This is a genomic window from Stutzerimonas sp. S1 (assembly GCF_025966695.1).
In the GTDB taxonomy this organism is placed as follows: domain Bacteria; phylum Pseudomonadota; class Gammaproteobacteria; order Pseudomonadales; family Pseudomonadaceae; genus Stutzerimonas.
Genome location: NZ_JAOEIY010000001.1, coordinates 113136 through 225005 on the forward strand (window position 1 = coordinate 113136; position 111870 = coordinate 225005).

Here is a 111870-nt window from a genome sequence, read left to right on the forward strand (position 1 = left end):
TCGATGGCCCAGGTATCCGGCAGGCTCTGGAACACCGAGAAGTTGCAGATGTACTTGTCCGCCAGCTTGTCGTTGAGCTCGTCGAGCACCGCGCGGTGCGAGCGCTGACGGGCCTTGAGCTGGTTGTACAGGCGCCGGCAGATGGCGAAGTAGCTCTGCTCGGCCAGCGCCTTCTGCGCCAGGGTGAGCTTGCCGGAGGCGTACTGCGCGCCCGCTTCACTCATGTAGTGCGTGGCGCGCCAATAAGTCTCGGTGACCATCTCCGGGTCGGTCGGACCGAGCAAATCGGCCAGCGACTGAACGATGTCCGGCAGCTCGTCATAGTTATCGATCTGCGGCACTTCGTCGTTGTGTCGTTCGATGTCGGTGACCTGCATGACCAGCACCGCATGGTGCGCAGTCATCGCTCGGCCACTCTCGGAGAAGATGTGCGGGTGCGGCAGTTCCTGCCGATCGCAGAACTCCTTGAGCATGCCGACCACGGTGCCGGCGTACTCGTCCATGTCGTAATTGATCGAACTGGCGTTGCGCGAATGGGTGCCGTCGTAATCGACCCCCAGACCGCCGCCAACATCGATGTAATCCACCGGCAGATTCAGCGCACGCAGCTCGGCGTAATAGCGGATCGCCTCGCGGAAGCCCTGACGGTAGTCGGCCAGATTGGCGATCTGCGAGCCCATGTGAAAGTGCAGCAGGCGAATGCCCTGGTCCATACCCACCGCGCGGAAGCGTTCGATCACCGACAGCAACTGCGCCGCCGATAGGCCGAACTTGGAGCGCTCGCCGCCGGTATCAGCCCACTTGGACGATGCCAGCGACGACAGCCGCACGCGCAGGCCAACCTGCGGGGTCAGCTTGAGCTCGTTGGCCTCCTCGATCACCAGGCCGACCTCGGACTCCTTCTCGATGACGATGAACACGTTGTGCCCGAGCTTCTGCCCCATCAGCGCGAGACGGATGAACTCCCGGTCCTTGTAGCCGTTGCAGACGATGGTGCCGCCTTTCGGCGCCAGCGCCAGCACCGCCATCAGCTCGGGCTTGGAGCCCGCTTCCAGGCCGATCGAGACGTGCTGCGTAGCGATGATGTTCTCCACCACCGCTTCCTGCTGGTTGACCTTGATCGGGTACAGCGCGGTGTACTTCGCGCCATATTCGAGCCGCTCGATGTTCGCGTCAAAGGCCCCGGTCAGTCGCCGAACGCGGTCCTGCAGGATGTCTGGAAAGCGCACCAGCAGTGGCAGCGAAAGCCCCGCTTCACGCAACTGGTCGATCAGCCGGTTGAATTCGATCGGCGCCCCGTCGCGCTGCGGTCGCACCTCGACACAGCCCTGATCATTGATGGCGAAATAACCGGCGCCCCAATGGCGGATGCCATAGATGCTGCGGCTGTCCGCGGCGGTCCACTGGCTGCCGTCGTCTTTACGTGTGCGTCTTACAGGCATCAAGGCCTCCCTGAACATGAACTCTTGCGCCGCGCGGGTCGTACAAAGCCGGCGGGACTAATCGGGTTGGACAGCCTGAAGCTGAGAATCGCGCAAATGCGCGCTGCTGCTTGCTTGCTCAACCTCCGGACTTCTTCGCCTGGAAGCCGCGCTTGGTAAGCTCGTCAATCAGTAGCTGGACGTGTTCGCCCTGGATTTCGATCACGCCGTCCTTGAGCGCGCCCCCGGTGCCGCAGCGACGCTTCAGCGCACTGGCAAGCTCCTTGAGCTCGGTCTCGGCCAGCGGTACACCGCTGATCGTGGTGACTGTCTTGCCCCCACGCCCCTTGCTCTCGCGGCGCACGCGAGCGATGCCATCGCCTTCGGGAATCAGCGTCCGCTTGCAAACACACGCATCGACCGGCTGGCCGCATTCGGGACAATGCCGCCCGGTGTCGGTGGAATAGACCAGCCCGCCCAGGCCGGCCAGAGAAGTGGTTTTCTTGGCCACGCAAACCTCGTCGCAAAAGAAACAGCCCCGGCAAGCCAGGGCTGCAATGCGCAGAATTTAGCAGCAAAGCCTACCGGCTCGCAGCAATCGCTGCCGCTTGCCGGTGCTTGGAGCTAGAGTCGAGCGCCCGGCGCATAAGGCGCCGGGTCGATGATCGGCTCGCGCCCGAGCATCAGATCCGTCAGCAACTGGCAGGATGCCGGCGCAAGCACCAAGCCATTGCGGAAGTGCCCGCAGTTCAGCCACAGCCCTTCGTAGCCATCCACCGGCCCGATATAAGGCACACCGTCCGGCGAGCCGGGACGCAACCCGGCCCAGTGCTTGACTACCTGAGCGTCGGCCAGCGCCGGCAGCAGTTCGCACGCGGTCGCCGTGAGGCTTTCCAGTGCCTCGGCCGTCGGTGTCTTGTCGAAGCCGACATCCTCCAAGGTGCTGCCTACCAAGATATGGCCATCGCGGCGCGGGATCGCATAACGGCGCTTGGCGAGAACCATGCTCGGCAGGAAGTCCTCGGCGCATTTGAACAGGATCATCTGTCCTTTCATTGGCTTGACCGGAAGCTCGAGTCCCAGCGTTTCGAGCAGCGCACCGCTCCAGGCGCCTGCCGCGACCACAACGCGGTCCGCCAGCATGGAACCCTGAGCAGTCCGCACGCCGGTAATTCGCTCGCCTTCACGAATGAAGCCCTCCACCGCGCACCGCTCGATCAGCCGGACATTCGGCAGTTGTTGCAGTGCGCTGTGCAACGCCCGCAGCAGACGAGGGTTACGCACGTTGGCGACGCCTGGCATGAACACCGCACGCTGGAACCCCTCGCCCAGCGGCGGCACCGCGGCATGCACCTGCTCCATCGGTACCGACTGCAAAGGCCGGCCATGCTGGCGAGCCCAGGCGAGCGCCTCGTCCTCGTCGTGCAAATCCAGCCAGTACAGCCCCGTCTCATGCACCTCCGGATCGACACCCGTCTGCGCCAGCAACTGCTCGCCGAGCTGCGGATAGTAATCCTGCGACCAGTGCGCCAGCGCCGTAACGGCCGGGCTGTAGCGCCACGGATAAAGCGGCGACACGATCCCGCCACCCGCCCAGGAAGCTTCGCTGCCCACGGCACCAGACTCCAGCAACGCCACCGACTCTCCAGCCTGTGCCAAGTGATAAGCAGACAACAGGCCGATCACCCCTCCGCCGACGACGATCACTTCGTGATTCACATTCCTCTCCACCCATTTGGTTCACATTTCTGCCACCCCCGACTTGACTGGGCAGCTGGCTGCTTTAAAAGAACTTCTGCCAATGTTGCGCCCTGACGCGCAAAGGATGCCAGGACGGCTGAACATCATAAGTGCAAGGGATCCGCACGATGTCGAACCGAAATCAAGGCTTCACGCTTATAGAGTTAGTGACCACGCTAACAATCGTCGCAGTTGTCATATCGATCGCTGTTCCTGCGCTATCCGAACTGATAGCCCGGGAACGGCAACACGCTCTACTAACAGAACTTTGGACAGCAGTGCAGAATGCTAGGGCAATCGCGGTTGTGCAGGCCGAAACAATTGAACTTTGTGGCACAAATGACGCGGCCAACTGCACATCCGATTGGACCAACGGCTGGCTAGTTCAGCGGCCCGCCTCCCAGCAAGTGCTCAACGCCACACTCATCCCCACCATCGACCAGCTGCGCTGGAAAGGGCTCGGGAAAAGCATCCGCTTTCGGAGCAACGGAACCACTGTCAACAACGGCACGTTTTATCAATGCCATCGCCAGAAAGTCGCATGGCAGTTGAAGCTCAGCCGGCAAGGTCGCCTAAGACTGACAACGCAGGCAGAGAACAAGCAGGACAACATGCTCTGCACCGAATGAATGCACCATGACGAGCAATCGAAAGGAGGGGGCAGACTACTACCGAGACGCTGCTCACAATAAAGAAACCCAGGATACCGGCTGTCCAGACAAACTGGCCGACTATCTCCGTAGTCAGGACACCGCAGCGTATCGAATCCATTATCCGCTCAAATATTTTAATGGAGTGCACCATGTCTCGCCGTAACGACATGCATGGATTCAGCTTGATCGAACTGATGATTACCTTGGCACTACTGACCATCGTGGTCACCATCGCGGTCCCCAACTTTACGTTCTTTATTCAGAAAACCCGCCTGCAGAGCAAGGCCGACGACCTCATGAGCCTGCTGCAGTACGCCCGGGGGGAGGCAGTAACACGACGTTCCACTGCCGTAATTACCGTTGATGACGACGGACCGTGGATTCTTAATGTTGGCGGCGATGAGCGCCAACTGGAGCACATCCCTGCCCAGGCTCAGATGCTTGCAGACGTAACAGAGGTGACCTATCGCCCCAACGGCACATCCACCGCCGCCGTTATTACCTTGTGCCTGGATGACAATCCAGACACTGGCTTCGTCGTTGAGGTCCAGGCCAGCGGTGCAGCACGAATGCACCCCCGCGGCAAGAAGATTGATGGAAGCGCATTGACGAGTTGCACACCGTGAGGAAAGACATGAGACATAGTAAAGGCTTTAGCCTGATCGAAGTGATGGTCACCTTGGTGCTCACCACAATCGGCATTCTCGGCATGGTGGCAATGCAAGGGCGCAGTCTTCAGTACACGCAAGACTCGGTGCAAAGAAACGCAGCAGTGATGCTTGCCGGCGACTTCGTCGAAATCATTCGAGCCAATCCCGACGAACTGTTCGAAAACGCACCGCCGACGGCCCCCTTCTACAGTGGCTTCAAAGACAACTCCCCCTTCTACAAGAAGGCAGGAATCAATTTCACCACCGCCCCGGAAGATTGCGTTGCCAATCCGAAAAGCGCACTCGAAATGCGCGACTGCTGGGTCGCAACAGCGCAAGCAATGCTGCCAGGTGCGGCCGATCTCTTCGAAAACTCTTTCTATATCTGTCGCAGCTCAACTCCCGGCACCTGTAACGACAAGGGCTCCATGCTGGAGATCCAACTGGCTTGGGCGGTCAAGGCCGGCACCTGCCCCGACGACAGAGCTCCCAACGATACCACCTGCATCTACAGAACTCGGGTAGAACTATGAGAAAGATGAGCACGTATTGGCAGCACGGGCTATCCATGATTGAACTCCTGGTGGCCCTTGCCATTAGCAGCTTCTTGCTTCTCGGCATCAGCCAGATTTATCTGGATAACAAGCGCACTCACCTCTTTCAGCAAAGCCAGGCGGGAAATCAAGAGAACAGCCGCTTCGCTGCACTGATGCTCAACGAGTATCTGGCCAAGGCTGGTTATCGTCGTGCACCCGATCAACTCATCGAAGATGCGTTTCCAGAGAAGACTTATGCCGGATGCAAGCAGTTCGGCGAAGGGAGTGCGCTATCAGCGACAAACGATGGGCTGGGTATCTGTCTCCGCTATCAGCCCGTTTTCAGCGGCGAGCTAGATTGCCAAGGCAATGCCAGCCCCGCTTTCACCGATACGACAGCCTTCAAAGCTGCTCCGGCAAGCAGTCTCATAGTGTTAGCAATCAAATACGTTCCCGGCACCGAGCCCCAGAACTTAGACGCGGGTACTCTCGAGTGCAGCAACCTAACCGCCGACAACCCAAGTTATGTGGAACTACTTACAGGTGTAGCTGATTTTCGTCTCGAATTCGGTGTAGGGGGCGCTGATCTGTTGGAGAAGAAGCTGACCGAGGGCAGCGGTCGTTTTGTCAGTTCAGCTACCTGGAGCGAGAACGACGGACCTATCCGAGCGGTGCGCTATTCGATGCTGCTAGCCAGCCGGGAGAATCAGCGCGATGGTGAATCACTGATCTACAGCAACTGGTATGACTCCGCGGATGCCACCACCAAAGCGCGTCTTGCCGAGGGAGATAAAAGCCGCATTTACCAAGTAGCGAATGGAACCCAGACAATCAGGAACCTGATGCCATGAGAACTTTTTCCCGCTCGCGTGAGCGTGGCGCAACCCTGCTTGTTGCCTTGGTCATGCTACTGATTCTGACAGTGCTGGCTGTATCCAGCATGCGTGGTGTGGTACTCGAATCCCGAATAACCGGCAACCGAGCAGAAAGCCTGCGACTGCAAAGTGCGGCCGATGCGGCACTGCGCGAAGCAGAGTTCCGATTCTACGGCCCGGGGTATCTGCGAGACAAACTTGAACCTAGTGAAATTAATTGCCAAAAGAGCAACGTCCTGCAAATCAACGGCGCCAACCGCCCCTGCTTGCTCGCCATTGTTGACCAGGCGGACCGCCTCAGCTTCATGCTAGATCCGCTCGGCTTTCTCAAGAACAGTTCGGCGGAAAACAAGACCGGGGCGGACACCACGGCCGCAGGCGATACCGACTTCGTTACCTGGATGCCTTACCGCGGAAGGGAAGCCGGCAACGACAACGTCACCGAGACCGATTTAGATGCTTATTGGAACACTCATCTGATCACTGTCGGTGAAGACGACGCAACCGCTCTGAATGTCGAGTACGGAGCGGTCATGGAAGGCCGCGGCACTTATTTCTATCAGGTCAACGGACAGGCTGATGACCGACTGACGCTGCAGTCAACGACTGCAAACGTCTATGTCGGCCTGAACAATTAAGGGAAACGGACATGAGCCAATACTATTTCACTGCCGCAAAGTTGTTGACCGCAACGACACTTGGAATTGCCGTTTTCAGCGCACCGCTCAGCCTTCTTGCTGCCGTATCGCAACAGCCACTCTCACTCACTGAAGGCGTCGCCCCTAACCTGCTTGTAACGCTGGATGACTCGGGAAGTATGGCGTGGGCCTACGCGCCCGACGGGATCGCCACATCAACCAATCTTGGCAGAAGGGCTTGGCGATCCAATTCGTTCAACTCCATGTACTACGATCCAGCGACCAACTATCGAGTTCCCAAACAGGTCAGAATGGTCGACGGCGAGGTTATTGTAACCGACTACCCCACACCCACTTTCACTAACGCCCCTCAGAATGGTTACAGCACTAGCAGTACGAAAGTCGACCTTTCCAAATATTTCCGAGCGCAAGGAAGTGGAACAAACTTTATTAGCACATGTGGCACAGGAATATTTCCCGCAGGCGTCTGCAGTAACGGATACGCTCCCGCGCATTATTTCCAGTACACCATCAGTGCCAGCTGCCCAGAAAAGAACCCATCCAATAGTAATGACTGCTATACATACACTGACGTAGACGCAAGCCAACAAACCAATTTCGCCATCTGGTATTCGTTCTATCGCACGCGGAACCTCGCCACACGCTCGGCAGCAAACCTGGCGTTTTATTCGCTACCCAATAACGTGCGCCTGACTTGGGGCGCGCTGAATACCTGTTATATCGGCACTGGAAGTACCACTGGGAACTGCAGTAACAACACAATCAAGGCTTTTTCCGACCAGCATCGCGTCAACTTCTTCAATTGGCTGGGTGCTCTTCCACAATCGGGCGGCACGCCCCTGCATAACGCACTGAAACGTGCCGGTGGATTTCTGCAAAACAATACCAAGGCGTACAGGGACGATGACGGTAGCGAGTATGCCTGCCGTGCCAGCTATCACATTCTCATGACGGACGGCATGTGGAATGGCCGGCCTAGTGGGAGTACCAATCATGATGGGAGCCTCGACTACCCGTACAAGGATGATCAAGCCAATACCCTTGCTGACTGGGCTTACCACTATTGGGCGACCGACTTGCGCTCCGGCTTGGCGAACAAGGTGCCCCCTTATTTACCAGAAGGTGCGGACAGCAAGGACCCCCGTTACGATCCAGCCGACTGGCAACACATGGTCAACTTCACCGTAGGCCTGGGACTCACCAACTCGCTACAACTGAGCAGCGCGCCAACCTGGGGAGGTTCAACGTTCGCCAACCATGATGAACTGATGAACATGGCGACCAACGGCAAGCGCTGGCCCTGGGTCGGCGATGACGATCCGGACAACGTCTACGATCTCTGGCATGCCGCGATCAACTCGCGCGGCGAGTTCTTCAGTGCCGATTCACCTGACAGTCTGGTTGCAGCCTTTGCCACCATCCTCAGCCGTATTGGTGATCGTACCTCTTCGGCCGCTAGCCCCGCCATCAACTCAGGCATGCAGGACGACGGCACAGGCGGGCTGGTGAGTTATGCCTACCAGACCTCCTATTCCAGTAACGAAAGCTGGGCGGGAGATATAAAAGGCTATCTGAAAGCAAAGACCTACAATACAGTCACCGGCCTTTTCGACGTGACCACCACGGAAAAATGGAGTGCTCGTGAAAAGCTTGCCAGTCTGGGAACCAATCGCAACATCATGATTGCAGCACCGACTGGCGGCACACTGGGCGATACGGATGGCCTTACGGAGTTCAGCTGGAGCCATGCAGGCGATGCCGGCACCCCTGGCACGCTCGCTTATTACCTGCGTCAGGACCCTGACGATGGCGACACGCTGGAAACGGACAGCGCTAATGCGCAGCTGCGTCTGGACTTTTTGCGCGGCGACCGGTCCTTGGAGGACACACTTTTTCGTAAGCGCTACACAGTTCTCGGCGACATGATTGCGTCGAAGCCGGTAACAGTGCGCGGCGCTCGCTACCTAACCAGCTATGCAGAAAGATTGCATCCTGGCGGAGATTACTCCGACTTCGTTGAAGCTAAGCGGGAAAGGGCACCACGCGTCTATGTAGGCGCCAACGACGGGATGTTGCATGGCTTCGATGCAACGACAGGCCAGGAGACGTTCGCGTTCGTTCCAACGGCAGTCTTCCCGAAGCTCCATGAGCTCACGGGCAAAAGCTACCAAGGCGCCCACCACCAGTTCTACGTCGATGGCTCTCCCGTGGTTGCCGACGTTTTTCTGGACGGTGAATGGCGAACTGTGCTGGTTGGAAGCCTGCGTGCCGGTGGAAAGGGCTTGTTTGCTCTGGATGTAACCGACCCTGACAGCATCAAGCTTTTGTGGGAGTTCCATGACAGTGCAATTCCCGACACCAATGATGTCCGCCTGGGCTACAGCTTTCCGCAACCAACCGTCGCCAGGCTGCATAACGGCAAATGGGCGGTGGTCACAGGGAACGGCTATGAGAGCGACAACAAGGACAATGGCAAGGCTGCCCTGCTGATCATCGACATGGCAACCGGCGAGTTGACCAAAAGCCTCGAGGTCACTGGTACCAATGGCGTGGCCAACGGTTTGTCGACGCCAAAGTTGGCCGACTTCAACGCCGACGGCGTGGCCGACTTTGCCTATGCAGGCGATCTGCAGGGCAATCTATGGCGCTTCAACCTCACGCCTGAAGACATGGAGGCGCCTTACACCCGGCAGGACAATGAAACCACCGCGGCAGAAAGCGGCTTCAAGGTCTCCTATTCGAACAAGCCGCTATTCAACGCGATAAGTGAAAGTAACACTCGCCAACCCATTACCGCGGCGCCGTCAATCATCCGTCACCCCACGCTGCACGGTTACCTGATCGTGTTCGGTACCGGCAAGTTTTTCGAAGAAGGTGACAAGGATGGCTCCTCGGTCAAGCAGAGCATCTATGGCATCTGGGACACCGACACCCTCGATCCAGACGGCGCACTGCAACCCGCTAGCTTGGCTCGAAATGATCTCCAGGCACAGACAATGAATGCGGTGCTCGAAGCCGAGGTTACCGGACGCGAGGCTCGCCTGCTGTCGCAGAACGCTGTCAAGTGGGCAATTCCCCCAACCCCGACCAACCCACAGTGGACAGACAATGACGGCCACAAATATGGTTGGTACTTCGACCTACAATTGAGCAGCGAAATGGTTATCGAGAACATGGTCACCCTTGGCCGGACATTGTTCTTCCAAACCTTGGTACCCAACGCTGATCCTTGCGCGTCAGGCGTCGAAACTTGGACCTACGCGATAAATCCGCAGAATGGCGGACGTACGCTGCACCACGCGTTCGTCGATCACCGCAGTGCCAATAACCCCGACACGGTCATATCAGCTGTACGCCAGGATGGCGAAGGCGGCCTGACGCTTGGCCAGAACCCGGATAGCAAATACCAACTGTGCACAGGCCTTGAGTGCAAGCAGGTGTATCCGGATCCATCCAGCCTAGGCCGCCAGAGCTGGCGCCCAATAGTGGAGTAACAGCTGTGAACTACAACAAATTTTTCCGACCACTAATAGCGCTGTCCGCAGGACTGCTCGCCGGCACCGCCCATTCAGCGTCCTTCGAGGGAGTTGGCAGCATCGACGATGTGCAGCTTGGCAGGAACCTGATCGTCGTTCAGGAAGTTATCTACGCACTCCCCAACAATACGATGCTTAACGGAACACCCGCGATCCTCCAGTTGAAACCAGGCTATCTGATCGGCTTCAGTGGGATCGAAGCATCGCCGCACTCAATCATTGAATCGATCTATCTTTATCCAGAAACGGTACGTGCTGTAGAACAAGGAGAACGGCCATGATGTCGAGGGCTAACGGCTTCACGCTGATCGAGCTGATGATAGTTGTAGGCATCCTCGGAATACTTGCGGCGATTGCCTATCCCAACTACACCGAGTACGTGCAACGAAGCAACCGTAGCGAGGGGCATGCCTTGCTGAACGATGCTGCGGCAAGTCAAGAACGTTTTTTCGCCCAGAACAATAGCTATATAACGGCGGCCGCGGATATCGCAAAATTGGGGCTGCGAGGAACCAACGGCACCACCGTCACCTCGGACAATGGAAAGTACACCCTGGCCGTGGGCACAGTGGCAAACGATGGCGGCTACACACTAACTGCGACACAGCAGTTCGGTGACGCCGCCTGTGGCAACCTGACCCTCAACGCGCGGGGCGTAAAAGGCCGCAGCGGGGCTGGTAAGAGCGTCGAGGCGTGCTGGAAGTAACCCAACACCAGATCCAGAACAAGGGCATCCGGCATTGCCGGGCTCCCTTGCTGGAACTGAAATACCCACGCTTCGCTGCTTAGCGATATCACAGCGAAGCGCTTAGCGCATTAAACGGTCTTCACCCTCAATTCTTTCGGCATCGAGAAGGTCACGTTCTCCGGCCGTCCCTCCAGCTCGTCCATGCCGCTAGCTCCCCACTCCTTGAGCCGGTCGATCACCCCGCGGACTAGGACTTCCGGGGCTGATGCGCCAGCAGTAATGCCGATGCGCTCGATGTTCTCGAACCACTCGCGTTTTAGATCCTCGGCTCCGTCGATCAAATAGGCAGGGGTGCTCATGCGCTCTGCCAGTTCACGCAGACGGTTGGAGTTGGAACTGTTAGGGCTACCGACTACCAGCACCACATCGCACTCATTGGCCAGTTGCTTTACTGCGTCCTGGCGATTCTGCGTGGCGTAGCAGATGTCGTCCTTGCGCGGTCCACCTATGCTTGGGAACTTGCTGCGCAGGGCATCGATGACCCGACTGGTATCGTCCATCGAAAGCGTAGTCTGGGTGACGAATGCCAGTGCTTCAGGATTGCGTACTTGCAGCTGGGCGACGTCCCTTTCATCCTCGACGAGGTAGATCTCCCCGCCATTGCGCGCATCGTATTGCCCCATGGTGCCTTCCACTTCCGGATGGCCCTGGTGGCCGATGAGAATGCACTCGCGCCCTTCACGGCTGTACTTGGCGACTTCCAGGTGCACCTTGGTGACCAGCGGGCAGGTCGCGTCGAACACTTTCAACCCTCGCTGCTCCGCTTCCTGGCGCACGGCCTGGGAGACGCCGTGCGCGCTGAAGATCACGATGACATCGTCCGGCACCTGGTCCAGCTCCTCGACGAAAATCGCACCGCGCGCACGCAGGTCTTCGACGACGAACTTGTTATGCACGACCTCATGACGCACATAGATCGGCGGGCCGAAGACTTCCAGAGCGCGGTTGACGATTTCGATGGCGCGATCTACACCCGCGCAGAAGCCGCGAGGGTTGGCGAGTTTGATTTGCATGGTGAGTCTCGGCACGCGAAGGCTTGATGACGGGAAAGTGTAACGCGATACACGTGGGCATTCTCGGACGCCCTTTCACCAGCTAGCGGAAACGAGTGCCTCCGCCAGCTGCGAGCCGGTTACACCGGCTTGACGTCGATGATTTCGACTTTGAAAGTCAGGGTCTTGCCAGCCAGCGGGTGATTGAAGTCGACGGTGACCTGTTTTTCGTCGAACGCCTTCACCACGCCCGGCAACTCGGCGCGCGCAGCATCCTGAAAGCTCACCATCAAGCCCTCGGAGAGCTCCATCCCCTCGAACTGACTACGCGGCATAACCTGCACATTCTGTGGATTGATCTGGCCAAAGCCCTGCTCCGGTGCGATCTGCAGAGTGCGCTTGTCGCCAGCCTTGAGGCCGTAGAGTTGCTGCTCGAAGCCCGGCAGCAGGTTGCCGTCACCAACCTTGAAGGTTGCGGGCTTCCTGTCGAACGTGCTGTCGACCAGCTCGCCCGTTTCCAGGCCAAGCGCGAAATGCAGGGTGACTTCCTTGTCCGGCCCAATGCGCTGTTCAGTCATGTGCGGATTCTCCGGTCTTGTTGCCCTTGAACATGTCCAGCGCCAGCATCACGGCGCCTACGGTGATAGCGCTGTCGGCGATATTGAACGCGGGGAAATACCAGCGATTCTGCCAATGCACCAGAATGAAATCGACCACATGGCCGAGCACGACGCGGTCATAGAGATTGCCCAACGCACCGCCTAGCACCAGCGCCAACGCGACCGCCAGCCAAGTCTCGCTCGCCTTCAACTTTTTGAGCCAGACCACCAGCACGACGCTCACGCCGATGGCAATGAGCGCGAATAGCCAACGCTGCCAGCCGTTGTGATCGGCGAGGAAGCTGAACGCAGCCCCGGTGTTGTAGGCCAGCGTCCAGGCGAAATAGCCCGGAATTACATCGACCTTCTGGTACAGGCTGAAACTGGCCTCAAAGTAGTGCTTGGTCGCCTGATCGAAGGCGATCACCAGCACACTGAGCCACAGCCAGGCGAGCCGACCGAAACGCGCACTCATTGCGCAGCCTCCGGCTCGCTGACCGCCCGGCGCATATCACGCATAGTGACGAACCTCACCAGCCCCTTCGATATTCTCCACGCAGCGGCCACAGATTTCCGGGTGCTCGGCGTGGCTGCCGACGTCCGCCAGGTGGTGCCAGCAGCGGCCGCACTTGCTGTATCCGGTCTTGTTGACCACAAGCTTAAGGCCGGGCAGCTCGCTTTCCACGGCCTCGGCTGGCGCCTGAGCCAGTGGTGCGATATCGACAGCAGACGTGATCAGCACGAAGCGCAGTTCGTTACCCAGCTTGGCCAACTCCGCAGCCAGCGCGTCTTCCGCATACAGCGTGACTTCCGCCTGCAGGTTGCCACCGATGACCTTGGCGTTGCGCTGGTTCTCCAGCTCCTTGTTCACCGCCGCCTTGACTGCCATGACCTTGTCCCAGAAGGCGCGATCCAGCTCGGCGTCCTGTGGCAACTCGATCAGGCCGGTGTACCAAGTGTTGAGCATCACCGACTCGTTACGCTCGCCCGGCAGGTACTGCCAGATCTCTTCGGCGGTGAACGCCAGGATCGGCGCGATCCAGCGCACCAGCGCCTCGGCGATGTGGTACAGCGCGGTCTGGCAGGAGCGTCGCGGCAGGCTGTCGACGCCGGTGGTGTACTGACGGTCCTTGATGATGTCCAGGTAGAAGCCGCCCAGCTCCTGTACGCAGAAGTTGTGCACCTTCTGGTAGACGTTCCAGAACTTGTAGGTGGTATAGGCCTCCTCGATCTCGCGCTGCAGCAGCAGCGCGCGGTCGATGGCCCAGCGGTCCAGGGCGATCAGCTGATCGTTCGGCACCATGTGCTGCGCCGGGTCGAAGCCGTCGAGATTGGAAAGCAGGAAGCGCGCCGTGTTGCGGATGCGCCGGTAGGCATCGGCGCTGCGCTGCAGGATCTGCTTGGATACCGCCATCTCGCCGGAATAGTCGGTGGCCGAGACCCACAGGCGCAGGATGTCGGCGCCCATGCTGTCAGTGATCTCCTGCGGGGCAATCACGTTGCCGAGCGACTTGGACATCTTGCGGCCGTTCTCGTCCACGGTGAAGCCGTGGGTGAGCAGGCCCTTGTACGGGGCGTGGCCGTCGATGGCCGCGCCGGTCAACAGCGAGGAATGGAACCAGCCTCGATGCTGGTCGGAGCCTTCCAAGTAGAGGTCGGCGCGCGGTCCCTGCTCGTGACCCATGGGGTGCGAGCCGCGCATCACATGCCAATGGGTGGTGCCGGAATCGAACCAGACGTCCAGGGTGTCGTTGATCTTCTCGTACTGCGAGGATTCATCACCGAGCAATTCGGCCGGATCGAGCTTGAACCAGGCTTCGATACCTGCCTGCTCCACCCGCAGGGCGACAGCTTCCATCAGTTCGACGGTGCGCGGGTGCAGCTCGCCGCTTTCCTTGTGCAGAAAGAACGGGATCGGCACGCCCCAGTTGCGCTGGCGAGAGATGCACCAGTCGGGGCGACCGGCGATCATGCCGTGCAGGCGTGCCTGGCCCCAGGCGGGGACGAACTCGGTCTGTTCGATGGCATCCAGCGCACGGCGGCGCAACGAGCTGCCGTCGTGGGCGACTTTGTCCATGCCGACGAACCACTGCGCCGTGGCGCGATAGATCAGCGGGGTCTTGTGCCGCCAGCAGTGCATGTAGCTGTGCTGGATCGACTCGTGCTTGAGCAGCGCGCCGACTTCGGCGAGCTTCTCGACAATCGCCGGGTTGGCCTTCCAGATGAACTGGCCGCCGAAGAATGGCAGGTCCGGGACATAGACACCGTTGCTCTGCACCGGACCAAGAATGTCGTCGTTCTGCATGCCGTAATGCTTGCAGGAGCGGAAGTCGTCCTCACCGTAGGCCGGTGCCGAGTGAACGATGCCGGTACCTGCTCCAGTTTCGACATATTCGGCCAGATACACAGGCGCGAAGCGCTCGTAGAACGGATGGCGGAAGCGGATCAGCTCCAACGCCTTGCCTTCGCAGCGAGCGATGGTTTCACCCGACAGGCCGTAGCGCTGCAGGCAGGACTCGACCAGCTCCTCAGCCAGCACCAGCAGGCGCTCGCCAGTGTCGACCAGCGCATAGACGAACTCGGGATGGACGTTGAGCGCCTGGTTGGCCGGAATGGTCCAGGGCGTGGTGGTCCAGATCACGATGCTGGCGGACTTGGCCAGATTCGGCAGACCGAACGCAGCAGCCAGCTTGTCGGCGTCCTCTACCTCGAAAGCAACGTCGATGGCATCGGATTTCTTGTCCTGGTACTCAACCTCCGCCTCGGCCAGTGCCGAACCGCAGTCGAAGCACCAGTTCACCGGCTTCAGGCCCTTGAAGACGAATCCGCCCTCGACCAGCTTGGCCAGAGCACGGATTTCCCCCGCTTCATTGGCGAAGTCCATGGTCTTGTACGGGTTGTCCCAGTCACCCAGGACGCCGAGGCGGATGAAGTCGGCCTTTTGCCCTTCGATCTGTTCGGCCGCGTAGGCTCGGCAGCGCTCGCGGGTCAGATCAGCTGGCTGATTCTTGCCGAAGGTGGTCTCGACCTTGTGCTCGATCGGCAGACCGTGACAGTCCCAGCCCGGCACATAGGGCGCGTCGAAGCCGGCCAGGGTGCGCGAGCGGACGATCATATCCTTGATCACCTTGTTCACCGCGTGACCAATGTGAATATTGCCGTTGGCGTAGGGCGGGCCATCGTGCAGGACGAACTTCGGGCGACCTTCGCCGATCTGCCGCAGCTTCCGATACAGGTCAATACTGTTCCAGCGCTGCAGAATCTCCGGCTCGCGCTGTGGCAGACCGGCCTTCATCGGAAATGCCGTGGACGGCAGATTGAGGGTCGCTTTGTAATCGGTCATTTCAGTCCTGACTCGTAAAAGAAGATGAAGTCCGCCAGTAGCTGCGGGCCGCGGAGATGTCCGCATCGATCGCCGACTTGAGTGCCCCCAACGAGGCGAAACGCTGCTCATCGCGCAGCTTGCGATGGAAGGTCACGCGCACCAGACGTCCATATAGGTCGCCATTAAACTCGAGCAAGTGCACCTCCAGATGCGGCTTGCCATCGCTTTGCACCGAGGGTCGCATGCCGATATTGGCAACCCCGGGGTATTGCTTGCCATCCAGTTCGACACTGACCACAAACACCCCGCTAAGCGGAGTGTTACGGCGTTTGAGCTGTACATTGGCAGTCGGCGCGCCCAATTGGCGCCCGAGTTTCTGCCCGTGAACGACTCGACCGGTTAGCGCAAACGGCCTGCCCAGCAACGCTTCAGCAAGTGGCAAATCGCCCGCAGCCAGCACCTGACGCAAGCGACTGCTGCTGACGCGCTCGCCGCCCACTTCGATGGTGGTCGCCGCCTCAACGGAGAACCCCTCCATCGCGCCGGCCTTGAGCAGGAAGTTGAAGTCGCCGGCGCGATCACAACCAAAACGGAAATCGTCACCGACCTCCAGATGCCGGACCCCAAGCCCTTCCACCAATGCAGCATGAACGAATTCCGCGGCACTCAGCTCACGCAACCGCCGATTGAAAGCCAGGCACAGCACCAGATCGACGCCCTGCTCGGCGAGCAGACTCAACTTTTCGCGCAAGCGGGTCAGGCGTGCCGGCGCCTGGCCAGGCGCAAAGAACTCACGCGGCTGCGGCTCGAAAATCACCACGCAACTGGGCACCCCCAACTCGGCCGCACGCTCGCGCAGACGCGCCAGGATCGCCTGATGGCCCCGGTGCACTCCGTCGAAGTTGCCGATGGTGGCGACGCAACCCCGATGCCGGGGCCGCAGATTGTGAAGACCTCGAACCAGCTGCATACCGCACTTCTTGCTTGAAAAGTGGCCGATTATACGCAGAGGCATGCCGTGCGGACAGGCTTGCCGGATCAGCCAGCATGGATCAGTGCCTCAGGTGCCGCGGCCGCAAACCCAGCATCAGCATTCCACCCACGAAGGCGGCCAACCCACCGCAGACCAGCAACGCCAATTGCAGTGCCCGCCGCTGCCAACCCCAGACGAACCATTCGGCAGATGGCGCATTCAGCCACCACACCGCCACCACCATCGCCACGCAACCGCCGGCAAGACGCAACGCGAACAATCCCCAACCCGACCCCGGGCGATACACGCCGATTTTGTACAACCCCCAGAACAGCAAGAAGGCGTTGAGCATCGACGACAGCGAGGTCGCCAATGCCAGCCCGACGTGCTGGAGCGGCCAGATCAGGATCAGGTTCATCACCATATTCGCGACCATGCAGATGACCGCGACGCGTACCGGCGTCTTGAGATCCTGGCGCGCGAAGAATCCCGGCGCGAGAACCTTGATCAGCATGAATGCCAGCACCCCCAGCGAATATGCCTGCAGCGCACGAGCAGACTGGACCACCGCCTCCTCGGTCATTGCGCCGTAATAGAACAGGCCGGCGATCAGCGGCTCAGCGAGTATCCCCAACGCAAGCGCCGCAGGCACGCCCACCAGCAAGACCATGCGTAGCGCCCAGTCGACGGTGGACGAAAACGCCTTAGGATCATCACCAGCATGCTGACGCGAAAGGCTCGGCAGGATCACCGTCCCAATGGCGATACCAAACGCTCCCAACGGCAACTCCGATAGACGGTCGGCGTAGTACAGCCAGGACACGCTACCGGTCTGCAGGAAGGACGCCAGCACGGTATCGAGCAACAGGTTGATCTGACTGACCGAAACGCCAAACAGCGCCGGCACCATCAGCAGCATGATGCGCCGCACGCCCTCGTCGCCTCGCTTGACCCGCGGCCTGGGCAACAGCCCCAGTTTGGCGACATACGGCAGCTGAAACGCCAGCTGGGCGAAGCCAGCGATGAACACGCCCCAGGCCAGCGCCATGATCGGCTGATCGAAATAAGGGGTGAGCAATACCGCCGAAGCGATCATGCAGACGTTGAGCAGCACGGGCGTGAAGCCGGGCACAGCGAAATAGCCGTAGCTGTTGAGCACACCGGAGGTGAAGGCCGTCAGCGAGATCAGCATCAGATAGGGAAAGGTGATGCGCAGCAGCTCGCCGGCCAGTTGCATCTTTGCCGGATCGTCATGAAAGCCCGGCGCGAAGACCATCACCACATAGGGCGCAAACAGCACCCCCAGCGCGGTCAGCCCTGCCAGAATGAGCCCCAGCATGCCGGCCGTGCGATCCACCAACTGCTTGACGTCCGCCAGCGAGCGCTTGGTGCGGTACTCCGACAGCACCGGCACGAACGCTTGAGCGAAGGCTCCCTCGGCAAACAACCGGCGCAGGAAATTGGGGATCTTGAAGGCAATGAAAAAGGCATCCGCCGCCGCCCCGGAGCCAAAGTAGCTGGCTACCACCATATCGCGTACCATGCCCAGCACGCGCGACAACAGGGTCATGACACTGACCACCGCGCTGGAACGCAATAATCCGCCCTTGCCGGTTTTTTCGGACATCTGTCTTCCTAGAGTTGCAGCGGGGTTGATCGCTCGACGTACCACACCGAGCGTATCAATGGCCAGTTACGACACGAAATGAGCCGGCGAGTTTAGCCGCAGCCCATCGGTCCGACCAGCATCTCGCATCAGCCAGTCGGGCTTGACAAGCGCCTGCCACGTCGGCATGATTCGCGGCCTTATTTGCTTTGCAATCCCCCACGTTTTCGAGGAGTTCGACGGTGGCCAACAGCCCTTCCGCCAAAAAACGCGCAATTCAGGCTGAGAAGCGTCGCAGCCACAACGCCAGCTTGCGCTCCATGGTTCGTACCTACATCAAGAATGTGGTCAAGGCCATCGACGCCAAGGACCTGGACAAGGCCCGCGCAGCCTACACCGCAGCCGTTCCGGTCATCGACCGCATGGCCGACAAAGGCATCATCCACAAGAACAAAGCCGCTCGTCACAAGAGCCGCCTGAATGGCCACATCAAGGCCCTCGGCGAAGCTGCTGCAGCCTAACCTGCAGGTTCTTGAAAAAACCGGCCTAGTGCCGGTTTTTTTGTGCCTGTCATTTCGCCACCGCACCGCGCCTATGCACAGAACGATCTGCAGCACCGACTTACGGAGTGGTTGACCAGGGCAGAATCGGAATCGCTGTTACGGCATTCTGCGGACTGCCCTCGATGATGCGATCGCTGTAGACGAGATAGACCAGCGTGTTGCGCACCTCATCGAAGAAACGCACCACCTGCATGGTCTTGAACACCAGCGAGGTGCGCTCCTTGAACACCACCTCACCATCCTCGAGCTTCTCGCTGAAGCGAATCGGCCCCACCTGACGACAAGCAATCGAAGCCTCGGCGCGATCCTCGGCCAACCCAAGCCCGCCCTTGATGCCGCCGGTCTTGGCCCTGGACAGATAGCAAGTCACGCCCGCCACTTTTGGGTCATCGAACGCCTCGACGACGATCTTGTGGTTCGGCCCGAGCCACTTGAACACCGTATCGACGGCACCGATCTCCTCGGCCGCCGCCAGCTGTGGCGTCGCCAATCCCAGCATCAATGCCATCACCGCCAGACGCATAATCACCTCAAGCCAGAATCATGTTGTCGCGATGAATCAGTTCCGGCTCATCGACGTAGCCAAGCAGCTTCTCGATCTCATCGGACGGCCGACCGAGAATCCGCTGGGCCTCTGCAGCGCTGTAGTTAACCAGCCCTCGCGCGACCTCTTCGCCCCGAGGACCGACGCAGACCACCATTTCGCCGCGGCGGAACGCACCTTGAACTGCTCGCACACCAACCGGCAGCAAGCTGCGATGCCCCTGGCGCAGCGCATGCACAGCACCGTCATCCAGGGTCAGCGTGCCACGCGTCTGCAGATGACCTGCCAGCCATTGCTTGCGTGCCGCATGCCGACTGCACTCAGGCGCCAGCAATGTGCCCAGGCGCTCGCCCGCCTTGAGCCGCGCCAGCACCTGCTCGATACGCCCGCCGACGATGACCGTGTGCGCACCGGAGCGCGCAGCCAGGCGTGCCGCGCGCAGCTTGGTCTGCATGCCGCCGCGCCCCAGCGCACCACCGGTACCGCCCGCGACGGCATCCAGCGCCGGATCATCGGCTCGCGCCTCGCTGATCAGATTGGCATCTGGATTGATCCGCGGATCGGCGTCGAACATGCCGTCCCGATCGGTCAGGATCACCAATAGATCAGCCTCAACCAGATTGGCCACTAGCGCGGCAAGGGTATCGTTGTCACCAAAGCGAATCTCGTCGGTGACGACCGTATCGTTCTCGTTTATGACCGGCACCACACCGAGATCGATCAGCGTACGCAACGTGCTGCGCGCATTGAGGTAACGCTTGCGATCGGAAAGGTCGTCGTGGGTAACCAGGATCTGCGCCGTCTGCTGGTCGCGCCGCGCGAAACTGGACTCCCAGGCGCGGATGAGCCCCATCTGCCCCACCGCTGCTGCCGCCTGCAGCTCGTGCACCGCCTTGGGCCGCGCACTCCAGCCAAGCCGGCTCATACCGGCCGCCACCGCGCCCGACGAGACCAGCACCAACTCAACCCCCGCCGCGCGCAAGGCGACCATCTGATCGACCCAGACCGCCATCGCGGCCTGATCAAGCCCACGCCCATCGGCGGTCAGCAGCGCACTACCGATCTTCACCACCCAGCGCCGCGCACCACTCACCTTGTCCCGCATCGTCCCGCCTTCTATCCGGCCAATACCATCTGCACGGGCTGCGCACGGGCCAGCCCACCGACCACTCGCCACACCGAACGACGCGCCTGCCCAGCCGCCATCAGCTCAACGGACGTAGAAAATCTCCGCCCCACCTTCATCGTCGTCGTCATCGTCGAAGTCGTCTTCCTCGACCTCGTCAACCGCCTTGACGCCTGCACGACGCAGCGCTCGCTGATCATCCAACTCCTGCAGGCGCGCGCGCGCCTCGTCTTCGATCTGGCGATCCAGCTCAGCCAGAGCCTCAGCATATTCCGGCTCCTCGGCAATGCGCAGCGTACGCTCATCGAGATAACGCATGATCGCCTGGCTCAGCGCTTCGGTACCCTCGCTCTCCAGCGCCGAGATGACGAATACCGGCCCCTTCCAGTCCAGCCGATCGACCACCTGCCGCACCCGCTCCTCGCGCTCATCCTCAAGCAGCTGATCGGCCTTGTTCAACACCAGCCAACGGTCGCGCTGCGTCAGCGCCGGACTGAACTTCTCCAGCTCGCGCAGAATCACTTCAGCCGCATCGGCCGGATCGCTCCCATCTGGCGGCGCCATGTCCACGAGATGCAGCAGCAGACGGGTGCGCGCCAGATGCTTGAGGAAACGAATCCCCAGCCCAGCACCCTCCGCCGCCCCCTCGATAAGCCCCGGAATATCAGCAATCACAAAGCTCTTGTAGCGCCCCACACTGACCACGCCGAGATTCGGCACCAGCGTGGTGAACGGATAATCGGCGACCTTTGGCTTGGCTGCCGAAACCGAGCGGATAAAAGTGCTCTTGCCGGCGTTCGGCAAGCCCAACAGGCCGACGTCCGCCAGCACCTTTAGCTCCAGCTTGAGATCGCGAGCATCACCGGGCTTACCCGGCGTGGTTTGCCGCGGCGCACGGTTGGTGCTGGACTTGAAGCGCGTATTGCCCAGCCCGTGCCAACCACCTTGCGCCACCAGCAGTCGCTGACCAGCCTTGGTCAGGTCGCCCATGATTTCCTGAGTGGCGGCGTCGATGACAGTGGTTCCGACCGGCACTGGCAGGATCAGATCCTCACCCTTCGCACCGGTACAATCGGTACTGCCACCCTTCTGCCCATTCTGCGCATGGAAGCGGCGGGTATAGCGATAGTCCACCAGCGTGTTGAGGTTCTCGTCGGCCTCCAGGTATATCGACCCGCCATCACCACCATCGCCCCCGTTGGGACCACCCTTCTCGATGAACTTCTCACGCCGGAAGCTCATCATGCCGTTACCGCCGTCTCCGGCCTTTACAAAAATCGATACTTCATCGACGAATTTCATGGGAACGCCTCCCGTCGCAGGACGGGCTTAGAAAACTAGGAACGTAAGGGTCTTGCAAAAAACCCAGCGAAAACTGAATGAGTACCGAGCAGTTCTTTGCAAGAGCCTCACAGGATACAGAAACAAAAAAGCCCCGTCGCATGACAGGGCTTTTCCAGCAACGCCGCGATTAGGCCGCGACGACGCTCACGTAGCGACGGCCAAAAGCGCCCTTCACTTCGAACTTGACCACGCCTTCGACTTTCGCGAACAGGGTGTGGTCCTTGCCCATGCCTACGCCGTAACCGGCGTGGAACTGGGTGCCGCGCTGGCGAACGATGATGTTGCCGGCCTTGATGACCTGGCCGCCATACATCTTCACGCCAAGGCGTTTACTTTCGGAATCGCGACCGTTGCGGGTACTACCGCCAGCTTTTTTGTGTGCCATGAGTTCAATACTCCTATAAGGGGATTCAGGCCCGATTAGCCCTGAATACCGGTGATTTTGACCTCAGTGAACCACTGACGGTGGCCCTGACGCTTCATGTGATGCTTACGACGGCGGAACTTGATGATGGTCACTTTATCGTGGCGGCCCTGGGCAACCACTTCAGCGGTCACTTTGGCACCATCAACCACCGGAGCGCCGATCTTCACATCGTCGCCGTTGCCGATCAGCAGGACGCGGTCGAAAGTGACAGCTTCGCCAGTCGGAACTTCGAGTTTTTCAATTTTCAGGAATTCGCCTTCGGCGACCTTGTACTGCTTGCCGCCGGTTACGATAACTGCGTACATCTGTGTATCTCCGTTGATCCTGCTCACCCAGCGCTTTATAGAAGGAGTTGGTGGCTGGCATGGCTGCACGGGGCCGGAAGGGACGCCCTTGCAATTGCGTAAGGCAGGGAAATGCCCATGGGGGAAGTTCAGGGTCCGCGATTGTACGCATGCGCCCAAGGTGACGCAAGGGCCATCCGGAGCCGCCTTGACAGTACCCGAACCGGCTCATAGCATGCCGCGCAATCTCCGAGGAGTCCCCGATGCAGCCCCAGGCTTTCTATCAAGTTGTGGCGGACGATTTTGCCGCTGTCGACGGCATTATCCGCAAGCAGCTGACTTCTCGCGTCCCGCTGGTGGAAAAGATCGGCGACTACATCACCTCGGCTGGCGGCAAACGTCTGCGTCCGCTGCTGGTGCTGCTCAGCGGCAGTGCACTCGGGCATCAGGGCGACCAACTGCGCCTGCTGGCTGCCATCATCGAGTTCCTGCATACCTCCACCCTGCTTCACGACGACGTGGTCGACATGTCAGGCATGCGCCGCGGCCGCTCGACGGCCAATGCCCTATGGGGCAATGCGCCGAGCGTGCTGGTCGGCGATTTCCTCTATGCGCGGTCATTCGAAATGATGGTCGAGCTGGGATCAATGCCCGTCATGCAGATCATTTCGCAGGCAACCCGCGTCATTGCCGAAGGTGAAGTGCTACAGCTGTCGAAGGTGCGCGACGCTAGCACCACCGAAGCGATCTACATGGAAGTCATTCGCGGCAAGACCGCGATGCTGTTCGAAGCCTCTACCCACAGCGCCGCCACGCTGGCAGGCGCCAGCGCCGAGCAGCGCGAAGCGCTGCGAACCTTCGGCGACCATCTTGGCATTGCCTTTCAGTTGGTTGACGACCTGCTCGACTATCAGGGCGATGCCGAGACCCTGGGTAAGAACGTCGGGGACGACCTCGCCGAAGGCAAACCCACGCTGCCGCTAATCTACACCATGCGCGAAGGCACGCCCGAACAGGCCGAGCTAGTACGCCGGGCAATCCAGAAAGGCGGAATCGAAGATCTGGAAAGCATCCGCAACGCAGTCGAGGCCTCCGGTGCCCTGACCTACACCGCGCAGCTGGCACGAGATTATGTCGAGCGTGCCATTGCCTGCCTGGAAGTCATCCCCGCCAACCCCTATCGCGACGCACTGGTCGAACTGAGCCGCTTCGCCGTCGCCCGCACCCACTAAGCCCCCTCCCGACGCCACGGCGTCGGGCGCGCATCAGTCAAGCCAGACACCATTTCCTTGCTTCAGCATCCGCTCACTATTGCGGAGAAATATTTGCGCTTGCACTTTTGCAAATAACAATTATTCTCATTAAGAAATTCAACTGGAGGTGCAGCATGACTTACCTGATCGATGCATGGCTGGATCGACCGCAACCCTACCTGCGCATTCTCGACCGCCAGACAGGGGTGGTATGCGTATCGCTGGAAGGCGATGCGTTGGAAGAACTGCGCGAGCAAGGCGATCTGGATTTGCAGGAGCTGAGCACCAGCGAACCCTGCGTGCTCAAAGAGCAGGTGCGCAACCTGTTCCTGTTCAGCTACGCCCGCGCCTTGCGGCCGTAGCCGATACAGCGCGACGACCATTGCGGTCGCCGCGTCAAGCGTTAGAGGACGTCGAGCAGCTCGACGTCGAACACCAGCACGCTATGCGGCGGGATGCTCCCAACACCCTGAGCGCCATAGGCCAGCTCGCTCGGCACGTAAAGACGCCACTTGCTGCCGGCATTCATCAGCTGCAAGGCTTCGGTCCAGCCGGCGATCACCCCACCGACCGGAAATTCGGCAGGCTGGCCACGCTGGTAGGAACTGTCGAACACGCTGCCATCGATCAGTGTGCCGTGATAGTGGGTACGAACGCTGTCCTCGCGGGTCGGCTTGACACCCTCGCCGGCAGTGAGCACTTCGTACTGCAGACCGGACGCCAGCACCGTGACCCCCTCACGCTTGGCATTCTCGGCAAGAAATGCACGCCCTTCGGCCGCAGCGGCTTCGGCTTTCTGTTGCGCCTCGGCCTGCATGCGCTCGCGGATCACCGCGAAGCTGGCATTCAGCGCTTCTGGGCTGACCTGGCTGGCTGCACCGGCAAATGCATCGCGAATGCCAGCGATCACCGCATCCAGACTGACGCCCGGTGGAGGGTTGTCGCGTAGCTGGTCACCCAGCTGACGACCGATGCCGTAGCTCACGCGCGTTTCGTCGGTAGAGAGATTGAGTTCGGTCATGCCGGGCTCCGAAAGAAAAAAAGGTCGGCCAGCCTAGCACAGCGCGATCAGCGGATGCGCTTCCTCTGGCGGAGTAGTCACCCACCCAGCCGCACGCACGAGGCTGGCGGTAGAGCCCTACCAGGCCGAGCGCAAACTGACCGGCACACAGAGCGATTCGCGTCGATCCTGTTCCAATCCGCACATCTCATCATCGGCGCAAGCATGCAGCAAGCGCAGCGGGAGGTCTGGTAGCTCGCGCAGCAGATCGCGCGCGTGCTCTACCGAGCGCAGATGCACAGCGCCCGCGGCATCGCCTAACCATTGCCGTGAACCATCAGTCCCGCCGATCTCCAAAAGATAGAAGCCGCCCTCCAGCAAGACCAGAGTCAAGGTTGCGACTCTTCCCTCCTGAGTACGGGCGAGAAGCTCTTGCAGATTCATGGGCAGCCCCTAAAGTTATACAACGATGAATAATGTATAAGCCTAACAGACAGGCAATCCTTGCCTACCTTGCGGGCGCCGCTCAGTGTTTGGTGAGTTTGTCGAGGTAGCCCATGGCGAACGCGGACACCACGAATGTCAGGTGGATGATCACGTACCACATCAGCTTCTCGCTTTCGAGCTGCTGAGCGTCCATGAACATGCGCAGCAAGTGAATCGAGGAGATCGCCACAATCGAAGCGGCGACCTTCATCTTCAGCGAGCCAGAGTCCATCTTGCCCAGCCAGTCGAGCTTCTCCTTGCCCTCTTCGATATCCAACTGCGACACGAAATTCTCGTAGCCTGAAATCATCACCATCACCAGCAGTCCGCCCACCAGCGCCATATCGATCAGCGACAGCAGCTTGAGGATCAGCTCGGCCTCACTTAGCGAAAGGATGGCCGGCAGGATGTGCACGATCTCCTGGAAGAACTTGATCGCAAGTGCCAGCAGTGCGAACGCCAGACCGAAGTAGATAGGTGCCAGCAACCAACGCGCGGCATACATGGTGTTCTCAAGAATGCGTTCCATGGGTTCTCACAACGGAAGGACTGAATTTTCGGCTGGCGAGTATACGCAGCGCGAAACGACGAACAAGCCGAGGGATGTGGCGCAATATTACGCTGTGGATAAAGAGGGCAACGACTGCTCTGCCGCCCGCGACCGCTGCCGCGACATAGACGCCAGCAAGCGCGTCATGCCTCCGGGCGCGATTCCCAGCCACCCAGGAAACGGGCCTGATTGGCATTCACCCGGCGCAGTTCGGCGTGCATGTGCAACTGCCAGATGGATGGGTCATCGGCGGTATGGTAGCCCTGCCCTTCCAGGTTACTGACGATCGCACCAAGCACCGATTCGGCCATGCGCGCCCCGCGGAACGGCCCCTGCACCTTGATCGCGGTGGGCTGCGAGTCCGCCAGCCCGGCGGCACACAACAACGTCCACAATCCGTTTCCGCCCTCCAGCGGGCGAATGATGCACTCGATACGGGTCACCAGACCCAGACATTGACGGCTCAAGCAAAGGGCGTGCGACATGGCGGCGGTCCTCGCGACCTGGCTGCCGTGACCACTTGAACCAGCGGCCGAGCAACCAATGTATCCCCGAAAGCTGTGGATAACTTTGTGGATGGACGGTGGAGTTACTCCTACCGTTCAGACCTGTCGCGAGGGTTATCGTTCCGTTCAAAAAACGGCCAGTGCCATCTATTTGCCTTCTTGCCCGGTCGGAGCTTTGCCCTCGGCGGGCGCTTGCGCACCCTCGGCCTTCTCCTCTTCTTCCAGCTCGATCGCCGCGATGTCACGCAGGCGCTCTACCACCCGGGCATTTACGCTGCCCGCAGGGAAACGTCCCTGCTCATCGGCCGCCCCGACCGACTCACCGACCAAAAGCGACAGCGCCTCATCGACCTGACGCACCGCGTAGATGTGGAAGCGGTTGCCACGTACCGCTTCGAGCACGCGCTCATCGAGCATCAGCGTGGTGACGTTCGCAAAGGGAATGATCACACCCTGCTCGCCGGTCAGGCCTCGGGCCTCGCACAGGCGGAAGAAGCCTTCGATCTTTTCGTTGACGCCACCGACCGCCTGCACCTCGCCAAACTGGTTGATCGAGCCAGTGATAGCAAAGCACTGCTTGAGCGGCGTGCGCGACAGTGCCGAGATCAGTGCACAGCACTCACCGAGCGAGGCACTGTCACCGTCGACGTAACCGTAGGACTGCTCCAGCGCGATGCTCGCAGAGATCTCCAGAGGAAACTCCTGAGCGTAGCGGCTGCCCAGGTAGCCGGTGAGGATCATTACGCCCTTGGAGTGAATCGGCTGACCGAGGTTGACCTCACGCTCGATGTCGACGATGCCCGAGCCACCGGGATACACGGTGGCGGAGATGCGCGCCGGCATACCGAACGCCGAGTCGCCAACCTCCAGCACGGTAAGTCCGTTGCACTTGCCGATCGCCGCACCTTCGCTGTCGATCAGAATCACGCCGGCCAGAATGTCTTCGAGGATTCGCGCCGAAACGCGACCGGTACGGGTGGCCTTGGCCTTGAGCGCCCGCTCGATGTGTCCGACATCGGTCACCTCATCCTTGGCCAGCTGGCGGATGAAATCGGCCTCGCTGACCAGCTGGAACAGATCGCCGATGCGTGCCGACAAGCGCCCCTGGTGTTCGGCCAGCCGCGCACTGTAGGTCGCCAGCCGCGCCACGGCAGCCGCGGTGAGCGCCGCCATGCCCTCTTCGGAGGTACGGGTTTTCATCAGCTGGGCGAACTGCTCGAGGCTGTCTTCGGCCAGCGGAATGTCCTCGTCGAAGTCCACCAGGACGCGGAACATCTCCTGGAAGTCCGGATCCAGGTCCTGCAGCGTGTAATAGAGTTGGCGCGAGCCGATGATGATCACCTTCACATGCAGCGGGATGACCTGCGGCGTCAGCGTCACCGTGGCCAGGCGCCCCAGTTCGGCGAGCGGCGACTCCATCTTCAGCTTGCGTGATTGCAGGGCGCGCTTGAGCGCCTCCCAGACGAAGGGCTCGCTAAGCAGCTTTTCCGCTTCCAGCATCAGGAAGCCGCCATTGGCGCGGTGCAGCGCACCCGGACGCAGCTGGCGATAGCTGGTGTAGAGCGCCCCCTGATCGGTGTTGTACTCGATGCGACCGAACAGGTTGTCGTAGGTCGGATGCGGCTCGAACACCACCGGCGCACCGCCATCGACCGAGTGTCCGACCACCAGGCTCGGGCTGTACTGCTCTTCCAGCAATACGCGGTTCTGCGCTTCCGGACGGTTCTCGTCCACCAGCTGCTCGACCACGGTCTTCAGCAGGTTGACCTGTACTGCCTGCAGATAGGCTTCGATACCAGCGTTCTCGGCATATTTCTCCGACAGAGGTGCCAGCAGCGGCTGCAATGCCTGACTGATGGTCTCATCGTTGAGCTGGCGCAGCTGGTTGGTCGACTCACGCTTCCATTGCGGCAGGCTTGCGAGTTCCTCGTTCAAGCGTACTTCCAGCGTCGAGATGTCCTCGTGGTAACGCTCACGCTCGGCCTCGGGCAGCTGGGCGAACTCGGTTTCGTCCAGCGCCTTGCCCTCCTTCATGGGGGTGAAGGCGATGTTGCTGCTGTCGCGGTAGAGCGCAATCTCCTTCTCCAGCGCAAGCTTCTCGATCACATCCAGCGCCTTGTCATAGCGCTGATTGAAGCCGCGATCGATGGCACTCTTCTTCTGCTGGAAACTCGGATGCTCGAACACCGCCGGAAAGGTCGCCAGCAGGTTGTCGATCAGCTGGTTGATGTCGGCGATGAACGCGGCGGCAGCACCCTGTGGCAGCTCGATCACGCGCGGCTCACGAGGCTCGTCGAAGTTGTTCACATAGACCCAGTCCGACGGCGTATCCAGCCGCTTGCCCTCAGCCTTCAGGTAACGTCGCACGAAGGAGAAACGCCCGGTTCCCGGCTCGCCCATGACGTAGACGTTATAGCCGGGACGCGGCATCGCTACGCCGAACTGCAGGGCTTCGACGGCCCGCTCCTGCCCCAGTACCCCAAGGAAGGGCTCCAGTTCGTCGGTGGTGGTGAAGTTGAATTGGCTGGGCTCGAAGGGACGGGTCAGCGCATCGGGTGCCAGGCGCAGGCCGGCAGCGATAGGTTCAGGCATCGGAAATCCTTGCAGGATGGCACGCAGGCCACGATTGATGCCGTCATTCTGGCGTCGCCACTGTCGCGCCGCAAGGCTGGCAACCGCGGTTCGGGGTGCACATCGACATGCAGCGCGGGGTGTCGCATCGCGCAAAGGCCAATAGCCAACGGGCGCGGAAAAACGCCGTCATCGAACCAACGAACCAAACCCACCTGGTCACAACTGGACACATTTACCGAACCCGAGTTGCCGCTCTCACTTGATTCAGGTCAAGCGACCATCTGCCCGAAAAGTGCCTGCTAGAGCCATCACAGCAAAGGAGCACCACAACATGCGGCCATCTGTAGCGCTATTGCTTAGCCCCCTACTGTTTGCCGGCGCAACGAATGCGGACGATCTTCGCGAGCGCGCCAACGCCCAGTTCAAACCGATTCCGGCGCAGGTCAGCGAGGTACGCGGTCGCGCGGTCAATCAGGATCAGGCGGTACTCGGGCACAAGCTCTGGTTCGATCCGCGCCTGTCGAGCAGTCACATCATCAGTTGCAACAGCTGCCACAACCTCAGCATCGGCGGCAGCGACAACGTGCAGACCTCCATCGGCCACGGCTGGCAGAAAGGGCCGCGCAACTCGCCGACCGTGCTCAACGCGGTGTTTAACGCCGCGCAATTCTGGGACGGCCGCGCCAAAGACCTGCAGGAACAGGCCAAGGGCCCGGTGCAGGCCAGTGTCGAGATGAACAGCACGCCCGACCGTGTTGTCGCCACGCTCAAGAGCATCCCCGAGTACGCGGCCGAGTTCCGCAAGGCGTTCCCCAACGACAAGGATCCGGTCAGCTTCGACAACATGGCCTATGCACTGGAGGCCTTCGAAGTCAGCCTGACGACGCCGAACTCGCCGTTCGACCGCTTCCTCAAGGGTGAAGACCAGGCACTGGACGACAAACAGAAGCGGGGCCTGACCCTGTTCATGGAAGCCGGCTGCAGCGCCTGTCACAACGGCGTCAACCTGGGCGGCCAGGGTTACTTCCCGTTCGGCGTGATCAAGAAGCCGGGCGCGGAAGTCCTGCCGAGTGGCGACAAGGGGCGATTCTCGGTGACCAATACCGCCAGCGATGAGTACGTATTCCGCGCCGCACCGCTGCGCAACGTCGCGCTGACCCCACCCTACTTCCACAGCGGTGAGGTCTGGGAACTGGAAGAGGCCGTCGCGATCATGGGTGACAGCCAGCTCGGCCGTCAGCTCAATGCTGAGGAAGTCAGCGCCATCACCGCGTTCCTGCACAGCCTCACCGGCGAGCAACCGCAGGTGGCCTACCCGGTACTCCCGGCCAGCACTGCCAGCACGCCGAAACCCGAATAACCCCCGCCTCACGCTTCCCGGCGCACCGGCGCCGGGAACGCCCACCTCTCGCGCCTCCGCTCCGCCCGATCGGCGGCGTTGGACAGCCATCCGTCGCGCTACTAGCCTCAGCAACACACGAGACAGAGCGGCAATCGTCAGCCATGACCTTCACGCATGCACCGTCCGGCACCACCAATCGTCTGCAGCACGCAGAGCTTTCCTCCGAGCACGGCGCCCGGCTCCCGTCTCAGTTGCATTTCCTCTCACCGCTCCTCCGTCGACACTCAGAAACCTTTCGCAGGCATATCAACGTACTCAGCCTGCACCGCTCACCTCGCTATAGAGAGCGCCGAACCGGCGAGCCATCGCGCGGTAATCACAGCCATTGCCGCCCCGGCTGACCTGCCGGCCGGCATAACCAGGCCCTGTTTCGGGAGGATGCGTTCTTGGAACGAGCACTAAGAATTCTCAGCTTCGCGGTCCTTGCGCTGATGTTCATCGCCATTCTGTACGCCGGCGGCATCGGTATCACCCACTGGACAGGCATCGGCGTGTGACGGCCGTTGAGGCATCTCCATGAACAAACGACAAACCCGCTCCTTCGCCGTCATTTCCACCGCCATCGCCGCAGTGGTCTTTCTCGGCCTCACGCTGGACAGCCACCGGCAGTTTCCCAAGCTGACCAACGCCGAGACGATCACCCCCGAGGTGACCCGCGGCAAGGACGTCTGGCACGCGAAGAACTGCATCAACTGCCACACCCTGTTCGGCGAAGGCGCCTATTACGCGCCGGACCTGACGAAAATTTCCCAGCTGCGTGGCGCGCCCTACCTCACCGCCTTTCTCAAGGACCCTGGCAGGTTCTACGACGAGCAGCGCCATCGCCGGCTGATGCCCAACCAGAACCTCAGCGACGAGGAAATCGCCGCGCTGATCGCCTTCTTCGACTGGGTCGCCAACGTCGACAATCAGGGTTGGCCGCCGCGACCGATCCTGGTCACCGGCTCGTCGATCCCCGGTACCGATCTGACCCTCGCGCAGCAGGACGCTTCCGGACCGGGCAAGACCGATGCCGCGCTGCCACCGGGCGCGCGTCCGATCAGTGGCGCCGAGGATCCGATCGCCAAGGGCGAGGCGCTGTTCCGCACCGCCAGCCCGGCCTGCAACGCCTGCCATTCCATCGCGCCGGGGGTGAACCTGGCCGGGCCGACGCTGGCGGGCCTCGCCTCGCGGGCCGAACAGACGATGGCCTCGGCGGACTACAAGGGCAGCGCCGACAGTGTCGAGGCGTACATCCGCGAGTCCATCGTCGCGCCCAGCGCCTATCTGCATCCGGGCGACATGTATTCGGCGGGCGGCACCTCGTTCATGCCGAACACCTACGCCCAGTCGCTCACCGACGAACAGCTCGACCAACTGGTCGCGTACCTCGCGACCTTCAAATAACAGCGGCTGCCGCCGCGGGACGACACTTGTAGAGGTCAGGCCATGCGCTACCAATCACAGTCCGTCGCTTATTGGTATTTCGCCGTCGCCATGGTGCTGTTCGGCCTGCAACTGGTGTTCGGCCTGCTCTCGGCGGCGAAATACCTCGGCCCCGATCCGCTGCTGAACATCCTGCCGTTCGACGTCACCAAGGTGATCCACACCAACCTGCTGATCGTCTGGGTGCTCACCGGCTTCATGGGCGCCACCTACTGGATGGTCCCGGACGAATCGCGCAGCGAGCTGCACAGCACCAAGCTGGCCTACATCCAGCTTGGACTCTGGGTGGTGATGGGCGTCAGCGCGATCATCGGCTACCTGTTCCGCTACGGCACCGGCAACAAACTGCTGGAGCAGCCACTGCCGCACAAGATCGTCATCGTGATCTGCATGCTGATATTCCTCTACAACATCGGCATGACGATCAAGAAGTCCGGGCGCTTCACCACCACCGAGGGCGTGCTGTTGCTCGGTCTGGCCAGCGCCGCGGTGCTCTACCTGCCTGCCCTGCTGCATTACGAGAACTACACGGTATCGATCTACTACCGCTGGTGGACCATCCACCTGTGGGTCGAAGGCGTGTGGGAGATGATCCAGGGCGGCTTCCTCGCCTACCTGCTGATCCGCCTGTCCGGCGCCGATCGCGAGGTGATGGAGAAGTGGCTGTACGTGATCGTCGGGCTGGTGTTCATCGCCGGCATCCTCGGCACCGCGCACCACTACTACTGGGTCGGCGTACCCGGCTACTGGCTGCCGATCGGCGGCTTCTTCAGCGCGCTGGAGCCGGTGGCGCTGGTCGGCATGGCGATGTACGCCTACTACGCCATGCGCCGCTCGGGCCTGGCGCATCCGAACAAGCTGGCGCTGCACTGGACGCTCGGCAGCGCTGTGTTCACCCTGTTCGGCGCGGGCCTGCTGGGCTTCGCCCACACCTTCCCCAGCGTCAACAAGTGGACCCACGGCACGCTGATCACCGCCATGCACGGCCACGCCGCGTTCTATGGTGCCTACGCGATGATCGTCATGGCGATGATCGTCTACGCCCTGCCGTTGCTGACCCGCGGCCGCGAAGAGGAAGGCGGCACCATCGGCTACTGGGCGTTCTGGCTGCAGCTGGCCGGCATGTTCGGCATGACCCTATCGTTCGCCACCGCCGGCATCGGCCAGGTCTACCTGGAGCGCATCCTCGGCATGGGCTATCTGGATACCCAGCTGAAGATCCAGATCCACTTCCTCATGCTGGTCGCCACCGCCTCGATCTTCGCCACCGGTGTCGGCCTGTTCATCTATGACTTCTTCCGCCACCCGCGACGGGTCGAGGTCGAGACGGACGAGGTGCGGCCAACCAGCGCTCCCGCCCGGCACGTACTGTGACCGACATGAACGTCTCGCCCATGCCGCGCGGCGAACGCCTTCCGTTTGCGGCTGCCGAGCCCTGGTACCAGCCCTCCGGCGACGAGGTGCAGGTCTTCGAGCAATGCCACGCGCGCCAGCTGGCGGTGATGCTCAAAGGGCCGACCGGCTGTGGCAAGACACGCTTCGTCGAGCACATGGCCTGGCGCCTCGGCCGGCCGCTGGTCACCGTGTCCTGCCACGACGACATGACCGCCAGCGACCTGGTCGGGCGCTTCCTCATCGGCGCCGACGGCACGCGCTGGATCGACGGCCCGCTGACCCGCGCGGTGCGCGAGGGCGCCATCTGTTACCTCGACGAAGTGGTCGAGGCGCGCCAGGACACCATCGTCGTGCTGCATCCACTGACCGACTACCGGCGCATCCTGCCGCTGGACAAGACCGGCGAAACCCTCGAGGCGGCGCCGGGTTTCCAGCTGGTGGTGTCCTACAACCCGGGCTACCAGCGCATGCTCAAGGACCTCAAGCCCAGTACCCGGCAGCGCTTCGTCGCGCTGGAGTTCGACTTCCCCGAAGCCGAGCGCGAGGCCGCCATCGTCGAGCGCGAAGGCGCTATCGATTCGCCCACCGCGCGCGCACTGGTCAGCCTCGCCGGGCGCCTGCGCGCGTTGCAGGATCGCGGATTGGCGGAGCTGCCCAGCACCCGCCTGCTGATTGCCACGGCGCGCCTGATCGGCAGCGGCGTCGCGTTGCGCAGCGCCTGCAACGTCGCGCTGATCGCCCCGCTGTCGGACGACCCCGCGCTGGTCGGCGCCATGCGCGAGCTGGTCGATCTAACGTTCGTCTGATGGCCGAAGCCGAAGACGTCGTCACCGACGTTGCCCGCCATGCCACCGTTTACGTTCAGGCGCTCTGGCGCCGACGGCGCGAATCGGCGACCCCGGCATTGCCGACCCTGACCGACCTCGCCGACCACCTCGACCTGCTGCTGCATGCCAGCCTCGGCCAACGCTTCACGCTGCGCGCGGCGCAGCCGCCGGCACCACCGACACTGCTGGAGAAACTGTTCCGCCGCGTCGAGGCGCCCTATCCGCAGCACGCCGTGCCGGCCACCGATGGCCGCACGATCTGGCTGCCGGCGCGCCTGGATGCGGTCGATCCGGTCGGCGCACGCACGCTGTATCGCACCCTCGCCCTGCAACAGGCGATGCGCGCGCGGCGGGGTGCAGCGGCGCTTGTGCAATGCATCGACTCACCGTTGCAGCGCAGCCTGTTCCTGCTGCTCGAAGCCTGGGCGGCGGATACGCAACTGATCGCGCAGCTGCCGGGCCTGCACGCCGCCATACAGCAGCAGCGCAGCCAGATGCTGGCCGCGCGGCCACCGCTGGCCCGCTTCAGTGCCGCACGCCAGCCGCTGGAAGCATTCCTGCGCCGATTGCTGCAGTCGCACAGCGACGCGGCGCCCGACGAACTGCCGGCGAATTTCGACAGCCATCAGGCGTTGCAGCTGGCAACACGCCTGGCGGCCCGGCTCTATCCACACGGCGAACCGGCCGGCGCCGCACTGCTGCCGGACCTGTGGACAGGCGAGCCGCGTGCACCGTCCCGCCCGGATGCGCTCGATGCCACGGCGGCCGCACCGGACCCCGCCGCCGCCCCACCGCGCAGCGCTCGCCTGCCGCGCCGGCCGCAGGTACGCGAGCCTGCCGATGACGAGGACGATGACACGCAGCCGGGCGTCTGGATGGTGCAGCCCTCGCCTCCGCTGGAACACGCCGAGGACCCGCTCGGCATGCAGCGTCCCAGTGATCGCGACGACGCGACCGCGGCCGAGGACTTCGCCGACTCGCTCAGCGAGCTCAACGAGGCGCGACTGGTGGTCAGCTCCGGCAGCCCGAAGGAAGTCCTGCTGTCCGACGACCCACCCGAGCCGCGCGCGCGCTTCAGCCGCGACACGCCGAACGCCACCGCCGCCCTGCGCTACCCGGAGTGGGACTACCGCAGCCGCAGCTACCGCCATCCGGGCACGCAGGTGTTGCTGTTGCCGGCAGAGCCCGGACCGCAACAGTGGATCAAGCAGACGCTCGAGCGTCATCGCAGCATGCTGGCGACCATCCGCCGCCAGTTCGAGCAGCTCAGCGCACGGCGTCTGCGTCTGCGCCGCCAGCTGGACGGCGACGAGGTGGATCTGGACGCCTACCTCGACGGGCTCGCCGAAGCCCGCGCCGGACTGAGCATGCCGCAAGCGCTTTACCGGACCCAACGCATGCAGCAACGCGATCTGGCAATCATGCTGCTGGTGGATGCCAGTGGCTCCACCGATGGCTGGCTGAGCAACAACCGCCGGGTGATCGACGTCGAGCGCGAGGCACTGCTGCTGGTCTGCCTGGCACTCGACGGGCTCGGCGAGCCCTACAGCGTGCAGAGCTTTTCCGGTCAGGGACCGAACGCGGTGACGGTGCGCAGCCTCAAGGGCTTCGGCGAGCGCTACGGCGAAAGCGTCGGCCGGCGCATTGCCGGGCTGGAGCCGGAACACTACACCCGTGCTGGCACCGCCATCCGCCACGCCAGCAGCCTGCTGATGCAGCAGCCGGCGACGCACCGGCTGCTGTTGCTGCTCTCCGACGGCAAACCCAACGATGTCGACGAATACGAAGGCCGCTATGGTGTCGAGGACCTGCGCCAGTCGATCACCGAGGCACGGCTGCAGGGCATCCGGCCGTTCTGCCTGACCATCGACCGCCAGGCCGCCAGCTACCTGCCGGCCGTGTTCGGCGTGCACCAGTACGCCCTGCTGCCCAAGCCGGAGCTGCTGCCCCGCGTGCTGCTGGACTGGCTCAGGCGACTGATCGCCGCCTGAGCGGCGCCAAAACGAAAACGCCCTGCAGGTGCAGGGCGTTCGGTCAGCGCGAATACGCTCAGGGCTGGTTGCGGTTCTGCTCACGCAGCAGGTCGCGAATCTCGGTCAGCAGCAGCTCTTCCTTGGTCGGCGCCGGCGGGGCCGCGGGCGCCTCGGCCTCCTTGCGCCGCAGCGAGTTCATCGCCTTGATGGCAATGAAGATGGCAAAGGCGACAATCAGGAAATCCACTACCGTCTGGATGAACGCACCGTAACGCAGCAGCACGGCCGGCGCCTCGCCGACTGCCTCCTTGAGGACGATCGCCAGGTCGGAGAAATCCACACCACCGATCAGCAAGCCCAGCGGCGGCATGATCACGCCGTCGACGAACGCAGAGACGATCTTGCCGAAAGCGGCACCGATGATGATACCTACGGCCATGTCGATGACATTGCCGCGCATGGCGAACGCCTTGAATTCGCTGATGAGGCTCATAGAAAAGTCCTTAGCTGATGATGAAATGTCACTGCACCCGCCGCTCCAACAACGGCCGAGACCCGAAGTAGAGCATAGGCGGCCCAGGGGCTGCCGACCAGCACGACGCGGGTTTGTCGGGGCGACGTGCGCGGATAGCGATCGCTTGATCGCCGTCAACCGGGTAAATCGAGCACGACGCTAAGGTAGCGCTTCCCCTGAACATCCCGGAGCAGCTCCATGCACGTTGAACATCACCCACTGGTCAAGGATTTCCCTGAAAAGCGCGAGCAGCTGCAGAAACTGCGTCAGGAAGACCCGGCCTTCGCCCGCAAGGCGGAAGAATACGAAGCCCTGGACAAGCGCATCTGCCGCGTCGAAGACGGCGTCGAAACCCTCGACGAGGCCGCGCTGAACGCCCTCAAGCTGGAGCGTGTGAACCTGAAGGACGACATCGCCCGCGACCTCAAGCGCGCCGGTGGCAGCTGCTGCGGCGGCTGCTGCGGCTGAAGCCCGGCCAACTGACGATAAAGCCCGCAACTGCGGGCTTTTTTCGTTCGGGGCGGTCGCTTGGCCCAGCCCGCTAGAACAACCCGCCGAACCTGAACCCGGCGCCAACCCAGACGAACGCCACCGCCGTTAGGGTGATCAGCACGATATGCGCCCCCAATTGTGGCAACCGCTGCGCGTCAAGCTTGGGGATCAGCGCCAGCCGCGCATGCACACCCAGCGCCGCGGTCAGCCCGAGCAGCACCAGCTTGGCCTGGATCAGCTGCGCCGCTGGCGTCGCGCCGAACCACTGCGCATGCGGCAACCACAGACTGGCCATCCACAAGCCGGTGACGATCTGGATCAGCAGCGCGGGAATGCCGATGCGCTCGTAGATCTGCTCGAAGTTGCGCACCGGCTGCGGGTCGCGCTGGCGCAGCGCCTTGGGCAACACGCCGAACAGCAGCACCAGATGACCACCGACCCAGACGCTGGCGCCCAACAGGTGCAGAAACAACAAATGACGCATGGCGCTCACTCCCGTTCGATTTGTTTACAGTCTGGCGGCTCGTGCGCCGCTTGTGGCTGATGGCAATCAAGTCAGCCGTTATCATGCGGCTCCATTTGCCCGACGCGGAGTTTCCCATGGCCAAGGCCAAGCGCATGTATGGCTGCACCGAATGCGGCTCGACCTTCCCCAAGTGGGCCGGCCAGTGCGGCGACTGCGGCGCCTGGAACACCCTGGTGGAAACCCTCATCGAGGGCGCCGCGCCGCCATCCGGGCGTGCCGGCTGGGCCGGGGATCAGGCCAACATCAAGACCCTGGCCGAGGTCAGCGTGGAAGAAGTGCCGCGCTTCTCCACCGCTTCCGGCGAGCTGGACCGCGTGCTCGGCGGCGGCCTGGTGGACGGCTCGGTGGTGCTGATCGGCGGCGATCCGGGCATCGGCAAGTCGACCATCCTCTTGCAGACGCTCTGCGCCATCGCCCAGCGCTATCCGGCGCTCTATGTCACCGGCGAGGAATCGCAGCAGCAGGTGGCGATGCGCGCACGCCGCCTGGACCTGCCGCAGGACAAGCTCAAGGTGATGACCGAGACCTGCATCGAGTCGATCATCGCCACCGCGCGGCTGGAAAAGCCCAAGGTGATGGTGATCGACTCGATCCAGACCATCTTCACCGAGCAGCTGCAGTCCGCCCCCGGCGGCGTGGCCCAGGTGCGCGAGAGCGCCGCGCTGCTGGTGCGCTTCGCCAAGCAGAGCGGCACGGCGATCTTTCTCGTCGGCCACGTGACCAAGGAAGGCGCGCTCGCCGGCCCGCGCGTGCTGGAGCACATGGTCGACACGGTGCTGTATTTCGAGGGCGAATCCGACGGCCGCCTGCGCCTGTTGCGCGCGGTGAAGAACCGCTTCGGCGCGGTCAACGAGCTGGGCGTGTTCGGCATGACCGACAAAGGCCTGAAGGAAGTCACCAACCCCTCGGCGATCTTCCTCACCCGCGCGCAGGAGGCGGTGCCGGGCAGCGTGGTCATGGCCACCTGGGAAGGCACCCGGCCGATGCTGGTGGAGGTGCAGGCACTGGTCGACACCAGCCACCTGGCCAACCCGCGCCGCGTCACCCTGGGCCTGGACCAGAACCGCCTGGCCATGCTGCTGGCCGTGCTGCACCGCCACGGCAGCATCCCGACCTATGACCAGGACGTGTTCATCAATGTGGTCGGCGGGGTGAAGGTGCTGGAAACCGCGGCGGACTTGGCGCTGATGGCCGCGGTCATCTCCAGCCTGCGCAATCGCCCGCTGGATACCGATCTGCTGGTGTTCGGCGAGGTGGGACTGTCCGGCGAGATCCGCCCGGTGCCGAGCGGTCAGGAACGCCTGAAGGAGGCCGCCAAGCACGGCTTCAAGCGCGCCATCGTGCCCAAGGGCAACGCGCCGAAGGAAGCACCGGCCGGGCTGCAGATCATCGCGGTGACGCGTCTGGAGCAGGCACTCGACGCGCTGTTCGAGTAGCCGCTAAAAACCGCCCAGCGCCGCCAGCTCGCGCTCCAGCAACGTCTCGTCGCCGAGGTTGAGCTCGACCAGACGGCGCAGATGGGCGATCGAATCAAGGTCGATGTGCTGGCAGACGAAGCCGATCAATTCGCCCTCCTCATGGGCCATCGTCACCTCCATGCGCACCTCAGCATCATCGGACAGGCGCACCCGCGCCTCGAACGCTCGCGCGGCGTCGGCATCCCACGCCAGCGGCCGACGCACCAGCAGGCCCTTGAGCGACAGGTCATGCAGCTCGACCGCCCAACGGCGCGTACCCTGCGCCAGTTCGGTGGCAGCATCGAACTCGATGCGCTGGAAGCGCCGACGGTTGCTGGGGGTATCAGTCATCAGAATCACTCCGCAAAGCCTGTAATCACTATAGACAGCAGTGTCCGGCTGCGCCGTCACACCCAGCGGCGCACGCGCCGGCAATAGCGACGGTAATCGTCACCGAACAGTTCGGTCAGCAACCGCTCCTCGTGCACGATCACGCCGCGCTGCATGCTGTAGATCAGCACCGGCAGCAGCAGCCACGGCCACAGCGTGCCCCACAGCAACGCAATGCCGGCGTAGATCAGGCTGTCGGCCAGATAGATCGGGTTGCGCGAGACGCGAAACGGCCCCTCTTCCAGCAACCGCGCGGGTTTGCCATAGGGATTGACCGTGGTCCTGCGCCAGAGCATCAGCAACCCGGCCCAGAGCATCAGCAGCACCCCGGCATCGATCAGCCCCCAGCCGAAATAGTCCGTCCAGAGATTGCGCGGTAGCCCGAGCGGCAGCAGCGCATCGAGTGCCCATGCTGCGGCAAGGAACAGCAGATAGATGACTGGTGGCGGCAGAATCACGCCGGTGGCGCGTTTGAACATGAGAGAACTCCCAACGGGCAAGCTGCTGAAGTCTACCGTTTGTCACCGTCGACGCGACGACCGCGGTCAAGACGGCGGGCCGCTGGCCCCAGATAGCAAAAAGCCCGCTTGCGCGGGCTTTTTGCTACAGCGGCTGAGGCCTTAGTTGCCGTAGACCGGGAACTTGGCGCAGACGGCCTGGACCTTGGCGCGCACCGCATCGACCACGGACTCGTCGCCCATCTTGTCGAGAATGTCGCAGATCCAGCCGGCCAGCTCGCGGCACTCGGCTTCCTTGAAGCCGCGGGTGGTCACGGCCGGGGTGCCGATGCGCAGGCCGGAGGTGACGAACGGCGAGCGCGGGTCATTCGGTACGCTGTTCTTGTTCACGGTGATGAAGGCGCGACCGAGAGCGGCATCCGCGTCCTTGCCGGTGATGTCCTGCTTGATCAGGGACAGCAGGAACAGGTGGTTCTGCGTGCCGCCGGACACCACGTCGAAGCCGCGCTGGATGAATACTTCGGCCATCGCCTGGGAGTTCTTCACCACTTGTTGCTGGTAAGCCTTGAACTCAGGCTGCAGAGCTTCCTTGAAACACACAGCCTTGGCGGCGATCACGTGCTCCAGCGGGCCGCCCTGGGCGCCCGGGAACACGGCGGAGTTCAGCTTCTTCTCAATCTCCTCGTTCTTCTTGGCCAGGATCAGGCCGCCGCGCGGGCCGCGCAGGGTCTTGTGGGTGGTGGTGGTAACGACGTCGGCGAACGGTACCGGGTTCGGGTAAACGCCGGCAGCAACCAGACCGGCGACGTGCGCCATGTCGACGAAGAGATACGCACCGACCTTGTCGGCGATTTCACGGAAACGGGCGAAATCCAGCACCTGCGAGTAGGCGGAGAAGCCGGCAACGATCATCTTCGGCTTGTGCTCGACGGCCAGACGCTCGACTTCGTCGTAGTCGATCAGGCCCTGATCGTTGATGCCGTACTGCACGGCGTTGTACAGCTTGCCGGACGAGGACACGCTGGCGCCGTGGGTCAGGTGACCACCGTGGGCCAGGCTCATGCCGAGGATGGTGTCACCGGCACTGAGCAGCGCCAGGTAGACCGCAGCGTTGGCCTGGGAACCGGCGTGCGGCTGGACGTTGGCATAGTCGGCGCCGAACAGCTCCTTGGCGCGATCGATGGCCAGCTGCTCGACCACGTCGACGTATTCGCAACCGCCGTAGTAGCGCTTGCCCGGGTAGCCTTCGGCGTACTTGTTGGTCAGCACGCTGCCCTGGGCTTCCATCACCGCCGGGCTGGTGTAGTTCTCCGAGGCGATCAGCTCGATGTGGTCTTCCTGACGCTTGGCTTCCTGCTGCATGGCAGCGAAGAGTTCGGCGTCGAAGCGTTCGATGGTCAAGTCACGGCTGAACATGGCAGTCCTCTGAGGTCAGCTGGCGGTAAAAAAGAGAGGCGCGGATTCTACCTCAATCCACCGCCCCGCGGGTATGAGCGATAGTCATGCACAAGATGAGCGCCGGCGCCGCCGACCGCCGCTGCCATCGGCCGCCACGGTTTGCCCTGACCGGTGCATTCGGGTAGCTTTACGCCTTTTAAGTGCGCCTCGGTTCCTGCCATTCGGCGCCCAGGTTCGACTCCTTCACCACCGTCACGGGCATTCGTTTCCATGGCTCAATACGTCTACACCATGCACCGGCTGAGCAAGGTCGTTCCGCCGAAGCGTGAGATTCTCAAGAACATTTCCCTGTCGTTCTTCCCCGGCGCCAAGATCGGCGTGCTCGGCCTGAACGGCGCCGGTAAATCCACCCTGCTGCGCATCATGGCCGGCGTCGACACCGAGTTCGACGGCGAGGCCCGCGCCATGCCGGGCATCAACGTCGGCTACCTGCCGCAGGAGCCGCAGCTGGATCCCGAGAAGACCGTGCGCGAAGTGGTCGAGGAAGCGGTCAGCGTGATCAAGGACGCCCAGGAGCGCCTGGACGCCGTCTACGCCGCCTACGCCGAGCCGGACGCCGACTTCGATGCGCTGGCCGCCGAGCAGGCCAAGCTCGAAGCGATCCTGCAGGCCGCCGACGGCCACAACCTGGAGCGCCAGCTGGAAGTCGCCGCCGACGCCCTGCGCCTGCCGGCCTGGGACGCCAAGGTCGGCCACCTTTCCGGTGGCGAGAAACGCCGCGTCGCGCTGTGCCGCCTGCTGCTGTCGGCGCCGGACATGCTGCTGCTGGACGAACCGACCAACCACCTGGATGCCGACTCGGTGGCCTGGCTGGAGCACTTCCTCCACGACTTCCCCGGCACCGTGGTGGCGATCACCCACGACCGCTACTTCCTCGACAACGTCGCCGGCTGGATTCTCGAACTCGACCGTGGTCAGGGCATCCCCTTCGAGGGCAACTACTCGCAATGGCTGGAAGCCAAGGCCGCGCGTCTGGAGCAGGAAGCCAAGCAGGAGTCGGCGCACAAGAAGGCCATGAAGGCCGAACTGGAGTGGGTACGCCAGGGCGCCAAGGCGCGGCAGTCCAAGTCCAAGGCCCGCCTGCAGCGCTTCGAGGAAATGCAGTCGCAGGAATTCCAGAAGCGCAGCGAGACCAACGAGATCTACATCCCGGCCGGCCAACGCCTGGGCGACAAGGTCATCGAGCTGAAGAACGTGCGCAAGGGCTACGGCGATCGCGTGCTGATCGACGACCTTTCTTTCAGCGTACCGAAGGGCGCCATCGTCGGCGTGATCGGCGGCAACGGCGCGGGCAAATCCACGCTGTTCCGTATGCTGATGGGCAAGGAAACCCCGGATTCGGGCAGCATCGAGATCGGCGAAACCGTGCAGCTGGCCTGCGTCGATCAGAGCCGCGACGACCTGGACGGCGGCAAGACGGTCTGGGAAGCGGTCTCCGACGGTCTCGACCAGATCCGCATCGGCAGCTACGAGGTGCCGTCGCGCAGCTACGTCGGCCGCTTCAACTTCAAGGGTGCCGACCAGCAGAAGTTCGTCAAGGACCTCTCCGGCGGTGAGCGCGGCCGCCTGCACCTGGCGCTGACGCTCAAGCAGGGCGCCAACGTGCTGCTGCTCGACGAACCGTCCAACGACCTCGACGTGGAAACCCTGCGCTCACTGGAAGAAGCGCTGCTGGACTTCCCCGGCTCGGCCATCGTGATCTCCCACGACCGCTGGTTCCTTGACCGCGTCGCCACCCATATCCTCTCCTACGAGGACGACGGCAGCGTGACGTTCTTCGAGGGCAACTACAGCGAGTACGAAGCTGATCGCAAGAAACGTCTCGGCGATGCCGCCTCGCAGCCGCATCGGGTCAAGTACAAGAAGCTTGCGCAGTAATGGTGCATGACGGAGCCGCAAGGCTCCGTTTTAGTATATGGATGGCAAACCGCCACTGGTGATCGATCGCTCGATGCCGGATAATCGCCGCCGCCAAGCACCAACAGCAACATTTTGACACCTCATCGCAATGATCACGGACGAACGAAGGAACCCCACATGGCGGCACTAGGACTGCGCGGCAAGTCGTTACTGGCCATGCTGCTGATCGCTCTGCTGGCCTTTGGGCTGGCCTGGCTGGTCGGCAGGGAAGCGCTGCAGGGCGTACAGAATCGCTACGGCGAAGCCTATGCACACAACGTCGTGCAGCTCAATCGGGAGCGCCTGTTCGCCCCGATCAGCCGCGAGCTGGCGCTGGCGCAGCGCCTGGCCGAATCGCAGATCACCCGTGCCTGGCTGAGCGATGAAGGCGACGCCGACAAGCGCCGAGCGTTCTTCAGCGAGGCGGCCGGTTACCAGCGAGCCTTCAGCGACAGGCACTATTTCGCGGTCGGCGCGCAAAGCAACGGCTACTACTCCAATCAGCTCGGCGAGCCGCACTGTGAAGTCGCGCGCTATTACCTCGACCCGGCGGCCTCCCGTGATGAATGGTTCTTCCAGACGCTGCAATCCAGCGCAGCCTACAAACTGAACATCGACCGTGCGGTGCTGAGTCAGCAGCTCAAGATCTGGTTCAACGTGGTAGTCCGCGATGCCGATAAACGGCCGCTCGGCATCGTCGGCTCGAGCATCGATCTCGCGACCTTTCTCGAAGCCTTCAGCGATACCCAGAAGGCCGGCGTCGAATCGATGGTATTGGACGCCTACGGCTCGATTCTGGTGCATCCCAACCAGAATCTGGTGACGCTCAATGCCGACTCGCCGCAGGGACGCTCGCTGGCTACCAACCTGCTCGGACTGCTCGACGATATCTCCGCGGCCAAGACCCTGCGCCAGGTCATGGCCGCCAGCCGCGACGACCCCAGCAGTGTGCAAACCGTGAAACTGGCGCTCGATGGCGAGCCTCGCCTGCTCGCACTGACCTGGATCCCCGAACTGCAGTGGTTTGTCGCCAGCACCATTGATCTGGAAACCGCCCAGGTCATCGAAATCCGACCGCTGATTCCGGCCCTGAGCCTGTTTCTCGCGATGTTCGTCGTACTGATCGCCGGCGCCGCCTGGCTGGTGGAAAAGCGCGTGCTCAAACCGCTGCGCCAGCTACGCAAGAGCGCCCAGGCGATGGCGGCCGGGCAGTACGATGTCCCGCTGCATGTCAGCCGTCAGGACGAGATCGGCGAGCTGAGCGCAGCCTTCGGTGCCATGGCACAGAAGGTACGCAACCACACCGGCGAGCTGGAAAGCCATGTCCGCGAGCGCACCCGCGAGCTGGAACAGGCCAACCGCGAGATGGCCGCCGCACACAAGAAGATCGACGATTCCATCGATTACGCCAGTCTGATCCAGCGCGCCATCCTGCCCAGCCGGCAACTGGTCAGCGCCATGGGCGAGCGCCACGCCGTGCTCTGGCGGCCACGCGACGTGGTCGGCGGCGACTTCTACGTCTACCGTGCCGGCGAGCACGGCTGTCTGTTCGGCGTGGTGGACTGTGCCGGCCATGGCGTTCCCGGCGCGCTGATGACCATGCTGGCGCACGCGGCACTCGACCAGGCCATCGCCGACGCCGGTCTGAGCGACCCGGCGGGCATCCTCGCGCGCAGCGATCGTTTCGTGCGCAGCACCCTGTGCGACGAGACGGCGCAACTGGCGACCAACATGGACGTCGGCCTGGCCTACGTGGACTTCCAGCAACGCGAAGTCACCTTCGCCGGCGCCAAGATCGCCCTTTACTACTGCGACGGCGACACCGTGGAGGAGCTGCCCGCTGCACGCCGAGCCATCGGCGACAAACGCATCGGCGAGTACCACAACGCCCGCCTGAAGCTGCGCCCGGGACGCACTTTCTACCTGACCACCGACGGCTTCCTCGACCAGGCCGGCGGCGAGCTCGGCTACGGTTTCGGCAACAGCCGCTTCGCCGAGATGATCCAGCGCCACGCGCGCCTGCCACTGGCCGAGCAAAGCGCCGCGTTCAGCGCAGCTTTGGCCGAATATCAGGGTAATTATCCGCAACGCGACGATATTACGATGCTATGTTTCCGTTTCGATTGAATGCCGCTCTACCCGGAGATGTCGATGGAGCCAGTTGACCTGTTTGCCATGCGCGAGAGTTACAACCGTCAGCAGATCATGCTCTGCTTCAACGGCCCGATCTCCCGCAGCCTGATCGAAGAAATCGGCAACGCCCTGCGCAACTACCTGACTGCCGAGCACGCTCACCCATCTTCCGCGATGGACGTGTTCGCCGTGTATATCGAGATGACCCAGAACATCCGCCACTACGCCAAGGTGAAGCACTGGTCCGATCAGGAGGCCGGCGCTACCGTCGTCGTCGCGCGCGACGAGCAGGGCCGCTACGTGGTCTCCGCCGGCAATCTGATCGAGAGCGCCGATGGCGAGGTGCTGCTCGCCAGCATCAGCGAACTGGCCGACCTGGACAAAGCGCAGCTCAAGAGCCTGTACAAGGAACAGCTGCGCAAGCCGCGTGACGGACAACTGGTGTCCGGCGCCGGGCTGGGCCTGATCGATATCGCCCGCAAGTCCAGCGAGCCGCTCAGCGCCTCGCTCAAGCCTGTTTCCGACAGCCGCTCCTTCATCAGCCTGCGCGCCGTCATCTGAATCCGAGAACCATGCACATGAATGATTTTTCCATTCCCGGTAGCCAGTCTTCTCCGGCCATCCAGTCCGATTGGAACAACGGCGTCCTATCGATGCAGGGCGACTCCTACCCGGAAAACTCCTACGAGCTGTTCCACCAGGTCTTCGAGTGGATCGAGCGCTACCTCGCCGAGGCCGCGCGCCCGCTCAGCCTGGAACTGCGCCTGCTGTACCTCAACACCAGCAGCATCAAGGCCGTGATGGACATCTTCGACCTGCTCGAAGCCGCCTATCAGGAAGGCAAGCATGTGGCCGTCAACTGGTATTACGACAAGCGCAACGAGCGAGTGGTCGAGCTGGCCGAAGAATTCAAGGAAGACTGCACCTTCCCCTTCATGATCGTCAGTCACGACTAGCAGGTTCGCCCATGCGTGGACACAAGCCGCTCGAGCAAAAGGTCACCGAACTGCTGGATGATCCACAGTACCTCGGCCATCCCTTGCAGGATGCCCTCGGCCAACTGTGGAAGACCCACCGCGAGCTGCTCACGCGGATGGAGCGGATCACCCGCGTATCCGACGGCTACCAGAGCATCGTCCGCGACCGCGAACTGAGCCTCGCCGCGCGCTTCGACAAACAGCTGCGGCAGCTGGAAAAGGTGGCGCGCATCTCCGATCGCTACCAGATGATGATGCGCGACCTGAACATCGCACTGCGCGAGGCCTCCACGCACGACCCGCTGACCGGTATCGCCAACCGCGCGCTGCTCACCGAGCGCCTGCGCGAGGAGAGCGAACGTGCCAAGCGCTACGATCGGCCGCTGTGCATCGTCATGCTCGATATCGATCGCTTCAAGACCATCAACGACGAATACGGCCACGAGGTCGGCGACCGCGTTCTGCTCGAGGTCGTCCGGGTGATGGAGGCCGAGATCCGCGAGCAGGACCTGTGCGGTCGCTGGGGCGGCGAGGAGTTTCTGATTCTCATGCCAGAGACCACCGCCGCGGATGCCCAGGCGGTCATGCAGCGCCTGCGCAGCAACATCGCCACGCTGGCCGTGCGCATCAACAACGACCTGCTATCGGTGACCGTAAGCCTGGGCGTCGCCGAGCTGCGTCCCGACGAGAACTACTCCAGCACCATCAACCGCGCGGATGTCGCCCTGCTGCGTGCCAAGCGCTGCGGTCGCAATCGCTGCGAGTTGGCCGACTGATGCCGCCCATCGGATCACGACCTGACGCGCACAAAAATGATGCGGCCAGTGCGACATTTCCGCGCAACACAAACGCCACGCCTGCCCTCTCGCCCCAGCAAGAAAGCGCCCGCAATAGCGCCACCAGTGCGCTGTCGGAAAAGCCGAAACGAGCGCAGCGCATGGCTACTCATGCACCGATGATGCGCATACACGACCTATTTCGCACTTCCGTGGTGCGAAGCAGGTTTGCTAAAGTCGCCCGCCAAAAAATTTTCATGACTGCCGCAAGCGGTCGCCGAGGGCCACAAAATGATCGAAACCGTTGATGCCTTTCTCGCCCGACTGAAACAGCGCGACCCCCACCAACCCGAATTCCACCAGGCCGTCGAAGAAGTCGTCCGCAGCCTGTGGCCGTTCCTCGAGGCCAACCCGCACTACATGCAGGCCGGCATCGTTGAGCGCATGGTCGAGCCGGAACGCGCGATCATGTTCCGCGTACCGTGGGTCGACGATCAGGGTCGGGTCCAAGTCAACCGCGGTTTCCGCATTCAGATGAGCAGCGCCATCGGCCCGTACAAGGGCGGCCTGCGTTTCCACCCGTCGGTCAACATCGGCGTGCTCAAGTTCCTCGCCTTCGAACAGGTCTTCAAGAACTCCCTGACCTCGCTGCCCATGGGCGGCGGCAAAGGCGGCTCGGACTTCAACCCGAAGGGCAAGAGCGACAATGAAGTCATGCGCTTCTGCCAGTCCTTCATGAGCGAGCTGTATCGCCACATCGGCGCCGACCTCGACGTACCGGCCGGTGACATCGGTGTCGGCGGACGCGAGATCGGCTTCCTCTTTGGTCAGTACAAGCGTCTGTCCAACCAGTTCACCTCGGTGCTGACCGGCAAGGGCCTGCCCTACGGCGGCAGCCTGATCCGCCCGGAGGCCACCGGCTACGGCTGCGTCTACTTCGCCGAGGAAATGCTCAAGAACACCCACAGCAGCTTCGAGGGCAAGCGCGTCTCGATCTCCGGTTCCGGTAACGTCGCGCAGTATGCGGCGCAGAAGGTCATGGAGCTGGGCGGCCGGGTCGTTTCGCTGTCCGACTCCGGCGGCACCCTGCACTTCCCGGACGGGCTGACCGACGAGCAGTGGGACTACCTGATGGACCTGAAGAACGTCCGCCGCGGCCGCCTCGAGGAAATGGGCGCGCACTTCGGCGTGACCTACATGGCCGATCAGCGTCCGTGGAGCCTGCCGTGCGACATCGCGCTGCCGTGCGCCACGCAGAACGAGCTGGACGGGGACGATGCCCGCACGCTGCTGAAGAACGGCTGCATCTGCGTGGCCGAAGGTGCCAACATGCCCTCGACGCTGGAGGCGGTGGACCTGTTCCTCGAGGCCGGCATCCTCTACGCGCCGGGCAAGGCGTCCAATGCCGGTGGTGTGGCCTGTAGCGGTCTGGAAATGAGTCAGAACGCCATGCGCCTGCACTGGACCGCCGGCGAGGTGGACACCAAGCTGCACAGCATCATGCAGTCGATCCATCACGCCTGCGTCGCCCACGGCGAAGAGCCAAATGGCCGGATCAACTACGTCAAGGGCGCCAACATCGCCGGCTTCGTCAAAGTAGCCGACGCCATGCTGGCCCAAGGCGTGGTGTAACAGCTACCGCAAGCCTCAGACTGCGACAAGAAAAGCCCCCGCCGGATCGTCCGGCGGGGGCTTTTCGTTTGGAGTCATCGGACTCGTTTCGTAGGGTGGAAAACTCGCAAAGCGATTTTCCACGCGGCATATGCGCGGGAAGGGTGTTGCGCGTGGATGGCTTCGGCCATCCACCCTACGCATTACCAAGTCGCAGGTCTTTTCCACCCCCTGCGGCCGGGCCGCACTCCGCTTACCAGTAATTCTCCACCGCCACCTGTCCCGGCTTGCGCGTCAGGGCGAGGTTGAGGTCGCGTGCCTTCAGCACCTCACGGGTATCCTCGATCATCTGCGGATTGCCGCAGAGCATGATCCGCGAGTGCTCGGGCGTCAGTTGCAGATCGGCGGCACGCTCCAGTTCGCCGTTCTCGATCAGCGTGGTGATGCGCCCATGCAGCGCGCCCGGAACCTGCTCGCGCGTGACCACCGGCAGGTACAACAGTTTCGAACCCAGGCCTTCCAGGTAAACGCGCTGTGGCAGTTCGGCGATCAGCTGCTGGTAGGCCAGCTCCCGCGCCTCGCGCACGCTGTAGACCAGAATGATGCGCTCGAAGCGCTGCCAGGCCGCGAAGTCCTGCAGGATCGACAGGAACGGCGCGATCCCGGTGCCGGTAGCCAGCAGCCAGAGATCACGTCCGTCGGGGAAACGATCCAGGGTCAGGAAGCCGAAGGCCTGCTTGTCCACCAGCAGCTCGTCGCCGACCTTGAGCCGGCTCAGCTCGCTGGTGAATTCGCCGTCCGGAACGACGATGGAAAAAAAATCGAGAAACTCATCGTGCGGCGCCGAGACCATCGAATAGGCGCGCCAGACGATGCAGCCACTGGGCTTGCGCACGCCTAGCCGGGCGAACTGCCCGGCCGTGAAACGAAAGCCGGGATCGCGACTGGTGCGCAGGGTGAACAGACTGGGCGTCAGCGTCTGCACCTCGAGCAGGCGCTGGCGGGTGAACTTCTCTTCGCTGACGGTCATACTTCGCTCCCTCCGAGCATCTGCCGGACCTGCCGCTCGCAGCGCCCGTGAATTGTTGATACTCCTTTCCGACGCAGATAAACACCGCCAGTTCTCATGCCTATTCTCGACACTCCGTACGCCAGCCTTGACCTGATCCGCCAGCCGGAGCAGCCCAACGAGCCATTGCAGGCCTTCGACGCCGCCGACGAATACCTGCTCGCCACGCTGCATGAACAGGGTTTGCCGGCCGCCGCGCGGGTGCTGATTCTCAACGACAGCTTCGGCGCCCTGGCTTGCGCGCTGGCCGCGCATGTCGAGGTGACCAGCAGCGGCGACTCGCACCTGGCCTATCTGGCGCTGCAGAAGAACCTGGCGCGCAACGACCTGCCGGCCGGACGCGTGCGTTTCGTTCCGGCCAGCGAGACCGCCCAGGGCCCGTTCGACCGGGTGCTGATTCGCGTACCGAAAACCCTCGCCCTGCTGGAAGAACAGCTGATCCGTCTGCACGACCAGTTGGCGCCCGGCGCGCAGGTGATCGCCGCGGCGATGATCAAGCACCTGCCGCGTGCCGCCGGCGATCTGCTGGAACAGTACATCGGCCCGGTGCAGGCTTCGCTGGCGGTGAAGAAGGCACGCCTGCTCAGCGCAACGCCGAGCGAGAAACCGACGCCGCAGTCGCCCTACCCGACCCGCTATCAGCTAGATCAGCCAAAACTCGAACTGCTCAACCACGCCAACCTGTTCTGTCGCGAAGGCCTCGATATCGGCACGCGCGCCTTCCTGCCGCATCTGCCCAAGGCGCTCGGCGCGCTGCGCGTCGCCGATCTGGGCTGCGGCAACGGCGTGCTCGGCATCGTCTACGCGCTGGGCAACCCGCAGGCGGAACTGACGTTGGTGGACGAGAGCTACATGGCGGTGCAGTCGGCGCGGGAAAACTGGCAGGCGATCCATGGTCAGCGTCCGGTCGAGATTCGCGCCGGCGATGGCCTGGCCGAGCAACCGCCGGCCTCGCTGGACCTGGTGCTGTGCAATCCACCGTTCCACCAGCAGCAGGTGGTCGGCGACTTCCTCGCCTGGCGCATGTTCACCCAGGCCAAGACGGCGCTGGCCAAGGGCGGCGAGCTGTGGATCGTCGGCAATCGCCATCTCGGCTATCACCTCAAGCTCAAGCGCCTGTTCGGCAACGCCGAGCAGGTCGCGGCCACGCCGAAGTTCGTGATTCTCAAGGCAACCCGCACCTAGTCGCGCTGCCACTGGGTCGCGGTACCTTCCAGAGGCGTCTGGTGTTGCCAGATAGCTCGCACATAAAGAACGGGGCAGCAAAGCCATGAACTTTCAGGCAGCCCGGATTCCGGTTCCGGAGCTCCGCTGGAGTCAGGAAAGGCTGGTCGCGTAGCGGTCAGCCCGGACGCCAAGGGGGCCTTCATCCGGCACTCCAAGCCAGCCATCTCAAAGCCCTCACTACACAGGCACCAGGTCAAAGCACCTTATCCAAGGTAATCGGCAGATCCCTCACCCGCCTGCCTGTCGCGTTGTAGATCGCATTGGCCACCGCCGCCGCCACCCCGACGATGCCGATCTCACCCACGCCCTTGGACCCCAGCTCATTGACCACTTGGTCATGCTCCTCGACGAAGATCACTTCGATCTCGGGAATGTCGGCGTTCACCGGAATGTGGTACTCGGCGAGGTTGTGGTTCATGTAGCGGCCCAGCCGATGGTCGATCAGCGTCTCCTCCTGCAGCGCCTGGCCGATGCCCCACACCACGCCGCCGACGATCTGGTTGCCGGCGGTCTTTGGATTGACGATGCGCCCCGCCGCCACCGCGCTGACCACCCGGCTGACCCTGATCGTGCCGAGATCCTCGTCAACCCGCACCTCGACGAACACCGCCGAGTGCGTGGCGGTGGCCCAGGCGTCGCGCTTCTCATCCGGCTTGACGCTGGCTTCGGCGTCCAGCGCCCCGCTGACCTGGACGATGTCGCGCAGCGCCACGGCATGCTCGCCGGATTTCAGCCGCAGCTGGCCATCGACGAACTCCACCGTCTCCAGGCTCGCCCCGGTAAAGGGCGAAGCCGGCGACTGCTGCGCGGCATCCAACAGCTTCTGCCGCAGGCCTTCGCAGGCTCGCTGTACCGCACTGCCCACCGATGACACGGTGGCCGAGCCACCTTCCAGCGGCGCCTGCGGCAGGCTGGAATCGCCGAGACGGAATTCCACCTCGCTCATCGGCAGGCCCATCGCATCGGCGGCGATCTGGGTCATCGCAGTGTAGGTGCCGGTGCCGATGTCGGCGGTGGCGCTGCTCACCAGCAGCCTGCCGTCGGCGTCGAGGCAGGCGCGAGCGGAGGCGGGCATCTGCATCGCTTCCCAGACGCCAGTGGCCATGCCCATGCCGACCAGCTGATGGCCGTCGCGCAGGCTGCGTGGCTGCGCCGGGCGCCGCGACCAACCGAAGCGCTCGGCACCCTGCTGATAGCAGGCACGCAGCTCCTTGCTGGAATAGCGCTTGCCCTCGTTACCGTTGGTCTCGGTGTAATTGCGCAAGCGCAGCTCCAGCGGATCGATACCGACTTCATAAGCCAGCTCGTCCATCGCGCACTCCAGCGCATAGACGCCAATGGTCGCCCCCGGGGCGCGCATGTCCAGCGGGGTGTAGACGTCCAGCGGCGCCAGGCGATAGCCGAGGCGCACGTTGTCGCAGGCATAGAGCATCCCCGACCACTCCACCTCGTGCTCGGTGAAGTCCTCGAAGCGCGAGGTCTGGCCGATGGCCCTGTGCTCGATGGCCTGCAACCGCCCCTCGCCATCGGCGGCGAGCTTGAGCTGCTGGATGCTGCGCGGGCGGTAGCCGAAGGTGAACATCTGCTGGCGGGTCAGCTCGACGCGCACCGCGGCCTTGAGCTTGAGTGCAGCCATCACTGCCAGCGGCAGCTGGTACTGCGGGCGCAGGCCGGAGCCGAAGGCGCCGCCGACGAAGGGCGACAGCACGCGAATCCTGCCCTGCATGCCGAACACCTGCTCCAGGTAGCGCTGGCAGTTCTGCACGCCCTGGGTCTTGTCGTGGACGAGCAGCTCGCCGCCCGGCTGGTACTGGACGATGGAGGCATGCGGCTCCATCGGGTTGTGATGCTCGACCGGGGTGCTGTACTCGCAGTCGACCCGATACGCCGCGGCCGCGAATCCCGCATCGAAATCACCGCGCGGCTCGGGCAGCTCGGCCGGCGCTTCATGAGCCTGCTCGCGCACGGCCTGCAGATCGGTCTGATGCGCTTCGACTTCGTAGTCGATGCGCACCAGACTGGCCGCGTGGCGCGCCAGCGCCTGGGTCTCGGCCACCACCAGCGCCAGCGGCTGGCCGCTGTAGAGCACGCGGTCGTTGAACAGCGGGCGGAACGGCGAGCCGTCGGCGGCATCATCGTCCTCATAGGGCTCGTCGTAGCTGGCCACCGGCGGGCGGTTCTGATGAGTCAGCACCAGGCGTACACCGGGCAGCGCCTCGGCCGCAGCGGAATCGATACGAACGACCCGGCCGCGGGCGATGCTGCTCGACACCACGGCGCCGTAGAGCAGCCCCGGCACCTCGGCTTCGGCGGCGTAGCAGGCTTTGCCGGTGACCTTGAGCGGGCCGTCGACGCGGTCCAGCGACTTGCCGAGTGGAGAGTTGGCGCTGTTCATCGGACGGCTCCTCCGGCGGCTTCGGTCAGTGCACGCACGATGGCGCGCCGAGCCAGGTCGACTTTGAAGGCGTTGTCCGCCAGCGGCTGTGCGCCTTGCAGCAAGCGTTCGGCCGCGGCGGCGAAACATTCGGCCTCGGCACGCTTGCCGCTGAGCAGTTCTTCGGCCTCTTCCAGGCGCCAAGGTTTGTGCGCCACACCGCCGAGCGCGATACGCCCACGGCGGATGACGTCGCCATCCATCTCCAGCGCCGCCGCGACCGATACCAGGGCGAAGGCGTAGGAGGCGCGGTCAAGCAGCTTGAGGTAGGCGCAGTGACTGGCAAACCCTTCCACCGGCAGCTCGATGGCGGTGATCAGTTCGCCTTCGGTCAGCACGTTATCCCGCTCCGGATGCTCGCCGGGCAGGCCGTGGAAGTCCTCGAAGGCGATGCGCCGCTCGCCCTGCGGGCCACACACATGCACCTGCGCCTCGAGCACCGCCAGCGCCACGCACATGTCCGACGGGTGCACGGCAACGCAGGTCTCGCTGGCGCCAAGAATCGCGTGGATGCGATTGCGCCCCTCCCGCGCACTGCAGCCCGAGCCGGGCTCGCGCTTGTTGCAGGGCGTGGCGGTGTCGTAGAAGTAGTAGCAGCGGGTGCCCTGCAGCAGATTGCCGCCGGTGCTGGCCATATTGCGCAGCTGCGGCGAGGCGCCGGCGAGGATTGCCTTGGCCAGCAGCGGGTAGCGCAGGGTGATCTGCGGATGCCAGGCCAGCTCGGCATTACTCACCAGCGCACCGATCATCAATCCACCTTCGCGGGTGTCCTCGATGTCGCGCAACGGCAGCCGATTGATGTCGATCAGCTGCGTCGGGCGCAGGACGTTCTCCTTCATCAGATCGAGCAGGTTGGTGCCACCGGCGATGTAGCGGCTGCCCGGTCCATGCAACGCGATGGCCTGCTCGATGCGCTCCGGGCGCTGATAGCTGAACGGCGTCATTGCGCATCCTCCTGAGCGCGCAGCGCGGGCAGCGCGTCTTCGATGGCAGCGAGGATGTTCGGATAGGCGCCGCAACGGCAGAGGTTGCCGCTCATCTGTTCACGGATCTCGTCGCGACTGCTGACGCGGTTTTCGGCAGCAAGAGCGGCGGCCGAGCAGATCTGCCCGGGCGTGCAATAGCCGCACTGGAAGGCATCGTGCTTGATGAAGGCAGCCTGCAACGGATGCAGCGCGGCGTCGCGGGCCAGGCCCTCGATGGTGGTCAGCCGGGCGCCATCATGCATCACCGCCAGGGTCAGGCAGCTGTTGATGCGCCGGCCATCGAGCAGCACCGTGCAGGCGCCGCACTGGCCGTGATCGCAGCCTTTCTTGGTGCCGGCCAGGCCGAGCTGGTCACGCAGCAGGTCGAGCAAGGTGGTCCAGGGGTGCACCTGGAGCTCGCGGTGTTCGCCGTTCAGCTCGAGGCTGATGGTGCAGGCCTGACCTGCAGCGGAAAGGTTTTCGCTCATGACAGCCTCAGGATTTGGCCATTGGGATGCGCTGTCCGTGCGTCTTCGGGTACGACTGGCGCGGTGCGGAAATCGTTCAGCGCCGCCGCCGGGTGGGCGGACAGACATCAGGCCAGGCGGCGGTCGTCCGGATGGTCGATGTCCAGCAGGACGCCGGGATCATCCACCTCAAGCCGCTGCACCGCCGGTTGGGCGAACAACTGCTGCGCACCGCGATCACCGTCCAGTTGCAGCAGCGCATCTCGATAGGCGCTGCCGATGCCGCGCGGATGGCCCGCCCGACCCTGATGAACCGGAACCACCAGATTGTCGTGCTCGATGGCCGCGGCGATGGCGCGCAGGGTCGCTGGCTGCACGTAGGGCATGTCGCCCAGCGCCACCAGCCAGCCACGCGCGACCGGTGCCTGGGCGACGGCCTGGGCCAGGCTATGGCCGAGACCGCGGGTTTCGACCGCAAGCACTTCGCAGCCTTCGGCGTGCGCGGCCAGCCAGTCGCGCAGCGGGCAATTGTCGGCATTGGTCACCACCAACAGCCGCTCGGCGACACCGCGCAGGTCCGCCAGGGTGGCGGCGAGCACCGGTGGCGCGGGCGCGTCGCGCAGGCTCGATGCCAGCAGCTTGTCCGCCCCGCCAGCGGCGCGGTAGCGGCTGCCCTGCCCCGCAGCCAGGACGATGGCGCAGACACCGGCGCCAGGCACGACGCGCTCAGGCACAGCGCTGCTGCGCCGGCAGGCTCGGCGCCAGGGCGCCGTTCTTCAGCGCTACCACCTCGGCCATCAAGGACAGGGCGATTTCTGCCGGGGTGCGACTACCGATGGGCAAGCCGATGGGGCCGTACAACCGCTGCACCTGCCGCTCGCCGAGGCCCAGTGACAGCAGCCGCGCCTTGCGCTTCTCGCTGTTGACCCGCGAGCCCAGCGCGCCGACGTAGAAGGCCTCGGACTGCAGCGCAGTGAGCAGTGCCATGTCGTCCAGGCGCGGGTCGTGAGTCAGCGCGACGATGGCGGTGTGTGCATCCGGCTCGATGGCCAGCACGGCATCGTCCGGCATGCCCGGGACGAAGCGCACGGCGGCGGCATCCCAGCCGTGGGCGTAACCTTCGCGGGGGTCGCAGATCAGCACCTCGAAACCCAGCCCGTGGGCGAGTTCAGCGACATAGCGCGACAGCTGCCCGGCGCCGATCAGCAGCAGGCGCCAGGCCGGGCCGAATGGCGCGCGCAGGGTGTGGCCATCGAAGTGCAGCGAAGCGTCGCGGCCGGCGGCTTGCAGCGTTACATCGCCGCTGGCGATATCCACACAGCGCAGCAGCCGTTCATGCGCGGCGCAACGACGCAGCAATTCATTGATCCAGCCGGCATCGCGCAGCGGCTCCTGCAACAGGCGCAGGGTGCCGCCACAGGGCAGACCGAAACGCGCGGATTCCTCCCGGCTCACGCCATAGGTGATCAGCTGGCAGGCCGCTGCCGGCTCGGCGGCCATGCCCCGTGCCAGCAGATCGTCCTCGACGCAGCCACCGGATACCGAGCCCTCGACGCGACCATCGCCGCGCAACGCCAGCAGCGAGCCCACCGGGCGTGGCGCGCTGCCCCAGGTTTGCAGCACCGTGTAGAGCACCACCGCGTGACCATCACGCCACCAGTCGCGGGCACGCCGCAGCACCGCCAGATCGACGCTGTCCATCGTTCTCCTCGGACTCAGCCAACTGCCGCCGGGACTTCCGGCAATGCAAGGACTGACCGATACGAGGCGCCGTTAGTTCGTCGTGGCCGGCACCAGCATGGCGTCGGCCACTTCACGCCGCTTGCCGCGACCGGCCAGGCGTTCCACCAGAGTCAGGGCGAATTCCAGCGCGGTCGCCGGTCCCTGACTGGTGATGCAGTTGCCATCGACCACCACCGGCTGATCGAGGAAATGCGTGCCGGTGAGGTTGTCGCTCATGCCTGGATAGCAGGTGACCTGGCGGCCCTTGAGCACTCCATAGGGATGCAGAGCGACCGAGGGTGCGGCGCAGATAGCGGCAAATTCGCGCCCTGCCGCGGCCTGCTGACGCACGCGTTCGGCCAGCGGCTCCAGCTCGCCGAGGGTCTGCGCGCCGGGCATGCCGCCCGGCAGCACGATCAGATCGAAATCCTGCGCCAGCACATCGAGCAGCATGGCGTCGGCAGTGATTCGCGTGCCGCGGGCGCAGGTCAGCATGCGCCGCTCCTCGGCGCTGGCGACCACCACTTCGAACCCGGCGCGGCGCAGCACGTCGATCAGGGTCACCGTCTCCAGATCCTCGGAACCGTCGGCGACGGGTATCAGTACGCGCTTGCTCATGGGGATTCTCCTGCTCAATGGAAATTCAACCGGGCTGCCGGCCAGTGTAAGATGCGCGGCTTTTGCGGGCGGCCCGGCAATGGGCTTTGCTCTAGGGGGCGCACGCGGCCACAGACGTCGCGGCAACCGAACGCCAGGCCATCAGCGGCCGACAAGGGGATTCAACATGCTCGAAAAGCTGTTCCAACTCAAGGCGCACCACACCACCGTGCGCACCGAGATCCTCGCCGGTCTCACCACGTTCCTGACGATGGCCTACATCCTCTTCGTCAACCCGAGCATCCTCGCCGAAGCGGGTGTGGATCACGGCGCGGTGTTCGTCGCCACCTGCCTGGCCGCAGCCATCGGCTCGGCGGTGATGGGGCTGGTCGCCAACTACCCGATCGCGCTGGCGCCGGGCATGGGCCTGAACGCCTTCTTCACCTACACCGTGGTCCTGACCATGGGCTACACCTGGCAGACCGCTCTGGGTGCGGTGTTCCTCTCCGGTGCGATCTTCTTCGCGTTGTCGATCTTCAAGATCCGCGAATGGATCATCCACAGCATTCCGCTGGCCCTGCGCGCCGGCATCGCCGCAGGCATCGGCCTGTTTCTGGCGATCATCGCCCTGAAGAACGCCGGCATCGTCGTCGATAATCCAGCCACCCTGGTGGGCCTCGGCGACCTAAGCGCCGGCGGCCCGCTGCTGGCCTGCCTGGGCTTCTTCCTGATCGCGGCACTGTCCTATCGCCGGGTCACCGGCGCGGTGATGATCGGCATTCTGGCCGTTACCGGGCTGTCGATCCTGCTCGGCCTGTCCGAGCTGAACGGCGTGGTATCGATGCCACCGTCGCTGGCGCCGACCTTCATGCAGCTGGACATCATGGGCGCGCTGGACATTGGCCTGATCAGCGTGATCTTCGCCTTCCTCTTCGTCGACCTGTTCGACACCTCGGGCACCCTCATCGGCGTGGCGCAGAAGGCTGACCTGCTCGACAAGGACGGCCGCATGCCGCGCCTGGGCCGCGCGCTGCTGGCCGACAGCACCGCGACCATGGCCGGCGCCGCGCTGGGCACCTCCACCACCACCAGCTACATCGAATCGGCGGCCGGTATCAGCGCCGGTGGCCGCACCGGTCTGACCGCCTGCGTGGTCGCCCTGCTGTTCCTGCTCAGCCTGTTCTTCGCCCCGCTGGCCGGTGCCGTGCCGGCCTACGCCACCGCCCCGGCGCTGCTGTTCGTCGCCGTGCTGATGATGAGCAGCCTGGCCGGCATCGACTGGGACGACCTCACCGTCGCCGCCCCGGTAGCCATCGCCGCCCTGGCCATGCCGCTGACCTTCTCCATCGCCAACGGCATCGCCTTCGGCTTCGTCGCCTGGACCGCGATCAAGCTGCTGGCTGGTCGCTGGCGCGAGCTGAGCCCGGCGATGTGGATCCTCTCGGCGCTGTTCGTGGTCAAGCTGGGCTGGTTCGCCGGCTGACGTGCTGTAGGGTGGATGATCTTTGTTCATCCACCTTGCGCGCGGTAACGGTGGATGGATGAAACGCCATCCACCCTACGATTCATCACTGCACGAGTTTCTATGAGCCGCCCCTCCTTCGATCCCGCCCAATACGACAGCCAGCTCGCCGAGAAGACCGCGCGCCTGCGCGATCTGCTCGCGCCGTTCGATGCACCCGAGCCGGAGGTTTTCGACTCGCCGCGCGAGCACTACCGCCTGCGCGCCGAGTTCCGCCTGTGGCGCGAAGACGGTCAGCGCCACTACGCGATGTTCGAGCAGGGCGACAAGCACAAGGCGATCCTGATCGATGATTTCCCCATCGCCAGCCGCCGCATCAATGAACTGATGCCCCAGCTGAAGGCCGCCTGGCAGGCCTCCGAGGTGCTCAGCTTCAAGCTGTTCCAGGTGGAATTTCTCACCACCCTGAGCGGTGATGCGCTGATCACCCTCGCCTATCACCGCCCGCTGGACGAGGCCTGGCAGGCCGAAGCCGAGCAGCTCGCCGCAGACCTCGGCGTCAGCCTGGTCGGCCGCTCCAAGGGCAAGCGCATCGTCATCGGCCGCGATTACGTGGAAGAACAGCTGGTGGTCGCCGGCCGCAGCTTCCGCTACCGCCAGCCGGAAGGCGCCTTCACCCAGCCCAACGGCGAGGTCTGCCAGAAGATGCTGAACTGGACGTACGAGGCGCTCGGCGAACGCGATGACGACCTGCTGGAGCTGTACTGCGGCAACGGCAACTTCACCCTGCCGCTGGCGACCCGCGTGCGCCGCGTGCTGGCCACCGAGATCAGCAAGACCTCGGTCAACGCTGCGTTGGCCAACATCGAAGACAACGGCATCCACAACATCGAGCTGGTGCGCCTCTCCGCCGAAGAACTGACCCAGGCGCTCAACGAGGTGCGCCCGTTCCGCCGCTTGGCCCACATCGACCTGAAGAGCTACCAGTTCGGCAGCATCTTCGTCGACCCGCCGCGCGCCGGCATGGACCCGGACACCTGCGAGCTGGCCCGCCGCTTCGAGCGCATCCTCTACATTTCCTGCAACCCGGAAACCCTGGCGCAGAACATCGCCCAGCTGGCCGACACCCACCGCATCGAACGTTGCGCGCTGTTCGACCAGTTCCCCTACACCCACCACATGGAATCCGGGGTGCTGCTGGTCCGCAAGTGATCGGTCCGACTGAACGCCAACCGCCGGACGGCGTTCCACATCCATAACCACTGACGCGTTATGGAGGTGACAGCATGCTGGTCTTCGAGCCGATCTATACCGATGGTCTGGCGCAGATTTCCTATCTGGTGGGCGACAGCAAGGCCGCGGTCGCCGCGGTGATCGACCCGCGCCGCGACGTCGATGTCTACCTCGACCTAGCCCGCGAAAAGGGCCTGCGCATCGCCTACGCCATCGAGACCCACATCCACGCCGACTTCGTTTCCGGTGCCCAGGCGCTGGCCGAGCGCAGCGGCGCCGAGATCATCGGTGGTAGCTCCGCGGACTACGCCTTCGCGCTGCGCCAGGCCGCTGATGGCGAGGTGCTGGAGCTGGGCCAGGTCAGCCTGGAAATCATCCATTCGCCAGGCCATACCCCCGAGCACATCTCCCTGCTGCTGCGCGACAGTCAGCAGGGTGAACAACCGTTCGCGCTGTTCACCGGCGATACGCTGTTCAACCTCGACGTCGGCCGGCCAGACCTGCTCGGCGAGGACAGCACCCGGCAACTGGCCGCGCAGCTCTACAGCACGCTGTTCACCCGCTATCTGCCGCTGGGTGAACGCATCGAGATCTACCCCTGCCACGGCGCCGGGTCGGCGTGCGGCAAGTCCATCGGCGACCGCCGCCATTCCACCCTCGGCAACGAATTGCTGTTCAACCCCGCGCTCAACCAGCAGCGCAGCGAACGTGAATTCGTCGACTGGCTGTTGGCCGAGATGCCCGAGCCGCCGCGCCACTATGCGCGGCTGAAGAAGCTCAACGCGCGACCGCTCGATCTGCATGGCCCGGCGCTGCCGCCACCGCTGTCACCCGAGGAGTTCCGCCAGCGCACCGCCGACCCCAGCGCTGTGCAACTGGTGGACGTGCGCTCGATTCTGGCCTTCGGCGGCGGCCATGTACCGGGCGCGCTGAACATCGCGCTACGCAACGAGTTCGTCAGCTGGGCCGGCTGGATGCTCGACGACCGGCGACCGATCTACCTGATCGGCGAAGACAGTCACGAAATCCACCAGGCGACGCTGCAGCTGTACCGCATCGGACTCGATCAGGTGACGGGTTACCTGCGCAACGGCATGAGCGACTGGCAGAACGCAGGCCTGCCACTGGAGTGCGTCGGCGAATGGACAGTGCACGAGCTCGACCGCCGCCGCGGCGATCCGCAGATGCAGGTGCTCGACGTGCGCGCACCCGAAGAACTCGAGCAAGGGCGCGTCCCCGGTGCCAAGCACGCCTTCGTCGCTCATCTACCGCGACATCTCGAGCAGCTGGACAGGAGCAAGATCGTGGCGACGTACTGCGGCAGCGGCTATCGCGCCTCGATTGCCGCCAGCATCCTCAAGCGCCACGGCTTCAGCCGGGTGGTCAACGTGCCGGGCTCCTGGACCGCATGGCGCAAGCACGATCTGCCGGTGGCGGAGCACTAAGCCCGGTCTCACCGCAGACCGCCGGCCTTTTTCACGCATTTCAGACGCACGTCCGGTGGATAAGGCTGCGCCGTTATCCACCCTACGCCCGCCTACTCGCGCGACCCGTAGGGTGGAAAACGGCCGACGGCCTTTTCCACCTCAATACTCCACCTGCAGTTCGGCGCTGCGCGGTTCGGCCTGGCAGGCCAGCGCCCAGCCCTGGCGCACCTCGCTTTCGCTCAGCACCTGGTTGCTGCGCATGCTCACGCTGCCCTCCACCACCCGGCACTTGCAGGCGGCGCAGACACCCGAGCGGCAGGCGCTCGGTGGTTGCAGGCCGGCCTGTTCCATGGCCTCCAGCAGCACCTCGCCGCGCGGCACGTCCAGCTCGTGACGGCGACCGTCGAGCGCGACCCGCAGGCGACTGCGGCGACCGCCCGGTGCGGCCGTCGGCGCCGCGGCGGCAAAGCGTTCCAGATGGATGCGCGCCGCATCCACACCCAGCTCGCCCAGCGCGGCACCAGCGGCATCCATGAACGGTTGCGGCCCGCAGATGAAGGCGTCGGCCACCGTCCAGTCAGCGATCTTCGCGGCAATCGCCGGGCCGCTCGGCACACCCTGCTCGGCATCGAGCCAGATGCGCAGCTGCAGACGCTCGGGGTAACGCGCAGACCAATCGGCCAGCTCCTCGGCAAAGATCAGCGAGGCTGCATCGCGGCTGGCATAGAACAGGCGTACCTGCCCGCTGCCCTCGACCAACGCAGTCTGCAGGATCGCCATCAGCGGTGTGATACCGCTGCCGGCACCGAGCAGCAGCAGATCGTCATCCAGGTTGCGCGGCACGAACACGCCGGCCGGCGGCAGCGCCTCGATGCAATCGCCCGCCTGCAGGTTGTCCAGCAGCCAGTTCGACGCGCGGCCGCCGGACACCCGCTTGATAGTGATGCGCAGCGCGCCATCCGCCTGCGGCCGCTGCGACAGCGAGTAGCAGCGCAGCAGCGCCGGCTCGGCACCGGGTACCTTCAGCGTGAGGAACTGCCCCGGCTGCGCGGTAAAACGGGCGCGCTGGGCGGCCGGCACCTGTAGGGTGAACGAGCAGCTGTCGGCGGTTTCGGCCTGGCGTGAGGCGATGCGCAGGCGGGTGAATTCACCGGCGACCGGCGTCGGCGACGATGCGAGTGAGGTCGCCACCGCAGTTGCAGCCGACGCCGCCGAAGAAGCCGAAGGTGCAGTCGAAGCCGGCCCCGACTTGGCCACCCCGCGCAGCATCGGCCATACCGCCTTGCGGCGGAAGAGCAGCACATAGCCAACATGCAGGCCGATCAGCCACAGCCCCAGGTTGGCGAAGAACTCGTGCACCTCTTCGGCATCGCCCATCCAGCCGATGAAATCGATGTCGCTGGCGGCGCCGAAGACATCCGGCCCCACGCCTGGCAGGGAGGCCAGCACATCGCCGTTGTCGACCATGCCCAGGCCGACCACGCTGGCAATGGCGAAACTGCTCAGCGCGCCGACCGTCAGCCACTTGCCGACGCTCGACAGGCCGGGCTTGCTCCGCTGGCCCTTCGGCGGCAGCAGCTGCGGGAAGCCGCGCAGGCGCAGCGGCACGATCAGCAGGCGCCACACCAACAGCGCTACCAGGCCGTAGCCCAGCCAGATATGCAGCGTCTCGGCGTCGTCACCGCTGAGGTAAACGCCAAGAAAGAAGCCGGCCAGCAGCCAGTGGAACAAACGAAAGCGGTTGAAGGCAGCCACGGTGGCAATCCTCGATGAACGGAATACCTCCCTTGTATGCCCCTCAGCTGAAGCCAAGCTGAATGCCATCACCTGGCCAGATTCAGTTTGGCGTAAGGCGGCGCGCCTAGGCTGCGCTCATCCACCCCGGAGACCGCACCATGAAAGCCCACTGGATTGCCCTCGCCTGTTGCCTGAGCCTGCCGGCCCTGGCCGAAACCGAACACCCACTGCTGGCCGGCTACGCCGCCCAGGCGCGTCAGGAGAATCCGGACTTCGCCGGTTTCTCCGCCGAGCGCGGCAAGGCGCTGTACTTCGCCGAGGAGCAGCGCAACGGCAAGACCATGAGCTGCACCACCTGCCACACCGCCGACCCGCGTCAGCCCGGCAAGACGCCGGCGCACCGCAAGGTCGATCCGCTCGCGCCGGCAGCCAACCCCGAGCGCTTCACCGACCTGAAGAAGGTCGAGAAATGGTTCCGCCGCAACTGCGACGACGTCTACGCCCGTGAATGCACCGCGCAGGAAAAGGGTGACTTCATTAGCTGGATCGACAGCATCAAGTAAGGAGCCCGCCATGAAGATTGCACCCCTCGCTGCCGTCGCCGGGCTGGGCCTGACCCTGGTACTGGCCGGCCTCAGCTTCGCCGATGACGACGACCATCACGAGCGCAAGGGCTACAAGCGGCCCAAGCGCCTGGCGGTACCCAGCGACGCGCCGCTGGTGTGGAAGGAAGAATGCGCCGCCTGCCACATGCTCTATTCCCCCGGCCTGCTGCCTGCCGATGCCTGGCGCGAGCAGATGCGCACCCTGGACGATCACTACGGCAGCAATGCGTCGCTGGACCCGGTGCAGGAAAAGGAAATCCTCGACTTCCTGGTCCGCGCCTCGGCCGCCAACCACCTGCCGGTGGAGCCGTCGCCCACCGTCGGCGAGCCACCACGCATCAGCCAGACGCGCTGGTTCGAGCACAAGCACGACGAGGTCAGCGAAGCCAAGTTCGCCCGCGAGTCGGTCGGCGGCCGCTTCAACTGCGTGGCCTGCCATCGCGACGCCGAACGCGGCGACTTCGATGACGATCGCGTGAAGATCCCGCGCTGAGCGCCACTCTTTCCCCACAGAGGTAATCCGTAATGAACACTTCCACTCTGCGCGGCGCCCTGGCGCTGTCGCTGCTGGTCAACTGCGGCGTGCTGGGCACTCTCGCCTGGCAGAAACTGCAAACCGACGGGCTGCCCATGCCGTCCGGCGCACCGACCGAGCTGTCGCGCCAGCTGGAGCTTAGCGCCAACCAGTTAGGGCGCTGGCATGACGGCCAAGCGCCCTATCTGGCCCAGTTGCATGCGCTCGACAGCGAATTCGACGCCCAGCGCGGCAGGTTGTTAGAGGCGCTGCTCGGCGAGCAGGTCGATCCCGCGCAGGTCGCGCGCGAGCAGGCAAAACTCAGTGAGCTGCGCGAGGCCCGCCAGCAACTGCAGATCGATCAGCTGCTGAGCGAGCGCGAGCTGCTCGACGCCCGCCAGCGGCAGAAGCTGGTGAACTTTCTCGCCCGTCAGAACGCGTCGGCCGAACTGGCGTCGCTGCACGCTCAGTAGCCGTCATCCAGGCGAACGCCGCGAACCTCTCGGCCGCGGCGCTCGCCGATCCCATTGAATCTCAGCCTTCGCTCGCCTTGCGCGCCTGGCTCGGCGTTCTGAGCGGTTCTGTGAGTACGTCCGCACTGGCCAGCGGCACGGCCTCGCGCTCGCGATCGCCGCTGGTGTTGGCCAGCAGGCTGACGGTGGCGGTCTGCAGATAGGCGTACAGCTGGCGCAGCAGCTGCGGCTGATCCTCAGCCGCGACGATCCGCTCGCCAGCCGGTTCACGGCCCAGGCGATAGCGATACAGCCGCGCCGGCTGCTCCTTGGGCTGCACCAGCACCCGATCACCACGGATCAGCGCCACGGTCTGGTCGCTGCCCGACGGCTTGACGATGCCGAAACCCGGATCGTCCGCCGCCAGGCTGAGCAGGTCGCGGCCCCAGCATTGATGACGCACCTCGCCACCGAGGCGGCCCATGATGGTCGGCACCACGTCCACCTGCGTACCGACCACCTCGCGACGGCTGCCGAAACGCTCGGTGATGCCCGGCGCGATCAGCAGCAGCGGCACGTGAAAGCGCAGCAGGTCCATCTCGGTGACTTCCTCCGGTGCGCCGAAACCGTGATCGCCGACGACCACGAATAGCGTCTGGTCGAACCAGGGCTGGTTACGCACCTTGTCGAAGAACTGCCCCAGCGCCCAGTCCGAATAACGCATCGCCGTCAGATGCTGGTCCAGCGCGCCATGCCCCTCGACTGCAGCGACCGGCAACTGCTCGGGCAGCGCATAGGGTGTGTGGTTGGACAGCGTCTGCAGCAGCGCATAGAACGGCTTGCCGCGGTCGAGCTGGCCCAGCTCCTCGGCGGCGCGGGTGAACATGTCCTGATCGGATACGCCCCAGGTCGGATCGGCCACCACTGGATCGACGTAGTCGCCGCGGCCGATGAAGCGCGTCATGCCCTGGTTGCTGAAGAAACCGGACTGGTTGTCCCAGGCAAAGTCGCCGTTGTAGACGTAGAGGTCGTTGAACGCCCGTGCGCTAAGCAGCTGTGGCAGCCCGGAGAAGCGGTTGCCGCCTTCCGGCGTCTGCATCAGATATTCGAAACCCGGCAGATTGGGGAAGCAGGCCATGCTAGCGAACATGCCCTGGTGGGTGTGGGTGCCGTTGGCGAAGAAGCGCTCGAACAACAGCCCTTCGCCGGCCAGACGGTCGAAATTCGGCGTGATGCCATCCTGGCTGCCCAGCGCACCGACGAAGCGCCCGGCGAAGCTTTCCATCAGGATCACCACCACGTTGCGCACCGCCAGCTGCCCGTCCGCTGGCGGCTGGAAATCGCGGCGTACCGGCGCCAGCTCGGCATCCACCAGCTGATCGTTGTCGGTCAGCAGCAGTTCGCGGGTGATCGCCTGTGCCTGCTCGGCCGGCAGCGTCGCCTTCCAGCTGTTGTCGCGGTGGCTGGAGAAGCGGTTGCGGGCCGCATCGTAGAGCGACAGCGTCGCGTTCAGACCGAGGTGATTGGCAAACATCGACTCGGTGGTGAAGGCATCGCCCCAGCGCAGCGGCGGCCCCTGACGCAGCGTGCCGCGCGCGGCCACCACACTGACCACCAGCAACACGCCGAACACCGCCGTGCGGGTATACCAGGCCGGGCCGCTGCGGCGCGCGCTGGTTGAGTGAACAGCCGGTGCGCCACGCGTCAGCCGCTCCAGCCAGCCGAACAGAGCGTACATCGTCACGCTCGCCATGCCCCAAGCCGCCAGCAGCTGCAACACCGGGAAGCCATGCCAGAGCATGCTCAGCACGGTAGCCGGGTCTTCCTGCAGGTATTGGAACACCAGGCTGTTCAGGCGCTGATGAAACTCGCGATAGAAGTTCAGTTCGATCAGCCCGAGCAGGATCGTCAGGCTCGCACACACACTCAACCACAGCCGCAGCAGGCCGCGCGCCGCCATCACGCGCACGCTCAGCACGCCGAGCAGCAGCGGCAGGAGGATATACACCGTCACCCGCAGGTCGAAACGCAGGCCGTTGCCGAACGCCTCGACGAAACTGGCCGTCGGTGTGCTGCCGATCAGCTCGCGGTTGAACAGCAGCAGGCCCAGACGCAGCAGGGCGAACAGTGCCAGCAGCGCAACGGCGCTGGCGAGGATGAAGCGCAGGTGTGCGGCGAGGCCGTTGAAACCGGGCAGCGGGCGCTGTCGACCGGGACGGCGCAATGAGGAAAGCATGGGTACGTCCTTCAGGGGATCAGGATCACGCCCCAGACCAGGCCGGTCAGGCACAGCGCCAGCAGTTGCGCGGCGCTGCCCATGTCCTTGGCCCGCCCGGAGAGCGGATGCAGGTCGAGGGAGATGCGATCGACGGTGGCCTCGATGGCCGAGTTGAGCAGCTCGACGATCAGCCCGAGAAACACCACGCCGATCAGCACCGCACGCTCGACGCGGCTGACGTCGAGCAGCAGCGCCACGGGGATCAGCAGCAGGTTCAACCACACCAGCTGGCGGAACGCCGCTTCGCCGGCATAGGCGGCCTTGAGGCCGGCCAGCGAATAGCCGGCCGCATTACAGATGCGTGCCAGCCCGCCGCGGCCCTTGAGTGCCGCGGCGGCGCCCAGCGGGTTCGGCTCAGATGACATGGGCATCCGCCTCGCTGGCTGTCGTGTGCGCGGCGAGCAGCCGCAACCAGTCCTCGACAGGCATGTCCTGGCGGTGCCGATGGAGCTGGCGCAGGTCGTGGCGCGCCGCGGCGCTGCGGCGCAGGCGGCGGCGACTCTTCTCCAGATCGAGCAGAGCAACCTCGACCCAGGCCGCATCGCCCGCGCCATGCACGCGCAGGAAGATGTGCTTGGGGTAGCAGCAGCCATGCTGCCAGCGCGCCCGGTGAATACGATTCAGGGCGACGCCGACCGCCGCCAGCATGCGCTGGTGGACGAGCGTGCCGTGGCGCTCGGTGTGACCGTCGCGGTACCAGTTCTCCAGGCTGACGAAGCCGTCCAGCTCCGCGGTCACCAGCAGTGCCTGCCACTGCCCGGCCTGCTGCCGGGTCCCGCAGTAGACGAGCTCCGGCACCCGCACGCCGAGGCGGGCGAAGGCTTGCAGTGCCTGCAGCTCGCGCAACACGGTAGGCCGGCCGAACGGATGGGCGAGCGAGCGATACAGGTGGCCAATCTGACGTTTGCTGTACAGCAGCGGCTGCGAAGCGTCGCGCAGACGCACGCGCTGCACCCCGCTTTCGCCGGCGCGCCGCTGATTGGGTTCCTCGACCCATTCGCCCTGGGTATCCCACCAGCGCTGGAAGGTGCTGGTCAGGCTTTCGCGGGCTGGCAGAACGATTGGTTGATTCATGCTCACCCCCGCTTGCGCAGCACGTAGACCCGCCACATGGCGTAGCCGGGCAGGAAGTCGCAGTGCTCGAGGATGTCGAAACCGGCCTCGGCGAACTCCGCCTCAATCACCGAGCGGGCGACGACGAAGCGGTTCTGGTTGTCCTTGGCCGGCCGCCGACGCTCCAAACGCTTGCGCTTCCAGGCCTTGTAGTTGCCATCGACCCACAGCGAGACGATCAGGGTGTCGCGGGTGACGCGGTGGAACTCGCGCAGCATCGCCAGGCGGTGCGCCGGATCGGCGATGTGGTGCAGCAGGCGCATGCAGAAGATGCTGTCCACCGCGTTGTTGCCCATGTCGATGGCGAAGGCCGAGGTCTGGAAGGTTTCCACCCGCTTGACCACCTCCAGCGGCTGCGCCGCTTCGGCGATCGCCAGCATGTCGGCGGAATTGTCCGCAGCGAAGATCATCCGGCTGGGGTGCTCGGCCAGCAGCGGCCAGAAGCGCCCGGCGCCACAGGGCAGGTCGAGCACCAGGTCGGGATCGCCGGCGATCTTCAGCGCACGCCGCGCCAGTTGCTCGTCACGCCAATGCGACAGCCGTCTGGCCAGGCCAGCCTGATGCTTGTGCAGATATTCGTAGGCGTGCTCGCGGTCGTACTTGCGCGAGAACTCCAGTTCGATGGGGCTCGATCTCGTCATGGCGGGCGTTCCGGTTGGGATGGTGACGCCACACTAGCGAGGCCGGGATCAAGTCCCTGTCAAAAGAATGTGAAAAAAACGTCAAATAACGCGATCCGACAAGCGCACCCGGAAACAGCTGCCCTGCGGCTCGCGCGACGTTATACCGACGTCCCAGCCCTGGTGTGCGCAGATTCGCTTGACCAGCGACAGCCCCAGACCCAGCCCCTCGCCACGCCCCTCGGCGCCGCGCACGAACGGCTGGAACATGCGCTCCTGCTGGTCCAGCGGAATGCCCACGCCGCTGTCTTCGACCCGAAAGCCACCGTCGGCAAGCACCAGCGTCACGCTGCCGCTGTCGGTGTAGTGCAACGCGTTGCGCAGCAGGTTGGACATCACCGTACCGAGCAGCGTGCGGTTGTAGACGCCGTGGTCATCGCCCTCGATCTTCAGCGCGAAGTCCAGGCCTTTCTCCGCCAGCAGCGGCCCCCAGCGCTCGCTCTGTTCGGTGGCGACGCTGGCCAACGTCGCGTCGCCGCCGAACGAGGCTTGCTCCGGCCGCGCGCGCGCCAGCAGCAGGAAGGTTTCCACCAGTTCGTGCATTTCCTGCGCGGCACGCTGGATGCGCGCCGCCTGCTGCTGCGCCCGCGGCGGCAGCGCGGCCTGTTCGAGCAATTCGCAGGCGCCGAGCACCACCATCAGCGGCGTGCGCAGCTCATGGCTGACGTCGGCGGTGAACAGCCGCTCGCGTTCCAGGGTGCGGCGCAGCTGGCCCAGCGTGCTGTCGAACGCGGCGGCCAGGTGGCCCACCTCGTCGTCCGGATACTGCAGCGCCAGCGGCGGCGCCAGCGGATGCAGCTGGTCGCGATGGCGCACCTGATTGGCCAGCCGACTGACCGGCGCCATCACCCGGTTCGCCATCAGCCGCCCCAGCCCCCAGGCACCCAGCACGCTGAGCACGAAGCCGGCGAGCACCACGTTGAACAGCGCGTTCTCGCGTGCCTCGAACTCGTTCTGGTCCTCCATCAGCACATAACGCTCGCCCGCCAGGTCGCGGACGAACACGTAGAAGGCCTCGTCGTTGCGCACCAGTTCGGTGAACCCCGGCGCGAGCGCGGCGAGTTCTTCCGGCAGGCCGTACTGCGGCAAGCCGGAGGCGAAGAAGCGCGTGCTGGCATCCAGGCGCGGCGCCTGGCCGTGGGCCAGGTCGACGTCGAGCACGCTATCCATCTCGCGGCTCATTTCCTCGGTGACCAGCTGCGCCTCGATGAAGTACACCACCGCCACGATGCCGATGGAAAACACGCCACTGACCAGCAGCGTCATCAGCGTGAAGGCGATGACGATGCGCCGGGCGAAGGGCTGTTTAGCGAGCATCGCCGTCCTCCGCCAGCCGGAAACCGACGCCATGCACGGTGTGCAGCAGCGGCCGGTCGAAGGGTTTGTCCAGCGCCTGACGCAGCTGGTGGATGTGGCTACGCAGAGCATCGCTGTCCGGCACATGATCACCCCACAGCGCCTCTTCCAGCTGTTCGCGGCGCACCACCGCCGGGCTCTTCTGCATCAGCAGCGCCAGCAGCTTGTGGCCGATGGGGTTGAGCCGCAGCGGCTGGCCGGCACGGCTGGCCTGCAGCGTGTCGAGGTCGTAATGCAGGTCGCCGACCTGCAGCTGGCGTTTGCGCGCGCCCTGGCTGCGCCGCAGGATCGCCTCGATGCGCGCCACCAGCTCGGACAGCGCGAACGGCTTGACCAAGTAGTCGTCGGCGCCCACGCCCAGCCCTTGCAGGCGGTCGGCCAGGGCGTCACGCGCGGTAAGCATGATGATCGGCGTATCGCGTCCGGCATCCTCGCGCAGGCGCTTGCACACCTGATAGCCGTCGATGCCCGGCAGCATCACGTCCAGCACGATCAGGTCGTAGTCCTGGGTGGCGGCCAGGTGCAGGCCGCCAAGGCCGTCCTGCGCGCAGTCGACCACGTAGCCCTTGAGTTCCAGATAGTCCAGCACGTTGGCGAGAATGTCGCGATTGTCTTCGATGACCAGGATGCGCATCACACAGGTACTCGCTGAAAGATTCGGAACGGTTGCGACAGACAGTACTGCGCCTGCGCGCGCGGCGGAACATAGTCGAAACGATGTGAAAAAAACGTCGTTCTTGCGCCAGGTCATTGCAGCCGCGCCGGCTTAAGACTGCCTTAAGTTTGCCGTCCAACAATCCAGTCCAGATTCCTAACCGAGGTTCCCCGATGGAACTGCCCTGGGTTGATCACACCGATGTACTGGCACGTATCGGCCGCGAGCCGGCGCTGAGCCTGCAACTGGCGCAAGCCGATGCCGGCGAGCGGCGCGCCGCGCTGGAAAGTTTCATCCGTCAGCGTTTCGCCGAGCACTACGGCGCGCGAGTGCAGCACTTCATGCCCTGCCTGCTCGGTCTGCACAGCGAGCACGGCGAGGTGCAGGGCGCGGTCGGCCTGCGCAGCGCGCGGCGCCGGCCGCTGTTTCTCGAACGCTATCTGGACGAGCCCATTGAGCAGGCGGTGAGCCAGCGCTGCGGGCGCACGGTGCCGCGCGAGGAGATCGTCGAGGTCGGCAACCTGGCCGCCTTCGGCAATGCCTCGGCGCGCCTGCTGATCGTCGCGCTGACCGATCTCTTGGTCGCCCAGGGCTTTCGCTGGGTGGTGTTCACCGGCACGTCGGCGCTGCTCAACAGCTTTCAGCGCCTGGCGCTCGACCCGCTGCCGCTCGGCCTGGCCGATCCGGCGCGCATGGGCGAGGAGCTGGCCGACTGGGGCAGCTACTACGCCTGCCGGCCGCAGCTGATGGCCGGCGAGATCCTGCCCGGCCACCAGCGGCTGACGCAGCTGGGCATCTATGCGCGGCTCGGCTATCAACCGCTGTTCGATACCAGCGAGGTGCCGCATGCAGCCTGCAGCTGAACGCTTCTTCCGGGCGCTCGACCAGCACAGCGGCATCGCCCTCAGCGAGGGCCCGCGCCAGCTGAGCTACGCCGAACTGCGCCACGAGGTGGTCGCGCGCGCCGGCCAGCTGGAACAGCTCGGCGTGCAGCGCGTCGCCCTGGCGCTGGACAACGGGCTGGAGTGGGCGCTGTGGGACCTGGCGCTGCTGCGTGCCGGTCTGGTCTGCGTGCCGCTGCCGGGGTTCTTTTCCCCAGCGCAGCAAGAGCATGTGCTGAACCATGCTGGCATCGATTGCCTGATCGGCGCCGCCAGCCCGCTCAGCGAGCGCTGCGGCTTCCGCCCGTCCACCTCCGGGCTGCTGCAGCGCGAGCCGCAAGCGGTCACGCCGGTGCCGGTCGGTACGCTGAAGATCACTTACACCTCCGGCACCACCGGCCAGCCCAAGGGCGTCTGCCTGGATGCCCAAGCGCAGCTGGCGGTGGCCGAAAGCCTGTGGCAGGCCAGCCTGCCCTGTGAGGTGCGCCAGCACCTGTGCGTGCTGCCGCTGGCGACCCTGCTGGAAAACATCGCCGGACTCTATGCGCCGCTGCTGGCCGGTGCGCGGGTCGAGCTGCGGCCGCTGGCGGAGATCGGCTTCAGCGGCGCGGCGGGCTTCGAGCTGCCGCGCCTGCTCGCCACGCTGCAGGCCAGCCAGCCGCACAGCCTGATCCTGCTGCCGCAGCTGCTGCTGGCGCTGGTCAGCGCGGCCGAACAGGGCGTGCCGTTGCCGACTTCGCTGCGTTTCATCGCCGTCGGTGGCGGCCGCGTCGCGCCGCAACTGCTGGAACGCGCCGGGAGCCTCGGGCTGCCGGTATACGAAGGCTACGGGCTGTCCGAATGCGCCTCGGTGGTCTGCCTGAACACGCCCGAAGCGCGGCGCATCGGTACGGTCGGCCGGCCTTTGCCGCACGTCGAGCTGCGCCTGACCGACGATGGCGAGGTGCTGGTGCGCGGCCCGCACATGCTCGGCTACCTCGGCGAACCGCCGCTCACCGGCGAGTGGCTGGCCACCGGCGACCTCGGCCATTTCGAGGACGGTTTCCTGACCCTGCACGGACGCAAGAAGCACCAGTTCGTCACCGCCTACGGGCGCAACGTCAACCCGGAATGGGTGGAGGCCGAACTGGTGCAGCAGGCGCCGATCGCCCAGGCCTGGCTGCATGGCGAGGCGCTGGCGCAGAACGTCGCCGTGCTGGTGCCACGCCGCGCCGCGCTGAGCGACGCCGAGCTGCGAGCGGCAGTGGAGCAAGTCAATGCCGGCCTGCCGGATTACGCCCGCGTACACCAGTGGCTGCGTGCCGACGCGCCGTTCAGCGCCAGCAACGGCCTGGCCACCGCCAACGGCCGGCTGCGCCGCAACGCCCTCTTCGATCATTACCAATCGGCGATCAACGCCCTTCAGCCCTGACTTTCGAGGTTCACCATGGATTTCTTCGACCAACTGCAACACCAGACCAGTGCCCAGCGCGAATACCTGCTGGCCTCGCCGATCATCCACGCCGCGCTCGCCGGCACCGCCACCCGCGCGCAGTACATCGCCTTCCTGACCCAGGCCTATCACCACGTCAAGCACACCGTACCGCTGCTGATGGCCTGCGGTGCGCGCCTGCCGGAGCGGCTGGAGTGGCTGCGCGAGGCGATCGCCGAGTACATCGAGGAAGAGATCGGCCATCAGGAATGGATCCTCAACGACATCCGCGCCTGCGGCGGCGATGCCGAGGCGGTGCGCCACGGCCAGCCGGCACTGCCCACCGAGCTGATGGTCGCCTACGTCTACGACCGCATCGCGCGGCACAACCCGGCGAGCTTCTTCGGCATGGTCAACGTGCTGGAGGGCACCAGCATCGCCCTGGCGACCCAGGCCGCCGGCGTGCTGCAGGACAAGCTCCAGCTGCCGGCCAAGGCGTTCAGCTACCTGACTTCCCATGGCAGCCTGGACCTGGAGCACATCGAGTTCTTCAAGAAGCTGATGAACCGCCTCGACGACGAGGACGACAAGGCCGCGGTGGTGCACACCGCCCGCGTGGTCTATCGCCTCTACGGCGATATCTTCCGCAGCCTGACAGCACAGGAGCACGATCATGCAACTGCGTGACGCGCGCATCCTGCTCACCGGCGCCAGTGGCGGCATCGGCCAGGTGCTGGTCGAGCGGCTCTGCGCCGGCGGTGCGCAGTTGCTGCTGGTCGGTCGCGACAGCCTGGCGTTGGAAGCGCTGGCGCGCCGCCATCCGGGGCAGGTCAGCCTGGTCTGCGCCGACCTCGCCCAGCGCAGCGGCCGGCATACGGTGCTGGATGCCGCGCGGCGCTTCGGCGGGCTCAACTGCGTGATCAACGCCGCCGGGATCAACCAGTTCAGCCTGCTCGAACAGCAGGACGAGGACGCCATCGCCCGGCTGATCGGCGTCAACGTCACCGCCACACTGCAGCTGACCCACCTGTTGCTGCCGCTGCTGCGCCAGCAGCCGCAAGCGCTGCTGGTCAATCTCGGCTCGACCTTCGGCTCCATCGGCTACCCGGGCTTCGCCGCGTACTGCGCGAGCAAGTTCGCCCTGCGCGGTTTCTCCGAGGCGTTGCGCCGCGAGCTGGCCGACAGCCACGTCAAGGTGCTCTACATCGCCCCGCGCGCCACCCGCACGGCAATGAACAGCGCCGACGTGGTGGCGATGAACGATGCGCTGAAGGTCGGCATGGACGACCCGCAAGCCGTGGCGCGGCAGATCGTCCACGCCATCGCCGCCGAACGCGAAGAGCTGTACCTCGGCTGGCCGGAAAAACTCTTCGTGCGCCTCAACAGCCTGCTGCCACGCGTGGTCGACCAGGCGCTGCGCAAGCAGTTGCCGGTGATCAAACGCTTCGCCCGTGCTGAACAGTCGCTGCCACCCGCCCACCAATCCAACTCAACCGGAGAACACCCATGAAGCGTCTGCTCGGCCTTTGCGCACTGATGCTGGCCCTGGCCAGCCAACCCTCCTTCGCCCTCAGCGCGGCCGGCGAATCGTCGCTGCAGCAGATCCAGACGCGCTGGGCGGAAATCAACTACCAGCTGCCGGCGGCGCAGCGCGAAGCGGCCTTCGCCCGGCTCGCCTCGGAGGCCGAAAGCGCGGTGGTCGGCGAACCGCAGGCCGCCGAGCTGCATATCTGGCACGGCATCGTGCTCAGCACCTGGGCTGGCGCCAAGGGCGGGCTCGGCGCGCTGGGCCTGGTCAAGCAGGCCAAGGCCGAACTGGAAAAAGCCATCGAGCTCGACGCGCAGGCACTCGACGGCTCGGCCTATACCAGTCTGGCCAGCCTCTACTACCAGGTGCCCGGCTGGCCGATCGGCTTCGGTGACGAGGACAAGGCCGAGGCGCTGTTCCAGCAGGCACTGGCGCTGAATCCGAACGGCATCGACCCGAACTATTTCCACGGCGATTTCCTGCTGCGCCAGAAGCGCTATGGCGAAGCGCGCACGGCGCTGGAAAAGGCCCTCGCCGCGCCAGCTCGCCCCGGTCGTGAGGTTGCCGATGCCGGCCGCCGCGACGAAGCCCGCGCGCTGCTCGCACAGGTCAAGGAAAAGCTGGAATAACCAGGTGCGGCGGCGTTGAATGCACAGCAATGCCGCGCCCCCCTCAAGACGACAGGAACGACATGCGCATTCTGCTGGTGGAAGACGATCGCGCCCTCGGCGAGGGCATCCGCACCGCACTCAAGCCCGAGGGCTACACCGTCGACTGGCTGCAGGACGGCGCCAGCGCGCTGCATGCACTGAGCCACGAGAGCTTCGAGCTGGCCATCCTCGATCTCGGTCTGCCGCGCTTGGACGGCCTGGAAGTGCTCAAGCGTTTGCGCGCGGCAGCCAACCCGGTGCCGGTACTGGTGCTCACCGCCCGCGATGCCACCAGCGACCGTATCGCCGGGCTGGACGCCGGCGCCGACGATTACCTGGTCAAGCCATTCGACGTCGCCGAACTCAAGGCGCGCCTGCGCGCGCTGCTGCGGCGCAGCTTCAATCGCCCGGAACCGGCGCTGGAATACCGCGGCATCCTGCTAGATCCAGTCAACCAGCAGGTCAGCTACCAGGGCGCGCCGGTCAGCCTGCCACGCAAGGAGTTCGTCCTGCTGCATGAACTGCTCGCCCAGCCCGGTCGCGTGCTGACCCGTGATCGCCTGCAGCAGGTGCTCTACGGTTGGGACGAGGAGGTCGAAAGCAACGCGCTGGAGGTGCACATCCATCACCTGCGCAGGAAGTTCTTTCCCGAGCTGATCCGCACCGTGCGCGGGGTCGGCTATCTGGTGGACAAATGCTGAAACGCTCGATCCGCCAGCGCACCCTCGCGCTGCTGCTCGGCACCCTGCTGGTTTCGCTGAGCCTGATCTCCTGGCAGAGCTACCGCGACGCCCGCCACGAGACCGAGGAACTGTTCGATGCGCAGCTGGCGCAAAGTGCGCGGCTGGTGCAGGGCCTGGTGATGCGCGAGATGAATCCACAAGCCCGCCACGCGCTGCAGGAAGCGCTGGATGCGGCGGTGAACGCGCGGCGCGATCAGGGTGTGCCGGGGCACAACTACGAGACCAAGCTGGGCTTTCAGGTCTATGCCGCCGATGGCAGCACCGTGCTGCAATCGGCTGGCGCACCGGACGGCGCACTGCAGCAGCTGCTGGCGCCGGTCGGTGACTCATCGCCCTCCCCATTCGCCCGCCTGCCTGGCGGCTATCACGACGTGGTGCTCGACGGCCGCGACTGGCGACTGTTCCTGCTGCAGGACCGCGAAGACGACCTGTGGGTGCTGGTCAGCGAGCGCGGCGACGTGCGCGGCGAGCTGGTCAGCAAGATCGCCCGGCGCAGCCTGCTGCCGGATCTCATCGGCCTGCCGCTGCTGGCGCTGCTGATCTGGCTGGCGGTGGGTTGGGGCCTGCGGCCGCTGGCACGCATGGCCCAGCTGCTGAAAAGCCGCGACCCAGACAATCTCGCGCCGCTGCTGCTGGCGCCGCTGCCGCAGGAATTGGAGCCGGTCGCCGCCTCGCTCAATCGCCTGCTGCAACAGGTTCACCAGCTCATCGAGCGGGAGAAGCGCTTCATTGCCGACGCCGCCCACGAATTGCGCACGCCGCTGGCGGTGCTGCGCATCCATGCGCAGAACGCGCAGCAGGCGCAAAACGAAGACGAGCGTGAAGAAGCGCTCGAGCAGCTGGTGGTCGGCGTCGACCGCACCACCCGCGTGGTCACCCAGCTACTCACCCTGGCCCGCCTGGAGCCCAATGCCCAGCAACTGAGCCTGGCGCCGCTGGATCTGCGCGCACTGACTCGCGAGACACTCGCCGAACTGACCCCGCTGGCCATCGCCCGTGAGCAGGAGCTGACCCTGGAGGTGGACGAGCAGGTTGACTGCCGCCTCAATGGCGACGCGGCGAGCCTGGCTACGCTGCTGCAGAACCTGGTGAGCAACGCACTGGACTACACGCCACGCGGCGGGCGGATCGAGGTGCAGCTGCAGGGCGACGCCAACCAGCTGATGCTTGACGTCGCCGACAGCGGGCCGGGCATCGCCGCCGAGCTGCGCCCGCAGCTGTTCGAGCGCTTCTTTCGTCTCGGCGACGGCCAGGGCGCCGGCCTCGGGCTGTCGATCGTCGCCCGCATCGCCGAACTGCACGGTGCCACGATCGAACTGCTCGACTCGCCGCTGGGCGGCCTGCGGGTCGCGGTGCGACTGCCCAGGCAGCTACAGTCGGCGGCTGGATAAGCACCGCCGTGCGGCGTCGGGGCTGCGGTGGAAAAGCGCTACGCGCGTGCTCCACTCTACGCCCGCAGAAGTGCCGACACCGCAGGTGTGGATAACGGCGCAGCCTTATCCACCGAACCGCCCCCGCACACAGACAGGCTGGCCATCACCGATGACAGATGACTGGTCCGGCCCGGCTAAGCTTCGCTTAAGTTTCGCTGCCTAGAATCGCATCAGTTACCCCCATGTGGAGCAGGTGAAATGAACGGTAAAGCGGGAGCGGCAAGCTATGGGCGACTGTCCATCGGCCTGCACTGGTTGATGCTGCTGTTGATCGCGGCGGTTTACGCGACCATCGAACTCAAGGGCAATTTCCCCAAGGGCAGCGAGCCACGCGAACTGCTCAAGCACTGGCATTTCATGCTCGGCATGACGGTATTCGCCCTGGTCTGGCTACGCCTGCTGGCGCGCTGGCTGCATCCGGCGCCAAAGGCAGTCCCCGGCGCCGGCTGGGAACAGGCGCTGGCAAAACTGATGCACCTGGCGCTGTACGGCCTGATGATCGGTCTGCCGCTGCTCGGCTGGCTGACGCTGAGCGCGGCGGACAAGCCGATTCCGTTCTTCGGTCTGCAGCTACCGACACTGATGGGCACCAACGAACGGCTGGCCGGCCAGTTCAAGGAGCTGCACGAGACGCTGGCGGTGGCCGGTTACTGGCTGATCGGTTTGCACGCGGCGGCGGCGCTGTTCCACCAGTACGTGCGCCGTGACGGCACCCTGCAGCGGATGCTGCCGCACTAGCGGCAGGCCTGAGGCGCAGACGCAAAAACGCCCGGTCGACTGATCATCGACCGGGCGTTTTCGTGTCTCAGCCGAGCAGTTCGCTGAACGGCAGGTACTCCACCGTCTCACCCTCTTCCAGCGTGCGGTTGCGCTCGACGATGGCCAGGCCTTCGGCCCAGCTCGCCGAGGTCAGCATCGCCGAGCCCTGACGCGGGTGCAGGCACACGCGCATCTCGCCGTCGACCTGCTCGAGCCGCGCGCGCAGGTACTGGCGGCGGTTGTTCGGCTTGCGCCAGGCGAAGCCGGCGGTCAGGCGCAGCGGCTTGGGCAGCACGTCGGTGCAACCCTGGGCACTGAGCAGGAACGGCCGCGCCACCACCAGCGAGGTGATCAGCGCCGCCGCCGGATTGCCCGGCAGGCCGATCCACGGCTTGCCGTTGACCTCGCCGAAGGCCAGTGGCTTGCCGGGCTGGATTGCCAGACGCCACATGTGCAGCTCACCCAGTTCGCGAATGGCCTGCTTGAGGTGATCCTCCTCGCCCACCGATACGCCACCGGAGGTGATCAGCATGTCCCATTCGGAGGCAGCCAGCGCCAAGGCGTCGCGGCTGGCGGCCAGTTCGTCGACGAGGATTTCGTAGTCATGCACTTCCATTCCGAGGCTGCGCAGCACGCTGAGCAGGCAGTAGCGGTTGGAGTTGTAGATCTGCCCCGGCGCCAGCGGCTCGCCGGGTTCGCGCAGCTCGTTACCGCTGGAGAGCAGACCGATACGCAGGCGCCGATAGACCGCCACGCGGGCAACGCCGAAGCTCGCCAGCAGGCCGATCTCCTGCGGGCGCAGGCGCTTGCCGGCCTGCAGCACCGCTGCACCGGCCTGCAGTTCCTCGCCCTGACGGCGCACATGGCCGCCCTGGGTGACCGCGGGCAGATGCACGCGCCCGTCCTCGATCTGGCAGTCTTCCTGCGCCACCACCGTATCGGCGCCCGGCGGCAGCGGTGCGCCGGTGAAGATGCGCACGGCGTGGCCGGCAGGCAGTTGCTGGTCGGCGGCATCACCGGCAGCAATGCGCCCGGCCAGCGGCAGCCAGCCGCCTTCGGCCGGCAGGTCGGCGGCACGCAGGGCGTAGCCGTCCATCGCGCTGTTGTCCCAGGCCGGCACCGGGAAGGGTGCATCGAGCGATTCGGCCAGCACCCGGCCGAGCGCATCGGACAGCGCCACATGTTCGATCGGCGGCAGCGCGGGCACCCGCGCCAGCAGTTCGGCAATGGCTTCGTCGACCGGCTTCAGTCCGCTGGTGTCGCAGCCACAGGCGCTCATGAGCGTGGCCCGCAATAGGCGACCGCGCTGGCCTTGAGGTGCGGCACGAAGTTGCAGGGCTTGGTGCGGCTGTCCAGCTGCTCGACGAGGATCTTGTTCCAGGCGGTGCGACAGGCATTGGTCGAGCCGGGCAGGCAGCAGACCAGGGTGCCGTTGCTCATCCCAGCCAGCGCGCGGGACTGCACGGTGGAGGTGCCGATCTCGCCCAGCGAGAAGTGGCGGAACAGTTCGCCGAAGCCGTCGACGGACTTGTCCAGCAGCGGCTGTACCGCCTGCGGGGTGTTGTCGCGGGCGGTGAAACCGGTGCCGCCGGTGATCAGCACGACCTGCACGTTCTCGCTGGCGATCCAGCTGCAGACGCGGGCGCGGATCTGCCAGATATCGTCCTTGACGATGGCGCGCTCGGCCAGGCTGTGGCCCGCGCTCAGCAGGCCGTCGATCAGGGCCTGGCCGGAGGTGTCGGAATCCAGGTTGCGGGTGTCGCTCACCGTGAGCACGGCAATGCTCAGCGGCTGAAATTCGGTGTTGGACAGGTGAGCCATGGCTCGAAACTCCGTAGAAAATTAGCGGCAGGCTGGGCCAGTTGCAGGTCGGGGCCCATTCCCCGTTGGAGGTATTTCCTCACCCTAGCCGGATGCGGCGATTCTCGCCGGCAGCTGCGACTGCAGGTCGCAAAGCGCGGGCGCTTCAGCCACCGGTGACCGGCGGGAAGAAGGCGATCTCGTCGCCATCTTGCAGGGGTTCAGCGGTATTGCACAGTTCCTGATTGCGCGCGCACATCAGGTTGCGCTCGGCGAGCAGCGCCCAGTGGCCACCGCGCTGCTGCAGGAACTGGCGCAGCTGTTCGATGGTAGCGAACTCGGCCTGCCACGGCAGGCGCTCGAATTCGCAGCCGAGCAGTTCGCGGTAACGGGCGAAGTAGTTGATGCGCAGCATGCGGGCATCCTCCGGTTCGGTGCGCCAGCTCAACCGCCGCTGGCATTCATGAAACGCAATACCTGGACCTCGCCGCTGCTGGAGAATTCATGGCGCAGCGGTTTGCGTTGCAGCGCGGCGTGGATGGCGTCGATCACCGGCTGGTCGCTGGTCGGATGGCGACGCAGCAGCGCGCGCAGGTCGATGGAATTCTCGTGGCCGAGGCACAGCAGCAGGCGGCCTTCGACGGTCAGGCGCACGCGGTTGCAGGTGGCGCAGAAGTTGTGCGAGTGCGGCGAGATGAAGCCGATGCGCGTCTGCGGATGCTCCGGCAGGCGCACGTAGCGCGCCGGCCCGCCGCTCTGTTCGGCGGAATCGATCAGCGCGTGACGCTCGGCGATCAGCACCTTCACCTCGTCGCTGGAGCAGAAGCTCTCGCCGCGCGAACGGCCGACATCGCCCAGCGGCATCTCCTCGATGAAACTCAGGTCCAGCCCGCTGGCGATGGCGAAATCCACCAGATCGGCGACTTCCTCGGCGTTGCGGCCCTTCATCACCACGGCGTTGAGCTTGATCCGCTCGAAACCGGCGGCACGCGCCGCATCGATGCCGTCGAGCACCTGCTGCAGCTCGCCGGTGCGGGTGATGGCGTGGAACTTAGCCGCGTCCAGGCTATCCAGGCTGATATTCAGCCGCTTGACCCCGGCGCGTGCCAGTGGCTCGGCGAGCTTGACCAGCTGCGAGCCGTTGGTGGTCATCACCAGTTCGCGCAGCCCCGGCAGCGCGGCGATGCGCTCGCAGAGGCCGACGATGCCCTGGCGCACCAGCGGCTCGCCGCCGGTGAGGCGAATCTTCTTCACCCCCAGGCTGACGAAGATGCGCGCGATGCGCTCCAGTTCCTCCAGACCGAGCACCTGCTGGCGCGGCAGGAAGGTCATGTCCTCGGCCATGCAGTAGACGCAGCGGAAATCGCAGCGATCGGTCACCGACATGCGCAGGTAGTCGATCTGGCGGTTGTGGGCATCGCGTAGTTGAGTCATCGCCAAGCTCTCTGTACTTCGTGGGGGATGGCGCGTCGCGAGACGGTGGATGGTCGAAACGCCATCCACCCTACCCGCCGTTACTGCATCAGCGGCGTTTCCGCACCCTGGATGCGAATGCCTTCGATGTTCGCCGCAGCGACCAGGTTCTGCAGGTACTGGCTGACGCCGATCTGCCAGACGCGCTGGTTGAGCTCGGCACGGATCGTCCCGGCCACCGCCTCGTAGGGCAGTTGCTGGCCTTCGATGCGCTGGTCGACGAACACCAGGTGGTAGCCGTAGCGACTTTCCAGCGGCTGGGCACAGAGCCCCTGCGGCAGACGGAACAGCTGACGCTCGAACTCGGGCACGGTCTGGCCCTTGCTGATCTGGCCGAGCGCGCCGCCCTGAGCCTTGGATGGGCAGGCCGAATGCGCCTGCGCCAGCTCGGCGAAGCGCTGCGGCGCCTGCGCCAGTTGTTCGAGCAGCGTCAGCGCCTGCTCGCGGGCCAGGCTGCGGGCCTCGGCGTCATCCGCCGGACAGGCCAGCAGAATGTGCCGCGCGGCCAGCAGCGGTGCGCTGAAGAAGCGCTGCTGGTTGCCCTGGTAGTACTGCTGGCAGGCCGCATCGTCGGCCAGCGGTAGCGGGATTTCCTTTTCGATCAATGCGCGGGTCGCGGCCTCTTCCTCGCTCTCGCCGTTCTCGGCGGTCACTTGCAGGCCCAGCTCGGCGATGCGCTGCTGCAGCAGCTCGCGCAGCACCAGCGCCTGGGTGGCCAGGAACACCGCCTCGTTGCGCGTATCGGCCGGGTGGTACTGCAGCTCGCGGGCAATCGCCTCGGGGCTGATCGCCACACCGTTAACCTTGGCCCGCGGCCATTCCTGTTCGCTGGTAGCGATCAGCTGGACCGGAGCCGAGGCCTCTTGCGCCTCGTCATCGATCTCATCGTTCTCGTTTGGCAGCTCCTCGAACAGAGGCGCGTTCACCGGCAACTCGACCGCCGGCCGCGTTTCGCCACCACAGCCACCGCCACCACCTGTACCGCCGCATCCACAACCCATGATGGTTACCTCTCAGACTCGAAATTCGGATCAGCCGTGGCGGCCGACGTCAGGCGCCGGCCGCCAGTCGACTCAATGCATGCCGTCCTTGAGTTTGTTCGCGGCGAAGCCCGGCAGCGGAGCGGCAGCCCCACTGGTGTTTGCCGGTGCCTCGTAGCCGCGCGGACGCTGCGGACGCGGCACCGCCGGCTTGACGCCCTTCTGGCGGACGATCTGGTAGCGCCGGCCCAGGTACCACACCGGCGCACTGACGATGTGCACCAGCCGGGTGAAGGGGAACAGCACGAACAGGGTCAGGCCGAGGAACACGTGCAGCTTGTAGACGATGCTGACCGACTCGATGGCGCCCGCGGCCTTGATCGGCTGCAGGGTGACCACGCTCTGCGCCCAGGTGCCCAGCAGCACCATCACCGAGCCATCGAGGTGGCCGAGCGAGGCGAAGATGGTCAGCAGGCCGAGCACCAGCTGGACCAGCAGCACGAAGAGGATGGCGATGTCGGAACGGCTGGACGAGGCGCGCACGCGCGGATCGTTCAGACGCCGCTTGATCAGCATGACCAGACCGATCAGACAGAGCACGCCGAAGAAGCCACCGGAGACCATCGCCACCACCTGCTTCTGGCCGCTGGTGATGAAGGAGTGGTACAGCGCTTCAGGCATCAGCAGGCCGACGAAGTGGCCACAGAGGATGAAGATCACTCCGACGTGGAACAGGTTGCTCGCCAGGCGCATGCCCTTGGGCTGAAGCATCTGGCTGGAACCGGCCTTCCAGCTGTACTGCGACAGGTCGAAGCGCGCCCAGCTGCCGATCAGGCAGATCGCCAGGGCGATGTAGGGATAGACCCCGAACAGCAGGAAATTGAAGTTAGACATTAACGCACCTCCTGGGCCAGCGCGGCTTGCCCGTCATGCTTGAAATCGGTCCAGTGCAGCGGCACCGGGCTTTCCTCGCGGGCCTTGCCCGGACCACCCGGCAACGACGGGCAGCGATCCTGCTGCTCGGCCTGGAGGAAGTTCACCTGCTCCTCCTCCCAGACCTTGTCGAGCGCCTCCAGCGAATCGTCGCGCTCCTCCGCGGCGACCTGCTCGCGCAGTTCGCCAACGGCCTGCTCGACGGTCTCGCCGGCGATCTGCAGCAGCGCGTGGAAACACGCCGCGTGCGGGCTGTTGCGCTCTTCCAGGCGCGCCGCCAGCAGGGCCAGCAGATGCGCCACGTCGGCCAGTCCCTCGCGGGCCTCGAGGTCCTCGCGGGTGGCGAGGTACTCGAGGTACAGCGGGATGTAGTCGGGCAGCTCGCGCACGCCGATGGCAAACCCGGCGGCCTCGTATTGCGCCATCAGGTCGACCATCGCCTGGCCGCGATCACGCGACTCGCCGTGCACGTGTTCGAACAAGAGCAGCGACAGTGTGCGACCGCGGTCGAACAGCTCGGTGTAGCGTTCCTGCACGTCCATCAAGTCGCCGGCGGCCAGCTCATCGAGCAGCGCACGCAGCGCAGCACGCTGCGCCGGGCTGATCTCACGGGCCGCGGCAATCGCCTCGGCCAGCTCGGCATGAGCGTCGCGCAGCTGCTGTTCGGGATAGTCGAGCAGCAGGGAAATCACTTTAAGGATGCGCATGCTCAGTCCTCCCACAACTGGACGGTCTTGATCACGTCGCGGCGGTTGGCCTTCTTGGCGCCGAACATGTTGGTGTCCGAGGCGCCGGAACAGCCGCTGCCGAAGCTGAAGCCACAGCCGGAACGCTCGGCGAAGGCGTCGCTCATGGCCTCTTCGCGGTGCGCGGTCGGGATCACGTAGCGGTCTTCGTAGTTGGCGATGGCCAGGTAGCGGTACATGTCCTCGACCTGGGCGACCGACAGCCCGACGCTCTCCAGCACCTTGAGGTCCTGCACGCCGTCGACCTGCTCGGCGCGCTTGTAGGCACGCATGGCGAGCATGCGCTTGAGCGCCAGCTTGACCGGCTTCTCGTCACCGGCGGTGAGCAGGTTGGCCAGGTAGCGCAGCGGAATGCGCAGGCTGTCGACGTCCGGCAATACGCCGTCCATGCTGACGTGGCCGGCGCTGGCGGCGTTCTGGATCGGCGACAGCGGCGGCACGTACCAGACCATCGGCAGCGTGCGGTATTCCGGGTGCAGCGGCAGGGCCAGCTTCCAGTCCACCGCCATCTTGTACACCGGCGACTTCTGCGCGGCCTCGATCACCGACATCGGCACGCCGTCGGCCTGCGCCTGGGCGATGACCTTCGGATCGAACGGGTCGAGGAAGATGTCCAGCTGCTTCTGGTAGAGGTCCTGCTCGTTGGGCGTGCTGGCCACTTCGTGGATGCGGTCGGCGTCATACAGCAGCACGCCGAGGTAGCGGATGCGGCCCACGCAGGTCTCGGCGCAGACGGTCGGCATGCCGGCCTCGATGCGCGGGAAGCAGAAGATGCACTTCTCGGATTTGCCGCTCTTCCAGTTGAAGTAGATCTTCTTGTACGGGCAGCCGCTGATGCACATGCGCCAGCCGCGGCACTTCTCCTGGTCGATGAGGACGATGCCGTCCTCCTCGCGCTTGTAGATCGCGCCGCTCGGGCAGGCCGCCGCGCACGCCGGGTTGAGGCAGTGCTCGCACAGGCGCGGCAGGTACATCATGAAGGTGTTCTCGTACTGGCCGTAGATGTCGGCCTGCACCTTGTCGAAGTTCTTGTCCTTGCGGCGCTTGGCGAACTCGGTGCCGAGAATCTCCTCCCAGTTGGGACCCCACTCGATCTTCTCCATGCGCTGGCCGGAGATCAGCGAGCGCGGACGGGCCACCGGCTGGTGGTCGCCCAGCGGCGCGGTGTGCAGGTGCTGGTAGTCGAAATCGAACGGCTCGTAGTAGTCGTCGATGCTCGGCAGGTCCGGGTTGGCGAAGATGTTCGCCAGCACGCGGAACTTGCCACCAATGCGCGGGTTGATGCTGCCATCGGTGTTACGCACCCAGCCGCCCTTCCACTTGTCCTGGTTTTCCCACTCTTTCGGGTAGCCGATACCGGGCTTGGTCTCGACGTTGTTGAACCAGGCGTATTCCATGCCTTCGCGGCTGGTCCAGACGTTCTTGCAGGTGATCGAACAGGTGTGGCACCCGATGCACTTGTCCAGGTTCAACACCATGCCAACTTGTGAACGAATCTTCATGGCATCAAATCCTCAGATATCTTGCGGCAGGGGTTGCGGCAGCTCGTTGCCGTTCGGGCCATCGAGCCAGTCGACCTTGTTCATCTTGCGTACCACGACGAACTCGTCGCGGTTGCAACCGACCGTGCCGTAGTAGTTGAAGCCGTAGGCCAGCTGGGCGTAGCCACCGATCATGTGGGTGGGCTTGAGCACCACGCGGGTCACCGAGTTGTGGTGGCCGCCGCGGGTCTTGGTGCTCTCGGCGCCGGGCACGTTCACGATGCGTTCCTGGGCGTGGTACATCATCACCATGCCTTCCATCACGCGCTGGCTGACCACCGCACGGGCGGTCAGGGCACCGTTGGCGTTGAAGCACTCGATCCAGTCGTTGTCCTCGATGCCGACCTTCTTGGCGTCGATCTCGGACATCCACACGATCGGGCCGCCGCGGCTGAGGGTCAGCATGATCAGGTTGTCGGTGTAGGTGGAGTGGATGCCCCACTTCTGGTGCGGAGTGATCCAGTTCAGGCAGATCTCCGGATTGCCGTTGCTCATCTTGCCCGCCACGTAACCGGTGGAACGGGTGTTGATCGGCGGCCGGTAGCTCTGCATGCCTTCACCGAAAGCCAGCATCCACGGGTGATCCTGGTAGAACTGCTGGCGGCCGGTGATGGTGCGCCACGGGATGTACTCGTGAACGTTGGTGTAGCCGGCGTTGTACGACACGTGCTCGTCTTCCAGGCCGGACCAGGTCGGGCTGGAGATGATCTTGCGCGGCTGTGCCTGGATGTCACGGAAGCGGATCGCCTCGTGCTCCTTGGGCAGCGCCAGGTGGCTGTGGTCGCGGCCGGTGAACTCCGACAGCGCGGCCCAGGCCTTCACGGCGACGTGGCCGTTGGTTTCCGGCGCCAGCGAGAGGATCACTTCTGCCGCGTCGATGGCCGATTCGATCTTCGGCCGGCCCTGGCTGACGCCCTCTTCGCGCACCTTGTAGTTCAGCTCGCCGAGGAACTCGACCTCGTGCTCGGTGTTCCAGTTGATGCCCTTGCCGCCGTTGCCCAGTTTGTCCAGCAGCGGGCCGAGGGAGGTGAACTTCTTGTAGGTGTTCGGATAGTCGCGCTCGACCACGGTGATGTTCGGGCAGTTCTTGCCCGGCACCGGGTCCTTGCCCTCGGTTTTCCAGTCGGTGCCGCCGAACGGCTGCGCCAGCTCGCCGGGGGTGTCGTGCAGCAGCGGGATGGTGACCAGGTCCTGCTCGACGCCCAGCTGACCGACCGCCATCTCGGAGAACGCCTTGGCGATGCCCTTGTAGATCTCCCAGTCGGACTTGGCTTCCCAGGCCGGGTCGATCGCCGCGGACAGCGGGTGGATGAACGGGTGCATGTCCGAGGTGTTCATGTCGTCCTTCTCGTACCAGGTCGCGGTCGGCAGGACGATGTCGGAGTACACGCAGGTCGAGGACATGCGGAAGTCGAGGGTGGTAACCAGATCGAGCTTGCCGATAGCGCCCTCGTCGACCCACTCGGCCTCGGTCGGCTTGAAGCCGTCGGCGCGCTTGCCGAGGTCTTCGTTCATCACGCCGTTCTTGGTACCCAGCAGGTACTTGAGCATGTACTCGTGGCCCTTGCCCGAGGAGCCGAGCAGGTTGGAACGCCAGACGAACATGTTGCGCGGGAAGTTCTCCGGGCTGTCCGGCTGCTCGCAGGAGAAGCGCAGGCTGCCGTCCTTCAGCGACTTGGTGACGTAGTCGACCGGCGACATGCCAGCGGCCTTGGCATCACGGCAGATCTGCAGCGGGTTGCGGTTGAGCTGCGGGGCGCTCGGCAGCCAGCCGGCGCGTTCGGCGCGGATGTTGTAGTCGAGCATGTGCTCGGGGAACTGCGACTTGTCGGCCAGCGGCGAGAGCACCTCGTGGATGCTCATCTTCTCGTGACGCCACTGCGAGCTGTGGTTGTAGAAGAAGCTGGTGCCGTTCATCTGCCGCGGCGGACGGCTCCAGTCGAGGCCGAAGGCCAGCGGCAGCCAGCCGCACTGCGGACGCAGCTTCTCCTGGCCGACGTAGTGGGCCCAGCCACCACCGGTCTGGCCGACGCAGCCGCACAACATCAGCATGTTGATCAGGCCACGGTAGTTCATGTCCATGTGGTACCAGTGGTTCATCGCCGCACCGACGATGATCATGGAGCGGCCATGGGTCTTGTCGGCGTTGTCGGCGAATTCACGAGCGATCTGGATGGCCTTCTCGCGCGAGACACCGGTGATCTTCTCCTGCCAGGCCGGGGTGCCCGGCACGCTGGCGTCGTCGTAGCTGGCGGCAACGTTGCTGCCACCCAGGCCGCGGGCGATACCCAGGTTGGCGGCCATCAGGTCGAACACGGTGGCGACCTTGGCGCTGCTGCCGTCGGCCAGGGTGACGCTGGTGACCGGCACGCGGCGCAGCTGGACTTCCTCACCCTCGACGGCGGTGAAGTGCTCGTGGGTCTGCCCGCCGAAGTAGGGGAAGGCGATCTCGGCGGTCTCGCCGCCATCGATCTGGCTGAGTCGCAGGTCGATATCACGACCGGCACCGCCCTCGCGGGCTTCGATGTTCCACTTGCCCTTCTCGCCCCAGCGATAGCCGATCGAACCCAGCGGCGAGACCAGCTCGCCATTGGCGTCGACGGCGATGGTCTTCCACTCGGGGTTGTTGTCCTGGCCGAGGTTGCCGGTCAGGTCCGAGGCGCGCAGGAAGCGGTCGGCGATGTAGCTGCCGTTCTTCTCGTTGAGCAGCACCAGCATCGGCATGTCGGTGTAGCGCTTGGCGTAGTCGGTGAAGTAGGCGCTCGGCTTTTCGAGGTGGAATTCCTTGAAGATGACGTGGGCGAAGGCCTGCGCCAGCGCGGCGTCGGTGCCCTGCTTGGGGTTCAGCCAGAGGTCGGTGAGCTTGGCCACCTCGGAATAGTCCGGGGTGATCGACACGGTCTTGGTGCCCTTGTAGCGGACTTCGGTGAAGAAGTGCGCGTCCGGGGTACGCGTCTGCGGGACGTTGGAGCCCCAGGCAATGATGTAGTTGGAGTTGTACCAGTCAGCCGATTCCGGCACGTCGGTCTGCTCGCCCCACACCTGCGGCGACGACGGCGGCAGGTCGCAGTACCAGTCGTAGAACGACAGGCACACGCCACCGATCAGCGACAGGTAGCGGCTACCGGCGGCGTAGGAAACCATCGACATGGCCGGAATCGGCGAGAAGCCGACCACGCGGTCCGGGCCGTACTGCTTGACGGTGTAGACGTTGGCGGCAGCGATGATCTCGTTGACCTCGTCCCAGCTGGAGCGGATGAAGCCGCCCATGCCGCGCTTGCTCTTGTATGAGTCGGCCTTGGCCTTGTCCTCGACGATGCTGGCCCAGGCCTCCACCGGCGCCATGTTGCGGCGTGCCTCGCGCCACAGTTTTAGCAGCGGCTTGCGCACCTTCGGGTACTTCAGGCGGTTGGCGCTGTAGATGTACCAGCTGTAGCTGGCGCCACGCGGGCAGCCGCGCGGCTCGTGGTTGGGCAGATCGTTGCGGGTGCGCGGGTAGTCGGTCTGCTGGGTCTCCCAGGTGATCAGGCCGTTCTTCACGTAGATCTTCCAGGAGCACGACCCGGTGCAGTTCACCCCGTGGGTGGAACGCACGATCTTGTCGTACTGCCAGCGTGACCGGTAGACGTTCTCCCAGTCACGGGACTCGATGCGGGTCTCGCCGTGACCCTCAGCGAACTCTCCTTGCTTGCGATTGAAAAAGCGCAGCTGGTCGAGTAGGTGGCTCATCGTTTCTTTCCTCTCAGGCTGAGCGCAGGCCGGGCCCACGCTCTTCTTGTAATGCTCGAAGTCGACTCAGCAGGGGGTCTCGGCGCCTTTGCGCGAGTACCACCACCAGGTCACCAAAATGCAGGTCACGTAGTAGGCAACGAAGCCGTAGAGGGCCATCTCCGGGCCGCCGGTGAGGGCGATGGAGGAGCCGAACGACTTGGGAATGAAGAAGGCACCGAAGGCACCGATCGCCGAGCTGAAGCCCAGCACCGCCGCCGATTCCTTGCCGGCAGCGCGCAGCGCCTGCTCCTGCGCCGCTGCGCCCTTGCCGACCGCGGAACGCTCGTGGAGGGTGCGGAAGATCACCGGGATCATGCGGAAGGTGGAACCGTTACCGATGCCGGTGGTGACGAACAGCAGCATGAACATCGCCAGGAAGCCGTAGAAGTTGCCGCTCTGCCCGGCCACCGGCAGGAACTGCAGTACGCCGAACACCGCGGCGATCATCACCACGAAGTTCCACAGGGTGACGCGCGCACCGCCCAGCTTGTCTGCCACGAAGCCGCCCAGCGGACGCACCAGGGCGCCGACCAGCGGGCCGAGGAAGGCGAAGCTGAGCGCGTTGACTTCCGGGAAGGAGGTCTTGATCAGCATCGGGAAGGCGGCGGCGAAGCCGATGAACGAGCCGAAGGTGGCCAGGTACAGCCAGCACATCAGCCAGTTGTGCTTGCGCTTGAAGATCACCGCCTGCTCGCTGAACGAGGCGCGCGCGGAGGACAGATCGTTCATGCCGAACCAGGCCGCGAGGGTCACCGCGAGGATGAACGGCACCCAGATGAAGCCGGCGTTCTGCAGCCACAGCTGGCCGCCGTCGGCCAGTTCCTGCGGTGCGCCACCCGCAGCGCCGAACAGGCCCATGCCGATCAGCAGCGGCACGCAGAACTGCATCACCGACACGCCGAGGTTGCCCAGGCCGGCGTTCAGACCGAGCGCGGTGCCCTGCTGGGCCTTGGGGTAGAAGAAGCTGATGTTGGACATCGACGAGGCGAAGTTGCCGCCGCCGAAGCCGCACAGCAGCGCGATGATCACGAACACGCTGTAGGGCGTCTCCGGATTCTGCACGGCGAAGCCCATCCACAGCGCCGGAATCGCCAGCGAGGCGGTGCTGATCGCGGTCCAGCGGCGGCCGCCGAACACCGGCACCATGAACGAGTAGAAGATGCGCAGGGTGGCACCGGACAACCCGGGCAGCGCCGCCAGCCAGAACAGCTGGTCGGTGCTGAAGCCGAAACCGATGGCGTTCAACCGCACGATCACCGTGCTCCAGACCATCCACACGGCGAAGGCCAGCAGCAGCGCGGGAATCGAGATCCACAGGTTGCGCGTGGCGATCGCCTTGCCGGTCGATGCCCAGAACTGCGGGTCTTCGGGACGCCAGTCATGGATGACCGGTCCCTGTTTGGGCGGCCGGTTGGCCGCGGGCGAATCGAGAACTGTCATGGACATGCTCCAGGTAGGTCAGGACGCGGAGGGCTGCTGGCCTTGGCCGGCCTTGCCCATCAGAGGGGTTCTGCGCACTTCGCTGAAGTACATCCAGATCAGGGAGACCCAGACCACGCCGTACAGCAGCATGAAAGCGGAGGAGCGCACGCCGGTGAGGTCCACCAGCGCGCCGAACATGATCGGCAGTACGAAGCCACCGAGGCCGCCGGCCAGGCCGACGATGCCGGAGATAACCCCCATGTTCTCTGGGTAGTCATCGGAGATGTACTTGAACACCGAGGCCTTGCCGAAGGCGAAGGCGATGCCGACGATGAACATCAGCGCGGTGAACACCCAGACGTTGAGGCCGATGTGGAAGGTGCGCGAGCCCTCGACGGTCTGGATGGTGAAATCGGTCTGCGGGTAGGACAGCAGGAACAGGCACACCCAGCTCACCCACATCACCCACCAGGTCACGCTCTGCGCGCCCCACTTGTCCGACATCCAGCCACCCACCGCGCGCAGCACACCGCCGGGCAGCGAGAAGCAGGCAGCCAGCAGCGCGGCGCTCTGCAGGCTGAAGCCGTACTCCTGCACGTAGTACTTGGTCATCCACAGCGCCAGCGCGACGTAGCCGCCGAAGACGATCGAGTAGTACTGGCAGTAGCGCCACACGGCGGGATCCTTCAGCGCCAGCAGCTGGCTCTTGAGGGTGACCGTGCTGGACACCCGGTGCGCCTTGTTCTCGCTGGTGAGGAACCAGAACAGCAGCGCGGTGATGAACATGATCGCCGAGTAGACCTTGGGCACCATCTGCCAACTGCCGGCGGCGATGATCGCCGGGGCGATGAACTTGGTCAGCGCGGAACCGGCGTTGCCGGCGCCGAAGATGCCCATGGCGAAGCCCTGGTTGCTCTTGTCGAACCATTTGGCGACGTAGGCGATACCCACCGAGAACGAGCCACCGGCCAGACCGACGAACAGGCCGAGGACGAGGAAGTGCCAGTACTGCGTCGCCTCGGCGATCAGGTAGATCGGCAGCACGCAGACCATCATCAGCACGAAGAAGACGATGCGTCCGCCGAACTTGTCGGTGAGCATGCCCAGCGGCAGCCGCACCAGCGAACCGGTAAGCACCGGCGTCGCGGCGAGCAGACCGAACTGGGTTTCGTTGAGTTGGAAGATTTCCTTGATCGGTACCCCGAGCACGGCAAACATCATCCAGATCATGAAACAGATGGTGAATGCGACGGTGCTCATCCCCAGCACCAGGCCCTGCTGCATGTTCAACTTAGCCATGTCGGACTCCCCCGAACGGTCGACTTGGCTCGCACGCTAGTGACGCGAGGACTGGATTCCGTTGACTTGGATCAAGAAGGTATTTCCGACCAAAAGAGTATGATTTACCCCGCTACCACCTTGGAGGTAGCTCATTTTTTCAGGGTTATTTCCTTATCGATCAGCTACTTACATAGTCCTCTCCAGAACGGACAAGCGAAGCGGCGAGCCCGGAACTCTTTGGAGGTAGCGTGCGGATATTCCAGTGGATCAGGGCATCCCTGCCGGCGCGGGCCGGCATTGCCGTCCTGCTGATCGGTACGCTGGCGCTCGGCAGCGCGGTGAGTGCCGGACTGATCGCCTGGCTCAGCGAGGACGATGCCGCGGCAATCAATACCGCCGGTTCGCTGCGCATGGCGGTGTACAAGCTGAGCTGGCAACTGGAAGCCGACGCGCCCACCGAGGACATCCAGAAACTGGGGCGCAACTTCCAGCACCGCCTGGAAAGCATCAACCTGACGCGCATTCTCAAGAACGATCCGCAGTCGGATCTCAACCTGGCCTATGCCGGCCTGCGCGAGCGTTGGCGCGGTCAGCTCAGCCCGGCGCTGGAACGCGGCGACGCTCGCGCCTTCCATGCCAACGCCGATGATTTCGTCGAGCAGCTCAACCAGTTCGTCTTCCTGCTGCAACGCCAGAGCGAGCGCAAGCAGAGCTGGCAGCTGGCGATCCAGGGCACCGCGCTGTTCGTCACCGTGATGGTGCTGATGGTCGGTATGTACAGCCTGCAGAGCGGCGTGCTCAACCCTTTGCAGGAACTGGTGAGCGCCACCGAACGCTTCCGCGCCGGCGATCTCACCGCGCGAGTGCAGTACAGCTCCGAGGACGAGCTGGGGCGCATGGCCTACAGCTTCAACACCATGGCCGACGCACTGGAGCAGTCCCATCACACCCTGGAAAGCCGCGTCGCGCAGAAGACCGCCCACCTTGCGCAGGCCAACGCCGCCCTGCAGCTGCTTTTCCAGGGCAGCCGCAGCCTGGCCAGCGGGCCGGCCAGTGCCGAGTCGCTGGACAAGCTGATCGACAGCTTCCAGAACCGCCTGCCAGGGCTGCGCCTGACCCTGTGCATGCACGGTGATCCTCGCGAGCCGGCCGAACAACTGATTGCCCTGCACGGCAGCGAGCTGCGCGAGATCTGCTCGCCGGGCGACTGCGCCACCTGCACCCTGCAGAAGCGCCGCAACGTCATGGCCTGCCCGGTGGTGAACCAGGGCAGCGAGCTGGGCGAGCTGCGCGCCGCCTTCGCCGATGGCCGCGCCCCGCAGCAGTGGGAAATGGAACTGATCGAGGCGCTGGCCAACCTGATCGGCACCGCGCTGTCGCTGGAGCGGCGCCGCGAGCAGGATCATCGCCTGCTGCTGTTCGAAGAGCGCGCCATCATCGCCCGGGAGCTGCACGACTCGCTGGCCCAGGCGCTGTCTTACATGAAGCTGCAGGTCAGCCGCCTGCAGACACTCATGTACCGCGGCGAGCCGCCGGAGCAGCTGGAGAAGGTCACCGAGGAAATCCGCGACGGGCTGAACAACGCCTATCGCCAGCTGCGCGAGCTGCTCACCACCTTCCGCCTGAAGATCCAGGACGGCGGACTGGGCAAGGCGCTGGAAGACACCGCCCGCGAGTTCTCCGAGCGTGGCCAGTTCCCGGTGCGGCTGAACGTCAAGGCGCTGCCCTTCGACCTGTCGGCCAGCGAGCAGATCCACCTGCTGCAGATCGCCCGCGAGGCGCTGTCCAACTGCGCCCGCCATTCCGGCGCCGACCACGTATGGATCACCCTGCAGCAGGCCGGAGCGGAGGTCGAGATGCTCATCGAGGACGACGGCTGCGGCGTCTCCGGCGATTTCGACAAGCGCCAGCACCACGGCCTGACCATCATGCTCGAGCGCGCCCGCCACCTGCACGGCAGCCTTCGAATCGAACCGCGCGAGCCCAACGGCACGCGTGTCCATCTGCACTTCGCGCCAGAGTTCCTTGGTCGCGATCTCGAGAGACAACACGCATGAACGACACCCGCCACAGCATCCTGCTCGTCGACGACCACCCGATGATGCGTCGCGGCATGCGCCAGCTGCTCGAACTGGAGGACGACTTCGTCATCGTCGGCGAAGCCAGCGATGGTGAGGAGGCCCTGCGCCGGGTGCCGGAGCTGCAGCCGGCGCTGATCCTGCTGGACAACAACATGCCCACGCTCAACGGCATCGAGACGCTCAAACGCCTGCGCCAGGACGGTTACGAGGGTAAGGTGCTGCTGTTCACCGTCTCCGATGCCGAGGAAGACGTGCGCGACGCGCTGCGCTTCGGCGCCGATGGCTACCTGCTCAAGGACATGGAGCCGGAGAAGCTGATCCAGCAGATCCGCGAGGTGCTGCAGGGTGATCTGGTGGTCAGCCCGGCGCTGGCGCGGGTCATGGCCCAGGCGCTGCGCGTCACCGGCAGCACGCCGGAGATCGAGCTCACCGAGCGCGAGCGCCAGGTACTGAAGATGATCGCCGGCGGCAACAGCAACAAGATGATCGGCCGCAAGCTGGGCATCACCGAAGGCACGGTGAAGGTCCACGTGAAGAATCTGCTGCACAAGCTCGGTTTGCGCTCGCGGGTCGAGGCCGCCGTGTGGGCGCTGGAGAACGAGCGCCTGCGCGGCTGATCCGCGCACGGCGGTGCCCCTGGGGTAGTCCGAAAGGCATAGCGCCCGGCCCGCCGCGAAGCCTCGCCACGCCTGCCCGACAACACCACCCCTGCAGCCCGGAGCCGTACTCGGCTGCCGGTCGGGCGCCATAAAGACATACCTCCTTCGGCTCGGCGTCGCTTGATCGCCATCATGGGCCGCCCGACAAAGCCGCCTATCGTCTGCCGCGACCTCGCGCGCCGGCCTGTCCGAGACGGGTAGCGGCGGCGGACTGCCGAGCCTGCGTGCTCGCCCATCCCGAAGGAGCCGTTCCATGTTTCAGCACCTGCTGCCCGCTTCGCTGCTGCTCGGCCTGCTGCTGGGCGCCCTGCCCTGCCAGGCGGCCATCAGCGATGCCGAAGCCGTCAACCGCGCCGGCCTGCAACGCATGCTCGGCCAGCGCATCGCCAGGAGTTACCTGATGCTCGGTACCGAGACGCGCACCGAGTTGGCGCAGGCGCAGCTCGACAGCAGCATCGCCAGCGTCGAGGAAAACAGCCAGCTGCTCGGCGACTATGCGCCGAGCGCCGCCATCCGCAATGCCGTGGGCGAAGCCGGACTGACCTGGCAGCAATTCCGCGAGCTGGCGCTGGGCCGGCCGGACAAGACACAGGCGCTGGAGATGCTGCGGCTGGCCGAAAGCTTTCTCGGCCAGAGCGAGGTGCTGGTGCAGCAGATCGAACAGCACAGCGGCAGCCAGACCGCGCGCCTGGTCAACCACAGCGGCCGTCTGCGCATGCTCAGCCAGCGGATCGCGATGCTCTACCTGGCGCTGAGCTGGAACCTGCCGGATGCCGGGCTGCAGCGCAAGTTCGACACCGCCGTGGAAGAATTCGATCAGGGGCTGAGCGAGCTGCACGCGGCGAAGCAGAACACCGAAGAGATCAACGATCGTCTCGAGCACATCAGCAACCAGTGGCGCTTCGCCCGCGTCGGCTTCCAGCTGGCCCACGATTCGCGCTACGTGCCGACGGTGATCGTCACCACCAGCGACTCGCTGCTGCAGAAACTGGAGGCATTGACCGCCGACTATGCGCAGCTGGCGCAGGCGGCACGCTGAGCGAGCGGCGCACGCCGGCCGGCGTCAGGGGACGGGGTCGCCACGGCGGAACGGCTGGGGCATCAGTTCGCTCGACGCGCCGGAGTCCGGCTGCGCATCACCCAGGCGGAACGGCTGCGGGGGCTCATCGACCAGCCGCCGGGTCGGCGGCTCGACGCGCTCCGCCGGCACCTCGGGCTCGCCCGGCTCGCGCAGCAACCCCAGCGCCAGCGCCGCCAGCGCTGCGGCCAGCAGACGATAGACCAGCGAGACCAGATCGAAGCCGATCAGCGCGCCGCCATCCAGCCATAGCGAAACCAGCCGCCCCCCCACTAGCGCGAGCATGGTGATCACCAGCATTACCAGCGCGGCGCGCGCTCGTTCCGGCGCTCGCATCGCCCAGAACAGGAACAGCGCCAGCCCAAGTTGCAGGCCACCGTAGTAGACCCGCATGTGGCTGATCGAGGCGGACTCCATCAAGAGCATGCCGTTCAGGTTCGCCATCTCGTACGGGCGCAGCCAGTACGCCAGGCTGAGCCCGGCCATGAGCAGCGCCTGGACGGCCAGTACGAAGCGAGCAAAACGCATCGAAAACTCTCCTGATGTGCGACTGGGTATCCCGCTGGGCATCGGACCGTTCATCCGCTGTTTCGTTCGTCGCCGGCCGCTCTGCCACCGCCCTCTTCGACCGGTCCGGCACGGCGGCCGCGCTGACGAAACGGCGCTGGCGCGAACGGGGCCTGCCGGCGCGGCGCAGGTGCAGCTATTCTGCCGTCTGACCGGTCTGATACCGGGAACCATGCCAACAGAAGGAATACCGCCATGCGCTGGAATCGGGCTCGTCGCAGCGACAACGTAGTGGATGCCAGGGGTCGCAGCGGTATGCGCCTCGGCGGCGGGCTGAGCCTGGGCGGCATCGCCATCGTCGTGGTGCTCGGCCTGCTCTCCGGCCAGGACCCGTTGCAGATTCTCGGCCAGCTGGCCAACCAGGGCGGCCCGGCGGTGTCGCAGCAGGGCGAGCGCCCGGCCGCGGATGACCCGCAGGTGGAGTTCGTCCGCGCCGTGCTCGGCGACACCGAGGACACCTGGCGCGCGCTGTTCCAGCAAAGTGGCGCGCAATACCGCGACCCGACCCTGGTGCTGTTCCGGGGCGGCGTCAGTTCGGCCTGCGGCTTCGCCAGTTCGGCGGTGGGCCCGTTCTACTGCCCCGGCGACCAGCAGGTCTATCTCGATCTGCAGTTCTTCGACGACATGGCGCAGCGCTTCTCCGCCGCCGGCGATTTCGCCCAGGCTTACGTCATTGCCCACGAGGTCGGCCACCATGTGCAGACCCTGCTGGGCATCTCCCAGAAGATGCAGACCGCCCGCCAGCGCGGCGCCCGGATGGAGGGCGACAACGGCTTGCTGGTGCGCCAGGAGCTGCAGGCCGACTGCTTCGCCGGGGTTTGGGCCTACCATGCACAGCAGCGCCTCGACTAGTTGGAGGAAGGCGATCTGGAGGAGGCGTTGAATGCCGCCAACGCCATCGGCGACGATCGTCTGCAGCATCAGAGCCAGGGACGGGTGGTGCCGGATGCGTTCACCCACGGCACCTCGGCGCAGCGCGTGCGCTGGTTCCGCGCCGGCTTCGAACATGGCGAGCCGGGCCGCTGCGACACCTTCAAGGCAGCGCGCCTGTGAGTGTGTCGCGCGACTGCGCCGCGACGGACCGGGCGGTTTTAGGGAAGGACGGTCGCTAAACGATCTGTGCGGTCAGCCGGAAAGCAGACCGCGCAGCGCATGACAATCCGGCACATGCAGGTCGGCCAGCTCCGGCCACTCGTTGTGCGGCACGTTGACCAGCACACCGCGCGCTCCGGCGGCGCGGGCGCACTCCAGGTCGAAGCGATAATCGCCGACCATCACCATTTCCTGCGGTGCCACGCCCCACTGGCTGGCCAGCTGCAGCAGGCCGCCCGGATGCGGCTTGGGCGGCGCCTCGTCGCGACCGAGGATGTCCTCGGGCCGAAAGCAGTCCCCCATGCCCACCGCCTGCAGAGTCAGCAATGCCAGCTCGTGGGCGTTGCGGGTGAGCACCCCGAGGCGGCAGTCGCGCTCACGCAGCACGTGCAGCAGCTCGCGGGCGCCGGCCGCCGGCCGTGCCGCATAGGCCAGCTCGCGCTCGTGTTCGAGCAGCCAGGCACGCTTGGCGGCGGCCACCTCGGCCGGCAACGCGGCGAGGTGATGGAGGATGTCGTCGCTCTCCGGGATCTCCAGCGCGCGGCGGATCGCCGCAAAATCGTGCACGGCGACGGTCAGGGTGCCGTCCATGTCGAACACCCAGTAACGGACGCCGGCCAGGTTCACATCCAGTCCTCGCGCACGCGAATCAGCCCTTCCTGCGCCACCGACGCCACCAGCTGGCCGGCACGGTTGAAGATGCTGCCGCGGGCAAACCCGCGCGCATTGCCGGCCCAGGGGCTGTCGACCGAATACAGCAGCCAGTCGTCCATCTTCACCTCACGGTGGAACCAGATGGCGTGGTCCAGGCTGGCCAGCTGGATGAACTTGCTCCAGGAACTCACGCCATGCGGCTGCAGCGCGGTACCGATGAAGCTGAAGTCCGAGGCGTAGGCCAGCAGGTATTTGTGCAGCGCCGGGCTGTCGGGCAGCGTGCCGTCGGCGCGGAACCACAGGTGGCGTACCGGCTCGATGGGCTGCGGATTGGCCGGATCGACCAGGGTGATCGGGCGGATCTCGATCGGCTTGGGCCGCCGCAGCTTTTCCATCACCCGCTCCGGCACCAGCGGCGACAGCTTGTGCAGCAGATCCCACTCGTTGGGCAGATCGTCCGGACCGACCACGTCAGGCATCGGCAACTGGTGCTCGTAGCCGCTCTCCTCGGCCTGGAACGAGGCGATACCGGTGAAGATGGTCTGGCCCTTCTGGATCGCGCTGACCCGACGCGTGGTGAAGCTGCCGCCGTCGCGCACGCGGTCGACGTCATACACCACCGGCTGGTGGGAATCACCCGGACGCAGGAAGTAGCCGTGCAGCGAATGCACGTGACGCTCCGCGCTGACCGTCTGGCTGGCAGCGGAGATCACCTGGCCGAGGACCTGCCCGCCGAATAGCTGGGGGAAGCCGAGATCCTGGCTGGCGCCGCGGAACAGGTTCTCCTCGATGCGCTCCAGCGTCAGCAGGTTGACCAGGGTGTCGAGTGTCTGGGTCATGGCGGCATCCTTGATATGGCACGAGGCGGGCGGGCAATGTTACGGACTTCGCCGGCATCGCTCCAGCATCGGTCAGCATCTGCGCCAATCACAGCGGCGTTGTCGATAGCGGCGCTGGCGCCGCAGTGGATGCCCTTCCGCCAGCGCCGGATGGACGAAATCGTCCCGGGGATCGTGGCGCATGCCGAGGCTTTCCAGCAGTTGCTGCGCCGGTTCGTCGAGCGCAGCGGCCACAGCACTCACCTCGTCCAGACCGAGCGGCCCGAAGGCACAGTCCAGCGTTGCCTGCAGCGCTTCGCGTGCCAGGCCCTTGCCCCAGTGGCGGTAGCCCAGCCGCCAGATAACTTCCGCCGTCGAGCCTTCCGTCTGTGCGACGAGCCCGCAGAAGCCGATGAGCTGCTGGCTCTGTCGGTACTCCAGCGCCCACAGACCGAAGCCATGCTGGAGAAACTGCAGGCGGCAGCGCACCAGCAGCGCAGCGCACTCATCACGTGACAGCAGCGCCGGCGCGTAACGCATCACCTCGGGATCGGCGCACAGCTGTGCCAACGCGTCGAGATCCGTGTCGCGCCAGTGGCGCAGACGCAGCCGCGCCGTGTCCAGCTCGAGGCGGCTAGCCATCGCGGCGCCTTGAGAGCGTCGCCGGCGAGCCGGCATACTCCCGCGCTCCAGCCAATGATTTCTCTGGGTTCATGCCGCTACCTCTGGTCTTTCACGACGATTACAGCCCGCCGCTGCCGCCGGGACATCGCTTCCCGATGGAGAAGTTCCGGCTGCTGCGCGACCACCTGGTCGATAGTGGTGTGACCACGGACGCGGCGCTGTTGCGTCCGACGTTGTGTCACCACGACGTGCTGGCGCTGGCGCACGACCCCGCATACGTCGCGCGCTACTGCAGCGGCGACATGAGTCCCGCGGAGCTGCGCCGGCTCGGCCTGCCCTGGAGTCCGGCACTGGCGCAGCGCACCGTGCGCGCGGTGGGCGGCTCGCTGCTGACTGCCGAACTGGCGCTGCGCCATGGCCTGGCCTGCCACTTGGCCGGCGGCACGCACCACGCCCATCGCGACCACGCTTCGGGGTTCTGCATCTTCAACGACCTGGCCGTGGTTGCGCTCTATCTGCTGGAAAGCGGACAGGTCGGCCGCGTGCTGATCTTCGACTGCGACGTGCATCAGGGCGACGGCACCGCGCGCATCCTCGACGGCGTGGCGGATGCGGTAACGGTGTCACTGCACTGCGAGAAGAATTTCCCGGCACGCAAGGCCCGCAGCGACTGGGACATTCCCCTGGCGCCGGGCCTGGGCGACGCGGACTACCTCAAGGTAGTGAATGACACGCTGAACTATCTGCTGCCGCTGTATCAGCCGGACCTGGTGCTCTACGACGCCGGGGTCGATGTACATCGCGACGACGCTCTCGGCCTGCTCGATCTCAGCGATGCGGGGCTGACGGCCCGTGACAGTGCCGTCATCGAGCATTGCCTCGGCCGCGATATTCCGCTGGCCGGGCTGATCGGCGGTGGCTACGACAAGGACCGCAACCGGCTCGCGCGCCGCCACGCGCAGCTACACCTCAGCGCAGCGCGGGCCTGGCAACAGTACGGTCTGGATTGAGACGGCGCCGGCCCCGGGCGGGACCGACGCAGAGGACGGAAGGCGCGGCTATTGGCGCATCCACGGCGGCGTCGGCGGCTCGTCCTTCGGCGCATCGTCGGCATTGCGCAACGCCTCGCGACGCGCCTGCTCGGCCAGGGTGGCCTTGATCTCGCGCATCACCGCATCGAGGTCAGCCGCGTCCTCCGGCTCGGCGAACTCCCCGGTCAGCTCGCTCTCCGGCGTCAACTTGCCCTGCTCGTAGAGCGCCCACATTTCCTTGGCGTAGCGGGTGTACTTCAGCTCCGGGGCGAAGCGCCCGAAGTACGCCGCCATGTTGCCGACATCACGCTCGAGCATCTCGAAGGCGTGATTGTTGCCGGCGGCATCCACCGCCTGCGGCAGGTCGATGATCACCGGGCCGTGCTCGTCGAGCAGTACGTTGAACTCCGACAGATCGCCATGCACCAGCCCTGCGCAGAGCATCTTGACGATCTCGTGGATCATGAAGGCATGAAACTCGCGGGCATCGTCCGGGTGCAACTCGACGTCGTTGAGACGCGGCGCGGCATCGCCATCCTCGCCAGCGATCATCTCCATCAGCAGCACGCCATCGAGAAAATCGTAGGGCTTGGGCACCCGCACGCCGGCATCGGCGAGACGGAACAGCGCCGCGACCTCGGCGTTCTGCCAGTTTTCTTCCTTCTCCTTGCGGCCATGCTTGGAGCCCTTGGCCATCGCGCGCGCATCACGGCTACTGCGAACCTTGCGTCCTTCCTGGTACTTCACCGCCTGGCGAAAACTGCGTTTATTGGCCTCCTTGTAGACCTTCGCGCAGCGCAGCTCATCGCCACAGCGCACTACATATACCGCTGCTTCCTTGCCGCTCATCAGCGGCCGCAGCACCTCGTCGATCAGGCCATCCTCGATCAGTGGTTCGAGTCGTTTAGGCGTTTTCATCAGCGACTTGCAGATCCTTCTCGGTGGGTGCGGGCTTGCAGGGTACGGCAATCGCCTGCCCGCTTCCATGTTCTGCCTCCAGTTTGAAAGCGCAGTTCGGATTGGCGCTCGCCACATGAAAGCGGACAATCCCACACAACCCTCTGCGGAGCATCGCCATGCTCGACACCGACCGCTGCTGGGAGGCGCTCTGCGCACGCGACGCCGCGTTCGACGGGCGCTTCGTGTTCGCCGTGCAGTCGACCGGCATCTTCTGTCGCCCCAGTTGCCCGGCCCGCCGGCCACGGCGTGACCGGGTGCGCTTCTTCCACAACGCCGACGACGCCGAAGCTGCCGGTTTTCGCCCGTGCCGGCGCTGCTGGCCGCAGGCACAGAGCCCGGCCGAGCAGCTGGATGCGCTGGTGATCGCCGCCTGTCGCCTGCTGGACGACGCACCACAGCCACTGTCACTGGCGCGACTGGCCGCGAAGATCGGCCTGTCACCCTCGCACCTGGCCCGCGCATTCAAGGCGCGCACCGGCCTTACGCCCAATGCCTGGGCTGCGGCACGACGCCGCGAACGGCTGCACGCACAGCTACCCGCGGCGAACAACGTGCTCGATGCTGTCCTGGCCGCCGGTTATCCGAGTACCCGCGCCGTCTACGCGGATGGCGATGCCTTGAGTCCGGCGCAGCGTCGGCGCAAAGGCGCCGGGGAAATCCTGCGCTACGCCATCGCACCTTGCCCGCTGGGGCTGTTGCTGCTCGCCGCCAGCGACCGGGGCGTCTGCGCACTGCTGTTCGGCGACGATGAGCCAGCCCTGGAGCAGGAGTTGCGCGAACGCTTCGCCGCCGCTCACCTGCAGCGCGACCAGATGGGGCTTGGCGACTGGCTGCAGGCCGTCATCACTCAGCTGGAGGAGCCGGCCCGCGCCGCGCAGCTGCCGCTGGACTTGCGCGGCAGCGCCTTCCAGCAGCGCGTCTGGCAGGCGTTGCAGGCCATTCCGCCGGGACAGACGCGGCGTTACGGCGAACTTGCCAGCACGCTCAACAGCCACGCCCGCGCAGTCGCCCGCGCCTGCGCAAGCAACCCGATCGCCCTGCTGGTGCCCTGTCATCGGGTGGTTGGCGCGCAGCAGGCGCTGACCGGCTATCGCTGGGGGCTGGCGCGCAAGGCGGCACTGCTCGCGCGCGAAGCGCAGGATGACACGGGAGACTGACGGTTTATTTGCGGTCCGATGGCAGACAGCCGCCGAACCGAGAGCCGTCATCACCGAACTGAAGCGTTACCGCATCCACTACCGCATCAACGGCGCACCTGCCTCGCTGCTGATGAGCGCCTTCGAGGAACCCAGCCTGGAGCAGATCGAGCTGGAAATCCTGCTTGGCCACGTACGCAACCCTCAGGCCGCCATCGATGCCCCCTGGGAAGCCCCGGAGCGCGCCAGCGAGCACCGGCGCATGGCGGACCTCGGCGTCAGCGACATCCAGATCGAAGAGGACCGCCACTGAGCGGTAGGATGGGCACCATTCATCCTCCGCCAGGCCGAAAAGCATGCCCGTGCCGCTGATCGACACCCACACCCATCTCGATTTCGAGGCGTTCGACGCCGACCGGCAGGCCGTGCTGGCCCGCAGCGCGGCCAACGGTGTCGAGCGCATCGTCGTGCTGGGGGTGCATGCCGACAACTGGCAGCGAGTCTGGCAGCTCGCCTGCGCGGAACCCGCGGTGCATGCCGCGCTGGGCCTGCATCCGGTGTTTCTCGCACAGCATCGGCCGGAGCACCTGACGCAGCTGCGCGACTGGCTGGAGCGCCTGCGCGGCGACGCCAGGCTGTGCGCCATCGGCGAGATCGGCCTGGACTTCTACATCGCCGACCCGCAACCCGAGCGCCAGCAGCAGCTGCTCGACGCTCAGCTGCAGCTGGCCGCCGAGTTCGACCTGCCGGTGCTGCTGCACGTGCGGCGTGCCCATGCGGCGATGATCGCCACGCTCAAGCACCATCGCTTACGCCGCAGCGGCATCGTGCATGCGTTCAGTGGCAGCTGGGAGGAAGCGCGGGAGTATCTGCGCCTGGGCTTCAAACTGGGGCTCGGCGGCGCCGGGACCTGGCCACAGGCCAAGCGCATGCAGCGGGTGCTCAGACAGCTGCCGCTGGAGAGCATCGTGCTGGAGACCGATGCGCCGGACATGCCGCCGGCCAGCCATCCCGGCGAACGCAACAGCCCGGAATACCTGGCCGAGATCTGTCAGACCCTGGCCGACTTGCGCGGCATCGACAGCGAGACGCTTGCGCGGGCCAGCTACCGCACCAGCTGCGAGCTGTTCGGCTGGCCGGATCGCGCCGGCTAGACACGGAAGGCGCCGATCAACTGCTGCAACTGCCCCACCAGCTGGGTCAGTTCGCGGCTGGCCTGCTCGGTATGCCCGGCGCCCTCCGCAGTGCGCTTGCCGGCCTCATTGATCGCCACGATATTGCGATCGATATCGTGCGCCACTGCGGTCTGCTGCTCGGCCGCCGCTGCGATCTGCTGACTCTGGTCGACGATGGTGCCGACCGCACCGAGGATGTGTTCCAGCGCCTGCTCGACCTGCGCCGACTGGCTGACGGTACCTTCGGCCAGCGCATGGCTGGCATGCATGGTCTTCACCGCAGCACCAACGCCCCCCTGCAGGCGGGCGATCATCTGCTCGATTTCCTCGGTGGATTGCTGCGTCCGGCGTGCCAGGTTGCGCACCTCATCAGCCACCACGGCGAACCCACGACCCTGCTCGCCGGCACGCGCCGCCTCGATCGCGGCATTAAGCGCGAGCAGGTTGGTCTGCTCGGCGATGCCTTTGATCACGTCGAGCACCTGACTGATGGCCGCGCTGTCGTCCGCCAGGCGATTGATCACCTGCACCGACTGTGCAATCTCCTCGGCCAGACGCTGGATGCCGCTCACCTGCGCAACCACCAGGCCGCGGCCGGAGACGGTTTCCGCATTCACGCTCTGCGCGCTGCCGACCGCCGCCTCGGCGCTGCTGGCCACCGCCTGAGCGGTGGCCGACATCTGATTCATCGCCGTGGCGACCTGCTCGATCTGGCTGCGCTGCTCGGAAACCGTCTGGTTGCTTTCGCCGGAGACATTCTCGACCCGCCCGGCCTGGCGCTCGACCTCGCCGACGGTCAGGCCGACCCGCTCGATCAGCTCGCGAATCCGCGCCACGCTATCGTTGAACAGTTGCCCCAGCTCGCCCAGTTCGTCGTGACTCTGCACCTGATAGCGTGCGGTCATGTCGCCGTCGGCGACGCGGTCCATCACCCGACCGAGGCCACTCAGCGAGGCCCGGGTCGACACGTAGAAACCGCTATAAAGATAGGCCACCAGCAGCAGCACCACGCCCAGTGCGCTCAGCAGCAGGATCATCAGCAGGCGTTTCTGCGCCAGGCGCTCGGCGAGATCGCCCTCGAGCAGCTGCAGGATCCGGTCGTTGAGCTGGTAGGTCTTCGCCATTTCGGCGCTGATCCGGTCGTAGAACTGCTCCCACGGACGATCGAAGGCATCCGCCATGATCACCTCGTCCTGCAGGATTTCACTGCTGGCCGTCAGCGAGTCGCGACTGGCGCTGGCGTACTGGTCGAGCTGCGCGCGGGCGGCCGCGCTGCTGCCGATGCTGTCCTGCAGCTGCGCCGCGTACTGCGCCTGCAGCTTGTCCAACTCGAGCACCAGGTTGTCCAGCGTGTTGCTGGCATCGGAATTCAGATAGCCCTGGCCGAAGGTATAGGAACCCACCGCCCGGCCCTGACCCAGCGCCGCGGTGATCGTCGGTGTGGCACTGGTCAGCAGTTCCGCCAGCTGACGCACCTCGCGCTGAGTATCCTGGCTGAGGCCGGACTGACTGGCGATCAGCCTGATCATCACCTGCGAACGGCCCAGCAGGCTGGCAGCCATGGCGGACTTGGATTGCAGCGACTGCTCCGCCTGCGCGGTGCTCAATGCGTTGCTCAGCTCGTCGCGGCGCGTGCGAAATTCGGCAACCTGCTCCGGATCGTCGCTCACTGGCTGCAGGGCCTGCAGGCGCGCCGACAACTGACTCTCGACCTTGCCGCGACGGTCGGCGAGGGCCGCGACGTTGCCCGTCTGGCCGATGATCGCCTCAATCTGCACCAGGTCGTGCCAGTCCTCCATGTCGCGACGCAGCAGCATCGCCGAGCCGAGCAGCTCCAGGCTCTGTAGTTCGTTGCGCGTGCCGACGAACTCCCGATACGAATCACGCACCAGATAGAAGTTGGTCAGCAGCATGGGGACGAAGAACAACAGACTGACCAGGCTGAACTTCATGCCGAAGCTCAGGCGGTTCATGAACGCGACTGCGGGATACAACAAGCTTTTCACACGACGTCTCCCAAATATTATTGGTATGTGCTTGCGGCAGTTGCAGCCACAGCAAGGGTTCGTCAGAGAGGTGGTATCGGGGCGAGTTATACGGGATATCGGTACGGGCTTTTGTAACTTAAGGTAATGGCGATATGGTATCGCGCCCGATCTGAGTGGCATGCCAGGCGTGAAGCCTACGAGGTGACGGGCCGCAGCGGCAGCCCGCCGGAGGGAGCATCTAGCGGCTGTATGAGCCGCCATTCAGCGGAGCTAGCGCGGCGGAGCGCTCAGGCAAGGAGGATCCATAGCGCGAGCACGGCATACCAGAGCACGCGGGTGCGAACCAGCAGAGCGCCGAGGGCATCGAGCCGGGCAACCCCCGCCTCCCCCGAGCCGAGCGGGTCGAGGTCGGCCGCCACCACCCCGACCTCGGCAAGCAGACGGTTGGCAGGAATGTCCCAATTGAGCAGCTCGTGCAGCAGGGCACGATTGACCGCGACGAAATTGCCGACCAGGGCGAAGCTGGCCAGCAGCACGCGTACCGGCAGCCAGTCGAACGCGTGACGCAACTGTCCGGCGCGCTCGCGCAGCGCCTCCAGCCGAGCGTGCTCGGTGCACAGCGCCAGCAGTCGGTACGCCAGCGCGGCCATCGGGCCGAGCAACACGTACCAGAAGATCACCGCGAAGAAGCCCTGGTAACTCCGCCACAGCAGGTGGCCCTGCACCGCCTGCAGCAGACTCGGCGGGTCCAGCTCGCGCAGCTGCAGATCGCGTTCGGCCACCAGTGCCGCGGCTTCCTCATCACCGCGGCGCCAGGCATCGCGGAACGGGCCCAGCTCGCGCTTCACGTCGCCACGACCGAGGCTGTACAGAACCACCAGCAGGTGCAGCGGCAGGCTCAGCCAACCGTAGGCGAGCGGCTCGAGCATCCATAGCACGCCGCCGAGCAGCAGTACCGGCAGCAGCACCAGCAGCGCGAGTGCCAGCCAGGGCGAACCGGCCAGACGCGGATGGTCTTCGAGTCGACGCAACTGGCCTAGCCAGGGACCGTCATGCTGCAGCCTGGGCCGCCAATCGGAGAATTTCTCGACCAGCAGCACCAGTAGAACCACCAGAAAACTCATCGTCTCGTCCTTGCTGCCTGCTCAGCAGCTGATAGTGGCGGCGCGCAGGCGCAGCCAGTCGAATGCCGGGCCCGGATCGGTCTTGCGCCCCGGGGCGATGTCGCTGTGGCCGCAGACGCGCTCGGCGGTGATTTCCGGATAGGCGCGCTGCAGCAACTGGCACAGCTCGATCAGCGCGCTGTACTGCGCGTCGCTGTACGGCTCGTGGTCGGTGCCTTCCAACTCGATGCCGAGGGAGAAGTCGTTGCAACCTTCCCGGTCACCGAAGCGCGATACGCCAGCGTGCCACGCCCGGTCGAGGCAGGAGACGAACTGGGTGATCGCCCCATCCCGCTCGATCAGAAAATGTGCGGAGACCTGCAGCTCGGCGATCTCGGCGAAAAACGGATGCTCGCCGGACACCAGGCAGTTCTGGAAGAACTCTTGGACCTTGCCGGTGCCGAAGCAACCCGGCGGCAGGCTGATGTTGTGAATGACCAACAGCGAAATCTCGCCATCCGGACGCTGATTGAAATTGGGCGAAGGACAATGGCGAACACCCTGGCACCAGCCAGTCGCGGAATCCAGATGCATGAGGTGATCCTAGGGACTATTCCCGTTGCGTTGCGGCTGCAGGCTATCCGCAGCAGGGCCGCAGCCGCAAGCCGAACAGGCCATCGTCACCGCTGGAGAGCGCGTGCGGCGGCCGCCTTCTCGTCCCGACGCGACGCCAGCCGATCGGCCAGCCGGGTGGGTTCGGGCAGACGATAGCGGGTGACGAACTGCATCACCAGCCGTGGCGCGCTGAGCAGGCTGACCCGATTGCCCGGCGAGACAATCAGCGGCCGCACCTTGTCCTTGCTACGCAGCACGGTACCGAGAACCTCGCCCGTCTTGCCGTCGCGCAGCTCCACCTGCGAGCCACGCGCCGCTGCCAGCTCGTCGTGCACGCCGGTGAGAATCTTCTTCGCCACGCCAATGGTCGGCAGCCCCGTCACTACTCCCAGGTGTGCCGCGATGCCGAGTCGCCGCGGATGGGCGATGCCGTGGCCGTCCGAGAAGATCAGGTCGGGGATCGCCGGCAAAGCCTCCAGCGCCTGCAACACCGCCGGCAGCTCGCGGAACGACAGCAGGCCCGGGATATAGGGCATTGAGGTAGGAATGCGGGCCAGGCTCTGGGCAACCACTTCCAGGGTCTGCGCATCCAGCAGTACAACCGCCGCGCGGGTGATCTGACCCTGCTCCTCGAACCCCACATCCACCCCGGCGACCAGCCGTAGCGGAGGGAAGTCATCCGCCAGACGGACCTGCGCCGCGAGGCTCTTCTGCATGGCGCGCGCAGCGGCGGGGCTGCCATCCCAGTCGCCGAACGGCCGGGTGGGATAGGGGTTGTGCAGAATGGTCATTCACGCCTCCTCGACTACGGCCTGCCAGCGACCCGCCGGCAAACAGCTGACGGAGAAAGTACCGCGACAGGCTGGACACCCGTCAGAAAAAATACGACGCTTCAGCCGCACCACGGCAGTTTCATCCTGCCTATCGCTCACATAACAATCAGAACGAGCATGTCAAATCCCAACGCCCTGAGTCGCATCAGCATCCTGGCCACCGAAGGGGTCTTCGCTTCGACCCTCATGCACGCCAAGGATTTCTTCCACATGGCGAGCCTGCGCCTCGGCAGGCAACTGGGTCAGGGCCTCACGCCCGCCTTCGAGACCCGGCTGGTAAGCCCGGACGGTGAGCCGGTAATGACCTTCAGCGGCACCACTATAGCCGTGGACGGCGGACTGCAAGACACCGACGTGGTAATCCTGCCGGCATTCTGGGGCGATTTCGATGCCCTCTGCGCACAGTATCCACAGGTCGTACCATGGCTGCGTCAATGCCACGCGGCCGGTAGCGCAATCTGTGGCGAGGCCACCGGTGCGTTCTGGATGGCTCAGGCCGGGCTGCTGGATCAGCGCGAAGCCACGACCCACTGGCGCTTCGCCGGCGAGTTCGCCGAACGCTTCCCGCACGTGCAGTTCAGCCCGGACAAGCATCTGACCGACAGCGACAATCTCTACTGCGCCGGCGGCACCACGTCGTCCTGCGACCTTTACATGTACCTGGTCGAACGCTTCTGCGGGGCCAATGTCGCTCAGGGCATGGCGCGTGATGTGCTGTTCGAAGTGCAGCGCAACTATCGGCCAGGCAGGCTCGGCTTCGGCGGGCAGAAGCTGCATCTGGACAGCCGCGTGCTGCAGATTCAGGAGTGGCTGGAAGAGCACTTCGCCGAAAAGTTCCGCTTCGAGGACGTCGCCCGCGAGCATGGCATGAGCATCCGCAACTTCATGCGGCGCTTCCAGGCCGCCACCGGCGACAAGCCGTTGCACTACCTGCAGCGGTTGCGCATCGAGACAGCCAAGAATCTGCTGTCGACCACGCGCAAGAGCATCAAGACCATCAGTTACGAAATCGGTTACGACGATGCCAGCTTCTTCGCCCGACTGTTCCGCCAGCACACCGAGCTGTCACCGAATCAATACCGCCAGCAGTACCGGCACAAAGGCACCTAGCCCGCCTGCACGAGACATAAAAAAAGGTGCGCCATGCGCACCTTTTTCGACTGCCGAGGGCATCACGGCTTGTGCGGACGCGCCAGGTACTCGTGCGACTGCATCTCCAGCAGCCGGCTCAGGGTGCGCTGGAACTCGAATTCCAGACGGCCGCCGGCATACAGATCCTTGAGTTCCACCTCGGCGGAGAGAATCAGCTTGACGTTGCGATCGTAGAATTCGTCGACCATGTTGATGAAGCGGCGGGCCATGTCGTCCTTGGCCACGTTCATCTGCTCGATGTTGGAAACCAGCACCGCCTCGAAGATCTTGCCCAGCTCGATGTAGTCGTTCTGGCTGCGCGGACCGTCGCAGAGTGCGCGGAAGTCGAACCAGGCGACATCGTTGGCAACCTTGCGCGCCATGATTTCGCGATTCTCGATCAGCAGCGCCTCGTTTTCCTGCACCGTGCAGTTTTCCGTCAGCAGGCTGCGAAAGCTCTTCTCCAGACTCAGCTCGGCTTCGGCATCCAGCGGGAAGTGATACAGCTCCGCCTGTTCCAGCGCACGCAGGCGATAGTCGATGCCGCTGTCGACGTTGACGATCTCGGTATGCTTCTTCAGCAGCTCGATTGCCGGTAGGAAACGCGCGCGTTGCAGGCCGTCCTTGTACAGGCCGTCCGGCACGATATTGGAGGTCGCCACCAGACTCACGCCGTTCTTGAACAGCTCCTCGAGCAGGGTCGCGAGGATCATGGCATCGGTGATGTCGGAAACGAAGAACTCGTCGAAGCAGATCACGCGGGCCTCGTCGGCAAAACGCTTGCCGATGATGGTCAGCGGGTTCTTCTCGCCCTTGAGGGTTTTCATCTCCTCGTGCACGCGCTTCATGAAGCGGTGAAAGTGCGTACGCATCTTCTGCTTGAACGGCAGGGCGTCGAAGAAGGTGTCGACCAGGTAGGTCTTGCCACGACCGACGCCGCCCCAGAAATAGATGCCTTTGATCGGCCCCTGCTGCTTCTTGCCGAACAGCTTGCCGAACAGGCCGGTGTTGCCGCGGTCATCGGCAACTAGCTCGTCGTACAGCCGCTGCAGATGCCGCACCGCGTTTTCCTGGGCCGCATCATGGAAGAAGTCAGGGCGTTGCAGGTCGGCCTGATAGCGCTCAAGAGGGGTCATGGCAGCATCTGGGTAGTCAAACGGGGCCGACACTTTAGCGGCGCCCTCGGTCGTTGGCAATTTGCTCAGATTGGTCAAACCTCTGCCCTCCTGTATTAGTTCCGCCGCACACCACATGGAGCCAACGGGGCGAGCGCAGCACGACGTGCCCTCGGTACGCCCCTCCAGGCTTACTCGACGAGCGTCGCCAGAGCCTCGCGTACGCGCAGCATGGCGGCATCCATCGCTTCGGGATTGTCGTAGCTGGGACTATCGGCGATGCACTCGTCATCCAGCCACAGGGTGAACTGGCTGCCTTCGTCTTCACGCAGTTCAAGTGCATCCGGCCCGCCGGCGATCAGTCGTTGGGTCAGGCTGCCGATCGCCTTGGGATTGCTCAGCGGCCGCGACAGCAACAATTCCTCGCCATCGGCGGCGAAGAAACGGAACCGAAATGCGCCGTCAGCCTCACGGAAGCTGGCAAATCGCGCGACCTTGCTGGCTTTCTTCTTGCTCGGTGCGCTGCCCTGCACGCTGCTACGGAAGTTACGCAGCCCAACTGCCTCACGCAATTCGCCAAGGAACGGCGTGGCGATCCGGCGGGCCTTGGCCGCACCGGCCTGGAGGATTTCCTCAAGCTCGGCGGGCTTGTCGATCAGCTTGTGGTAAAGCTCGCGTGCCTCGCCCAGTTCGTTGTCCAGCAACTCGAACAGCTGCTGTTTGGCCTCGCCCCAGGCCAGGCCTTCGAGCAGTGCAGCGCGGAAGGCGGTCAGCTGCGGCGGCGTGGCAAAGGCCTGATAGAGCGTGAACAGGTGCGAGCTGTCTGGATCCTTTGGCTCGCCCGGCAGCTTCGAGTCGGTGACGATACGCGCGACCGCATTCTTCAGCTCCTTGGCGCTGCCGAACAACGGAATGGTGTTGTCGTAACTCTTCGACATCTTGCGACCATCGAGGCCCGGCAATGTCGCCACACTTTCCTCGACCACCGCCTCGGGCAGCGTGAACAGCTCCTTGCCTTGGCCGAACAGGTGATTGAAGCGCTGGGCGATGTCGCGTGCCATCTCGACATGCTGAATCTGGTCGCGCCCTACTGGCACCTTGTGCGCGTTGAACATGAGGATATCGGCTGCCATCAGCACCGGGTAACTGAAGAGGCCCATGCTGACGCCGGCGTCCGGGTCC

107 protein-coding genes and 1 pseudogene (2 of these 108 running past the window's edge) are annotated in these 111870 nt (G+C 64.7%); 48 read left to right on the plus strand and 60 right to left on the minus strand.

Annotation, left to right across the window (positions count from 1 at the left end; all coding sequences use genetic code 11):
• The 3 genes from speA to thiO form a co-directional block, all read right to left on the minus strand.
• Positions 1-1442, minus strand: partial view of an arginine decarboxylase gene (gene speA / locus N8H22_RS00515; protein WP_264588684.1) — the 5' portion only. It extends 469 nt beyond the left edge of the window; 1442 of the gene's 1911 nt are visible here — the first part of the coding sequence; its start codon is at positions 1440-1442; its stop codon lies beyond the left edge, outside the window.
• Positions 1443-1560: 118 nt separating this feature from the next.
• A complete protein-coding gene (locus tag N8H22_RS00520; protein ID WP_264588685.1) occupies positions 1561-1932 on the minus strand; it encodes a translation initiation factor Sui1 in 372 nt (123 codons plus the stop codon).
• A gap of 113 nt (positions 1933-2045) precedes the next feature.
• A complete protein-coding gene (gene thiO / locus N8H22_RS00525; RefSeq protein WP_264588686.1) occupies positions 2046-3140 on the minus strand; it encodes a glycine oxidase ThiO in 1095 nt (364 codons plus the stop codon).
• 149 nt (positions 3141-3289) lie between these two features.
• On the opposite strand from thiO, the gene N8H22_RS00530 reads away from it, so the two are divergent.
• From N8H22_RS00530 to N8H22_RS00565, 8 genes are all read left to right on the plus strand, one after another.
• Entirely contained in the window at positions 3290-3790 is a 501-nt protein-coding gene (locus tag N8H22_RS00530; protein WP_264588687.1) for a GspH/FimT family pseudopilin, read from the plus strand.
• A gap of 173 nt (positions 3791-3963) precedes the next feature.
• Positions 3964-4440 (plus strand): GspH/FimT family pseudopilin, encoded by a 477-nt coding sequence (locus N8H22_RS00535; protein ID WP_264588688.1) that lies wholly within the window; start codon positions 3964-3966, stop codon positions 4438-4440.
• Between the two features lie 8 nt (positions 4441-4448).
• On the plus strand, positions 4449-4997 hold the full coding sequence (gene pilV / locus N8H22_RS00540) for a type IV pilus modification protein PilV (protein ID WP_264588689.1): 549 nt from the start codon (positions 4449-4451) through the stop codon (positions 4995-4997).
• Positions 4998-5002: 5 nt separating this feature from the next.
• Positions 5003-5851, plus strand: a complete 849-nt coding sequence (locus N8H22_RS00545; protein ID WP_264588690.1) for a prepilin-type N-terminal cleavage/methylation domain-containing protein — start codon at positions 5003-5005, stop codon at positions 5849-5851.
• Positions 5848-6513, plus strand: a complete 666-nt coding sequence (locus N8H22_RS00550; RefSeq protein ID WP_264588691.1) for a PilX N-terminal domain-containing pilus assembly protein — start codon at positions 5848-5850, stop codon at positions 6511-6513. The genes N8H22_RS00545 and N8H22_RS00550 overlap by 4 nt, the downstream gene beginning before the upstream one ends.
• A gap of 11 nt (positions 6514-6524) precedes the next feature.
• Entirely contained in the window at positions 6525-10028 is a 3504-nt protein-coding gene (locus N8H22_RS00555) for a PilC/PilY family type IV pilus protein (RefSeq protein ID WP_264588692.1), read from the plus strand.
• A 5-nt stretch (positions 10029-10033) separates the two neighbouring features.
• The gene (locus N8H22_RS00560; RefSeq protein WP_264588693.1) at positions 10034-10351 is read left to right on the plus strand and encodes a PilY2 family type 4a fimbrial biogenesis protein; all 318 of its coding nucleotides are present in this window, start codon (positions 10034-10036) and stop codon (positions 10349-10351) included.
• Complete coding sequence (locus N8H22_RS00565) at positions 10348-10776, plus strand: type IV pilin protein (protein ID WP_272890660.1); 429 nt, start codon at positions 10348-10350, stop codon at positions 10774-10776. Before N8H22_RS00560 ends, N8H22_RS00565 begins: the two co-directional genes overlap by 4 nt.
• A gap of 110 nt (positions 10777-10886) precedes the next feature.
• On the opposite strand, the gene ispH is transcribed toward N8H22_RS00565, so the two are convergent.
• The 6 genes from ispH to murJ all read right to left on the minus strand — a co-directional run bounded on the left by ispH (position 10887) and on the right by murJ (position 18334).
• A complete protein-coding gene (ispH, locus tag N8H22_RS00570) occupies positions 10887-11831 on the minus strand; it encodes a 4-hydroxy-3-methylbut-2-enyl diphosphate reductase (RefSeq protein ID WP_264588694.1) in 945 nt (314 codons plus the stop codon).
• Positions 11832-11950: 119 nt separating this feature from the next.
• The gene (locus N8H22_RS00575) at positions 11951-12388 is read right to left on the minus strand and encodes a peptidylprolyl isomerase (protein ID WP_264588695.1); all 438 of its coding nucleotides are present in this window, start codon (positions 12386-12388) and stop codon (positions 11951-11953) included.
• A complete protein-coding gene (gene lspA, locus N8H22_RS00580; RefSeq protein ID WP_264588696.1) occupies positions 12381-12884 on the minus strand; it encodes a signal peptidase II in 504 nt (167 codons plus the stop codon). Before lspA ends, N8H22_RS00575 begins: the two co-directional genes overlap by 8 nt.
• Positions 12885-12920: 36 nt before the next feature.
• A complete protein-coding gene (gene ileS, locus N8H22_RS00585) occupies positions 12921-15752 on the minus strand; it encodes an isoleucine--tRNA ligase (RefSeq protein ID WP_264588697.1) in 2832 nt (943 codons plus the stop codon).
• A 1-nt stretch (position 15753) separates the two neighbouring features.
• Entirely contained in the window at positions 15754-16704 is a 951-nt protein-coding gene (gene ribF, locus N8H22_RS00590; RefSeq protein WP_264588698.1) for a bifunctional riboflavin kinase/FAD synthetase, read from the minus strand.
• Positions 16705-16786: 82 nt separating this feature from the next.
• Positions 16787-18334, minus strand: coding sequence for a murein biosynthesis integral membrane protein MurJ (murJ, locus tag N8H22_RS00595; protein WP_264588699.1), 1548 nt, complete (start codon positions 18332-18334; stop codon positions 16787-16789).
• Between the two features lie 221 nt (positions 18335-18555).
• On the opposite strand from murJ, the gene rpsT reads away from it, so the two are divergent.
• Positions 18556-18834: a 30S ribosomal protein S20 gene (rpsT, locus tag N8H22_RS00600; RefSeq protein WP_003288018.1), complete on the plus strand. Its 279-nt coding sequence runs from the start codon at positions 18556-18558 to the stop codon at positions 18832-18834.
• A gap of 100 nt (positions 18835-18934) precedes the next feature.
• Here the strand turns inward: rpsT and N8H22_RS00605 are convergent, their stop codons facing one another.
• The 5 genes from N8H22_RS00605 to rplU all read right to left on the minus strand — a co-directional run bounded on the left by N8H22_RS00605 (position 18935) and on the right by rplU (position 22622).
• Entirely contained in the window at positions 18935-19399 is a 465-nt protein-coding gene (locus N8H22_RS00605; protein ID WP_264588700.1) for a CreA family protein, read from the minus strand.
• Positions 19400-19406: 7 nt separating this feature from the next.
• Positions 19407-20525: a glutamate 5-kinase gene (proB, locus tag N8H22_RS00610; protein ID WP_264588701.1), complete on the minus strand. Its 1119-nt coding sequence runs from the start codon at positions 20523-20525 to the stop codon at positions 19407-19409.
• Positions 20526-20630: 105 nt separating this feature from the next.
• Positions 20631-21848 carry an Obg family GTPase CgtA gene (gene cgtA / locus N8H22_RS00615; protein ID WP_264588702.1) on the minus strand — a complete coding sequence of 406 codons (1218 nt, stop codon included), beginning with the start codon at positions 21846-21848 and terminating at the stop codon, positions 20631-20633.
• Between the two features lie 169 nt (positions 21849-22017).
• Complete coding sequence (rpmA, locus tag N8H22_RS00620) at positions 22018-22275, minus strand: 50S ribosomal protein L27 (RefSeq protein ID WP_120996743.1); 258 nt, start codon at positions 22273-22275, stop codon at positions 22018-22020.
• Positions 22276-22310: 35 nt separating this feature from the next.
• Positions 22311-22622 (minus strand): 50S ribosomal protein L21, encoded by a 312-nt coding sequence (rplU, locus tag N8H22_RS00625; RefSeq protein WP_264588703.1) that lies wholly within the window; start codon positions 22620-22622, stop codon positions 22311-22313.
• A 242-nt stretch (positions 22623-22864) separates the two neighbouring features.
• Between rplU and N8H22_RS00630 the strand changes: the two genes are divergently transcribed.
• Together N8H22_RS00630 and N8H22_RS00635 are read left to right on the plus strand one after the other, a co-directional pair.
• Positions 22865-23833 carry a polyprenyl synthetase family protein gene (locus N8H22_RS00630; protein WP_264588704.1) on the plus strand — a complete coding sequence of 323 codons (969 nt, stop codon included), beginning with the start codon at positions 22865-22867 and terminating at the stop codon, positions 23831-23833.
• 155 nt (positions 23834-23988) lie between these two features.
• Entirely contained in the window at positions 23989-24216 is a 228-nt protein-coding gene (locus N8H22_RS00635) for a hypothetical protein (protein ID WP_264588705.1), read from the plus strand.
• A 41-nt stretch (positions 24217-24257) separates the two neighbouring features.
• On the opposite strand, the gene N8H22_RS00640 is transcribed toward N8H22_RS00635, so the two are convergent.
• From N8H22_RS00640 to N8H22_RS00660, 5 genes are all read right to left on the minus strand, one after another.
• Positions 24258-24875, minus strand: a complete 618-nt coding sequence (locus N8H22_RS00640; RefSeq protein WP_264588706.1) for an FKBP-type peptidyl-prolyl cis-trans isomerase — start codon at positions 24873-24875, stop codon at positions 24258-24260.
• 117 nt (positions 24876-24992) lie between these two features.
• Complete coding sequence (locus tag N8H22_RS00645) at positions 24993-25298, minus strand: DUF6482 family protein (protein ID WP_264588707.1); 306 nt, start codon at positions 25296-25298, stop codon at positions 24993-24995.
• An 82-nt stretch (positions 25299-25380) separates the two neighbouring features.
• Complete coding sequence (locus tag N8H22_RS00650) at positions 25381-25869, minus strand: TIGR00645 family protein (protein ID WP_264588708.1); 489 nt, start codon at positions 25867-25869, stop codon at positions 25381-25383.
• 164 nt (positions 25870-26033) lie between these two features.
• Complete coding sequence (locus N8H22_RS00655; RefSeq protein ID WP_264588709.1) at positions 26034-26375, minus strand: hypothetical protein; 342 nt, start codon at positions 26373-26375, stop codon at positions 26034-26036.
• A gap of 168 nt (positions 26376-26543) precedes the next feature.
• Positions 26544-28988, minus strand: coding sequence for an ATP-binding protein (locus tag N8H22_RS00660; RefSeq protein ID WP_264588710.1), 2445 nt, complete (start codon positions 28986-28988; stop codon positions 26544-26546).
• A 313-nt stretch (positions 28989-29301) separates the two neighbouring features.
• Here N8H22_RS00660 and N8H22_RS00665 point away from each other — a divergent pair, with 313 nt between their 5' ends.
• The 5 genes from N8H22_RS00665 to N8H22_RS00685 all read left to right on the plus strand — a co-directional run bounded on the left by N8H22_RS00665 (position 29302) and on the right by N8H22_RS00685 (position 36010).
• On the plus strand, positions 29302-30330 hold the full coding sequence (locus N8H22_RS00665) for a cytochrome-c peroxidase (protein WP_264588711.1): 1029 nt from the start codon (positions 29302-29304) through the stop codon (positions 30328-30330).
• Between the two features lie 558 nt (positions 30331-30888).
• On the plus strand, positions 30889-31758 hold the full coding sequence (locus N8H22_RS00670; RefSeq protein WP_264588712.1) for a cytochrome c: 870 nt from the start codon (positions 30889-30891) through the stop codon (positions 31756-31758).
• 42 nt (positions 31759-31800) lie between these two features.
• Positions 31801-33171, plus strand: coding sequence for a cbb3-type cytochrome c oxidase subunit I (locus tag N8H22_RS00675; RefSeq protein WP_264588713.1), 1371 nt, complete (start codon positions 31801-31803; stop codon positions 33169-33171).
• Between the two features lie 5 nt (positions 33172-33176).
• Positions 33177-33998, plus strand: a complete 822-nt coding sequence (locus tag N8H22_RS00680; RefSeq protein WP_272890662.1) for a CbbQ/NirQ/NorQ/GpvN family protein — start codon at positions 33177-33179, stop codon at positions 33996-33998.
• Entirely contained in the window at positions 33998-36010 is a 2013-nt protein-coding gene (locus tag N8H22_RS00685; protein WP_264588714.1) for a hypothetical protein, read from the plus strand. Before N8H22_RS00680 ends, N8H22_RS00685 begins: the two co-directional genes overlap by 1 nt.
• 58 nt (positions 36011-36068) lie before the next feature.
• Here the strand turns inward: N8H22_RS00685 and mscL are convergent, their stop codons facing one another.
• Positions 36069-36485, minus strand: a complete 417-nt coding sequence (mscL, locus tag N8H22_RS00690) for a large-conductance mechanosensitive channel protein MscL (protein WP_264588715.1) — start codon at positions 36483-36485, stop codon at positions 36069-36071.
• Positions 36486-36704: 219 nt separating this feature from the next.
• On the opposite strand from mscL, the gene N8H22_RS00695 reads away from it, so the two are divergent.
• Positions 36705-36974, plus strand: coding sequence for a DUF465 domain-containing protein (locus N8H22_RS00695; RefSeq protein ID WP_264588716.1), 270 nt, complete (start codon positions 36705-36707; stop codon positions 36972-36974).
• A 73-nt stretch (positions 36975-37047) separates the two neighbouring features.
• Here the strand turns inward: N8H22_RS00695 and N8H22_RS00700 are convergent, their stop codons facing one another.
• Positions 37048-37482: a CopD family protein gene (locus N8H22_RS00700; protein WP_008567453.1), complete on the minus strand. Its 435-nt coding sequence runs from the start codon at positions 37480-37482 to the stop codon at positions 37048-37050.
• Positions 37483-37598: 116 nt separating this feature from the next.
• On the opposite strand from N8H22_RS00700, the gene radA reads away from it, so the two are divergent.
• Positions 37599-38960, plus strand: coding sequence for a DNA repair protein RadA (radA, locus tag N8H22_RS00705; protein ID WP_264588717.1), 1362 nt, complete (start codon positions 37599-37601; stop codon positions 38958-38960).
• Positions 38961-38963: 3 nt separating this feature from the next.
• Here the strand turns inward: radA and N8H22_RS00710 are convergent, their stop codons facing one another.
• The 3 genes from N8H22_RS00710 to glyA all read right to left on the minus strand — a co-directional run bounded on the left by N8H22_RS00710 (position 38964) and on the right by glyA (position 41245).
• Positions 38964-39332 (minus strand): PilZ domain-containing protein, encoded by a 369-nt coding sequence (locus tag N8H22_RS00710; RefSeq protein WP_264588718.1) that lies wholly within the window; start codon positions 39330-39332, stop codon positions 38964-38966.
• Between the two features lie 56 nt (positions 39333-39388).
• A complete protein-coding gene (locus N8H22_RS00715) occupies positions 39389-39850 on the minus strand; it encodes a methyltransferase (protein WP_264588719.1) in 462 nt (153 codons plus the stop codon).
• Between the two features lie 141 nt (positions 39851-39991).
• The gene (glyA, locus tag N8H22_RS00720; RefSeq protein WP_264588720.1) at positions 39992-41245 is read right to left on the minus strand and encodes a serine hydroxymethyltransferase; all 1254 of its coding nucleotides are present in this window, start codon (positions 41243-41245) and stop codon (positions 39992-39994) included.
• A 252-nt stretch (positions 41246-41497) separates the two neighbouring features.
• Here glyA and ettA point away from each other — a divergent pair, with 252 nt between their 5' ends.
• From ettA to gdhA, 6 genes are all read left to right on the plus strand, one after another.
• Positions 41498-43165: an energy-dependent translational throttle protein EttA gene (gene ettA, locus N8H22_RS00725; RefSeq protein ID WP_264588721.1), complete on the plus strand. Its 1668-nt coding sequence runs from the start codon at positions 41498-41500 to the stop codon at positions 43163-43165.
• 159 nt (positions 43166-43324) lie between these two features.
• A complete protein-coding gene (gene siaA / locus N8H22_RS00730; protein ID WP_264588722.1) occupies positions 43325-45313 on the plus strand; it encodes a biofilm regulation protein phosphatase SiaA in 1989 nt (662 codons plus the stop codon).
• 24 nt (positions 45314-45337) lie between these two features.
• Positions 45338-45880, plus strand: a complete 543-nt coding sequence (gene siaB / locus N8H22_RS00735; protein ID WP_264588723.1) for a biofilm regulation protein kinase SiaB — start codon at positions 45338-45340, stop codon at positions 45878-45880.
• A 17-nt stretch (positions 45881-45897) separates the two neighbouring features.
• Complete coding sequence (gene siaC, locus N8H22_RS00740; protein WP_264588724.1) at positions 45898-46275, plus strand: biofilm regulation phosphoprotein SiaC; 378 nt, start codon at positions 45898-45900, stop codon at positions 46273-46275.
• 11 nt (positions 46276-46286) lie between these two features.
• A complete protein-coding gene (gene siaD, locus N8H22_RS00745; protein WP_264588725.1) occupies positions 46287-47072 on the plus strand; it encodes a biofilm regulation diguanylate cyclase SiaD in 786 nt (261 codons plus the stop codon).
• 291 nt (positions 47073-47363) lie between these two features.
• Positions 47364-48704, plus strand: coding sequence for an NADP-specific glutamate dehydrogenase (gdhA, locus tag N8H22_RS00750; RefSeq protein WP_264588726.1), 1341 nt, complete (start codon positions 47364-47366; stop codon positions 48702-48704).
• A gap of 232 nt (positions 48705-48936) precedes the next feature.
• Here gdhA and N8H22_RS00755 read toward each other — a convergent pair whose 3' ends face one another.
• Positions 48937-49713 carry a ferredoxin--NADP reductase gene (locus N8H22_RS00755; protein WP_264588727.1) on the minus strand — a complete coding sequence of 259 codons (777 nt, stop codon included), beginning with the start codon at positions 49711-49713 and terminating at the stop codon, positions 48937-48939.
• 96 nt (positions 49714-49809) lie between these two features.
• Here N8H22_RS00755 and N8H22_RS00760 point away from each other — a divergent pair, with 96 nt between their 5' ends.
• Positions 49810-50937, plus strand: coding sequence for a methyltransferase (locus N8H22_RS00760; protein WP_264588728.1), 1128 nt, complete (start codon positions 49810-49812; stop codon positions 50935-50937).
• 235 nt (positions 50938-51172) lie between these two features.
• Here the strand turns inward: N8H22_RS00760 and N8H22_RS00765 are convergent, their stop codons facing one another.
• From N8H22_RS00765 to N8H22_RS00790, 6 genes are all read right to left on the minus strand, one after another.
• Positions 51173-53374 (minus strand): xanthine dehydrogenase family protein molybdopterin-binding subunit, encoded by a 2202-nt coding sequence (locus tag N8H22_RS00765; protein WP_264588729.1) that lies wholly within the window; start codon positions 53372-53374, stop codon positions 51173-51175.
• Entirely contained in the window at positions 53371-54357 is a 987-nt protein-coding gene (locus tag N8H22_RS00770; RefSeq protein ID WP_264588730.1) for a xanthine dehydrogenase family protein subunit M, read from the minus strand. Before N8H22_RS00770 ends, N8H22_RS00765 begins: the two co-directional genes overlap by 4 nt.
• Positions 54354-54866, minus strand: a complete 513-nt coding sequence (locus tag N8H22_RS00775) for a (2Fe-2S)-binding protein (RefSeq protein ID WP_264588731.1) — start codon at positions 54864-54866, stop codon at positions 54354-54356. Before N8H22_RS00775 ends, N8H22_RS00770 begins: the two co-directional genes overlap by 4 nt.
• 107 nt (positions 54867-54973) lie before the next feature.
• The gene (locus N8H22_RS00780; RefSeq protein WP_264589314.1) at positions 54974-55564 is read right to left on the minus strand and encodes a nucleotidyltransferase family protein; all 591 of its coding nucleotides are present in this window, start codon (positions 55562-55564) and stop codon (positions 54974-54976) included.
• A gap of 7 nt (positions 55565-55571) precedes the next feature.
• Positions 55572-56546, minus strand: coding sequence for an XdhC family protein (locus N8H22_RS00785; RefSeq protein WP_264588732.1), 975 nt, complete (start codon positions 56544-56546; stop codon positions 55572-55574).
• A 72-nt stretch (positions 56547-56618) separates the two neighbouring features.
• Positions 56619-57185 (minus strand): DJ-1 family glyoxalase III, encoded by a 567-nt coding sequence (locus N8H22_RS00790; protein WP_264588733.1) that lies wholly within the window; start codon positions 57183-57185, stop codon positions 56619-56621.
• 166 nt (positions 57186-57351) lie between these two features.
• On the opposite strand from N8H22_RS00790, the gene N8H22_RS00795 reads away from it, so the two are divergent.
• The 3 genes from N8H22_RS00795 to N8H22_RS00805 all read left to right on the plus strand — a co-directional run bounded on the left by N8H22_RS00795 (position 57352) and on the right by N8H22_RS00805 (position 61304).
• A complete protein-coding gene (locus N8H22_RS00795; RefSeq protein WP_264588734.1) occupies positions 57352-58647 on the plus strand; it encodes an NCS2 family permease in 1296 nt (431 codons plus the stop codon).
• Positions 58648-58749: 102 nt separating this feature from the next.
• Positions 58750-59838, plus strand: a complete 1089-nt coding sequence (gene trmA, locus N8H22_RS00800; RefSeq protein WP_264588735.1) for a tRNA (uridine(54)-C5)-methyltransferase TrmA — start codon at positions 58750-58752, stop codon at positions 59836-59838.
• A 74-nt stretch (positions 59839-59912) separates the two neighbouring features.
• A complete protein-coding gene (locus N8H22_RS00805) occupies positions 59913-61304 on the plus strand; it encodes an MBL fold metallo-hydrolase (protein WP_264588736.1) in 1392 nt (463 codons plus the stop codon).
• Between the two features lie 141 nt (positions 61305-61445).
• Here N8H22_RS00805 and N8H22_RS00810 read toward each other — a convergent pair whose 3' ends face one another.
• On the minus strand, positions 61446-63041 hold the full coding sequence (locus tag N8H22_RS00810; protein ID WP_264588737.1) for a 2Fe-2S iron-sulfur cluster-binding protein: 1596 nt from the start codon (positions 63039-63041) through the stop codon (positions 61446-61448).
• Between the two features lie 140 nt (positions 63042-63181).
• Here N8H22_RS00810 and N8H22_RS00815 point away from each other — a divergent pair, with 140 nt between their 5' ends.
• Genes N8H22_RS00815 through N8H22_RS00825 form a run of 3 tightly spaced genes read left to right on the plus strand, consistent with a single transcriptional unit; the run spans position 63182 to position 64615 of the window.
• On the plus strand, positions 63182-63586 hold the full coding sequence (locus N8H22_RS00815) for a DUF1924 domain-containing protein (RefSeq protein WP_264588738.1): 405 nt from the start codon (positions 63182-63184) through the stop codon (positions 63584-63586).
• 10 nt (positions 63587-63596) lie between these two features.
• A complete protein-coding gene (locus tag N8H22_RS00820) occupies positions 63597-64121 on the plus strand; it encodes a diheme cytochrome c (protein WP_264588739.1) in 525 nt (174 codons plus the stop codon).
• A gap of 32 nt (positions 64122-64153) precedes the next feature.
• On the plus strand, positions 64154-64615 hold the full coding sequence (locus N8H22_RS00825; RefSeq protein ID WP_264588740.1) for a periplasmic heavy metal sensor: 462 nt from the start codon (positions 64154-64156) through the stop codon (positions 64613-64615).
• A gap of 61 nt (positions 64616-64676) precedes the next feature.
• Here N8H22_RS00825 and N8H22_RS00830 read toward each other — a convergent pair whose 3' ends face one another.
• The 6 genes from N8H22_RS00830 to N8H22_RS00855 form a co-directional block, all read right to left on the minus strand.
• Positions 64677-66830: an LTA synthase family protein gene (locus N8H22_RS00830; RefSeq protein ID WP_264588741.1), complete on the minus strand. Its 2154-nt coding sequence runs from the start codon at positions 66828-66830 to the stop codon at positions 64677-64679.
• Between the two features lie 11 nt (positions 66831-66841).
• Positions 66842-67237: a diacylglycerol kinase gene (locus N8H22_RS00835; RefSeq protein ID WP_264588742.1), complete on the minus strand. Its 396-nt coding sequence runs from the start codon at positions 67235-67237 to the stop codon at positions 66842-66844.
• Positions 67227-67946 carry a lipopolysaccharide kinase InaA family protein gene (locus tag N8H22_RS00840; protein ID WP_264588743.1) on the minus strand — a complete coding sequence of 240 codons (720 nt, stop codon included), beginning with the start codon at positions 67944-67946 and terminating at the stop codon, positions 67227-67229. Before N8H22_RS00840 ends, N8H22_RS00835 begins: the two co-directional genes overlap by 11 nt.
• A gap of 2 nt (positions 67947-67948) precedes the next feature.
• A complete protein-coding gene (locus tag N8H22_RS00845) occupies positions 67949-68626 on the minus strand; it encodes a class I SAM-dependent methyltransferase (RefSeq protein ID WP_264588744.1) in 678 nt (225 codons plus the stop codon).
• Between the two features lie 81 nt (positions 68627-68707).
• The gene (locus N8H22_RS00850; RefSeq protein WP_264588745.1) at positions 68708-69982 is read right to left on the minus strand and encodes a HAMP domain-containing sensor histidine kinase; all 1275 of its coding nucleotides are present in this window, start codon (positions 69980-69982) and stop codon (positions 68708-68710) included.
• Positions 69972-70655: a response regulator transcription factor gene (locus N8H22_RS00855; RefSeq protein WP_264588746.1), complete on the minus strand. Its 684-nt coding sequence runs from the start codon at positions 70653-70655 to the stop codon at positions 69972-69974. The genes N8H22_RS00850 and N8H22_RS00855 overlap by 11 nt, the downstream gene beginning before the upstream one ends.
• 194 nt (positions 70656-70849) lie before the next feature.
• On the opposite strand from N8H22_RS00855, the gene N8H22_RS00860 reads away from it, so the two are divergent.
• The 8 genes from N8H22_RS00860 to N8H22_RS00895 all read left to right on the plus strand — a co-directional run bounded on the left by N8H22_RS00860 (position 70850) and on the right by N8H22_RS00895 (position 78060).
• On the plus strand, positions 70850-71539 hold the full coding sequence (locus N8H22_RS00860) for a thermostable hemolysin (protein WP_264588747.1): 690 nt from the start codon (positions 70850-70852) through the stop codon (positions 71537-71539).
• Positions 71523-72968, plus strand: a complete 1446-nt coding sequence (locus tag N8H22_RS00865; RefSeq protein ID WP_264588748.1) for an AMP-binding protein — start codon at positions 71523-71525, stop codon at positions 72966-72968. Before N8H22_RS00860 ends, N8H22_RS00865 begins: the two co-directional genes overlap by 17 nt.
• 15 nt (positions 72969-72983) lie before the next feature.
• Positions 72984-73655, plus strand: a complete 672-nt coding sequence (locus N8H22_RS00870) for an iron-containing redox enzyme family protein (protein WP_264588749.1) — start codon at positions 72984-72986, stop codon at positions 73653-73655.
• Positions 73642-74478: an SDR family oxidoreductase gene (locus tag N8H22_RS00875; RefSeq protein WP_264588750.1), complete on the plus strand. Its 837-nt coding sequence runs from the start codon at positions 73642-73644 to the stop codon at positions 74476-74478. The genes N8H22_RS00870 and N8H22_RS00875 overlap by 14 nt, the downstream gene beginning before the upstream one ends.
• A complete protein-coding gene (locus N8H22_RS00880; protein ID WP_264588751.1) occupies positions 74475-75125 on the plus strand; it encodes a tetratricopeptide repeat protein in 651 nt (216 codons plus the stop codon). The genes N8H22_RS00875 and N8H22_RS00880 overlap by 4 nt, the downstream gene beginning before the upstream one ends.
• 62 nt (positions 75126-75187) lie before the next feature.
• On the plus strand, positions 75188-75847 hold the full coding sequence (locus N8H22_RS00885; RefSeq protein ID WP_264588752.1) for a response regulator: 660 nt from the start codon (positions 75188-75190) through the stop codon (positions 75845-75847).
• The gene (locus tag N8H22_RS00890; RefSeq protein ID WP_264588753.1) at positions 75841-77280 is read left to right on the plus strand and encodes an ATP-binding protein; all 1440 of its coding nucleotides are present in this window, start codon (positions 75841-75843) and stop codon (positions 77278-77280) included. Before N8H22_RS00885 ends, N8H22_RS00890 begins: the two co-directional genes overlap by 7 nt.
• Positions 77281-77520: 240 nt before the next feature.
• Positions 77521-78060 (plus strand): cytochrome b, encoded by a 540-nt coding sequence (locus N8H22_RS00895; RefSeq protein ID WP_264588754.1) that lies wholly within the window; start codon positions 77521-77523, stop codon positions 78058-78060.
• Positions 78061-78127: 67 nt separating this feature from the next.
• Here the strand turns inward: N8H22_RS00895 and glp are convergent, their stop codons facing one another.
• The 11 genes from glp to N8H22_RS00950 all read right to left on the minus strand — a co-directional run bounded on the left by glp (position 78128) and on the right by N8H22_RS00950 (position 92046).
• Positions 78128-79360 carry a gephyrin-like molybdotransferase Glp gene (gene glp / locus N8H22_RS00900; protein ID WP_264588755.1) on the minus strand — a complete coding sequence of 411 codons (1233 nt, stop codon included), beginning with the start codon at positions 79358-79360 and terminating at the stop codon, positions 78128-78130.
• Positions 79357-79902 carry a molybdenum cofactor biosynthesis protein B gene (gene moaB, locus N8H22_RS00905; RefSeq protein WP_264588756.1) on the minus strand — a complete coding sequence of 182 codons (546 nt, stop codon included), beginning with the start codon at positions 79900-79902 and terminating at the stop codon, positions 79357-79359. The genes glp and moaB overlap by 4 nt, the downstream gene beginning before the upstream one ends.
• 145 nt (positions 79903-80047) lie before the next feature.
• The gene (moaD, locus tag N8H22_RS00910; RefSeq protein WP_264588757.1) at positions 80048-80296 is read right to left on the minus strand and encodes a molybdopterin converting factor subunit 1; all 249 of its coding nucleotides are present in this window, start codon (positions 80294-80296) and stop codon (positions 80048-80050) included.
• Between the two features lie 29 nt (positions 80297-80325).
• Positions 80326-81315: a GTP 3',8-cyclase MoaA gene (gene moaA / locus N8H22_RS00915; protein WP_264588758.1), complete on the minus strand. Its 990-nt coding sequence runs from the start codon at positions 81313-81315 to the stop codon at positions 80326-80328.
• Between the two features lie 80 nt (positions 81316-81395).
• Positions 81396-82355 (minus strand): peptidylprolyl isomerase, encoded by a 960-nt coding sequence (locus tag N8H22_RS00920; RefSeq protein WP_264588759.1) that lies wholly within the window; start codon positions 82353-82355, stop codon positions 81396-81398.
• Between the two features lie 72 nt (positions 82356-82427).
• Positions 82428-83228: a respiratory nitrate reductase subunit gamma gene (narI, locus tag N8H22_RS00925; RefSeq protein WP_264588760.1), complete on the minus strand. Its 801-nt coding sequence runs from the start codon at positions 83226-83228 to the stop codon at positions 82428-82430.
• Entirely contained in the window at positions 83228-83974 is a 747-nt protein-coding gene (narJ, locus tag N8H22_RS00930; RefSeq protein ID WP_264588761.1) for a nitrate reductase molybdenum cofactor assembly chaperone, read from the minus strand. Before narJ ends, narI begins: the two co-directional genes overlap by 1 nt.
• 2 nt (positions 83975-83976) lie before the next feature.
• On the minus strand, positions 83977-85515 hold the full coding sequence (gene narH, locus N8H22_RS00935) for a nitrate reductase subunit beta (RefSeq protein ID WP_264588762.1): 1539 nt from the start codon (positions 85513-85515) through the stop codon (positions 83977-83979).
• A gap of 12 nt (positions 85516-85527) precedes the next feature.
• Positions 85528-89283, minus strand: coding sequence for a nitrate reductase subunit alpha (locus N8H22_RS00940; RefSeq protein ID WP_264588763.1), 3756 nt, complete (start codon positions 89281-89283; stop codon positions 85528-85530).
• Positions 89284-89349: 66 nt separating this feature from the next.
• Complete coding sequence (locus tag N8H22_RS00945; RefSeq protein WP_264588764.1) at positions 89350-90765, minus strand: NarK family nitrate/nitrite MFS transporter; 1416 nt, start codon at positions 90763-90765, stop codon at positions 89350-89352.
• A gap of 18 nt (positions 90766-90783) precedes the next feature.
• Positions 90784-92046 (minus strand): nitrate/nitrite transporter, encoded by a 1263-nt coding sequence (locus tag N8H22_RS00950; RefSeq protein WP_264588765.1) that lies wholly within the window; start codon positions 92044-92046, stop codon positions 90784-90786.
• A 236-nt stretch (positions 92047-92282) separates the two neighbouring features.
• Here N8H22_RS00950 and N8H22_RS00955 point away from each other — a divergent pair, with 236 nt between their 5' ends.
• From N8H22_RS00955 to N8H22_RS00965, 3 genes are all read left to right on the plus strand, one after another.
• The gene (locus N8H22_RS00955) at positions 92283-94085 is read left to right on the plus strand and encodes a histidine kinase (RefSeq protein WP_264589315.1); all 1803 of its coding nucleotides are present in this window, start codon (positions 92283-92285) and stop codon (positions 94083-94085) included.
• Entirely contained in the window at positions 94082-94726 is a 645-nt protein-coding gene (narL, locus tag N8H22_RS00960) for a two-component system response regulator NarL (RefSeq protein ID WP_264588766.1), read from the plus strand. Before N8H22_RS00955 ends, narL begins: the two co-directional genes overlap by 4 nt.
• A gap of 295 nt (positions 94727-95021) precedes the next feature.
• Positions 95022-95807 carry a type IV pili methyl-accepting chemotaxis transducer N-terminal domain-containing protein gene (locus N8H22_RS00965; RefSeq protein WP_264588767.1) on the plus strand — a complete coding sequence of 262 codons (786 nt, stop codon included), beginning with the start codon at positions 95022-95024 and terminating at the stop codon, positions 95805-95807.
• A gap of 24 nt (positions 95808-95831) precedes the next feature.
• Here the strand turns inward: N8H22_RS00965 and N8H22_RS00970 are convergent, their stop codons facing one another.
• Positions 95832-96374, minus strand: a complete 543-nt coding sequence (locus N8H22_RS00970; protein ID WP_264588768.1) for a DUF4345 domain-containing protein — start codon at positions 96372-96374, stop codon at positions 95832-95834.
• A 234-nt stretch (positions 96375-96608) separates the two neighbouring features.
• On the opposite strand from N8H22_RS00970, the pseudogene N8H22_RS00975 reads away from it, so the two are divergent.
• Positions 96609-97466: pseudogene (locus N8H22_RS00975) on the plus strand (neutral zinc metallopeptidase).
• A 72-nt stretch (positions 97467-97538) separates the two neighbouring features.
• Here the strand turns inward: N8H22_RS00975 and N8H22_RS00980 are convergent.
• The 3 genes from N8H22_RS00980 to N8H22_RS00990 form a co-directional block, all read right to left on the minus strand.
• Positions 97539-98132 (minus strand): HAD family hydrolase, encoded by a 594-nt coding sequence (locus tag N8H22_RS00980; RefSeq protein WP_264588769.1) that lies wholly within the window; start codon positions 98130-98132, stop codon positions 97539-97541.
• Positions 98129-98998 carry an acyl-CoA thioesterase II gene (gene tesB, locus N8H22_RS00985; protein ID WP_264588770.1) on the minus strand — a complete coding sequence of 290 codons (870 nt, stop codon included), beginning with the start codon at positions 98996-98998 and terminating at the stop codon, positions 98129-98131. The genes N8H22_RS00980 and tesB overlap by 4 nt, the downstream gene beginning before the upstream one ends.
• 72 nt (positions 98999-99070) lie before the next feature.
• On the minus strand, positions 99071-99619 hold the full coding sequence (locus N8H22_RS00990; protein ID WP_264588771.1) for a GNAT family N-acetyltransferase: 549 nt from the start codon (positions 99617-99619) through the stop codon (positions 99071-99073).
• Positions 99620-99690: 71 nt separating this feature from the next.
• Here N8H22_RS00990 and N8H22_RS00995 point away from each other — a divergent pair, with 71 nt between their 5' ends.
• Complete coding sequence (locus tag N8H22_RS00995) at positions 99691-100611, plus strand: histone deacetylase (RefSeq protein ID WP_264588772.1); 921 nt, start codon at positions 99691-99693, stop codon at positions 100609-100611.
• Positions 100612-100659: 48 nt separating this feature from the next.
• On the opposite strand, the gene N8H22_RS01000 is transcribed toward N8H22_RS00995, so the two are convergent.
• Entirely contained in the window at positions 100660-101550 is an 891-nt protein-coding gene (locus N8H22_RS01000; RefSeq protein ID WP_264588773.1) for a PA4780 family RIO1-like protein kinase, read from the minus strand.
• A gap of 158 nt (positions 101551-101708) precedes the next feature.
• On the opposite strand from N8H22_RS01000, the gene ada reads away from it, so the two are divergent.
• Genes ada through N8H22_RS01015 form a run of 3 tightly spaced genes read left to right on the plus strand, consistent with a single transcriptional unit; the run spans position 101709 to position 103882 of the window.
• The gene (gene ada, locus N8H22_RS01005; RefSeq protein WP_264588774.1) at positions 101709-102749 is read left to right on the plus strand and encodes a bifunctional DNA-binding transcriptional regulator/O6-methylguanine-DNA methyltransferase Ada; all 1041 of its coding nucleotides are present in this window, start codon (positions 101709-101711) and stop codon (positions 102747-102749) included.
• Positions 102750-102798: 49 nt separating this feature from the next.
• Positions 102799-103041 (plus strand): hypothetical protein, encoded by a 243-nt coding sequence (locus N8H22_RS01010; protein WP_264589316.1) that lies wholly within the window; start codon positions 102799-102801, stop codon positions 103039-103041.
• A 49-nt stretch (positions 103042-103090) separates the two neighbouring features.
• The gene (locus N8H22_RS01015) at positions 103091-103882 is read left to right on the plus strand and encodes a TatD family hydrolase (RefSeq protein WP_264589317.1); all 792 of its coding nucleotides are present in this window, start codon (positions 103091-103093) and stop codon (positions 103880-103882) included.
• Here N8H22_RS01015 and N8H22_RS01020 read toward each other — a convergent pair.
• The 4 genes from N8H22_RS01020 to nfi all read right to left on the minus strand — a co-directional run bounded on the left by N8H22_RS01020 (position 103879) and on the right by nfi (position 108400).
• Entirely contained in the window at positions 103879-105909 is a 2031-nt protein-coding gene (locus tag N8H22_RS01020) for a methyl-accepting chemotaxis protein (RefSeq protein ID WP_264588775.1), read from the minus strand. The two genes, N8H22_RS01015 and N8H22_RS01020, sit on opposite strands and share 4 nt — an antisense overlap.
• 269 nt (positions 105910-106178) lie before the next feature.
• Positions 106179-107015, minus strand: coding sequence for a regulatory signaling modulator protein AmpE (ampE, locus tag N8H22_RS01025; protein WP_264588776.1), 837 nt, complete (start codon positions 107013-107015; stop codon positions 106179-106181).
• Between the two features lie 21 nt (positions 107016-107036).
• Positions 107037-107588 carry a 1,6-anhydro-N-acetylmuramyl-L-alanine amidase AmpD gene (gene ampD, locus N8H22_RS01030; protein WP_264588777.1) on the minus strand — a complete coding sequence of 184 codons (552 nt, stop codon included), beginning with the start codon at positions 107586-107588 and terminating at the stop codon, positions 107037-107039.
• An 86-nt stretch (positions 107589-107674) separates the two neighbouring features.
• Complete coding sequence (gene nfi / locus N8H22_RS01035) at positions 107675-108400, minus strand: deoxyribonuclease V (protein WP_264588778.1); 726 nt, start codon at positions 108398-108400, stop codon at positions 107675-107677.
• A 159-nt stretch (positions 108401-108559) separates the two neighbouring features.
• On the opposite strand from nfi, the gene N8H22_RS01040 reads away from it, so the two are divergent.
• Positions 108560-109552: a GlxA family transcriptional regulator gene (locus N8H22_RS01040; RefSeq protein WP_264588779.1), complete on the plus strand. Its 993-nt coding sequence runs from the start codon at positions 108560-108562 to the stop codon at positions 109550-109552.
• 62 nt (positions 109553-109614) lie between these two features.
• Here N8H22_RS01040 and zapE read toward each other — a convergent pair whose 3' ends face one another.
• Together zapE and N8H22_RS01050 are read right to left on the minus strand one after the other, a co-directional pair.
• Positions 109615-110709: a cell division protein ZapE gene (gene zapE / locus N8H22_RS01045; protein ID WP_264588780.1), complete on the minus strand. Its 1095-nt coding sequence runs from the start codon at positions 110707-110709 to the stop codon at positions 109615-109617.
• Between the two features lie 170 nt (positions 110710-110879).
• Positions 110880-111870: the 3' portion of a tryptophan--tRNA ligase gene (locus tag N8H22_RS01050; RefSeq protein ID WP_264588781.1), read on the minus strand. The gene runs 368 nt beyond the window's last position; 991 of the gene's 1359 nt are visible here — the last part of the coding sequence; its start codon lies beyond the right edge, outside the window; its stop codon occupies positions 110880-110882.

Excerpts from the sequence above, each read along its gene's own strand:
- N8H22_RS00530 (WP_264588687.1), top strand. The coding sequence starts at position 3,290 with ATGTCGAACCGAAATCAAGGCTTCACGCTTATAGAGTTAGTGACCACG.
- N8H22_RS00535 (WP_264588688.1), top strand. The coding sequence starts at position 3,964 with ATGTCTCGCCGTAACGACATGCATGGATTCAGCTTGATCGAACTGATG.
- pilV (WP_264588689.1), top strand. The coding sequence starts at position 4,449 with ATGAGACATAGTAAAGGCTTTAGCCTGATCGAAGTGATGGTCACCTTG.
- N8H22_RS00545 (WP_264588690.1), top strand. The coding sequence starts at position 5,003 with ATGAGCACGTATTGGCAGCACGGGCTATCCATGATTGAACTCCTGGTG.
- N8H22_RS00550 (WP_264588691.1), top strand. The coding sequence starts at position 5,848 with ATGAGAACTTTTTCCCGCTCGCGTGAGCGTGGCGCAACCCTGCTTGTT.
- N8H22_RS00555 (WP_264588692.1), top strand. The coding sequence starts at position 6,525 with ATGAGCCAATACTATTTCACTGCCGCAAAGTTGTTGACCGCAACGACA.
- N8H22_RS00565 (WP_272890660.1), top strand. The coding sequence starts at position 10,348 with ATGATGTCGAGGGCTAACGGCTTCACGCTGATCGAGCTGATGATAGTT.
- ispH (WP_264588694.1), bottom strand. The coding sequence starts at position 11,831 with ATGCAAATCAAACTCGCCAACCCTCGCGGCTTCTGCGCGGGTGTAGAT.
- N8H22_RS00575 (WP_264588695.1), bottom strand. The coding sequence starts at position 12,388 with ATGACTGAACAGCGCATTGGGCCGGACAAGGAAGTCACCCTGCATTTC.
- lspA (WP_264588696.1), bottom strand. The coding sequence starts at position 12,884 with ATGAGTGCGCGTTTCGGTCGGCTCGCCTGGCTGTGGCTCAGTGTGCTG.
- ileS (WP_264588697.1), bottom strand. The coding sequence starts at position 15,752 with ATGACCGATTACAAAGCGACCCTCAATCTGCCGTCCACGGCATTTCCG.
- ribF (WP_264588698.1), bottom strand. The coding sequence starts at position 16,704 with ATGCAGCTGGTTCGAGGTCTTCACAATCTGCGGCCCCGGCATCGGGGT.
- murJ (WP_264588699.1), bottom strand. The coding sequence starts at position 18,334 with ATGTCCGAAAAAACCGGCAAGGGCGGATTATTGCGTTCCAGCGCGGTG.
- N8H22_RS00605 (WP_264588700.1), bottom strand. The coding sequence starts at position 19,399 with ATGCGTCTGGCGGTGATGGCATTGATGCTGGGATTGGCGACGCCACAG.
- proB (WP_264588701.1), bottom strand. The coding sequence starts at position 20,525 with ATGCGGGACAAGGTGAGTGGTGCGCGGCGCTGGGTGGTGAAGATCGGT.
- cgtA (WP_264588702.1), bottom strand. The coding sequence starts at position 21,848 with ATGAAATTCGTCGATGAAGTATCGATTTTTGTAAAGGCCGGAGACGGC.
- rpmA (WP_120996743.1), bottom strand. The coding sequence starts at position 22,275 with ATGGCACACAAAAAAGCTGGCGGTAGTACCCGCAACGGTCGCGATTCC.
- rplU (WP_264588703.1), bottom strand. The coding sequence starts at position 22,622 with ATGTACGCAGTTATCGTAACCGGCGGCAAGCAGTACAAGGTCGCCGAA.
- N8H22_RS00630 (WP_264588704.1), top strand. The coding sequence starts at position 22,865 with ATGCAGCCCCAGGCTTTCTATCAAGTTGTGGCGGACGATTTTGCCGCT.
- N8H22_RS00635 (WP_264588705.1), top strand. The coding sequence starts at position 23,989 with ATGACTTACCTGATCGATGCATGGCTGGATCGACCGCAACCCTACCTG.
- N8H22_RS00640 (WP_264588706.1), bottom strand. The coding sequence starts at position 24,875 with ATGACCGAACTCAATCTCTCTACCGACGAAACGCGCGTGAGCTACGGC.
- N8H22_RS00645 (WP_264588707.1), bottom strand. The coding sequence starts at position 25,298 with ATGAATCTGCAAGAGCTTCTCGCCCGTACTCAGGAGGGAAGAGTCGCA.
- N8H22_RS00650 (WP_264588708.1), bottom strand. The coding sequence starts at position 25,869 with ATGGAACGCATTCTTGAGAACACCATGTATGCCGCGCGTTGGTTGCTG.
- N8H22_RS00655 (WP_264588709.1), bottom strand. The coding sequence starts at position 26,375 with ATGTCGCACGCCCTTTGCTTGAGCCGTCAATGTCTGGGTCTGGTGACC.
- N8H22_RS00660 (WP_264588710.1), bottom strand. The coding sequence starts at position 28,988 with ATGCCTGAACCTATCGCTGCCGGCCTGCGCCTGGCACCCGATGCGCTG.
- N8H22_RS00665 (WP_264588711.1), top strand. The coding sequence starts at position 29,302 with ATGCGGCCATCTGTAGCGCTATTGCTTAGCCCCCTACTGTTTGCCGGC.
- N8H22_RS00670 (WP_264588712.1), top strand. The coding sequence starts at position 30,889 with ATGAACAAACGACAAACCCGCTCCTTCGCCGTCATTTCCACCGCCATC.
- N8H22_RS00675 (WP_264588713.1), top strand. The coding sequence starts at position 31,801 with ATGCGCTACCAATCACAGTCCGTCGCTTATTGGTATTTCGCCGTCGCC.
- N8H22_RS00680 (WP_272890662.1), top strand. The coding sequence starts at position 33,177 with ATGAACGTCTCGCCCATGCCGCGCGGCGAACGCCTTCCGTTTGCGGCT.
- N8H22_RS00685 (WP_264588714.1), top strand. The coding sequence starts at position 33,998 with ATGGCCGAAGCCGAAGACGTCGTCACCGACGTTGCCCGCCATGCCACC.
- mscL (WP_264588715.1), bottom strand. The coding sequence starts at position 36,485 with ATGAGCCTCATCAGCGAATTCAAGGCGTTCGCCATGCGCGGCAATGTC.
- N8H22_RS00695 (WP_264588716.1), top strand. The coding sequence starts at position 36,705 with ATGCACGTTGAACATCACCCACTGGTCAAGGATTTCCCTGAAAAGCGC.
- N8H22_RS00700 (WP_008567453.1), bottom strand. The coding sequence starts at position 37,482 with ATGCGTCATTTGTTGTTTCTGCACCTGTTGGGCGCCAGCGTCTGGGTC.
- radA (WP_264588717.1), top strand. The coding sequence starts at position 37,599 with ATGGCCAAGGCCAAGCGCATGTATGGCTGCACCGAATGCGGCTCGACC.
- N8H22_RS00710 (WP_264588718.1), bottom strand. The coding sequence starts at position 39,332 with ATGACTGATACCCCCAGCAACCGTCGGCGCTTCCAGCGCATCGAGTTC.
- N8H22_RS00715 (WP_264588719.1), bottom strand. The coding sequence starts at position 39,850 with ATGTTCAAACGCGCCACCGGCGTGATTCTGCCGCCACCAGTCATCTAT.
- glyA (WP_264588720.1), bottom strand. The coding sequence starts at position 41,245 with ATGTTCAGCCGTGACTTGACCATCGAACGCTTCGACGCCGAACTCTTC.
- ettA (WP_264588721.1), top strand. The coding sequence starts at position 41,498 with ATGGCTCAATACGTCTACACCATGCACCGGCTGAGCAAGGTCGTTCCG.
- siaA (WP_264588722.1), top strand. The coding sequence starts at position 43,325 with ATGGCGGCACTAGGACTGCGCGGCAAGTCGTTACTGGCCATGCTGCTG.
- siaB (WP_264588723.1), top strand. The coding sequence starts at position 45,338 with ATGGAGCCAGTTGACCTGTTTGCCATGCGCGAGAGTTACAACCGTCAG.
- siaC (WP_264588724.1), top strand. The coding sequence starts at position 45,898 with ATGAATGATTTTTCCATTCCCGGTAGCCAGTCTTCTCCGGCCATCCAG.
- siaD (WP_264588725.1), top strand. The coding sequence starts at position 46,287 with ATGCGTGGACACAAGCCGCTCGAGCAAAAGGTCACCGAACTGCTGGAT.
- gdhA (WP_264588726.1), top strand. The coding sequence starts at position 47,364 with ATGATCGAAACCGTTGATGCCTTTCTCGCCCGACTGAAACAGCGCGAC.
- N8H22_RS00755 (WP_264588727.1), bottom strand. The coding sequence starts at position 49,713 with ATGACCGTCAGCGAAGAGAAGTTCACCCGCCAGCGCCTGCTCGAGGTG.
- N8H22_RS00760 (WP_264588728.1), top strand. The coding sequence starts at position 49,810 with ATGCCTATTCTCGACACTCCGTACGCCAGCCTTGACCTGATCCGCCAG.
- N8H22_RS00765 (WP_264588729.1), bottom strand. The coding sequence starts at position 53,374 with ATGAACAGCGCCAACTCTCCACTCGGCAAGTCGCTGGACCGCGTCGAC.
- N8H22_RS00770 (WP_264588730.1), bottom strand. The coding sequence starts at position 54,357 with ATGACGCCGTTCAGCTATCAGCGCCCGGAGCGCATCGAGCAGGCCATC.
- N8H22_RS00775 (WP_264588731.1), bottom strand. The coding sequence starts at position 54,866 with ATGAGCGAAAACCTTTCCGCTGCAGGTCAGGCCTGCACCATCAGCCTC.
- N8H22_RS00785 (WP_264588732.1), bottom strand. The coding sequence starts at position 56,546 with ATGGACAGCGTCGATCTGGCGGTGCTGCGGCGTGCCCGCGACTGGTGG.
- N8H22_RS00790 (WP_264588733.1), bottom strand. The coding sequence starts at position 57,185 with ATGAGCAAGCGCGTACTGATACCCGTCGCCGACGGTTCCGAGGATCTG.
- N8H22_RS00795 (WP_264588734.1), top strand. The coding sequence starts at position 57,352 with ATGCTCGAAAAGCTGTTCCAACTCAAGGCGCACCACACCACCGTGCGC.
- trmA (WP_264588735.1), top strand. The coding sequence starts at position 58,750 with ATGAGCCGCCCCTCCTTCGATCCCGCCCAATACGACAGCCAGCTCGCC.
- N8H22_RS00805 (WP_264588736.1), top strand. The coding sequence starts at position 59,913 with ATGCTGGTCTTCGAGCCGATCTATACCGATGGTCTGGCGCAGATTTCC.
- N8H22_RS00815 (WP_264588738.1), top strand. The coding sequence starts at position 63,182 with ATGAAAGCCCACTGGATTGCCCTCGCCTGTTGCCTGAGCCTGCCGGCC.
- N8H22_RS00820 (WP_264588739.1), top strand. The coding sequence starts at position 63,597 with ATGAAGATTGCACCCCTCGCTGCCGTCGCCGGGCTGGGCCTGACCCTG.
- N8H22_RS00825 (WP_264588740.1), top strand. The coding sequence starts at position 64,154 with ATGAACACTTCCACTCTGCGCGGCGCCCTGGCGCTGTCGCTGCTGGTC.
- N8H22_RS00830 (WP_264588741.1), bottom strand. The coding sequence starts at position 66,830 with ATGCTTTCCTCATTGCGCCGTCCCGGTCGACAGCGCCCGCTGCCCGGT.
- N8H22_RS00835 (WP_264588742.1), bottom strand. The coding sequence starts at position 67,237 with ATGTCATCTGAGCCGAACCCGCTGGGCGCCGCCGCGGCACTCAAGGGC.
- N8H22_RS00840 (WP_264588743.1), bottom strand. The coding sequence starts at position 67,946 with ATGAATCAACCAATCGTTCTGCCAGCCCGCGAAAGCCTGACCAGCACC.
- N8H22_RS00845 (WP_264588744.1), bottom strand. The coding sequence starts at position 68,626 with ATGACGAGATCGAGCCCCATCGAACTGGAGTTCTCGCGCAAGTACGAC.
- N8H22_RS00850 (WP_264588745.1), bottom strand. The coding sequence starts at position 69,982 with ATGCTCGCTAAACAGCCCTTCGCCCGGCGCATCGTCATCGCCTTCACG.
- N8H22_RS00855 (WP_264588746.1), bottom strand. The coding sequence starts at position 70,655 with ATGCGCATCCTGGTCATCGAAGACAATCGCGACATTCTCGCCAACGTG.
- N8H22_RS00860 (WP_264588747.1), top strand. The coding sequence starts at position 70,850 with ATGGAACTGCCCTGGGTTGATCACACCGATGTACTGGCACGTATCGGC.
- N8H22_RS00865 (WP_264588748.1), top strand. The coding sequence starts at position 71,523 with ATGCAGCCTGCAGCTGAACGCTTCTTCCGGGCGCTCGACCAGCACAGC.
- N8H22_RS00870 (WP_264588749.1), top strand. The coding sequence starts at position 72,984 with ATGGATTTCTTCGACCAACTGCAACACCAGACCAGTGCCCAGCGCGAA.
- N8H22_RS00875 (WP_264588750.1), top strand. The coding sequence starts at position 73,642 with ATGCAACTGCGTGACGCGCGCATCCTGCTCACCGGCGCCAGTGGCGGC.
- N8H22_RS00880 (WP_264588751.1), top strand. The coding sequence starts at position 74,475 with ATGAAGCGTCTGCTCGGCCTTTGCGCACTGATGCTGGCCCTGGCCAGC.
- N8H22_RS00885 (WP_264588752.1), top strand. The coding sequence starts at position 75,188 with ATGCGCATTCTGCTGGTGGAAGACGATCGCGCCCTCGGCGAGGGCATC.
- N8H22_RS00890 (WP_264588753.1), top strand. The coding sequence starts at position 75,841 with ATGCTGAAACGCTCGATCCGCCAGCGCACCCTCGCGCTGCTGCTCGGC.
- N8H22_RS00895 (WP_264588754.1), top strand. The coding sequence starts at position 77,521 with ATGAACGGTAAAGCGGGAGCGGCAAGCTATGGGCGACTGTCCATCGGC.
- glp (WP_264588755.1), bottom strand. The coding sequence starts at position 79,360 with ATGAGCGCCTGTGGCTGCGACACCAGCGGACTGAAGCCGGTCGACGAA.
- moaB (WP_264588756.1), bottom strand. The coding sequence starts at position 79,902 with ATGGCTCACCTGTCCAACACCGAATTTCAGCCGCTGAGCATTGCCGTG.
- moaD (WP_264588757.1), bottom strand. The coding sequence starts at position 80,296 with ATGCTGCGCATCAACTACTTCGCCCGTTACCGCGAACTGCTCGGCTGC.
- moaA (WP_264588758.1), bottom strand. The coding sequence starts at position 81,315 with ATGACTCAACTACGCGATGCCCACAACCGCCAGATCGACTACCTGCGC.
- N8H22_RS00920 (WP_264588759.1), bottom strand. The coding sequence starts at position 82,355 with ATGGGTTGTGGATGCGGCGGTACAGGTGGTGGCGGTGGCTGTGGTGGC.
- narI (WP_264588760.1), bottom strand. The coding sequence starts at position 83,228 with ATGTCTAACTTCAATTTCCTGCTGTTCGGGGTCTATCCCTACATCGCC.
- narJ (WP_264588761.1), bottom strand. The coding sequence starts at position 83,974 with ATGCGCATCCTTAAAGTGATTTCCCTGCTGCTCGACTATCCCGAACAG.
- narH (WP_264588762.1), bottom strand. The coding sequence starts at position 85,515 with ATGAAGATTCGTTCACAAGTTGGCATGGTGTTGAACCTGGACAAGTGC.
- N8H22_RS00940 (WP_264588763.1), bottom strand. The coding sequence starts at position 89,283 with ATGAGCCACCTACTCGACCAGCTGCGCTTTTTCAATCGCAAGCAAGGA.
- N8H22_RS00945 (WP_264588764.1), bottom strand. The coding sequence starts at position 90,765 with ATGACAGTTCTCGATTCGCCCGCGGCCAACCGGCCGCCCAAACAGGGA.
- N8H22_RS00950 (WP_264588765.1), bottom strand. The coding sequence starts at position 92,046 with ATGGCTAAGTTGAACATGCAGCAGGGCCTGGTGCTGGGGATGAGCACC.
- narL (WP_264588766.1), top strand. The coding sequence starts at position 94,082 with ATGAACGACACCCGCCACAGCATCCTGCTCGTCGACGACCACCCGATG.
- N8H22_RS00965 (WP_264588767.1), top strand. The coding sequence starts at position 95,022 with ATGTTTCAGCACCTGCTGCCCGCTTCGCTGCTGCTCGGCCTGCTGCTG.
- N8H22_RS00970 (WP_264588768.1), bottom strand. The coding sequence starts at position 96,374 with ATGCGTTTTGCTCGCTTCGTACTGGCCGTCCAGGCGCTGCTCATGGCC.
- tesB (WP_264588770.1), bottom strand. The coding sequence starts at position 98,998 with ATGACCCAGACACTCGACACCCTGGTCAACCTGCTGACGCTGGAGCGC.
- N8H22_RS00990 (WP_264588771.1), bottom strand. The coding sequence starts at position 99,619 with ATGGCTAGCCGCCTCGAGCTGGACACGGCGCGGCTGCGTCTGCGCCAC.
- N8H22_RS00995 (WP_264588772.1), top strand. The coding sequence starts at position 99,691 with ATGCCGCTACCTCTGGTCTTTCACGACGATTACAGCCCGCCGCTGCCG.
- N8H22_RS01000 (WP_264588773.1), bottom strand. The coding sequence starts at position 101,550 with ATGAAAACGCCTAAACGACTCGAACCACTGATCGAGGATGGCCTGATC.
- ada (WP_264588774.1), top strand. The coding sequence starts at position 101,709 with ATGCTCGACACCGACCGCTGCTGGGAGGCGCTCTGCGCACGCGACGCC.
- ampE (WP_264588776.1), bottom strand. The coding sequence starts at position 107,015 with ATGAGTTTTCTGGTGGTTCTACTGGTGCTGCTGGTCGAGAAATTCTCC.
- ampD (WP_264588777.1), bottom strand. The coding sequence starts at position 107,588 with ATGCATCTGGATTCCGCGACTGGCTGGTGCCAGGGTGTTCGCCATTGT.
- nfi (WP_264588778.1), bottom strand. The coding sequence starts at position 108,400 with ATGACCATTCTGCACAACCCCTATCCCACCCGGCCGTTCGGCGACTGG.
- N8H22_RS01040 (WP_264588779.1), top strand. The coding sequence starts at position 108,560 with ATGTCAAATCCCAACGCCCTGAGTCGCATCAGCATCCTGGCCACCGAA.
- zapE (WP_264588780.1), bottom strand. The coding sequence starts at position 110,709 with ATGACCCCTCTTGAGCGCTATCAGGCCGACCTGCAACGCCCTGACTTC.